This window comes from Streptomyces sp. CB02400, assembly GCF_001905725.1.
Taxonomy (GTDB): Bacteria; Actinomycetota; Actinomycetes; order Streptomycetales; family Streptomycetaceae; genus Streptomyces; species Streptomyces atrovirens.
On record NZ_LIWB01000007.1, the window covers coordinates 285,143 to 397,089 of the forward strand.

The following is a 111,947-nucleotide window of genomic DNA, read 5'->3' on the forward strand; positions in this document are numbered from 1 at the left end:
CGCGTACTGGCCGATGCCGTTCCGCCGCAAGGCGCGCATCACGCTGGAGAACCTGACCGCCGAGAAGGTCACGCTCTACTACCAGGTGGACTACGAGCTGGACGAGGTCGGCGACGACGCCTCGTACTTCCACGCCCAGTGGCGGCGCAGCCACCCGGTGCCGTTCGGCGAGGTGCACACGCTGCTCGACGGCGTCACCGGCGCCGGCTCCTACGTCGGTACGTACATGGCGTGGGGCGTCAACAGTCCGGGCTGGTGGGGCGAGGGCGCGAGAAGGTGTTCGGCGTGATCTTCGCGACCCTGCTGGTCACGGCGCCCGTGGTGCTGATCCCGCTGTTCCTGGTCGTGCGTGAGCTGGGCATGCTGGACAGCTACGCCGGCCTGATCATCCCGGCGATCTTCAACGCCTTCGGCATCTTCCTGCTGCGCCAGTTCTACCTGGGGCTGCCGAAGGAGCTGGAGGAGGCGGCGGTGATCGACGGCTGCGGGCACTGGCGGGTCTACTGGAACATCGTGCTGCCGATGTCCCGGCCGATCCTCTCGGCGCTGGCGATCTTCTTCTTCCTGGCCAACTGGAACGCCTTCGTCTGGCCGCTGGTCGCCACCAGCGACCAGGACCTGACGGTGGTCCAGCTCGGTATCGCCTCGTTCCAGACGCAGTACAGCTCCAACTGGAACTACATCCTGGCGGCGGCGACGATCGCGGCGCTCCCGATGCTGACCCTGTTCTTCGCCTTCCAGCGACAGATCGTGGAATCCGTCAAGACGTCCGGCCTGAAGTAGCCCCGGACACACGAACAGTGGCGCCGCACCGGACGAATGATGTCCGGTGCGGCGCCGGTGCGTTCAAGACGGAGCCGGTCAGTTCGTCAGCGGCCCCGCCGTACTCTCGCGGACCTGAAGGGTCGTACGCAGAACGACCGTCTGGAGCGGAGACGCACTCCCCTCCATCCGCTGCAGCAGCAGATCCGCCGCGGTACGTCCGAGTTCGTACGAGGGAAGCTCCACCGCGGTCAGCGAGGGGCGGACCAGTGACGCCCACGGCACGTCGCCGAACGACAGGACGCCGACGCCGGGCGGGGTCCGGCCGACCTCGCCGAGGGCGTCCAGGACTCCGATGGTCATGAGGTTGTTGGCGACGAACACCGCGTCGGGCGGTTCGGGCAGGGCCAGCAGATCGCGCATCGCGGCGCGGCCCCCCTCCACCCGGAAGTCGGCGTGCCGTACGTAGGCGTCGTCGCCCACCACCCCCTCCTCCCGCGCGGAGTGCAGGGCGGCGCGGTAGCCGGCCAGACGCTCCTCGGAGGTCGAGGCGCCGGCGGGGCCGGTGATGCAGGCGATCCTGCGGTAGCCGGCCCGGACGAGATGGCGGGTGGCCACCTCACCGCCGTGCCGGTCGTCCACCCTGACCGCGTCCACCTCGGCGTCGCGGGGCCGCCGGTCGACGGCGACCACGGGCACGCCCCGGGCGGTCAGCGGGCCGAGGTCCGTCTCGTCCCGGGACGCCGCCGCCACGATCACGCCGGCCATCTGCTCGCCGAGCGCGACCTCGAGGTAGCGGCGCTCCTTGTCGGTGTCCTCGTCGGAGTTGCACAGGACGACCGACAGGCTGGTGCGCTGTGCGGCGTCCTCGACGCCCCGGGCGAGCGAGGTGAAGAACGGGTTCTCGATGTCCGGGATGATCAGGGCGATCACGCTGGACCGCTGCTTGCGCAGCGACCTGGCGACCCGGTTGGGCGCGAAGCCGAGGGCCGCGGCGGCCTCCTGAACGGACTGGGCACGTGCCGGTGTGACATTGCCGCCGTTGAAGACGCGCGAGACCGTGGCCGGGGATACTCCGGCGGCTCGCGCCACATCATGGATCGTCACCACCTGCGTACGCATCCTTTCACCGTCTGTGGCTCTCACCCTACCCTGCCGCTGAAAAGGATTTCATCCCTTGATCCGGGGGCATGGTCAGGACGCGCGCGTCCCGGAGAGCACGGTTCACCGGCCGGCACGTGGTGTGGGACGCACCGGAGGCCCGCCACCGCACTCGCCGCCCCGGCCCTGACCGTTGTCCTCGGCACCGGCGCGGCCGCCGACGCCGTGCCCGCCGACAAGCCCCAGACCCTCGCGAGCTGGACGCGGACCGGCGCGGCCGACCACAACCTCTGGACGGCGGCCCGGCCCGCGCCGACCGGCCCGCCTGGTCCGACTGCCGGTCGCCGCCAACCCGTCGGGGCCGGCGTCGACCGGCAGTCGGCACGTCGGGGCCTACCGGCGGCTGCGCACCAGCACGTACAGGAAGTACGGCGTTCCGATCACGGCCGTCATCAGGCCGGCGCCCAGCTGGGCGGGGGCGATCACGGTGCGGCCCGACAGGTCGGCCGTGCACACCAGTACGGCGCCGAGCAGCAGTGCGACCGGCAGGACGCGGGTGTGGCGCCGTCCGACGAGGGCGCGCGCCGCGTGCGGGGCGACCAGGCCGACGAAGCCGATGGTGCCCGCGGCGGCGACGGCGGCGGCGCTGAGCAGCACGCTCAGCACGAGGAAGCCCAGTCTCCCGCGCGCCAGGTCGAGTCCGAGCAGCCGGGGGGTGTCCTCGTCGAGGGAGACCAGGTCGAGTTCCCGGTGCCGTACGCCGGCCACCGCGACGCCGACGGCGAGGACGGCCGCGAGGGGAAGGACGTCGGGCATGGTCCGGCCGTACGTGGAGCCCGACAGCCAGGTGAGGGCCTTGTTCGCGTTGAACGGGTCGGTGAGCACGATCAGCAGGCTGATCAGGGCCGTCGTCGCAGTCGCGGCACCGATGCCGACGAGCACCAGCCGGTTCTGCTGGTAGCCCCCGCGCGCGGCGAGGCCGAACACGACGACCGCGGTGACCGCGGATCCCGCGAAGGCCGCCCCGGCGACGCCCCACCCCCCGACGACGGGGACCGTCGTCACCAGGATCACCGCACCGAGCGCGCCACCGCCGGAGACGCCCAGGACGGCGGGTTCCGCCAGCGGGTTGCGCGTGACGGCCTGCACCAGGGTTCCGGCCAGCGCGAGCGCCGCTCCGGCGAGGAGCGCGGCGAGCACCCGGGGCATACGGGTGTCCAGCACGAAGGAGACGGTCCTGCCCGCCCTGCCCTGCGCCCAGTTGACCACGTCGCCCAGCAGCAGCTTGCTGTCGCCCAGCAGGACGGCGGCGATCGTGACGCCGACCAGGACGACCGTCAGCACGGTGAGCGTGGTGAGGAAGGCGGCGCGGCTGCGGATGCGCAGCTTGTCCGGCGCGGCGGCACCGGCGGTGTCGCGGAGCCGTGCCGCCATCACCACCAGGAACGTCGCGCCGACGAGGCTGGTGACCACGCCGGTGGGAACGACGACCGCGGTGTCCGCGTCGACGAACGCCCGCAGCAGCACGTCCGCCCCGAGCACCAGCGCGGCGCCGACGAGGCCCGCGACCGGCACGCCCGCCCGCAGCAGCCGCAGCCCCCGGACGCGGCGGGCGAGCGGGCGGGCGAGGGCCGGGGCGCACAGGCCGACGAAGCCGATCGGGCCGGCCAGGGTGACGGCCGCCGCGGAGAGCAGGGTCGCCAGGACGACGGCCGTGACGCGGGTGGCCCGCACCGGGACGCCGAGTCCGCGGGCCGCGTCGTCGCCGAGGGCGAGGGCGTCGACCCGGCGGGCGATGAGCAGCAGGCCGGCGAGGCCGACGACGGCGACGGGCAGCATCTGGAGGACACCGTCGAAGCCGTTCTGGCCGATGTTGCCCTGGTTCCACTGGTAGAGGCCCTCGGTCTGCTGCGGGAACAGCAGGAGCAGCCCCTCGGTGACGGCGGTGAGCCCGAGGGCGAGCGCGGTGCCGGCGAGCACCAGCCGTACGGTGCCGGCGCCGAGCCCCGACAGTCCGAGGACGACGGCCGCCGCCGCGAGTCCGCCGGCGAAGGCGATGCCCGAGGAGGCGAGCAGCGGCAGGGAGACGCCGGTGACGGCGGCGATGCCGAGGGCGAAGTAGGAGCCCGCGTTGACGGCGAGGGTGTCCGGGGAGGCCAGGACGTTGCGGCTGACGGCCTGCAGGGCGACGCCGGCCATGCCGAGGGCCGCGCCCACGAGGAGCCCGGCGGTCATGCGGGGCAGCCGTGAGGCGATGACGACGGACGCGTCGGCCGGGTCGGCCCGTCCGGTGAGGGCCTTGAGGACCTCGGCCGGGCCGACCGCGGCGGTGCCCTGGGTGATGTCGACGACGGCGAGGGCCGCGACCAGGAGCACGAGCGCGGTCGTCACCGCGGCCGCGCCCGTCCGGGACGACACCGTCGCCGGACGGGCGGTGGGAGTGGTGGCGGTGACGGCCATCGCGCTACTTCGTCAGCGAGGCGACGAGGGAGTCGGCGTACGCCTCCATCGAGCCGGTGCCGCCGAACATCCAGATGCCGTCGTCCAGCCGGTGGACGTCACCGGACTTCACGAACGGCAGCGACTTCCACACGGAGTTGTCGGCGAGCTCCTTGCCGAACGGGTCGCTGCTGGCGTCGTCCTTGTTGCCGATGTAGGCGAAGTGGACCTTGCCCAGGTCGGTCAGCCCCTCGACGTCGGTGGAGGCCAGGCCGTAGGCCTCGTCGCCCTTCAGCTTCCAGGCGTTCTTCAGGCCGAGCCGCTCGTTGACGGCGCCGATCAGCGAACCGGAGGTGTAGGGGCGTACGGAGACCTGGTTGGAGGCGACGTAGCCGTCGGCGAAGGCGATCTCGGCGCCGTCCAGGCCGGCGTCGGCGAGGGCCTTCTGCCCCTCGGCGAGCTTGGCGTCGAAGTCCTTCTTCAGCGTGGCCGCGCGCTCGGTGGTGCCGGTGGCCTCGGCGATGAGGTCGACGTTCTTCAGCATCTGCCCGATCGGGTCGGCGGCGTCGGCGGACTTCACCTCCAGGACCGGGGCGACCTTGCGCAACTGCTTGACGGCGTCGGGCTTCAGGTCGGTGGTGGCGACGATGAGGTCGGGCTTGAGCGAGGCGATGGTGTCCATGCTGGGCTCGCCGCGGGTGCCGATGTCCTTGGGCTCGTTCTTGAGCGGGACGGCGGCGTCCCAGGTCTTGTAGCCCTTGACGTCGGCGACGCCCACCGGGTCGACGCCGAGGGAGACCAGCTGCTCGACGACGTTCCACTCGGTGCCGACGACCTTCTTGGCGGGGCCGTCGAGTTCCACCTTCGCGCCGGTGGCGTCGGTGAGGGTGATGGCCTGCGCGGACTCCTTGGCGGCCGCGTCGTCGTCGGCGGCGGGTTCGGTGGTGCCGCAGGCCGCCAGCAGGAGGGTGGCGGCGGTGGCCAGGGGCGCGGTGAGCAGGAGGCGTCTCATGAGGTGGTGCCGAGCCTTTCGCTTCGGGTGTGGTGACGGCCGATGGCGCGGGTGCGCAGCCGGCCGGTGAGGGGGTCGGTGTCGACCTCGATCCGGATGCCGTAGACCTCGGTCAGGCGCTCCGGGGTGAGGACGTCCTCGGGCGGGCCCTCGGCGACGACGCGTCCGGCCGCGAGGAGCACGATCCGGTCGGCGACGGCCGCCGCCTGGTCGAGGTCGTGCAGGACGACGCCGACGGCGATGCCGTGTTCGTCGGCGAGGTCGCGCATGAGGTCGAGGAGTTCGACCTGGTAGCGCAGGTCGAGGTAGGTGGTGGGTTCGTCGAGGAGGAGGACGCCGGTCTCCTGGGCGACGCAGCCGGCCAGCCACACGCGCTGGAGCTGTCCTCCGGAGAGGTGTTCGGCTCCGCGGTCGGCGAGTTCGGCGACGCCGGTGAGGGCGAGGGCGCGGTCCACGGCGGCGCGGCCGCCGGGGTCCGCGCCGCCCCATCGGCCGCGGTGCGGGTAGCGGCCGAACTCGACGACGTCCCGCACGCTGAGACCGCTGGGGGTGGGGCGTCCCTGGAGCAGCAGGGCGACGCGGCGGGAGAACTCCCGGGGGCCGAGGGCCAGCGCGTCGGTGCCGGCGTCGATCGTGAGCGTGGCGGTCCGCGGCCGTTGCAGCCGGGCGACGGTGCGCAGCAGGGTCGACTTGCCGCTGCCGTTCGGGCCCACCAGGGCGGTCACTTCGCCGGGGCGCAGGGTCAGCGCCGCGTCGTGCACGACGTCGGCGCCGTCGTACGCCACGGTCACATCGGTGGCCGACAGTTGATGGCCGCGCGGGCCCGGGGCCGCCTCTTCAGCAGGAATCACGAGGCAAGGTTAGCCTACCCTTAATTCCCGTTATCGGGGGGTGACCTGGGAGAAAGCCGGAACGGGTCGGTGCCGGTCCGTCAGAAGGCGTAGCGGATATCGAGCCACGGCGTGTGCCGGGTGACCAGTTCACGCAGGTCCGCGAGGGCGCGGCGCTTGATGTCGGCGCGGTAGCGGAGGTTGAGGGCCCCGTTCTGGGAGCGTTTGGTCTCCTGCGCGGCGGGCCGCCACAGCACGTCCTCGCCGCGCGGATGCCAGCGGAGGTTGACCTCGTGCAGGTCCGCGTTGTGGGTGAGCGTGATGACTTCGGCGCGGGCCTGCCGCTTCACACGCTCGGGCAGTACGTCGTCCATGTGCCGCAGCAGCCCGGCCCAGGCGTCCTGCCAGCCGGGGCGGACGACGACGGGTGAGAGGTTGAAGTGCACCTCGTACCCGGCGTCGAGGAAGTCCGCGGCGGCGGCGATCCGCCGGTCGACCGGGCTGGTGCGCAGGTCCAGCAGGCGTGAGTCGTCGGCCGGCATCACCGAGAACCGGATACGGGTACGGCCGCGCGGGTCGAGCTCCAGCAGGTCGGGGTTGACGAACTTGGTCGCGAAGGACGCCTTCGCGGTGGGCCAGTCGCGGAAGGCGCGCACCAGGTCGGCGGTGTTGTCGCAGACGAGGGCGTCGACGGAGCAGTCGCCGTTCTCCCCGATGTCGTACACCCATGCCTCGGGGTCGCACTGGTTGGGCTCCGGTTTGGGGCCCTGGGCGGCGACGTGGCGGCCGAGGTGGGCGATGATCCCGTCGATGTTGGTGAAGAGGGTGATCGGGTTGGCGAAGCCCTTGCGGCGGGGGACGTAGCAGTACACGCAGGACAGGGCGCAGCCGTTGGACGGGCCGGGGGCGATCCAGTCGGCGGAGCGGCCGTTGGGGCGGGTGGTGAGCGTCTTCTTCACGCCCAGGACGAGGGTCTCGCGCTTGATCCGCATCCAGCGGTCGGCGCTGCCCTCGTTGCCGTGCAGCTCGGGGATGCGCCAGTGGGAGTCCGTCTCGATCAGCCGGGCCCCGGGGAACCGGGCGAGGATCTGCCGCCCGCGGGGCGAGGCGGCGGCGGCCGGTTCGGCGTGGATCTCCCGGATCGCGAGAAGCCGGCGCGCCTGCGCGGAGTCCCGGAAGGCGGAAGCGGACGCCGCCGGCCCGGCTGCCGGTGCCGTCGGCAGCTCGCCGAGACCGAAGAGCGGCTCCTGGGAGCCGGAGGACGAGGACGGATGGTGGCGCATGGGCGGGTCGGCTTCTCGGGCGCGGGGACGATACGGAACGCCCGCCGACCGGATTCCACGGAACCCGGCAGGTGAGGGCCGTCCTCCCCACTGTACGGCGACGGGGCCGGCACCCCACCACCGAGCAGGCCGCGGGATCACCGACGTCCGCCCGCGACCGCCGCGGGCAGCCGTCCCGCAGGGCGGAACGGGTGGGCACGGCCTTGCAAGCACCGGCACGCCACGATCCGGCCGCGACCACCGCGGACAGCCGTCCCGCCGTGGGCAGCCGTCCCGCAGGGCGGAACGGGTGGGCACGGCCTTGCAAGCACCGGCACGCCACGATCCGGCCGCGACCACCGCGGACAGCCGTCCCGCCGCGGGCAGCCGCCCCGCAGGGCGGAACGGGTGGGCACGGCCCGCGGCGCCGGTGCGTTTCCGGGCCGGGTCGACGGGGTGTTCCCGTCGTAGCCGGGTGTCAGGTCCGGGTCGTGAAGCGTTCCCAGACGCGGTGTGAGGCCAGCAGTTCGCGGATCTGGCCGAGGACGGCGGGGCCGGAGTCGGCGACCACGATGCCGGGGGCGTCGGTGGGGACGCCGGACGCTTCGAGGGCGGCTTCGCCGCCCGCCCACGCGCCGATCGCCTTGCCGTGCCGGAACGCCTCGGTCAGCAGCAGCCCGATCCGCGGATCGGTCGCCGTCCGCTGCGCGGCGGAGGCCGCGCCCTTGCCGTCGCGCACGCCGACCGTGTCGTCGCCCATGGCCGGCACCCCGGCCAGCAGTACGGCGTCGAACTCGACGGAACGCGCGGTGACGTAGCTGCGCTGGATCGTCAGGGCCGAGTCGCCCGAGCCGAGCGTGCCGCCGGTCGGCGCCACGACCAGCGGGACCATGCCCGCCTCGAGCACCGCGTCGCGTACCGCGTGGACGCCGTCGAGGTCGCCGTCCGGGCCGGCGACGATGCCGATGACGCGCCCGTCCACGGGCCAGGTCCGTCCGATCTGCGAGAGGGCCGGGCTCGGTTCGACGTCGGCGAGCGGCACGGTGGGCCCCGGCGCGGGCAGGCCGAGCCCCTCGGCGACACCGGCGCACAGCTCGGGGTCGATGTTGGCCAGGACCTGCAAAGTGCGTTCCCTGATGGCCTGTTCGTAGCACTTGCCCAGCTCGAAGGTGTAGGCGCCGATGATGTGCTCGCGCTCCACCGGGCTCATGCTCAGCCAGAACCGGCGGGGCTGGCTGAAGTGGTCCGCGAACGACTCCGGCGCTTCGCGCACCTTCGACGCCTCCGGGATGCGCACCGGCGCCTCGATGAACGCGTTCGTGTCCGCGCCCGCGGTGAACGGGCAGCCGCCGTCGAGGGAGTTGGGCCGGTAGGGGGCCACGCCCCGGTGCACGGCCGTCTGGTGCATGCCGTCGCGCAGCATGTCGTTGACCGGCGCCTGCGGCCGGTTGATCGGAAGCTGCGGGAAGTTGGGGCCGCCCAGGCGCGTGATCTGGGTGTCCAGGTACGAGAACAGCCGTCCCGCGAGCAGCGGGTCGTCGGTGACGTCGATACCGGGCACGAGGTGACCGACGTGGAAGGCGACCTGCTCCGTCTCGGCGAAGAAGTTGGACGGGTTCCGGTTGAGGGTCATCAGCCCGACCGGCTGCACCGGGGCGAGTTCCTCGGGCACGATGTTCGTCGGGTCCAGCAGGTCGATGCCCTCGAAGGTCTGCTCCGGGGTGTCGGGGAAGGTCTGGATGCCCAGCTCCCACTGCGGGTAGGCGCCCGCCTCGATGGCGTCGGCGAGGTCCCGCCGGTGGAAGTCCGGGTCGACGCCGTTGATCGTCTGCGCCTCGTCCCACACCAGGGAGTGCACGCCCAGCTTGGGCTTCCAGTGGAACTTCACCAGTGTCGTGGCACCCTCCGCGTCGACCAGCCGGAAGGTGTGGACGCCGAAGCCCTCCATCATCCGGTAGGAGCGCGGGATGCCTCGGTCGCCCATGAAGAAGATGGTGTGGTGGGTCGCCTCGGTGTGCAGGGAGACGAAGTCCCAGAAGGTGTCGTGCGCGCTCTGCGCCTGCGGGATCTCCCTGTCGGGATGCGGCTTCGCGGCGTGGACGACGTCGGGGAACTTGATGGCGTCCTGGATGAAGAAGACCGGGATGTTGTTGCCGACCAGGTCGAAGACACCCTCGCTGGTGTAGAACTTCGTGGCGAAGCCGCGGGTGTCGCGCACGGTGTCGGCGGACCCGCGTGAGCCGACCACGGTGGAGAACCGTACGAACACCGGCGTCTCGACGTCCGCGGCGAGGAACCCCGCCTTGGTCACGGAGGCCGCCGTGCCGTAGCTCTGGAAGACCCCGTGCGCGCCCGCGCCGCGGGCGTGGACCACGCGCTCCGGGATGCGCTCGTGGTCGAAGTGCATGACCTTCTCGCGCAGATGGTGGTCCTGGAGCAGTACGGGGCCGCGCGGTCCCGCCTTGAGCGAGTGGTCGGTGTCGTACAGCCGGGTGCCCTGCGCGTTGGTCAGATAGCTCCCGGACTGCGCCACCCTGGCCTGGTCGGCACCGGTGGGCTGGCCGGTGGGCGACACGGTGGCCGGGCCGCTCTGGTCCGGTTTCGGCGGCAGCGGCTCGCGGGGCTCGGTCGGCTCGGCCACGGACGGCGGCTGGGAGCCCGGCCGTCCGGGAATGCCGTCGGCCGGGGCCGATCCGTCGTCCTGCAGCTTCTCGGCGATCTTCTTCGCCGCCCGCTTGACGGGGTTGGCCTCGCTCATGGGGTGACACTCCTCCGCTTCAGACCGGCCACGGACGGGGTGGCCGTGCGTTCAGTTGCCGACTGCGGGCGATCCAGGAGAACAAAGCGCTCGAAAAGGGCATCGGGTGCCGCCAACGTCTCACGGCGGGCACGCCCTCGCAGCGGGCACCCGCCGTTGGGGTGAAACCCCCACACCGGAGCACCGCGCCCCGCGCCTCGGCACACCCGCACTTCCCTCTCCGCCCTCCCCCACCGGATCCGACCGCCCCGCCCGCGTACCCCCGGCCCGGCGGTCAAGGCATGCGGATTCGGCCCGGCGTGCCGCCCCGCCGACGGGCGCTCGCTCACCAATTCATGTCCGAGGGCTTGCCCGTGCAATGTCTCACCACTTAAATCAAACCCTGAACTAAGCGGTCGCGGGGCCGTGTTCAGTCCTCCGGCATGCCCGCCCGCACGCGGGCTCGCCCGCATCCCCACATCGCACCAGCAGAAGGCTGACGCATGAGACACATGAAGCACTTGAGCCGCCTGAGACGCAGAGCCCTGGGTACGGCGCTCGTCGCCACGGCGGCACTCGTCACCCTGCCCGCCGCCCAGGCTCCGGCCGCCGCGGCCGAGACCCCGTTGTCCCAGGGCAAGGCGGCCACCGCCTCCTCGACCGAGAACGCCGGCACCCCCGCGAGCGGCGCGGTGGACGGCGACACGGGCACCCGGTGGTCGTCGGCCGCGAGCGACGACCAGTGGCTGCAGGTCGACCTCGGCGCCACGGCGTCGGTCACCCGGGTCGTCCTGAACTGGGAGGCCGCCTACGGCAAGGACTACAAGATCCAGCTCTCGCAGGACGGCGGGAGCTGGTCCGACGCCAGGACCGTGACCGGGAGCGACGGCGGCACCGACGCCGTGGACGTGTCGGGGCAGGCCCGCTACGTCCGTATGCAGGGCCTGGACCGGGCCACCGCGTGGGGCTACTCGCTGTGGGAGTTCCAGGTCTTCGGCACCCCGGGCGACGGCGACCCGCCCGCCTCCTGCGGCACGGCCAACGCCGCCCGGGGCAAGCCGGCTTCCGCCTCCTCCACGGAGAACGCGGGCACCCCCGCCTCCGCCGCCTTCGACGGTGACGCCGGCACCCGCTGGTCGAGCCAGGCCTCGGACCCGCAGTGGGTGCGGGTCGACCTGGGCGCGGTGCGCGACCTGTGCGGGGTGGACCTGAACTGGGAGGCCGCCTACGCCGAGGACTTCCGGATCGAGGCCTCCGCCGACGGGCAGAACTGGACCACGCTGGAGTCCGTCACCGGCGCCACCGGAGGCCGGGCGTCCTACGAGGTGAGCGGCTCGGGCCGGTACGTACGCGTCCTCGGCACGGCCCGCGCGACCGGCTACGGCTACTCCCTGTGGGAGGTCGCCGTGCACACCACGTCGGACGACGGCGGCGGCGGTCCGATCGAGGGCGGCGGCGACCTGGGTCCGAACGTCATCGTCGTGGACCCGTCCACGCCGGACCTCCAGCAGAAGTTCGACCAGGTCTTCGCCCAGCAGGAGACGAGCCAGTTCGGCAGCGGGCGCTACCAGTTCCTGCTGAAGCCGGGCACGTACAACAACATCAACGCCCAACTCGGCTTCTACACCTCGGTCTCCGGGCTCGGTCTCAACCCCGACGACGTCCAGATCAACGGCGACATCACCGTGGACGCCGGCTGGTTCAACGGCAACGCCACGCAGAACTTCTGGCGTTCGGCGGAGAACCTCGCCATCAACCCCGTCAGCGGCACCAACCGGTGGGCGGTCGCCCAGGCGGCTCCGTTCCGCCGGATCCACGTCAAGGGCGGTCTCAACCTCGCCCCGAACGGCTACGGCTGGGCCTCCGGCGGCTACATCGCCGACTCGAAGATCGACGGCACCGTCGGCCCGTACTCCCAGCAGCAGTGGTACACCCGGGACAGCTCGGTGGGCGGCTGGACCAACGGCGTGTGGAACATGACGTTCACCGGCGTCCAGGGCGCTCCGGCGAGCAACTTCGAGACCGGCCCGTACACCACGTTCGACACCACGCCGATCTCGCGCGAGAAGCCGTTCCTCTACCTGGACGGCAACGAGTACAAGGTGTTCGTGCCCGCCAAGCGCACCGACGCGCGCGGTGTCTCCTGGCCGGCCAACGCCGGCGGTACGTCCCTTCCGCTCGACCGGTTCTACGTGGTCAAGCCCGGTGCCACGGCAGCGACCGTCAACGCCGCGCTCGACCAGGGCCTCAACCTGCTGTTCACGCCCGGCGTCTACCACATCGATCAGACCATCGAGGTCGACCGTGCCGACACGGTCGTACTCGGTCTCGGTCTGGCGACGATCATCCCGGACGGCGGGGTCGACGCCATGCACGTGGCGGACGTCGACGGCGTCCGGCTGGCCGGCTTCCTGATCGACGCGGGCCCGGTCAACTCCGGCACACTGCTGCGGATCGGCGAGGAGGGCTCTTCCGCGGACCACTCCGCCAACCCGACCACCATGCAGGACGTGTTCATCCGCATCGGCGGCGCGGGTCCGGGCCGGGCCACCGACTCCGTCGTGGTCAACAGCGACGACGTGCTCATCGACCACACCTGGATCTGGCGCGCCGACCACGGCGAGGGCGTCGGCTGGGAGACCAACCGCGCCGACTACGGACTGCGCGTCAACGGCGACGACGTCCTCACCACGGGCCTGTTCGTCGAGCACTTCAACAAGTACGACGTGGTCTGGAGCGGTGAACGCGGCCGCACGATCTTCTTCCAGAACGAGAAGGCGTACGACGCCCCGAACGAGGCCGCCATCACCCATGACGGCATCGTCGGATACGCGGCCTACAAGGTCGCCGACTCGGTGAACGAGCACGAGGCCTGGGCGCTCGGCAGCTACTGCAACTACACGTCCGACGACACCATCGTGCAGCACCACGGATTCCAGGTGCCGGTGAAGCCCGGCATCAGGATGCGGCACCTGCAGGTGATCTCGCTCGGCGGCAAGGGGCAGTACCGCCACGTCATCAACGACACGGGCGCCCCGACATCGGGGACGGACACCATCCCGTCCAAGGTCGTCCAGTTCCCCTGAGCGTGACAGTGCCCCGCGCCGGATTCAGAAAAGCCGCCCCTGCCCGTCGGGGGCGGTCCGGCGCGGGGTACGGCGCGGGCCGGAGCCCCGTACCGGGGTCTCCTCCCCGAACAGCGGCGCCGTGCCGTACTCGTCCGGCTCGGCCGGCACCACGACGGGGCCGGTTCCCACATTGAGGCACAGCGGGGCGTCGAGGTCGAAGTCCCCGGGCGTCATGTCCGTCCAGTCGCGTTCCCGACGCTCACTCACCGACGCTCCGCTCCCCGTTCATCCGGCCAGGTTATCGGTCGTCCGGCACCCCGAGAACGGCGCGCTGCCCGGTGTCACCCGACGGTGAGACGCAGGTCACACTCCCGTTCCGGTCACACACGGGGGAGCCCGTCCGTCAGTGCTGTGTCACCACGAAAAACGACCGGGGAGATCATCATGGAAGCGCGCCTCGACTTCTTCACCAACCCCCTCGCGGCCAAGGTGCTGAAGCACATCAACTCGGCGGGCAAGGCGGTGGCGGACTCCGGGCTGCCGGGCGCCACCCAGGAGCTGGTGAAGATCCGTGCCAGCCAGATCAACGGCTGCGGCTTCTGCACCGACATGCACACCAAGGACGCCGCCGCGGCCGGGGAGACCTCGGTCCGCCTCAACCTGGTCGCCGCCTGGCGGGAGGCCACGGTCTTCACCGAGGCGGAGCGCGCCGCGCTGGAACTGACGGAGCAGGGCACCCGGCTCGCCGACGCGGCCGGTGGCGTCAGCGACGAGGCCTGGGCGAACGCCGCCAAGCACTACGACGAGGAGCAGCTCGTCGCGCTGATCTCACTGATCGCCGTGATCAACGCCTACAACCGCGTCAACGTCATCAACCGGCAGCCCGCCGGCGACTACCGGCCCGGCCAGTTCGGCTGACCCACCTCGCCCGCCCCGGCCCACGAGGGGCCGGGGCGGGCGTCCGGTCAGGCCCCCGCGCGCTTCGGCAGCCGCCAGCCGGGCCGCGGGAAGTGGCAGGTGTAGCCGTCCGGGTAGCGCTGGAGGTAGTCCTGGTGCTCCGGCTCGGCCTCCCAGAACGGGCCGGCCGGCACGACCTCGGTCACCACGGCGCCCGGCCACAGCCCCGAGGCGTTCACATCGGCGATCGTCTCCTCGGCGACGCGCTTCTGCTCGTCGTCGACGTAGAAGATGGCGGAGCGGTAGCTCGTCCCGATGTCGTTGCCCTGCCGGTTCTTCGTGCTCGGGTCGTGGATCTGGAAGAAGTACTCCAGGATCGTGCGGTAGTCGGTGACGGCGGGGTCGTAGGTGATCTCGATCGACTCGGCGTGGGTGCCGTGGTCGCGGTACGTCGCGTTCGGCACGTCACCACCGCTGTAGCCCACCCGAGTGGTCAGCACACCCGGGAACGTGCGGATCAGCTCCTGCATGCCCCAGAAGCAGCCGCCCGCGAGCAGCGCCCTCTCCTCGTTCGTCGTCATCTTCGTCTCGCCCTTCTCCCACATGTCCTGCGGCGTTCATCAGTGAGAACCGCACCGGCGACCCCATTGTTCCGGCTGTGCCGGCACCGCCGGACAGCGGGCCGGACGGCGGCGCACCGACGCGTTCGCGCCCGCCCGCGCGGCGGTGCTAGAAAAGGGACATGGCCGGTTTCCTGGGCCGCCTCCGCCCGGTGGTGACCGCGCGTCCCGTCGCCCACCAGGTGTTCGCCCTGCAAGTGGTGATCGTGCTCGTCCTCGTCCTCGCCGCGGCGGCGGCCCTGGTGCTCCAGGCGCGCGCCGACACCGAGCGGGAGGCCCGCAACAGGGCTCTCGCAGTGGCGCGGACCTTCGCCCAGGCGCCGGGCGTGCGCATGGCGCTGGCCGCCGAGGATCCCAGCGTGGTGCTGCAGCCCCGGGCCGAGGCGGCGCGCAAGGCGTCCGAGGTGGACTTCATCGTCGTGATGACCACGGAGGGCGTCCGCTACACCCACCCCGATCCGGCCCAGATCGGCCGGCACTACATCGGCAGCATCGGGCCCGCCGCCCAGGGCGGCACCGTCCGGGAGACCGTCACGGGCACGCTCGGACCGTCCACGCGGGCCGTGGTGCCGGTCACCGACCCGGACGGCACCGTGGTCGGGCTGGTCTCCGCCGGCATCACGCTCGAACGCGTGAGTGAGACCGCGAACCACCAGGTGCCGCTCCTGCTCGGCGCGACGGGCGCCGCCCTCGGTCTGTCCGTGCTGGGGACGGGCCTGGTCAGCAGACGGCTGCGGCAGCAGACCCACGGGCTGGAACCGGCCGAGATGACACGGATGTACGAGCATCACGACGCCGTGCTGCACGCGGTGCGCGAGGGTGTGCTGATCGTCGACGGTCACGCCCGGCTGGTCCTGGCCAACGACGAGGCGCGCAGGCTGCTCGACCTCCCCCCGGACGCGGAGGGACGTACGGCGGCCGCGGCCGGCGTCGATCCCGAGCTGGCCCGGCTGCTCTCCGAGGGCCGCAGGGCCACCGACGAGGTGTATGTCGCGCGGGGCCGGCTGCTGGCCGTGAGCCAGCGTCCGACCGACCGGAACGGCGGGCCCTCCGGCGCCGTCGCGACCCTGCGGGACACCACTGAGCTGCAGGCGCTCGAGGGCCGGGCCGATGTGGCGCGGCAGCGGCTGAGGCTGCTCTACGACGCCGGGCTGCGCATCGGCAGCCGTCTCGATGTCGTGCACACCTCGCGGGAGCTGGCGGACTTCGCGGTGCCGCGGTTCGCCGACTTCGCCGCCGTCGAGCTGGCGGAGCCCGTGCTGCGGGGCGAGGAGCCCTCGGAGGGTGACACGGGGCTGCGCCGGGTCGCGTTCCGGGGCGTCCGGGACGACGTCCCGTTCCTTCCGGTCGGTGAGCTGATCCCGTTCACGCCCGCCACGCCCCAGGGCGCCGGTTTCCGCTCGGGCCGGCCGGTCCTGGAGGCCGACATGACGAGCTTCTCCGGCTGGCAGGAGCCGGACCCCGAGCGGGCCCGGAAGGTCGTCGAGGCCGGCATCCACTCGATGATCGCGGTGCCGCTGCGCGCCCGCGGTGTCGTCCTGGGCGTGGTCACGTTCTGGCGCTCGCGCAAACCCGAGCCGTTCGAGGACGACGACGTGGCGCTGGGCGAGGAGCTGGTGGCCCGCGCCGCGGTCAGCATCGACAACGCCCGCCGCTACACCCGTGAGCACACCATGGCGGCCACGCTGCAGCGCAGTCTGCTGCCCCGCGCGCTGCCGGAGCAGAACGCGCTCGACGTCGCCCACCGCTACCGGCCCGCGCAGGCGGGGCGCGGCGGGGTCGGCGGCGACTGGTTCGACGTCATCCCGCTGCCCGGCGCCCGGGTGGCGCTCGTGGTGGGTGACGTGGTCGGCCACGGGCTGCACGCCGCCGCGACCATGGGGCGGCTGCGCACGGCGGTGCACAACTTCTCCACCCTGGACCTGCCCCCGGACGAGCTGCTGTGGCACATGGACGAGCTGGTCACCAGGATCGACCAGGACGAGAGCGAGGAGGGCGAGGCCGCGCCGGTCACCGGGGCCACCTGCCTGTACGTCATCTACGATCCGTCGACCCGCTGGTGCACCCTGGCCCGCGCCGGGCATCTCCAGCCCGTCGTGGTGGACCCGGACGGACGGGCCGGCTTCGTCGACGTGCCCGCGGGTCCGCCCCTCGGTCTGGGCGGGCTCCCCTTCGAGACCGCCGCGCTGCGGCTCGCGCCCGGCAGCAGCCTGGCGCTGTACACCGACGGGCTGGTGGAGGACCGCCACCGTGACATCGACGAGGGGCTGGAACTCCTGCGGCGGTCCCTGGAGGGCGCCGGTGCCCCGGAGGAGACGTGCGACACGGTGCTGCGGGCGCTGCTGCCCGAGCGGCCCCGTGACGACGTCGCGCTGCTGGTCGCCCGCACGCGCACGCTGGACGGCGCCCACACCGCCGCCTGGGACGTCCCCTCCGATCCGTCCGCCGTGGGCGGGGTGCGCTCGGCGGTCACGCGGACGATGGCCGGGTGGGGTCTGGAGGAGGAGTCCTTCGTCACGGAGCTGATCATCAGCGAACTGGTCACCAACGCCGTCCGCCACGCCTCGCCGCCCATCCGGGTACGGCTCATCCGCGACCGCGCCCTGATCTGCGAGGTGTCCGACGGCAGCAGCACCTCCCCGCACCTGCGCCGGGCGACCACCACGGACGAGGGCGGACGCGGGCTGTTCCTCGTCGCCGGGTTCGCCGAACGCTGGGGCACGCGGTACACGGCGGACGGCAAGGTCATCTGGACGGAACAGCCGCTGCCGGCCGGGGACGGCGGGTGAGCCCCCGCGGGCCTGTCCGGCGGTTCAGGCGAGGAGCGAGATGCGGGCCGTGATGCTCTTGCCGGCCGGCTCCTGCCGTACGTCCAGGGCCTGGGCGACGGCCATCACGATCTCCAGTCCGTGCTGGCCCACCCGGTCGGGGTCCGCGTCCCGGGCCACCGGTGGCGCGGGGTTGCCGTCCCGGACGATCACCTCGACGGCGTCGCCGGCGACCCGCAGGTCGAGGCCGACGGGGCCCGGAGCGTACTTGCGGGCGTTGGTGACCAGCTCGCTGACCACGAGCTGGGTGACCTCCACCGCGCGGGTCGACACCGGCAGGCCGTCCTCCGCCCGCGCCCGGGTCAGGAACGCGGCGGCGAGATGGCGTGCCTGGGCTATCCAGGCGCCGTCGTCGTCCAGGACGTACGAAGCCCGCAGCCGCGGTGCGCCTGGCACCGTGTCCCCCTCGTCGACTGGAACTGGTTCCATCCGGTCCGCCTTCACTCACCGATCACACCGCGCGACTACCCGCATCGCTCCCCCGCACGCCACTGAAGTGTGACAGGTACCTCCGACATCGGGTCGCCGTGGTCGGCGGGCGGCCCGCCTTACGGCGGTGACCCGCGGGTTCTGCCTGGTCAGCGCGGTGGGCGGGTCCGGTGGTGAGGTGACGGGCACCCCCGGGCGGGGTGCCCGTCACCTCCGTGTCAGTGCGCCGCCGGCTCCCGCGCGGGGCGGGAGACGCCCACGGCGGCCAGTGCCGCGCCCGCCAGGCACAGCAGGCCGGTGACGACGACGGCCGTGTGGACGCCGTTGAGGAAGGCCTGGCCGCTGCCCTGCGCGACGGCCGCCCGCAGGCCGGCCGGCATGTCGGCGGAGACGGGGGCGACGCCCATGGCGACCGCGTCCTTGGCCTCGTGCAGCCGCTGCGCCAGGGCCGGGGGCACGCCCGCCGCGGTCAGTTCCCCGGTGAGTGTCACGCCGACCCTGCCGCTGATCAGGGAGACCAGGACGGACGTACCGAGCGCGCCGCCGATCTGCAGGGTGGTGGCCTGCAGTCCGCCGGCCACGCCGCCGTCGCTGACCGGGGCGCTGCCGACGATGGCCTCGGAGGACGCGGCCATCACCATGCCGACGCCGAGGCCGAGCGCGACGAACGGCGGCCACATCGTGGCGTACGACGAGTCGGTCTGCCAGGTCAGCATGCCGAAGCAGGCGGCGGCCTGGAGCAGCATGCCGAGCGGCATGGTGAACCGGGCGCCGAAACGCTGGGTCAGGGCCGCGCCGAGCGGGGAGGCGACCAGGGAGGCCAGGCTGAGCGGCAGGGTGTGGACGCCTGCCTCGACGGGGGTGAGGCCGCGTACGTTCTGCAGGTACAGCATCACGAAGAAGATCACGCCGAGCATGACGAAGAAGTTGAGCGCGGTGATGACCGCGCCCACCGTCAGCGTCCGGCTGCGGAACAGGCGCATCGGCAGCAGCGGGTGCTCGACGCGGGTCTCGTACCGGCCGAAGACGGCCAGGAGCAGCACACCGGCGGCGACGGCGCCCAGGGTGCCCGCCGAGGTCCAGCCCCAGGTCTCGCCCTTGACCACGCCGAAGACCACGCACAGCAGTCCCAGGGCGAGCAGGACGACACCGGGGATGTCGAAGCGGTGGCGGCCGGTGCTGTTGCGGCTCTGCGGGAGCACGCAGGCGCTGAAGAGCAGCGCGGCGACGCCGATGGGCGCGTTGATGTAGAACACGGACTCCCAGCTGACGTGTTCGACGAGCAGGCCGCCGACGATGGGGCCGAGGGCCGTCGACACGGCCGAGACCATGGCCCAGATGCCCACCGCCATGCCGAACCTGCGCGGCGGGAACACCGCCCGCAGCAGACCGAGGGTGTTGGGCATGAGGAGGCCGCCGAAGACGCCCTGGAGCGCGCGGAAGACGACGACGCCCTCGATGGATCCGGACAGGCCGATGGCGACCGAGGCGAGGGTGAATCCGACGACGCCGACGAGGTAGTACGTGCGCCGTCCGAAGCGGTCGCCGAGCTTGCCGCCGAGGATGAGGGTGGCCGCGAGGGCGAGCAGGTAGGCGTTGGTCACCCATTGCAACTGGGCGGTGGTCGCGTGGAGTTCGCTGCCGATGACCGGGTTGGCGATGGCGACGACGGATCCGTCGAGCTGCACCATGAACAGGCCGAACGCGACGGCGCACAGGGTGAGCCAGGGGTTGGACCGCAGCCGGCCGGCGGGCGCCGGGGCGGTCGCGGGCAGGGGGGAGCGATCCACGGATGTGGACGAGGGCATGGGTGAGCCTTCTCTTGATGGGGTGGAACAAGTGGAACGAAGGGACGGCGGGCGGCGCCTGGAGCGCGCGGCTCGTCAGTGGGCGGCGGGGTGCAGCCTGCCCGTCAGGGCGGTGAGCGCCCCGACGGCGGAACCGAGGGCGCCGAGTTCGCCGTCGGTGAGGGACATCAGGGCCTGCCTGATGTGGGCGGTCTCCAGCTCGCGCACCTCGGCCAGCCGCCGGCGGGCGGTGTCGGTCGGGTACAGATGGGCGACCCGCTTGTCTGCGCTGTCCTGCCGGCGCTCCAGCAGTCCCGCCTCGGTCATCTGGGAGACCAGGGTGCTGACGTTGTTGGGCTTCATCAGCAGCGCCTGCGCGGCCTCGCGCACGGTGGCGCCCTCGCTCTGTGCGACGAACCGCAGCAGTGCGAGCTGCCCCTCGGGGGGCTTGGGATGGGGGTAGGAGGCCGCGATGTGCCGGTCCAGGGCCCGGTGCAGCGCGGGCAGACACGCCGCGAGGCCGGAGGCCGTGCGGTCGATGTCCCGGCCGGGGACGCTGGAGGAGTCGGTCACCCGACGATGGTAGATATGAACTTATAGGTATGTCAAAAGAGGTAACTCAGCCGGCCGGGGTGCCGTCGGTCCTGGTCTCCAGTGCGCGCAGGACGGCCACCATGTCCTCGCCGCCGTGACCGCCGGCCACGGTCTCGTCGAAGAGGGCGTGGCAGACGTCGAGGAGCGGGGAGGCCAGGCCGGCCCTGCGAGCGGCCTGAGCGATCAGGCGGTTGTTCTTCAGTACGTCCGTGGCGGCGGCCTGGACCGCGAAGTCACGGGCGAGCAGCTTGGGCGCCTTCATCCGGGAGACGGCGCTGGCCATCGGGCCGGCGTCCAGGACCTCGAGGAAGCGGCGGCGGTCGAGCCCGTGCCGGTCGGCGAAGTGGAACGCCTCGGTCAGTCCGGTGACCTGGGTGATCAGGAACAGGTTCACCGAGAGCTTCATCAACAGCGCGCCCGGCACCGCACCGCAGTCGAACGCCTCGCGGCACATCGGGGCGAGCAGGGGCCGTACGGCCGCCGCGGCGGAGGGGTCGCCCGCCAGCATCGCGACCAGTTGCCCCTGTTCCGCCGGGACCCGGGAGCCGGAGACCGGGGCCTCGACGTAGGCGCCGCCCGCCTCACGGACGGCGTCCTCCAGGGCGGCCGAGTACTCCGGCGAGGTCGTGCCCATGTAGACGACGGCGCGTCCGGCGACACGGGCGGCGAAGTCCGGGGTGCCGCGCCCCAGCACCGTGTCGACGGCCGTCTCGTCGGCCAGCATGAGGAGCACGGTGCCGGCCCGCTCGAACACCTCCTCGGCGCTCCCGGCGACCTCGGCTCCGGCATCGCGCAGAGGGGCGCACCGGGCGGGGGTGCGGTTCCAGACGACGAGGGGTGTTCCGGCACGGGCGAGGTTGAGCGCCATGGGCCGGCCCATGACTCCGAGTCCGATGAAACCCACGCGCACGACGCACCGCCGTTTCCGGGCCGCGCTCACGCGGCACCTGTTCCATGACCGCTGTCATAGTAGCCGCCGCCATGACAGCCGTCATAGGGTGAAGGGAGGGAAATCGCGGGAGGTCGGGGATGGCGGTGTCCGAACGGGGACCACGGGAACGGATGGTCTTCAGCGCGGCCCAGCTCATCCGGCGCGACGGGGTCGCCTCGACGGGGATGCGCGAGGTGGCCGCGCACGCGGAGGCGCCGCGCGGATCGCTCCAGCACTACTTCCCGGGCGGCAAGGAGCAGCTCGTCAACGAGGCGGTGGGGTGGGCGGGCCGGTACGCGGCCGGGCGCGTCGCCCGGTTCCTCGCCGCGCTGCCCGAGCCGACGCCCGGCGGGCTGTTCGCGCAGATGGTCCGGCAGTGGACCGACGAGTACGAGAGCAAGGGCTTCGGCGGCGGCTGTCCGGTCGCCGCCGCCACGGTGGATCGCGCCGAGTCCGCTGCGTCGACCCGTGAGGCCGTGTCGGCCGCCTTCGCCGAGTGGACCGGTGCGGTGGCCCTGGCCCTGTCGGACATGGGCGTCCCCGCCGAACGCGCCCGGCCCCTCGCCACCCTGATGATCAGCTCCCTGGAGGGGGCGATCCTCATGGCCCGCGCGGAGCGGGACGTCCGCCCCCTGACGACGGTGTCCCGCGAACTCGGCCCCCTCCTGGACTCGGCGGCGAACGCGACCGGCTGACGCCCTCTTTTACTAAAATGATCGCGCCAGTATCCGGTGATCCGTGGATCAGTGAGGTAATCACGCATCATGCCGACCGAAACGTTTGAGTTCCAGGTAGAGGCCCGTCAGCTGCTCCAGCTGATGATCCACTCGGTCTACTCGAACAAGGACGTCTTCCTCCGTGAACTCGTCTCCAACGCCTCCGACGCGCTCGACAAGCTGCGTCTGGCCAAGCTGCGGGACGACTCCCTCGACGCCGACCTCTCCGACCTGCACATCGAGCTCGAGATCGACAAGGACGCCCGCACCCTCACCGTGCGGGACAACGGCGTCGGCATGTCGTACGACGAGGTCGGGCAGCTCATCGGCACGATCGCCAACTCGGGCACCGCTCAGCTCCTGCGGGAGCTGCGGGAGGCGCAGGACGGGACCGGGACGGAGGGGCTGATCGGCCAGTTCGGCGTCGGCTTCTACTCGGGCTTCATGGTCGCGGACGAGGTCACCCTGCTCACCCGGCGCGCGGGCGAGGGGCAGGGCACCCGGTGGACGTCGCGCGGCGAGGGCACGTACACCCTGGAGCGGGTCGACGACGCGCCGCAGGGCACCTCGGTCACGCTGCACCTCAAGCCGGCCGACCCCGACAACCAGCTGCACGACTACACCTCGGTGTGGAAGATCAAGGAGATCGTCAAGCGCTACTCGGACTTCATCACCTGGCCGATCAGGCTCGTCGGGGAGACGGGCGGGGACGGCGAGGCGGCCGGACCCGAGACGCTGAACTCGATGAAGGCGCTGTGGGCGCGCTCTCGCGAGGAGGTGTCCGAGGAGGAGTACCACGAGCTGTACAAGCACATCGGCCACGACTGGCGCGAACCGCTTCAGACCATCCAGCTGCAGGCCGAGGGCACCTTCGAGTACCAGGCCCTGCTGTTCGTCCCGTCGCACGCCCCGCACGACCTGTTCACCCAGAACTTCAGGCACGGGCTGCAGCTGTACGTGAAGCGCGTCTTCATCATGGACGACTGCGAGGCGCTGCTGCCGCCGTACCTGCGGTTCGTCAAGGGCGTGGTCGACGCACAGGACCTCTCGCTGAACGTGTCCCGCGAGATCCTCCAGCAGGACCGGCACATCCGGATGATGCAGCGCCGGCTCACCAAGAAGGTGCTGGCGTCGGTCAAGAGCATGATGACCGGTGACGCCGAGCGGTACGCCACGTTCTGGCGGGAGTTCGGCGCGGTGCTGAAGGAGGGCCTGGTCACCGACCCCGACAACCGTGACGCCCTCCTCGCGGTGACCTCGTTCGCGACCACGCGCGGGGACGACGGCACGGCCACACTGAAGCAGTACGTGGAGCGGATGCCGGACGGGCAGGACGACATCTGGTTCATCACCGGCGAGTCGCGGGAGAGCATCGACAACTCCCCGCACATGGAGGCGTTCCGGGAGCGCGGCATCGAGGTGCTGCTGCTCACCGATCCCGTCGACGAGATGTGGGTCGACGCCGTGGGCGAGTACGAGGGCAAGCGGCTGCGGTCGATCGCCAAGGGCGAGGTCGACCTCGGCGCGCGGGAGGACGACAGGAGCGAGGACGAACGGCAGCAGCAGGCCGAGGAGTACGCGGGTCTGCTCGACTGGATGCGGGAGCGGCTGGACGAGGACGTCAAGGAGGTGCGGCTGTCCACGCGGCTGACGGTGTCCCCGGCCTGTCTCGTCGCCGACGCGAACGATCTCACGCCGGCGCTGGAGAACATGTACCGGGCCATGGGCCAGGAGGTGCCGCGCACCAAGCGCATCCTCGAACTCAACCCGGACCACGCGCTGGTGAAGGGCCTCAACGAGGCGTACGGGGAGCGCGAGGACCGCTCGGACCTCACCGACACCGCCGAACTCCTCCACTCCCTGGCCGTGTTGGCGGAGGGCGGCCGGCCGAAGGACCCGGCGCGCTTCGTGCGGCTGATGGCGGACCGGCTGGAGCGCACCCTGTGACGTACCCGTGATCAGAGGCGTGCCGGTTCGGCCGTCCCCGGCCTCCGGGCGGCCGCGCGGAGGCGTCGGCCGCGGCGGGTCGGTCCCCATGGCTTGAGGATCGAGATCACCGTCATGAAGACGTAGGCGGTCAGGGAGACGATCGGCCCCATGAGGACGTCGCCCCCGTCGGGCAGGGGGTGCCCGGCGGACACGGCCGCCGCGGCGGCGTTCACGCCCGGCCGCAGTACGAGGGCCGTGGCGGTGGTCGTGGTCAGGGTCAGCCAGAACTTCGTCCACACCCAGCGGTGCCTCGCCAGTCCCCAGGGCGTGCCCAGGGACAGGACGAGGCCGCTGAGGAGGGTCAGGAAGGCGACCGGCAGCATGAGCCAGTCCGCGAAGATCTTCATGGCCCGGACGGACGCCTCCACCACGGCCGCGGACCCGGTGGTGTTCGCGGTGATGGCGAGCGCGAGCAGCCCGACGGTGAGTCCGAGCCAGCCGGCGGAGGCGAGGACATGGATGACGAGGTGGGCCCGGCGTGCGGGGCGGCTGAGTTTCACCCGACCCACGGTGCCGGGCCCGGGCGGCGCGGACATCTGACGGCGGGAGTAACCCCGCGTACTGACGTCGGCGTACGCCGGACGCGGTCAGCGCTCGCGCAGCCGGCCCATCCCCGTCAGGGTGCGCCGGGCCGCGTCGGCCAGCAGGGGACGGCCGCGCACGAAGCGACGGGCGGCCCGCGCCGGTTCCCGGCCCAGCCGGTACGCGGCCCCGCCCGGTCCCGGACGCACCACGGCACCCTCGTAGACCGGGAGTTCGCGGGTCTTGAGGGAGTCCTTGTAGCGGGCGGGGCCGCTGCCCAGGTCGACCGTGCGGATGCCGTCCGCGGCGGCGGCCTGGAGCATCCGCAGGTGCAGCACCAGTCCGGGTGAGTACCGGCCGTGGTCACGGTCGTACGCGGGGAACCACCAGGAGAGCACGGTGGCCGAGCGCAGGCCGAAGTGGGCGGCCACGGGGCGGCCGTCGGCGTACAGCACGGAGAGCAGTCCGCGGCACCCGGGATCGTCGCCGTGCGCCAGCAGGTCCACCAGCCGGGTGATCCACTGCTGGGCGAACCGGTCCCGGCGGCCCGTCCGCCGGTACTGGGCGGATTTCCAGCGCATCAGCGCCCGTAACGCCTCGGGGTCCCGGGCGTCGTACACGAACCGCACCTCGCCGACCTGCCGGGCGAGCCTGCGTTCCTTGGCCAGGGTCTGCTTGAGGAAATGGGGGGAACGGGCGCGCAGCCCGTCGGTGTAGTGCTCGTATCCCCGGTCGAGGTCGACGACCGGGCTCGCGAGTTCCTCGACGGCGTGCGGTACGAAGAGGTGCTGACCGGCCTCCAGGTTGTCGAACTCCCACGAGGAGAGCGCGCAGGCCGCGAGCAGGGCGCGCGGGTCGAGCCGGAGGCCGGGGCGCAGGACGGCGCCCTGGCTGTCCGACACCCCGAGCCCGATGGCCCGGCCCCGGCCCAGTGGCCCCTTCTCGTACGGGAGGAATCCGACGGGTGTCCCGTCGTCCTGTAATACGGCCACCCTGGCGCCGGGCCTGACCTGTCCGACGGCCGTGGTGAACGCCGGGTCGAGAAACGGGTTCTCCGGTGCGCCGGACTCGGCGCGCAGGTCTCTCCACGTCTTGTGCTCGCTCGGCCCGAGTTCGTCGGGCCGCACCACGAGAACGCGCTTTCCGTACATGTGTGTGCCTCCTGTGTCGTCACGGTCTCCGGGACACGAGAAGGCCTGCTCGTCACCGTGGACCGGCTCGGGGAGCACGCGGCGGGCGGTACCCGGCCGCACGGCGCAGGCCTTGGGCGCTACCGCGGTCGCTCAGCAGCGGAATGTCTGCAGGCCGGCGGCGCTGGGGGCCGGACCGACCGGGCCCCGGCCCGGTGGCGGCCCCACCGGGTACGGCCGGGGAGCGGGTCCTCGCTGCGCGCCGGCCGTCGGGTGGGCGGGGCCGGCCGCTCCGTCCGCCCCCGAGGCCCTCGGCGGGCGGGCGAGGGGCCGGTGGAGCGAGGCGTCGCCCTCGCCGGGTAAGGGCTTGCCGACGGCCTCGGGCATGTCGACGGCCCCGGGAACCGCCTCGGCCGAACCGTGCTGCTGTGCGGCGGGATGCGCCGTGGCGGGCCGGTCCGCCGCCGGCGCCGGGGAGCACAGGGTCCAGAGCAGCGCCGAGGCCAGCAGTACGACTGCCGTCGCCCATCGAGACCGCACCGGTCACCCCTTCGGCATGCGTCCGGCGGGGGTGGGTACACCGGGTCGGCGCCGGGCGGGCCCCCCACGCATGTGCGCCCGGCACGTCATCCAGTAGCGCCGAGCGCGTCCCGCTCCGTCAAGTCCTCCGCGTCGCGAGGCGGCGCACTCGGCGCGCACCGCCCGCGGTGTCTCCCGCGGGCCCCGCCCTTCACGCCGGAGTGCGCGTCCCGGCGGACGGCGAGGGCCGCACCCGTCCATCCGTCCGTCCGGGCGGGCTCCCGCCGCCGGGATGATGTTTCGGCCGAAGCCGCGGTGTGCTCCCGGCCGGCTCCGGGCACCTGTGATCGGTGACCTCCCCTGACTACCTCTTCACCCTGCTCGGGGCCGGTGCCCTCGGCGCGGCCGTGCTGCCCCGGCTGGTGGCCCGCAGACCGCTGTCGTTGCCGCTGGTGTTCCTCGTCTGCGGAGTCGCCCTCCAGTTGCTGCCCATGCCCCTGCCCATGCCCGAGATCGATCCGGTGGCGGACCGGACGTGGGTGGAGCACGTCACCGAGATCTGTGTGGTCATCTCCCTCATGGGCGCCGGTCTCGCCCTGAACCGGCCGTTCGGCCGCCGGCGCTGGCAGGGCACCTGGCGGCAGCTGGGCGTCACCATGCCGCTGACCATCGCGGCCGTGGGCCTCCTGGCCTGGGGTCTGCTCGACTGGCCGCCGGTCGCCGCGCTGCTGCTGGCGGCCGTGCTGGCGCCGACCGATCCGGTGCTCGCCTCGGAGGTGCGGGTGGGTGCGCCCACCGACTCCGAACACGACGAGGACGAGGTGCGCTTCACGCTGACCAGCGAGGCCGGGCTGAACGACGGTCTCGCCTTCCCCTTCGTCCTGGCGGCCGTCGCGCTCGCCGCCGCGGGCGGACGTCCCACCGGTGACGGGATCGCCCACTGGGCGCTGGTCGAGGTGCTGTACAAGTGCGCGGTGGGCGTGTCCGCGGGGCTCGCCGTCGGCACGCTGCTCGGGTGGCTGTTCTTCCGGGCGGGCCGGCGGGCGATGCGGCTGTCCGAGCACCGGGAGGGGTTCGTCGCCATCGGCGCCACGTTCCTCGCCTACGGGGTGACGGAGCTGCTGCACGGCTACGGCTTCGTGGCCGTGTTCGTCACCGCCTGCCGGATCCGCAGGGCGGAGCGCGCCCACGGCTACCACAGGGTGCTGCACGATTTCGTGGAGCAGGTGGAGCGGCTGCTGACCGCCGTACTGCTGTTCCTGCTCGGTGTGTTCGTCGCACAGGGCGGTCTGGCGTCGCTGACCTGGCAGGGGGCGGTCGTGGGTCTGCTGCTGCTGTTGGCGGTCCGGCCGCTGACGGCGTGGGCCGCCCAGTTCGGTACGTCCGCCGGGCCGCGGGAGCGGGTGGTGATCGCCTTCTTCGGGATCCGCGGCATCGGCTCGCTGTTCTACCTGGCCCACGCGCTCGGCACCCCCGGGTTCGGCGTCCCGGCCGAGCGGTTGTGGGCGGTGGTGACCTTCACGGTGCTGGCGTCCGTCGTGCTGCACGGGGTGAGCGCCACCCCCGTCATCTCACGCCTCGACCGGCTGCGGGCCCACCGGGCCCGGGCGGGCAGTACGAAACCGGAGCCGGACGAGGACGAGGTGGCGGGCGAGCGCCTTTGACCACCCCTCTCCTCGGAGGGGGACTCCCCCGTCTCGGGCCGCCTTCCGGAGCAGCACCCCAAAAGGCCTCGCGCCCTCGACGCCGACCGGTTCCCGGCTCCGGCACCCGGCACCCGGCACCCGGCACCCGGCGCGAGGAACGGGCCGCCGCCGCCCGCCGTCCAGCCCTCGCGGACCGGGTGGCGAACCTGCTCCGGCGCTCCCGGCCCGAGGAGGCACGGCGGTTCCCGTCATCGGGACGGTCACCGCGCGGGGCCCGCACCGCCACGGACCCGAGCGCGATGAACGGGCTCTCCGCGCAGTGCCGGCGCACCGTCACCGAGCTGTCCCGGCATGCCGCGAGGCGGCACGGAAAGGCCGAGCACCCGCCGGACGCGGTTCAGCGGGACGCCGGGACGACTCCGCGCGCCGCCCCGGAGGGCCCGGCGCAGAAGGCTCCCAGCGCGCCGGCCTGTACGCCGTCGGATCCGGCACGGCGGAAGGACGAGCCGGCGGAGCGTCGCGCGGAACGGCGGAGACGGTTCCCCCGCGCCCGGGAGGCGGCCCGGGCCCGGCGGGAAACAGCTCCGTGACCGACGTACGGAGCAGGAGGACGCCGATGCCTCGGTGGAGTGGGCACGCGAGCACCACCGGGTGACCGCGGACGCCCTCGCTCGGGCCGAGCGGGAGGCGGCGAAGAGCGTGCGGTGCCCCGCGTACACCGACCGTCACGCCCAAACCGTACGGGAATTGGGGCTCGCATTGGCATAGACCTGACACCACTCGGCCCGCTACGCTCTGCTCAACTCAGGCTGAGAGCGCTCTCACACTGCGGTTGTTCCACCCCCACCTTGCTGGAACGACGAAGGGCACCTTCCATGAGACGCACCCGACTCACGCATGCCGGCGTGGCCGCTCTGCTCATGATCGGCAGCTGGACCGCGGCCGGCACATTGCCGGCCTCGGCGCAGGACGCCCCCGACTCCCCCGCCGCCCGCGCCGCCGGCTCCGCGCCCGCCTCCGACGGTCTGCTCCAGGCGATGCAGCGGGACTTCGGGCTGACCCGCGCCGAGGCGGAGGACCGGCTGGCCGCCGAGCGCGAGGCCACCGAGCTCGCGCCCGAGGCCCGCAAGACCGCCGGACCGGCGTACGGCGGCGCCTGGTTCGACGCGAAGAGCGAGAAACTGACCGTGGCCGTCACCCCGGACGCCGACGCCTCGACGGTACGGTCCCTGCGCGCGTCCGGCGCGGCCGTCCGCACCGTCGAGCACAGCGCCCGGCAGCTCGACGCGGCCAAGTCCCGTATCGACCGCCTCGACGCGCCCTCGGGCGTCAGCAGCTGGGCCGTCGACCCGGCCGCCAACACGGTCGTCGTGAACGTCGTCGCCGACAAGCGCGCTGACAACGATGTCCGCTCCTTCGTGGACGAGGCCCGCGAGGCCGGCCCGGTCACCGTGCGGACCGTGGAGGCCGCGGCGGAGACCTTCGCCGCCGGGACGGTGGGCGGCGACCCGTACTACACCGGCAACGTCCGCTGCTCCATAGGCTTCTCGGTGCACGGCGGCTTCGTCACCGCCGGGCACTGCGGCGGGGTGGGCCAGCAGGTCAGAGGCTGGGACGGCTCGTACATCGGCAACTTCCAGGGCTCCTCGTTCCCGGGCAACGACTACGCCTGGGTGAACGTGGGCAGCGGCTGGTGGACGGTGCCGGTGGTGCTCGGCTGGGGCACGGTGTCGGACCAGCTGGTGCGCGGCTCGGCGGAGGCACCGGTCGGCGCCTCGATCTGCCGCTCCGGCTCCACGACCCACTGGCACTGCGGCAGGGTCCTGGCCAAGAACGAGACGGTCAACTACAGCCAGGGCGCGGTCCATCAGATGACGAAGACCAGCGTCTGCGCCGAACCGGGCGACTCGGGCGGCTCGTTCATCAGCGGTGACCAGGCGCAGGGCGTCACCTCCGGCGGCTGGGGCAACTGCTCCAGCGGGGGCGAGACCTGGTTCCAGCCGGTCAACGAGATCCTCAACCGCTACGGGCTGACGCTGCACACGGCCTGACCGGTCACGACCAGGAGCGGGCCCCGCCGGGCGACCGGCGGGGCCCGTTCCTGTGTGCGCCCGGCACCTCCCACAAAAGTTACCGTGCCGTAACTTACTCGCGGGTTACCGGCGGTAAGTAAGCACTGCTAGTTTCCGGTTCACCTTCCTGGAGCAGAGCGAGGAGTGAGCCGTGAGCCGTATCAGCAGTGTGCTGACCACCGTGGTCGCCACGACCGCCTGTGTCTGCGTGTCCGCGCCGCCCGCCGCCGCGAGCGACCCCGTGGTGTCGCGGGGCGTCACCGTCCCCGCCTTCTACACCCCGCCCGCCGAACTGCCCGCGGGCGAGGGCGTACTGGTCCGCCACGAGCCACTGCGCCTCGGGCTGAGCCTGCCCGGCCTGGACGGCCGCACCCTGCCCGGCACCGCGACCCGCCTGATGTACACCTCCACCGACTCCAGCGGGCAGCCGGTGGCCGTCACCGGGGCCTACGTCGAGCCGTCCGCCGACTGGAAGGGCGACGGCCCCCGTCCCCTGGTGGTCGTCGGCTCCGGAACCATGGGCCAGGGCGACCAGTGCGCGCCCTCGCTGGCCCTGCAGAACCCGCTGACCCTGACCGGGGAGACGCTGTCGGTCGGATACGACAACCTGGCCGTCTACCGGCTCCTGGCCACCGGCGCCGCCGTCGTGGTGACCGACTACGTCGGGCTCGGGGCGACCGACCGGCTGCACACCTACGTCAACCGGCTCGACCAGGGGCACGCCATGCTGGACGCGGCCCGCGCGGCCCGCTCCGTGCCGGGCGCGTCGGTCACCGCCGACTCGCGCGTGGGCCTGTACGGCTACAGCCAGGGCGGCGGGGCCAGCGCGTCCGCCGCCGAACTGCACTCCGCCTACGCACCCGAGGTGAACCTCGTCGGCACCTACGCCGGCGCGCCGCCCGCCGACCTGACGGCGGTCATGAAGGGCATCGACGGCAGCGCCCTGGCGGCCGCGCTGGGCTGGTCGATCAACGGTTTCGCCCAGGCGGAGCCCGCGTTGAAGGAGGTCGTCGACCAGCACATCAACGCCACCGGCCGAAGCGCCCTCGACTCCATCGCCACCAGCTGCGTCGGGGACGCGATCCTCAGCCACGGCTTCACCAAGAGCACCAAGTGGACGAAGGACGGCAGCTCGCTCGCCGACATCATCGCCGGCGAGCCGGACGCCCGGGCCGTCCTCGACGAGCAGCGCATCGGCAGGCTCGAGCCCACCGGCCCGGTCCGCCTGGTCACCGGCGTCCAGGACGACATCGTGCCGCACGCACAGGCCCGTCAACTGGCCCTGGACTGGTGCCGCAAGGGCGCCGACGTCACCTACAAGGCCGTCGTGCTGCCCAACCTCGGCGACAAGATCCTCACCAACCACCTCGTGCCACTGCTCACCGACCAGGGTGACGCGGTGGAGTGGCTGACCGACCGGCTCGAGGGCGAGCCGACGCGCTCCAACTGCTGGACCATGCCGGTCCAGCCCTGAACCACCGGCAACGCGACGAGCCCCGTCCCGAAGCTTCGGGACGGGGCTCGGATGGAGCGCCGGGCAGGCCTTGCACCTGCATCTCCCCGCAGGAAGCGGGGCGTCTTTCCTTGGACCACCAACGCACGGGCGGGCTCCGGAGGTTTCCGTCGCCTTGACCTGGGACAACCATAGCGGTGATCGCCCCAGTCGTCACGTCCGCCCCAGGAGCGCCCCGGCGGGGGCTCCCTCGAAGTTCCGCTCGACCTGCGCCTTCTCCGCCGCGCTCGGGTAGGGGTTGGTGCACGAGGTTCCGGCGCTGGCGCCCGACATCAGGCTGGAGCAGGGGCCTGGCTTGCGGTCCGGCAGACCGAGCATGTGGCCGAGTTCGTGGGCCGCGATACGGATCGTGGAGTAGCCCTGGTCCACGGCCTGGCGGCCGATGTAGACGGTGCCGTTGCCCATCGAGGTGGGGACGGAGCGGGGCCAGCCGTCATCCGCCACGATCCGCACGTCGGCGCGCTGCCCGGACGCGACCGGGCGCAGCTCGACGGTCTCGACGCTCTCGTTCCAGATCGCCGCTCCCCTCTCGACCGCGGCCTTGAACTCCGCGGCGCCGCTCGTGTCGTAGGTGACCACGTCGTCGACCACCTGACGCTGGGCCGCGCCGACGGACGCCACGGGCGCGACGGCCACGGCCGGGCCGTTCAGCAGCGGGCCGGACAACACGAGGACCGCGGCCAGGCCGCCGGTCAGCGTACGGACTCTCATGGTCGATCTCCTTGTGGGGGGAGAGGCGGGCGGTCGTGCTCATGCCGCTTCCGCTTTCGCCTGCCCGTCGGCACGGACTCCAATCCGTCGTCGCGGCCACCCGCCGATTCAGAAGCCGCACTGCTGAATTCCATGGAAGGGATCGGTTGGACTTCCCGGTCGGGCGGGGGCACTGTGGCAAGGATCAACACCATCCCACGGGACACCCCCACTCGCATCACCGGAGAACCGCCGATGAACCACATCGCCCGCCCCGAGCGTTACGACGGCACCATGCGCTACCGGCGCACCGGCCGCTCGGGACTCGACCTCCCCCTGCTGTCCCTGGGCTACTGGCACAACTTCGGCGACGACAAGCCGTTCGAGACACAGCGCGAGATCGCCCTGCGCGCCTTCGACCTGGGCATCACCCACCACGACCTGGCGAACAACTACGGCCCGCCCTACGGCTCCGCCGAGATCAACTTCGGCCGGCTGATGAAGCGGGACCTCGCGCCGTACCGGGACGAGCTGGTGGTCTCCACCAAGGCCGGCTGGGACATGTGGCCCGGCCCGTACGGCCAGGGCGGCGGCTCCCGCAAGTACATGCTGGCCTCGCTGGACCAGTCGCTGAAGCGCATGGGCCTGGAGTACGTGGACATCTTCTACTCGCACCGGCTGGACACCACCACTCCGCTCGAGGAGACGATGGGCGCCCTCGACACGGCGGTCCGCCAGGGCAAGGCGCTCTACGTCGGCATCTCCTCGTACGACGCCGAGCGCACCCGTGAGGCCGTGGCGATCCTCCGGGACCTCGGGACCCCGCTGCTGATCCACCAGCCGTCGTACAACATGCTGAACCGCTGGATCGAGACGGACGGCCTGCTGGACGTGGCCCAGGAGGAGGGCTTCGGGGTCATCGGCTTCACGGCGCTCGCGCAGGGGATGCTGACCGGGCGCTATCTGGACGGCGTCCCGCGGGACTCGCGGGCGGCGGCCGGCAAGTCGTTCGACACCGAGTGGCTGACCGACGACATGCTGCACCGGCTGCGCGCCCTGAACGACATCGCGGCCCGGCGCGGGCAGACCCTCGCGCAGATGGCGCTGGCCTGGGCGCTGCGGGACCCGCGGGTCACCTCGCTGGTCATCGGCGCCTCCCGCACCGAGCAGCTGGAGCAGAACGTCGCCGCGCTGGAGAACCTCGACTTCGGCGCCGAGGAGCTGGCCGAGATCGACAAGTACGCCACCGACGGCGGCATCGACCTGTGGCGCGAGGCCCGGCTGGGCACGCTGGGCTGAGCCTTCGGGGGCGGCCGTGAGGTGTGCGCCGCCGTGACGGGGGAACTGCGGTGCGGTGAGCCGCTTGACCCCCTCACCGTTCGGACGGCCGTATGCAGACCTTTCTGCCGTACCCCGACTTCTGCGAGTCGGCGCTGGTGCTCGACCGGCGCCGGCTCGGCAAACAGCGGGTCGAGACGCTCCAGGTGCTGCGCGGCCTGATCGTGCCGGGCTACGGGTGGCGCCGCCATCCCGCGGTCCGCATGTGGACCGGCTACGAGGAGGCGCTGGTGCGGTACGGCCTGGAGATCTGCCGGGTCTGGCGCGACCGGGGCCACCAGGACAGCTGCGCCGCCACCCTCGTCGCCGACCTCGCCGGGGTGCGGCCCGGAGCGCCGGTGCGCGGTCAGCGGGAGCTGGCCGGGGCCGGTGAGCTGCCGCCCTGGCTGGGTGACGACGCCGTGCACCGCAGCCACCGCTCGGCGCTGGTCCGCAAGGACCCGGCCGTCTACGCGGACCTCTTCCCCGGGGAGCCGGACGACCTGCCGTACGTCTGGCCGTCGTCCGACCGCGATCCGGAGGCGGCCGCCGGCTGACCCGCCGGCGCCGGGCAGGGGTCCTCGCTTCCCCGTCGCCTTCCGGGCGGGCGCGACCGCACCGCGTACGCGGAGAGTCCGGGCGGCGCACGGGCCGCCCGTACGAACCGTGGGCCCGGGCGCACGACGCCCCGGCGCCCCCTTCCGGGGTCCGCCGGGGCATCCGCACGGTGCGGGCCGTCAGTGCGAGGACAGGTACTCCTCGACTCCCGGCGCCGCCTGCGCGTCCTCCGCGTTCACCACGCCGCCGACCGCCTCGGCGTCGGGCTTGAGCACGTACGTCTCGACGCTCGCGGGGCGGTCGACGTCGGAGAAGTTCTGCGGGGTGCCGAGGCCGGTGTCGGCGTTCGTCTGCGCGCGGTGCGCCTTGACGACGTCCTCACGGGTGAGGCCGCCCGCCTCGCAGGCCTTCTTCAGGTCGGCGCCCATGAGCTGGGCGGCGTTGTACCCGGACAGCACACCGGAGTCGACCGGCGAGTCCGGGTACTTCTTCTGATACGACGCCACCATGTTCTTCACGCCGGGCAGATCGGAGCTGACCGCGGGCGCGGCGCTCACGATGTTGAGCATCGCCGCCAGGGCGGGCGCGGCGGGGGTCTTCATGAGCTGGGGCGCGAAGCCGGGGGCGCTGCTGACGACGGGGACCTTCAGACCGCGGGAGGCGGCGACGCCGACGAGGGAGGCCGTCTGCGCGGGTCCGGCGCTGATCAGGACGGCCTTCACGCCCTCCTTGCGCAGGGCCGAGACCTGGGCGGACAGGTCGGTGTCCGTGGCCTTGATCTTCTGCCCGGCCACCTTCAGTCCGGCCTTCTCGGCCGCCCAGGTGGACCCTTCCAGCGCGTTGGCGCCGTAGTCGCCCTCGAAGTAGACGTGGCCGATCGTGTCGCCCTTCTTCAGGCCCTTGGCGCGGGTGAGGAACTCGACGGCGGCGATCATGTCGACGTCGTACGTGGTGCCGAGCACCTGGATGGCGTCCTTGCCGAGCAGGGAGGCCGCCCAGGCCTGCGGGAAGGTGAGCATCTTGTCCCGCTCGATGTCGTCGAGCAGCGCGGCGACCACCGGGGAGCCGATGACCTGGGGCAGCGCCACGACGTCCGGGGCGATGTCGGCGTAGGCGGTGACCGCCTTCTGCACGTCGTAGCCGTGGTCCTTGACGACGATCTCCACCTTGCGGTCGCAGATGCCGCCCTTGGCGTTGGTCTCGTCGACCCACATCTGCTGGGCCTGCACGATGCTCTTGCCGAGGGTGGCGTAGGGGCCGGTCAGGTCGGTGAGGGCGCCCAGCCTGATGGTGTCGGCGTCGACGCCGGGTCCGGTGCGGACGCCGTCGGCGGCCTCGCCGCCCTTGTCGCCGTCGTCCGCCTTGGAGCTGCATCCGGTGGCCGCGAGCAGCAGGGCGAGGGCGCCGGCGAGGACGGTCCCGGCGGTGCGGTGCCGGTTGCGGCGGGTGCGGTGCGTGGTGTTCACGGAGTGTGCTCCTTGGGTCGTGCGGCCGGTTGCGGAGGCGAGGGGACGACGGTTTCCGGGGCGGGGGTACGGGATCGGCGGCGCCGTACGCGGTCCCGGACCCGGCGTGCCAGGCCGTGCAGACCGTCGGGGGCGTACAGCAGGACCAGGACGATCGCCGCGCCGTAGAGGTAGCGGGCCGCCTCGGTGGGGCCCACGGCGCCCTCGGCGGAGCCCGGGGCGGTCACCAGCGGGAGCTGGTCGGCGTACCGGGTCATCAGCAGCGGCAGGGCGGTGACGAAGACGGCGCCGGCGGTGGCTCCGGCGACGGACCCGAGGCCGCCGATGACGATCATGGCGAGGTAGTCGACGGAGAGGGCGAGGGAGAAGTAGTCCGGGACGACGCGGCGGAAGGCGAGCGCCAGGAGCACTCCCGCGAGGCCCGCGTACATCGACGACACCACGAAGGCCGCCGACCGGTGCCGGGCGACGTCGACGCCCATCACGGCGGCCGCGGTCTCGCTGTCGCGCAGGGCGGCCAGCGCCCTGCCGGGGCGTGAGCGCAGCAGGCCGCGGGCGGTGAACCAGGTGAACGCGAACAGGGCCAGGCCCAGGAACCACAGTCGTTCCTCCGCGCCGAACGGCACGCCCAGGACGGTCAGTTCGGGGTCGCTCTCCGCGAAGGTGAACCCGCCGAGGGTCAGCGGGGGCACGGAACGGCCGTTGAAGCCGCCGGTGACGGAGTCGGCGGTCAGCAGGACGTGGTGGCCGAGGAAGACCAGCGCGAGGGTGGCGATGCCCAGGTAGATGCCCTTGACCCGGGCGGCGACGGGGCTGAACAGTCCGCCGGCCGCTCCCGCGAGCAGGACCGCGAGGAGCGCGGCGAGGGCCGGGGGCAGTCCGGGTCCGGGTTCGCCGGCCAGCCAGGCGTAGCCGTAGGCGCCGACGGCGAGGAAGAAGGCGTGGCCGAGGGAGAGTTGCCCGGCGGTGCCGCTGAGCAGGGCGAGGCCCGTGGCGCCGATGGCCGCGGCCATGGAGAACAGGCCGATGCGCAGCCAGAAGGCGTCCAGGTAGAACGGCGGCAGGCACAGGAGGACGGCGAGCAGCAGGAGCGAGGCCCGGCGGCGGGTGAGGGCGGCGAGGAGTCGGTCAGACACGGGCCGCTCCCTTCGCGCCGAACAGCCCGGTGGGCCGTACGAGAAGGACGAGCAGCATCACCGCGTACGGGGCGACGTCGCCGAACCCCTCGCCGAGGACGTGCAGTTCGGACTGGTAACCGACGGCGAGTGCCTCGGTCAGGCCGATGATCAGGCTGCCCGCGAGGGCGCCGGCCGGGGAGGCGAGGCCGCCGAGGATCGCGGCCGGGAAGGCGTTGAGGGCGATCTGCCCGGTGGTGCGCTCCAGTCCGGGCGCGGGGAACGCGGCGAGGAACACGGCGGCCAGCGCGGCGAGCGCGCCCGCCAGGCACCAGGCGCCCGCGCGCACCCGGCCGAGCCGTACGCCCATGAGCGCGGCGGCCTCCAGGTCCTCGGCCGCCGCCCGCAGGGACAGTCCCCAGGAGGTGAACCGGAACAGCGCGAACACTGCGCCGATGACCACGGCCGACACCACGATCGCGGCGAGCCGACTGTCGGCGACGGTCACCGGACCCAGCTCGGTCACCGCATCGCCCCACGGGTCGCCCAGGGACAGCAGGTCGCCGCCGATGCGCCGGGAGAGATCGGTGAGCAGGACGATGTCGATGCCGATGGTGACGATGGTCTGCACATGGGCGGAGTGGGCGTCCTGGCCGCCGCGTTGCAGCAGGAACCGGTCGAGCGCGCCGGCGAGGGCGGCCGTGGTGAGGACCGCCAGGGCGAGCGCTCCGGCGAAGCCGAGGTCGTCGTGGAGTACGGCGGTGAGGTAGCCGCCGAGCAGGAGCAGGGAGCCGTGGGCGAAGTTGAGGACGCCGGAGGCCTTGAAGATGACGACGAAGCCGAGGGCGACCAGCGCGTAGACCGCGCCGAGTGCCAGTCCGCCGAGGATGTTGTCGAGGAATGCCGTCATGCCGCGTCCTCCCCGGTCGCGTCGGTGCCGAGGTAGGCGCGCAGCACTTCGGGGTCCTGGCGGACCTCGTCGGGGGTGCCGTGGGCGATGGGCTTGCCGAAGTCGAGCACGGTGACGTCGTCGGCGAGGCGCATGACGAGGCCCATGTCGTGCTCGACGAGGACGATGGACAGGCCGAGTTCGGCGCGGAGTTCGCCCACCACCTCGGCGGTGCGGGCGCGTTCGGCGGCGTTCATGCCGGCCACGGGTTCGTCGAGGAGCAGCACACGGGGCTCCAGGCAGAGGGCGCGGGCGAGTTCGACGCGCTTGCGGTCGCCGTACGACAGCAGGGCGACGGGGCTGTCGAAGTGGTCCCTGAGGCCGGTGAGTTCGGCGATCTCGCGTGCTCTGGCGAGGTGTTCGCGCTGTTCCCGTACGGCGCCCGGCAGGCGCAGCGCGCTCGCGGCGAACCCGGCGCGGGACAGGGCGTGGCGGCCGAGCATCAGGTTGTCGGCGACGGTGCCGTGGGTGGTGACGATGTTCTGGAAGGTGCGGGCCACGCCGAGCGCGGCGATGCGGTGCGGGGCGAGGCGGGTCAGCTCGGTGCCGCCGAGCGTCACCGTGCCGGCGGCCGGGCGGCACAGGCCCGACAGCACGTTGAAGCAGGTCGACTTGCCGGCGCCGTTGGGTCCGATGAGCGCGTGCACCGAGCCGGGGGCGACGGTGAAGGAGACGCCGTCGAGGGCGGTGAGTCCGGCGAAGCGCACGGTGACGTCCCGTACGTCGAGCACGGGCGGTGCGGTGGTGGTGCGGTCGGTCACGCCGCCCCCTGGTCCTCGGCCGACTCGCCCAGGTAGAGGCGGCGTACGGCGTCGGTGCGGGCGAGTTCGTCGGCGGGGCCGGACAGGCGGGTCTCGCCGACCTCCAGGACGTGCGCGTGGTCGGCGAGGGAGAGCGCCATGCCGGCGTTCTGCTCGACGAGGAGTACGGCGGTGCCCTGGGCGTTGATCTCGCGGATCACCTCGGCGATGCGGTACACCATCTGCGGGGCGAGACCGAGGGAGGGCTCGTCGAGGAGCAGCAGGCGCGGGGCGGCCATCAGGGCGCGGCCGATGGCGAGCATCTGCTGTTCGCCGCCGGAGAGCAGGCCCGCTGCCTGGTGGGTGCGTTCGGCGAGGCGGGGGAAGAGCGTGAAGACCCGGTCGCGGGCCTCCTGGACCTGGCCTCGGCCGCGCCGGCCGAGGCCGAGGCCGCCGGAGCGCAGGTTCTCGTCGACCGAGAGTCCGGCGAACACCCGTCGCCCCTCGGGGACCTGGACGACTCCGGCGCGTACCGCCGCGACGGGGTCCTTGCCGTCGAGCACCGTGTCGCCGTAGCGGATGCGGCCGGCCGTGATCGCGCCGCGGTGCAGGCGCAGCGTGCCGGAGACGGCGCGCAGCAGGGTCGTCTTGCCGGCGCCGTTGGCGCCGAGCAGGGCGACGACGGTGCGGTGCGGCACGGTCAGGGACACGGAGCGGAGGGCGGACAGGGCTCGGCCGTAGGTCACGTCGACGTTCTCGACGTGCAGCGCGGGCGGGCTGTCCGGTGGTGCTTCGGGCATCACGGCTCCTCGGGGCCGGGCCGCGCGGGGCGGCGGCGGCTTCGGGGGAAGGGGTGCCTCACAACAGCACGGGGGTGGGCGAGGGGTACAGCGTTTGACGCCCGTACGCTGCGGCGTACCAATGGGGGTGGGCGGGGGTTGTGCGGGTGCCCATGCGGGGCCGTCGTGGCGGCACCGGGGTGGGGGTCCAGGGGCGGGGTGTTGCTTGCCGCCTCCTGCGGGGTGCCGCTGCGCCCACCCGTGCCGCCCCAGCGGCACGACTGCCCGCAGCTGGGTGGGTGGGTGGGCTTCGCGGCTGCCCGCAGCTGGGTCAGGTGAGGAAGGTGCGGGCTGTCAGGGCCAGGGTGATTTCGACCAGGTCGGTGGGGCGGGAGAGGGAGCGGCCGGTGAGTTGTTCGTAGCGGCGGAGGCGGTTGAGGACCGTGTTGCGGTGGCAGTAGAGGCGGCGGCTCGCCCGCTGGGCCGAGCCGTCGCAGGCCAGCCAGGTGGCCAGGGTGTCCAGCAGGACCTCCGCGTCGGCGGGTTCGAGGTGGGCGAGCGGGCCGAGCAGCCGCTCGGCCAGCGCGGCGCCGAGTTCGGGACTCGACACCACCAGCGCCGCCGGCAGGTGCTCGGTCAGGCGGACCGTGCCGCCCTGCTCGGGGCACAGGCCCAGCGCGGTGTCCGCCAGCCGCCGTGCCTCCCCCACGGCGGACAGCCCCTCGACCGCGCTGCTGACGCCCACCCGCACCCCCGCTGCCTGCTCCTCCGGCACGACGGGCTCCGTACCGTCCTCGACCAGGACGATGCCGTGATCGGCGTCCACTCCCGTGTGCCAGTGCACGCGCACACCCGGAGCGAGGGTCGCTTGGGCACCGGGACAACCGGTGGGCCCGCCGCCGGCGACCGCGACGACCACGTACCGCCCGTGCTCGGGCAGGTCCAGCGCCTGCGCGGCCTCGGGCAGGTCGGCGATCCTGCTCGTGCCGTCCAGCAGGGCCGCGGCCAGCAGACGCACCCTGTTCTCCCTCCGCCACGCCAGCTGTCGCTCGGTCTGCCGGTAGGCGTCCGCGACGAGGGTGCAGTGCTCGTCGACGAAGTTCCACACGTCGGACGCCACGTGCACCAGCAGCCGTACGTCCTCGGGCGCCGTCCGGGAGGTCTCGTCGACCAGGCCCTGCCACACCAGCGAGCCGCCCAGCCGGAAGGCGTGCAGCAGGGCGTCCAGCGGCAGCCCCTGCTCGGCGCGCGTGGCGCCGATCTTCCAGGTGCAGCGGCGCGCCGCGTCCCGGGCGCCCCGTGGGTCGAGCAGGGAGGAGATGCTGTGCCGCAGCGAGCGGTGCACCTCCTGCCAGGTCGTGGTGGCGTCCCCCTCCACCGCGGCCCGGTACGCGGGCTCCTGCTCCTGCAGGACGGCGACCAGCCCGTCGGTGAGCTGGGGCAGGTCGTCCAGCAGGACGCGGGCGGCCCGGTGCAGCACGCGCAGCGCGTCGGCGTCGATCAGCGACCGCACGCGCGGCGTCCGGGGCCGCGGAGCGGGCGCGGGTCCAGGACGCGGCAGGGTACGTGGCCGTACGGCGTGTTGCATCGCGCATCTCCCCCAGGGTCGGCTTCCCGGCGGCGCCCGTGCGGCGGCGGTCCCCGTACCGGCGCCCGGCCGGTACGGGGGAGCCCGTGGGCCGGCCGCCATCGGACTCGTCCTGCCCCGAAGGATGACATACCGTCCGGTCGGTCCCTAGGGTTGTGCACCGGTCTTTTCCGCCTGTCCGACGAGGCGGACCAGCTCGACGCGGGAACGGACCCCCAGGGTGGCGAAGATGTTCCGCAGGTGGTAGTCGACGGTGCGGGTGCTGACGGACAGGCTCAGGGCCACCTCCCGGTTGGTGGCGCCCTCGGCGACGCGCCGTGCGATACGCAGTTGCTGCGGGGTCAGCCGGGACAGTTCCCCGGTCCCCGGCCGGCCAGGGGCCGCGCCGCCCGCCCGCGACTCGGCGGCGGCCTGCTGCGCCCACAGGTGCGCGCCGCAGCGTTCGAAGCCCATCAGTGCCTCCCCGAGGCGGTTCCGCGCCTCGCGCAGCCGGCGTCTGCGCCGCAGCCACTTGCCGTAGAGCAGTTCCGTGCGGGCCCGCTCGAAGTCCCCGGCCGTCTCCTCATGGCGGTCCAGGGCGCGCAGGTACAGGGTGTCGGCCGCGTCCGGGGCGGCCAGGAGGGCGCGGCAGCGCAGGAGCTGGGCGGGGGCCTGCGGGTCGGCTCCGCAGGCGGCCCACAGGGCGAAGTCCTCGACGGCCGGGGCCGCGTGCTCGGGGCGTCCGGCGAGTGCGGTGGCCTCCACGAAGCAGGGGACGGCGAGCATCCACACCGCGAAGTGGCCGCGGCGGGCGCCGGGGCGGACCAGGGGGCCCAGCCGGTCCGCGGCCTCGCGGGGGCGTCCGGCGCCGAGGTCGGCGCGGGCCGCGGCCCACTGGGCGAGCGTCGCGGCCTGCGCGAGTCCGTGCCGACGGGCGGTGCGCAGGGCCGCGGCGACGTGCTCGGCGACGATCTCCCGCTCCCCCTCGATGGACGCGGCGAGCGCCAGTACCGCGTGGTGGTGGGCGGCCGTGTTGCGCTGTCCGGTCCGCGACGCGGTGCGCAGCCCCTCCTCGGCGTGGGTCCGGGCGAGCTGGTGGTGTCCGGCGCGCAGTTCGGCGTAGGCCAGGTACTCCAGCGCCCTCGGTTCGAGGGCTGCGCAGCCGAGGGTGCGGGCCGCGGCGAGTGCCCGTGCGCCGGCGCGGCGGGCGGTGGTCACGTCACCGAGCATGAGCGCGGCGGAGGCGGACCGCAGGAGCGGCTCGGGGTCGTCGCCGGACAGCCCGTGCTCGACCACCCGCCGCAGCGGGCCGGCGGCACGGTCGAACCGCCCCAGCAGCACGGCCCGCATCCCGTCCCGGTGGTCCCGGAGCGGCCCGGACCGCACGAGGGCCACACCACGCGCGTCACCACCGACAGCCCACCCGTCACCCGACACCCCTGCCCCGAAGCCACCCCGGCCACCCGAACCGGACACCTCCACCCCACCGACGGCCCGCTCCGACACCCCGCCGTCCGATGCGCCGCCACCCGACACCCCCACCCCGGAACCACCCCGGCCACCACCCGAACCGGAGACCGCCACCCCACCGAGGGCGCCCCCAACGCCCACCCGGCCCACAGCCCCGGCGCCCGACGCTTCCGTCCCGGGATCGGCACATGCGGAGGGATCGGTCGCGGGGGCGGCGCTGATGGCAGCGGGGCGGGTGGCAGGGGCATGGGCCGGGGTTCTGGTGGGCGGTGCCTCCGCAGAGGTGGCGGCCGGGGGCCTCGAGGCCGGTACGGGGTCGGTGAGGGCGTGGAGGCAGGAGGCGGGGTCGCCGGCGGCCCAGGCCGCGTCCGCCGCTGCCAGGGTCGCCGTACCGGCGGCCTCGTGGTCGGTCTCGGCGAGCAGGCCCGCCGCCAGCAGGAAGGACTCGCGGGCGTCGTCCACCGGCCCGTCGGCGAGGAGCACCGCGCCCCGCAGGAGTTCCGCGCCGCCGCGTACGGAGGCGGGGACCGGGCGGCTCCGGGCGGCGTCGAGCAGGCGCAGCGCCTCGGGCGAGTGCCCGGCGAGCAGGGCCTGTGCCGCGGCGGCGGTGTAACGGTGTGCCCGCTCCGCCCCGTCCGCCGTCAGTTCGGCGGCGCGGGTGAGCGCCCTGCGGCGCAGGCCCGGCGGTGACACGGAGGCCGCCCCCGCCGCGAGTTCGGCCGCGAGGCCGGGGGCGGGGCCCGTGACGGTCCAGGAGCGGTGCAGCAGCGCGAGGACGCCGTCCGCACCGGTGCCCGTCAGGCACGCGGCCAGTGCGCGGTGCGCGGCACGGCGTCGTTCGGGTGGCGCGCCGGCGTACACCGCCCTCCCCAGCAGCGCGCTGCGGAACCGCAGGCGGCCCTCGGTCAGGACCAGCACCTCGGGCAACGGCCGCACCGCGCCGGCCCCGGCCGCTCGCCGTACGAGGTCCGCGTCGGCGTCCGGTTCCCCCGTCGCGCGCACGGCGGCCGCCGTCGTCAGCAGCAGGCCGGCCCGGTCCGGCGGTACGCCGGTCAGGCAGCCGCCGGTGACCCCGCCGAGGGCCTCCCCGTCGGCCAGCGGCCGGGGCAGTGCCCGGCGCCCGCCGAGCTGGGCGGGCGAGAGCCGGCGGATCAGCGCCAGCAGCAGCGCGGGGTTGCCCTCCGCCGCCGCCACCAGTTCCTCGCGCACGCCGGGGTCGACGGCACCGCCGGTCACGTCGTCGACCACACGGGCCGCGTCCCCGGGTGCCAGCGGGCCCAGCCGCAGCACGGGCAGTGCCGCCAACTCCCGGTCGACGGGCCGGTGTCCGGGAACCGTGAGGAGCAGCCCCGCCGGGACCCCCGCCGCACGCACCCGCGCGGCGGCGTGCCCCAGCGCGGCGCGCGACGCGGCGTCCCACAGGTGCGCGTCGTCCACGCACACCAGGAGCGGCGACGCGCCGGACGCCGCGCGCAGGACGTCGAACAGCGCCTCCCCCGCCGTACCGTCCCCCGCGGCCCGCACGGTACGGCCGGCGGCACGCAGCAAGGTGTGCAGACCGCTGAGCGGCGGTGCGCCGCGGCCGGGGTCGGCGCGTACGTGCCACACCGGCCCGGCGCGGAAGGAGCCGGCGGCGTACTCCAGGAACGCCGTACGGCCGCAACCGGGTTCACCGGTCACGACGTGGACGCCGCCGTCGGTGCGCAGCCCGTCCAGCAGCCGGTGGATCGCCTGCCGCCGCGGGGTCGTCTGTCCGGTCATTCACTCGACGTTACTCACGCGTAAGGTCGGGTGGAGGGGGCGCGTCCACGAGTGTGCCGGGGCCCAGGGCGCCCGGCGTCCGGCGGTGCGCGCGCACAACGCCGGTGGCGGCCCGCGTCGTACGCGGACCGCCACCGGTTGGTCGTCCGGCGGGAGCCGGGGATCTCAGGAGGTGTGCGGGCAGTTGCCCCGGGACTCCTCGACCGTCAGGCTCGGCCGGGGCAGCGGGCACAGGAACTGCTCGTAGCGGGTGTCGTTGTCGATGAACCGCTTCAGCCAGGAGACGCTGTACTTCGCGATCGTCGTGTTCGACGAGTTGGGCGTGAAGTGGGTGGCGCCGTTCAGCTCGATGTAGGCCCGGTCCAGGGAGGACGGCAGGCCGCTGTAGAGGGGCTCGGCGTGGCTGGAGACGGGGGCGATGGTGTCGCCGTCGGCCCCGAAGAGGAGGGTGGGGGTCCTGACCTCGGACCAGGTCTTGTCGAGGTTCCAGGGGGTCAGCGGGATCGCCGCCTGGAGCGAGGGCCGGTCCTTGGCGGCTTCGAGGGTTCCGCCGCCGCCCATCGAGTGGCCCATGACGCCGAGCCGGCTGCTGTCGACGCGGCCGCGGACCGCGCTGCGCTGGGTGAGGTAGTCCAGCGCGGCGAGCAACTGGTCACCGCGGGAGGCGGGCTGGTCCAGGGTGGTGTTGGTGTCGATGGTGAACACCACGAAGCCCTGGGAGGCCAGGCGCGGGCCCAGCCAGGCGATGGAGGACTGGTAGGCGGTGAAGCCGGGCGAGATGGCGATCGCCCCGAAGGTGCCGTCGGCGGTGCTGGTCGGGTAGTAGATGGTGCCTCCGCCGAAGCCGGTGACGGACAGCGAGGAGACGGAGATGTCCGACACGGCGTAGGGGCCGCGCAGCGCCTCGATGCTCGATTCGGTCGGTGCCGGGCCGCGCTCGTAGGGGTTGTCGGCCGCCTGGGCACCGGGGCCGTTGAGGGTGGTGAGGCCGACGACGACGGCGACCGCCGCGGTCAGTGCGGCAAGCCTGCCGGTCCTGCGCCTGCTGGTGTGGGGGTGCTGCTGCACGACGGGGAGTCCTCTCTGTCGCGGCGGGCCGCCCGTCCGGCCGGTGTTACGGGGATCACGGCGTGGTGGGGGCCGTGCCCCGGCCGGGGGCGCCGCCGATTGACTGGCGGTGCCACTGTCGGAGAGGAGGGGGCCGGTGCGGACCGGCAATCTCACCGGTCTCGTGCGCCGCGCCGGGTGTCCCGGGTGCCGGGTCGCGGGACTTCGCGACGGACTCGGGCACCCCTCGGACCTCCGGGAGGCAGCCGTGTCCGCGCGCCCGGCATGACGGTGTGAAGTGGGGGTACACGGGCAGGCGCGGTCACCGTCGGAGTCGGCGCCGACGGTGACCGCGGTACGTGGAGAGCACCCCCGCGGCGGTCGCGCGGAGTCCCTTACGCCGCGTCGTGGACGTGGGCCCGGCCCACTCGACCCGGGCGGGATCGGCCGGCAGCCGTTCGTCCTCCGGCAGTCCCGCGCGCCGCGGGAACTCCACGATGTCCCGGCCGGAGCTCGCGAGGCCGGCGACCTCACCTCGCGCGGTCACCCGCCGTCCGCCCGACGGACGCACCACGACCGGCGCCTTCGTCGTCCTTCCAGGATCCGGCCGGCACCACCGGTATGCGTTCCGGCCCCGCACATCACCCGACTGCCTCGCCGGACGGGCCGTCCGGGCCCGGGTCGTGCTCGTATGGAAGCGGCCTCCATGCCTACCCGGAGGGAGCTGGGAATGCACGAGATGTGGTGCGGTGCAGACACTTCGGGGGAGCTGGTGTGGCATGTCCTCACGTCGGACAAGTCATCCACGCTCTGCGGAGTGGAGAAGCAGGACGAGTCGACTCGTCGGCACATGACGGACCGGCACTGCTTCTCCTGCATGAAGACGTTCCAGGACGTCGTCGAGGCACGCTGAGGCCGGACGTCGTCCGGCCCGCCGAACCGGCCCGGGCGAGCGCCCGGGCCGGTTCAGTGGCAGGGGTGGTGGGTCTCCAGCCGGCAGAAGCAGGACGACTCGACGGGTACGTCCGCCAGCGCGGCCGCCCGCTTGAGCTGCTGGGCGACGATCGCCGCCTCCCCGGTCCTGCCGGTGCGCAGCAGGCACTCGTGGAACCCGTGCAGCGCCCAGACGTTGCCCGGGTGCTGCAGGGGCCGGGGCAGGGTGCCGTCGAGGCCGAGATCGGCCCGGTACACGGCTTCGGCCTCTTCGATCCGGCCCCGCTCCAGCAGCAGCGCCCCGTAGGCGTGCCGGGTGGGCTGCATCCAGCCCCAGGGCTCGTCGTAGGGCAGGGTGTCGTCCAGCTCGACCGCGCGTTCCAGCGCGGCGAAGGCGGTGTCGTACGCGCCCTCGCGGTAGGCGAGTTCGCCGTCCAGCATCGCCGACGCGACGGCGAGGACGTCGTGGCAGGTGTTGTTGAACAGCATCCGGGTCCCGGGGACGCGGCGCACGGCCGCGTGGAAGGCGGTCCGCTCCGCCTCGGCCCTGTCGGTGGCGCCGGTCGCGGAGAGGGCGACGCCCCGTGCGTAGTGGAGCATGGCGGTGGTCACGCAGTACAGCTCCGGGTCGGCGGGGAACGGCAGCGCCAGGATGTCGTCCCAGCGGCCGAAGCGGATCAGGACGTGGACACGCATCGCCAGGAACCCCTCGAGCCAGTCGGCCATGGGCGGGCTCTGCACCCGGAGGAGTTCCTCGGGGACGGCGGCTTCGAGCCGTGCGGCGGCGTCCAGGGCCACCTCCGACTGGCCGGCGAACATGGCGCCGTAGATCCGGAAGTGGTGGTTGTGGGCGCGGTAGAGCGTGTAGAAGTTCATGGCGCCGGCCCGCTCGAGGTACTTCTCGTCGGCGGCGACGGCGGCGGTGTTGTCCGAGACGACCCGGCGGTAGTCGCCGCACAGCACTTCCAGGTGCGAGGGCATGTGGAGCAGGTGCCCGGCGTCGGGCACGGCGCCGCGCAGCCGGTCGGCGACGGTGAGGGCCGCTTCCGGCGTGGGTGACATCTCCATCAGGTGGACGTACAGGTGGAGGACGCCGGGGTGCCGGGCGCCCGCGGCGGTGGCGAGGGCTCCGTCGAGGACGGCCTTGGCCTCCAGGGTGCGGGCCCCGTCGGCCGGACGGCCGGTCCTGAGGTCCCACAGACGCCAGGGGGTGAGGTTCATCAGGGCGTCGGCGCAGAGCGTGGCCACGTCCGGGTCGCCGGGGGTGTTCTCGTACACGGCGAGCATCCGGTCCGCGTAGGGCTCGTTCCACACCGAGCAGTCCTCGGCGGCCTCCGCCTGCGGGTAGCGGGCGCGCAGGGCCTCGATGAGGGCCCGTTCGACGGGGGTGGCGCGGGCGGCCTTCTCGTGCGCCCGTTCCACCGCCCGGTGGGTGCGTGCGACGGTGCCGGCGAGTTCGTCGCCGTCGAAGGCCTCCCAGGGTTTGTTGTAGTTGGGGCCGAGGGCGTAGGCCATGCCCCAGTGGGCCATGGCGCAGTCCGGGTCGGCCTCGGCCGCCTTCTCGAAACAGGCGACCGCCTCCTCGTGGTTGAACGCGTACGTCCACACCAGCCCGCGGTCGAACCAGAGTTGGGCGTCGGCGGAGGAGGTCGTCACGGGCCGGCGGTGGTCGCCGAGGTCGTAGTAGTCGTCCATGCGTGCCTCCCGGGGCAGCGGGCGTCCGGTAGGGACGAAACCGACGATAGCGGGGCAGACACGTCGGCGCAGGCATCCCCGGGGGCCGCCACCCGTGCCGGTTACGCGCTGACGAGGAGCTGCGGCGACAGCACCTTGATCATCGTGTTGGTCCAGCGCATCTGGCGGAGGGTCTGCGGATGGCAGGAGGAGACCAGCTCCAGCAGCTCCTGGTCCCGGGTGGCCTGTGCCGCCTGGGCGAGCATCTCCCAGTGGAGCGAGCTGCGCGAGGCGGCCAGATGCAGGTCGCGCAGGTCGTGCAGGAGCAGCAGGCCCGTCTCCGGGCGGCGCCCGAGGGCCTGTGAGGCCTTCTCCCGCAGGGCGGTGAGCGCTCCGGGCGAGGGGTGGTCGCGGGGGCCGGAGAGATGGACGCCGTGGTCGGGGCCGAGGGCGGCGAGCCGCGTGGCGTGTTCCCGGGACCAGCGGGCGACGTCGGTGGCGACGTGGTGGAACTCGTGCTCGGTGCGATGGCGTTCGGCGGCGGCCAGCAGGTCCTGTTCCAGGTCCCGTTCGTCGTCGTGCAGGATGCGGAGTGTGATGCCGATGCCACTCATGAGCCGCTCCCCGCCGTCCCGGTGCCGTCGGTGTCCGTGCCCTGCCGTGTGTCCCGCCGGGCGACCAGCGTGACGCGGGCCGCGGCCGTCTTGAACAGGGGCTGTTTGGAGAGGGGGTCCCAGTCGGTGATGGTGGTCTCGTTGGCGGCCCGGCCGGGCCGGTCGTCGGGCGGCCGGTGGCCCTGCGGGGTGTCCCAGTAGCCGTAGTGGAAGGGCACGAACACCACACCGTCGCGGATCGCGGTGGTCCGCAGCCGGGCCCGCATCGCCCCGCGCGGGGTGGTGACCTGGACCAGGTCGCCGTCGGCCAGGCCCTGCGCGGCGGCCTCCGCGGGTGAGATCTCCGCCCACACGTCCGGCGCGGCGGCGTTCAGCTCGGGCGCGCGGCCGGTCTTGGTGCGGGTGTGGAAGTGGTACATGGTGCGGCCGGTGATGAGCTGGAGGGGGTACTCGGGTGAGGCGTCCTCGTGCGGCGGGAGGTATTCCGCGGCCTTGATCACCGCCTTGCCGTCCGGGTTGAGGGAGCGGTACTCGACCGGGGTGACGGTCGCGCCGGTGACCATGTCCTTGCCGTAGCTCTCGCACCGGTCGGGGTGGGCGTGGTCGATGCCGTCGGTGTAGAGGCGGGCGGTGCCGTCGGGGGCGTCCTCGGTGCAGGGCCATTGGATGCCGCTGCCGTGCCGCAGCTTGTCGTAGCTCAGCCCGGTGTAGTCGCAGGGGCGTCCGGCGCTGCACCGCTGCCAGGCGGCGAACGCGCCCTGCGGGTCCCGCCAGCCGATCAGCGGGCCGCCGTCCTTGTCGCGGAAGTCCATGCGGGCGGCGAAGTCGAGGAAGATGTCGAGGTCGGACCGGGCCTCGCCGGGCGGTTCGACGGCCTTCTCCGACAGGTGCACGGTGCGGTCGGTGTTGGTGAAGGTGCCGGTCTTCTCACCCCAGGTCGCGGCCGGCAGGACGACGTCGGCGAGCTGGGCGGTCTCGGTGAGGAACAGGTCCTGCACCACCACGAACAGCCGCTCCTGGGCGAGGATCGAGCGGATCCTCGCCAGTTCGGGCAGGGAGACGGCCGGGTTGGTGCCGGTGATCCACAGCATGCCCAGCGAGCCCTGCTCGGCGTAGCGGAAGATCTGCATGGCGTGGGTGGGCGGGCCGTAGTGCGGGATGGCGTCCGGCTCGACGTTCCAGATCTCGGCGAGTTCCGCCACATGTCGGTCGTTCTGCCAGTTGCGGAAGCCCGGCAGGTCGCCGTCGGCGCCGCATTCGCGGGTGTTCTCGGCGGTGGGCTGGCCGTTCATCTGCAGCAGTCCGCAGCCGGGGCGGCCCAGCATGCCCCGGATCAGGTGCAGGTTGTTGACCTGGACGGCGGCGGCGGAGGCCTGGTGGGACTGGTAGACGCCCTGCAGGACGGTGGAGAGCAACCGCCGTGCGCCGCCGAGGAGTTCCGCCGCCCGTTCGATCTGCGCGGCGGGGACGTCGCAGATCTCCGCGGCCCACTTCGGGGTGCACTCCTCGACGCGGGCGGCGAGTTCGTCGAAGCCGACGGTGTGCGCGTCGATGTAGGCGCGGTCGGTCCGGCCGGTGCGGATGATCTCGTGCAGCAGCGCGTTGAGCAGCGCGACGTTGGTGCCGGGGCGCGGCGCCAGGTGGACGTCGGCGCGCTGGGCGACGGGGGTGTACCGGGGGTCGACGCACAGCAGCCGGGGCGGGTCGGAGCCCTCCAGCCGGTCCAGCATCCGCATCCAGAGCACGGTCTGGGTCTCCGCCACGTTGTGTCCGAACAGGGCGATGGTGTCGGCGTGGTCGACGTCCTCGTACGAGCCGGGCTGGCCGTCGGAGCCGAAGGTCTCCTTGAGGGCCTCGGCGGCCGTCGCCGTGCACAGACGGGTGTTGCCGTCGAGGTGGTTGGTGCGGATGCCGACGTGGGCGATGAGGGCGAGGGTGTAGTACTCCTCCAGGAAGAGCTGTCCGGTGGTGTAGAAGCCGACGGCGCCCGGGCCGCGTTCGTCCAGCAGGTTCTTCGTGCGGGCCGTGATCCGCTCCATGGCGGTGTCCCAGTCCGACTCCACCAGCCGCCCGTTCTCCCGCACGAGGGGCCTGGTCAGCCGGTCCGGTGAGTGGTTGGCCTGCCAGCCGTAGAGGTCCTTGGGTCCGAGCCGGCCGCGGTTCACCCGGTCGACCGCGCGGCCCCGTACGCCCACGATGCGCCCGTCGCGCACCGCGATGTCCAGCGCGTCGCCGTTGGAGTGCAGGATGGAGGCGGACCGTACCCACCGCTCCACGTCCTCCTCCGCGACTCCCTCCGCCAGATGTGTGTCGGTGCGGGCCGGCCAGGGGGTGCCGGGCGCGTAGGGGGTGCGCGGGCCCCAGGGGTCGGCGATCCGGTCCGTCGAGCTGTCCAAGGTCCGACCTCCCACGGGGAAACGGTGACGCCCCGCGAGTACCCCCTCTCCGGAGCGCAAGCACTCACCTTAGGCATCCGGTAGGACACCGTGAGTCATTTCGGGCGACCGGCGCGTCATTCCTTCCGGCGGCGTTCGCCGACGGGCTGGCACGGCCCCTTCGCGGCTCCCTAGGATGTACTCCCTGTCCAGCCAGTCCAGTTGGCGCGGCCCGCAGGGGGAACGATGCACACCGGTAAGCAGCTGTCCACCGAGATCGACGCGACCGTGCCGACGGCGGCGCGCATGTACGACTACTACCTGGGCGGCAAGGACAACTACGCGGCGGACCGTGCCGCGACCGAGGAACTCGACAAGGTGGTGCCCAGCACCCGCCGTCTGGCGCTGAACAACCGGCGCTTCCTCCAGCGGGTGGTCCGCACCCTCACGCAGGAGTACGGGATACGGCAGTACGTCGACCACGGTTCCGGCCTGCCCACCCAGGACAACGTCCACCAGGTCGCGCAGCGCGTCGATCCGACCGCCCACGTGGTGTACGCCGACAACGACCCGATGGTGCTGGTGCACGGCCGTGCCCTGCTGGAGCAGGACGAGCGCACCGTGGTCATCCAGGCCGACATGCGCGACACCGACGGGATATTCGGCCACCCGGAGACCCGGCGGCTGATCGACTTCTCGGAGCCGGTCTGCGTGCTGTTCAACTCGGTCTTCCACTGCATCCCGGACGACGACGCCGACGGCCCGCTCGCCCTGGCCCGCCGGGTGCGCGAACGGCTGGCGCCGGGCAGCTTCATGGTGATGTGCCAGCTCGTCAGTGAGGACGCCGAGGTCCGCAAGTTCGTCACCGACTTCATGGACCAGGCGACCCAGGGGCACTGGGGCCGGGTGCGCGAGCCGAAGGACGTCGAGTCGTACTTCGAGGGCCTGGAGGTCCTGGAGCCGGGTCTGGTGGAGGTGTCCACCTGGCGCCCGGACACCGAGGTGGCACCCCGTCAGCTCACCCAGGAGTGGATCGAGTTCGGCGGTGTGGGCCGGCTCCCGCTGTGACCCCCGACGCCGCGACGCCCCCGCCGGTCCGCTCGGGTCCCACGGGGGCGTCGGCGTGTCCGGGCCCGCCGCTACGCCGTGGCGTAGCGCTCCTCGATCGTCCTGCGGAGCAGTTCCACCGAGTCGCGCGGTTTGAGCGCCTCGTCGGCGAGGCGGTCCAGCGCGATCCGGTACTCCTCCGTCTCGTCGCGGTCCTCGAGGAAGTTGGCGCTCCTGATGTGCTCCAGGTAGACCACGTCGGGCAGGTCGAGCCCGCCGAAGCGCAGATAGGTCACGGGAATGGCGGGCGCCGACGCGTTCGTCACGTCCAGCGGCACGATCTGCACCGTCACATTGGGCCGCTCGGCCATCGTCACCAGGTGCTCGAGCTGCTCGCGCATCACCGCGGGGCTGCCCAGGACGCGCAGCAGGACCGACTCGTCGATGACGGCCCAGATCTGCGGCGCGGCCTCGCGCAGCAGCAGTTCGGCGCGGCGCATGCGCAGTTCGACCCGTCGCTGCACCTCGCCGGCCGGGGCGTTCGGCAGCCCCCGCTCGACCACCGCGCGGGTGTAGGCGGCGGTCTGCAACAGTCCGGGGACGTACTGGATCTCGAAGGTACGGATGGTGGCGGCGGCCTCCTGGAGCCCGACCAGACGGTCGAACCACTCGGGCATCAGCCGCTTGTCGTACCGCTGCCACCAGCCCGGCTCCCCGGCCCGCAGGAGCAGCTTGAGCAGCACCGAGGCCTCGTACTCGTCGGTGCCGTACAGCGTCAGCAGGGCCCGGACGTCGCCCTCGGTCGGCGGGCGGCGGCCCTTGCCGGACTCGATGCGGGACAGCTTCGCCGGGCTGAAGCCGACGGAGCGCGCCGCCTGGTCCTGGGACAGTCCGGCGTCGTCGCGGAAGCCCGCCAGTTGCACGCCGACCAGCATCTTCAGCAGGGTCGGAGCGGGCTCGGGCCTGTCCAGATAGGGTTCCAGACGGGAGATTCGATGCGACGCGGCGGACATCCTGACTCCCAGCAGACCGGCACAAGGGCGCTTTACACTATCGCATCTGACTCCCCCTCACCGCATCCGCGTGCGAAAGTCCCGAGGAAGTGGCGAGTCGAGCTCCGCTTCGCCGGCACCGGTCCGGGCGGCCGGTGCCGGTGCGTCGCGGGCGTTCAGACCAGGTGGTCGAACTCGCCGTCCTTCGCGCCGGCCAGGAACGCCGCCAGCTCCGCGGCCGTGTAGACGAGGGCGGGGCCGTCGGGGTCACGGGAGTTGCGCATCGCGATCCCCCCGTCGGTCAGCGGGGCCACCTCGACGCAGTTGCCCTCGGCGTTGCTGTGCCGGCTTTTGATCCAGCGGGCGTCCAACTGGCTGGCCCGCACTCCGTTGCGCACTCCTGGCACCGCTGTCTCCTTGCTGTTCCCGTGTCTCCCGGTGCGCGGTTCCGGGTGCCGGACCCCGCACGCCGGGAAAAATCTCGCGCAATTTCTCGTGCAATTGCACACGAGCGCTGTCAGCGTGGATAATAGCTGCGGCGTCAACCCCTGTGCTGGCGCCCCGTCCTGACGTCGCATCGGGGAGATGCCGTGTCATCACCTGCGCATCCGTTACTCCGGCCACCGGCCGCCGCCGTGATACGGACGAGTGGCCGCGGCACGGTGACGGCGGGTCCGCGCCGGCCGCTCCCTGCGACGCCGTACGGACAGCCGCTCCCGGTGCCGGAGACGGCCCGCCCCGCGTCCATCTCGGCCACGCCGCACCTCACGCGCGGCCGGAAGGGGCTCGCGCGGGCGCGGTCCTCCACCCGGAACACCCTGCGCGCCCGGCCGCTCGGCCACCACCGCGACGACGTCAACCTTGTGATCACCGGGTCGGGGAGTGCCGTCCGGATCACGCCGCGGACACGGGGTCCGGCACGCACTCCCCCGGCCGCGTCGCCCTCGGCCGCCGACTCCCCCACGCTCGACTGCGCTCGCGCGGGAGGGACCCCCATCGCGTCGACACCCTCCTCCGCCTCACGGCCGCACGCGTCAGGCCCCGCCGGTTCCCCGCTTCCTGACCCGTACGACGCCCCCGGCCGCCACCGCCGTGACACACGCGGCACCGCGGTGCGCGGGTGCGCCGGACATACGGCCCGGGTTCCACCCGGAGCCCTCGCACCCGCCGCTCACCGTCTCCGCCCCCGACGACCACCCGCCCGTCCGCACACCCGGTGCCGCCCCACCCCTCCGACGGGCAGGACGGTACGGGCCCGGTCGTCGACCCGACCCCCCATCTGACACGACTGCCGCGGAAAGGCACCCACGCCATGCGCAGCGCTTCTACGGAACAGCCGAGCAGCGAGCGCCCTGTGCGCCACACGTCCCCCACCGGAGTGGCACGGACCACACCCCTCACGGCACTGTCCCGCGTGCCGTGGGCCGACATGCAGGACTCCACCGGCTCGGCGACGGCCATCCCCCTGCTGCTGAACGGCATCGCCTGGGGGGACACCGGCACCGCCCGCGCCGCCCTGGAGGATCTGCGGAAACGGATCTGCCAGTACGGCTTCGTCACGGAACAGGCGACCGCCGCCACGGTCCCCTTCCTCTGGGAACTGGCCCAGCTTCCGCACGTCACCTGCCGGGCCGGGATCATCCAGCTGCTCAAGGCCATCGCCGACGCCCGGCAGTGGGAGAGCACCGCCGCCGCGTATCCCAAGCTGCTCAGCCGCCGGGAGAACCCGGTGGTGTGGGAGCGGGCCGCCCGGCAGGCGGTGCGCGCCCGGCGCGGCGACCTGAACCGGCTGCTGGCCGAGCCGGACACCGAGATCGCCCGCGCCACCACGGAGCTGGCCCGCGCCCTGGCCGACTGAGTCGGCGGGGCCGGGTTTCTTGAAACGAACACAGCCCGGGGTGGCCCGGTCGAGGAACGCGCGCGACCTTCGGGGGACGAGTCGCGCGCCGGGGGAGGGTCGCGCGCGGTCAACGGGGGACGGCCGCGCGCGACCCGGGGGACCTGTGACGGAACGGTGACGACCCGCCGGTCGGGCGGGCGCCGTCCCTCGCCTCGCGTGGCGCGGCAGTGTAGACATGGCACATGGTCCGACTCATGGGTCGATCCCGGCCCCGGTCGTCCCTGCGGCCCGGTGCCGCGGCGTCCGTCCGGCGCCGACGGGACGCAGACGGCCGCTCCCGGTGGCATCCGGCGGCGGTGCTGCGGTCGGTGCTGAGCGGGCGCAGCGTCGCCGGACAGGTGTTCGTGCTGCACCTGACGATCGTGCTGCTGCTGGTCGTGGCCGCCGTCGTGGCGCTGGTGCTCCAGGTGCGGCGGGACAGCACACAGGAGGCCCGCAACCGCTCCCTCGCCGTCGCGGAGACCTTCGCGAACGCGCCGGGCATCGTCGAGGCGCTGGAGTCCCCCGACCCCACGGCCGTGCTCCAGCCGCATGCCGCGGCGGCCCGCGAGCAGGCGAACGTCGACTTCATCGTCGTCATGAACACCGACGGCATCCGCTACACGCATCCCGAACCGGACCGCATCGGCAAGAAGTTCGTCGGCACCATCGGGCCCGCGCTGGCCGGCGAGCCGGTGGTGGAGGAGATCGAGGGCACCATCGGACAGCTGGTGCAGGCGGTGGTGCCGGTCGAGGACGCCGGCGGCGAGGTGGTGGGCCTGGTCTCGGCCGGCATCACGACCGAGCACGTCGGCGGGGCGGCGGAGGACCAGCTTCCCCTCGTCCTGAGCGCGGCGCTCGCCGCGCTCGCCCTGGCGACCGGCGGCGCGGCCCTGGTGAGCAGACGGCTGCTGCGCCAGACCCATGGCCTGGGCCCGCGCGAGATGACCCGGATGTACGAACACCACGACGCGGTGCTGCACGCGGTGCGCGAAGGGGTGATCATCGTCGACGGGGACGGGACGCTCATGCTCGCCAACGACGAGGCGCGCCGGCTGCTCGGCCTGCCCGAGGACGCCGAGGGCCGGCCCGTGCCGGACATCGGCCTGGACCCCGGCACCGCCGAACTGCTGTCCTCGGGCCGTGTCGCCACGGACGAGGTGCATCTGGTGGCCGACCGGCTGCTGGCGGTCAACCAGCGGCCCACCGACCGGGCCGGCGGCCCGCCCGGCAGCGTGGCCACGGTCCGCGACTCCACCGAGCTGCGCGCCCTGTCCGGCCGGGCGGAGGCGTCACGCGAGCGGCTCAACATGCTGTACGACGCGGGGGTGGGCATCGGGACGAGCCTGGACGTCACCCGCACGGCCGAGGAACTCGCCGAGCTGGCCGTGCCGCGGTTCGCCGACTTCGTCACGGTGGACCTGTTCGAGTCGGTGCTGGCCGGCGGCCACCCCGACGCGGCCGGCGTACTGCGCCGCGCGGCGTCGGTGGGGATCGGCGCGGACGCCCCGCTCTACCCCAAGGGCGAGCAGATCCGCTTCGTCGCGTCGGCCCCGCAGGGCGTCAGCCTCGCCACCGGCCGGCCGGTCCTGGAGCCCCGGCTCGACGAGGCGCCCGGCTGGCACGCACAGGACGTGGAACGCTCCGGGCAGGTCATGGAGTACGGCATCCATTCGCTGATCACCGTGCCGCTGCGGGCCGGGGCGCTGGTGCTCGGGGTGGTCAGCTTCTGGCGTTCGCGGAAGGCGGAGCCGTTCGACACCGAGGAGCTGGCTCTCGCGGAGGAGCTGGTCGCCCGGGCCGCGGTCTCCATCGACAACGCCCGCCGTTACACGCGCGAGCACAGCATGGCGGTGACGCTCCAGCGGAGCCTGCTGCCGCGCACCCTGCCCGAGCAGAGCGCCCTGGAGATCGCCTACCGCTACCTTCCCGCGCAGGCCGGGGTGGGCGGGGACTGGTTCGACGTGCTGCCGCTGTCCGGTGCCCGGGTCGCGCTCGTGGTCGGCGACGTCGTCGGCCACGGCCTGCACGCGGCGGCCACGATGGGGCGGCTGCGCACGGCGGTGCACAACTTCTCCGCCCTCGACCTCCCGCCCGACGAGCTCCTGGCCCTGCTCGACGAGCTGGTCGGGCGCATCGACCAGGACGAGGCGCAGGACGAGCAGAGCGCGCCGGTGACGGGGGCGACCTGTCTGTACGCGGTCTACGACCCGGTCTCCCGGCGCTGCACCGTGGCCCGGGCGGGCCATCCGCCGCCGGCCGTGGTCCGCCCGGACGGCGGTGTGGAGTTCTGGGACGTGCCCGCAGGCCCCCCGCTGGGGCTGGGCGGTCTGCCGTTCGAGTCGGCCGAGCTGGAACTGCCGGAGGGCAGCCGGCTCGTCCTCTACACCGACGGGCTGGTCGAGGACCGCGGGCACGACATCGACGTCGGCCTGGAGCGGCTGCGCGAGGCGCTGTCCCGGTCCGGCGACTCCCCCGAGGACACCTGCAGGGTCGTACTGGAGTCCCGGCGCCCGGCGCGGACCGGCGACGACATCGCGCTGCTCGTGGCGCGGACACGGGCGCTGCCCGCCGGCCGGATCGCCCAGTGGCCGGTGCCGCCGGACCCGGCGGCCGTCGGCGAGGTGCGGGCGGCGGTCACCCGGAAGCTGGCCGAGTGGGGGCTGGACGAGCTGACGTTCAGCACGGAGCTGATCCTGAGCGAGCTGGTCACCAACGCGCTCCGCTACGGCGGCACCCCCATCCAGGTGCGGATGCTGTACGACCACAACCTGATCTGCGAGGTGTACGACAGCAGCAGCACCTCGCCCCATCTGCGGTACGCGACCATGACGGACGAGGGCGGGCGCGGCCTGTTCCTGGTGGCCCAGCTCGCCGAACGCTGGGGCACCCGCTATCTGCCCGCCGGCAAGGTCATCTGGACGGAGCAGCCCGTTCCGTGAGCCATAAGGTCAGGCGGGGAGATCTCATAAGAGAGGCTTATGAGCCCATAGACCGGACCCGCGTACCAGGTAAGGCATGCCTCAGTCTAGGCTTCCAACCGAGTCGCCTGTCATCGCTCGAAGGGAACCTGACCATGCCCCGCCCCCTGCGGGTAGCCATCGTCGGATCCGGCCCCGCCGGGATCTACGCCGCCGACGCCCTGCTCAAGTCCGACGTGGCCGCCGAACCGGGCGTGTCCATCGACATCTTCGAGCGGATGCCTGCGCCGTTCGGACTGATCCGGTACGGCGTCGCCCCCGACCACCCGCGGATCAAGGGCATCATCACGGCCCTGCACCAGGTGCTCGACAAGCCGCAGATCCGTCTGTTCGGCAACGTCGACTACGGCACCGACCTCCACCTCGACGATCTGCGCGCGTTCTACGACGGTGTGATCTTCGCCACCGGCGCCACGGCCGACCGCGCGCTGGACGTGCCGGGCATCGACCTCGACGGCTCCTACGGCGCCGCGGACTTCGTCTCCTGGTACGACGGCCACCCGGACGTGCCGCGCACCTGGCCCCTGGAGGCCGAGAAGGTCGCCGTGCTCGGCGTCGGCAACGTCGCCCTCGACGTGGCCCGCGTCCTGGCCAAGACGGCCGACGAGCTGCTGCCGACCGAGATCCCGGCGAACGTGTACGAGGGTCTGAAGGCCAACAAGGCGCTGGAGGTCCACGTCTTCGGCCGCCGTGGCCCGGCGCAGGCGAAGTTCAGCCCGATGGAGCTGCGGGAGCTGGACCACTCCCCCAACATCGAGGTGATCGTCGACCCCGAGGACATCGACTACGACGAGGGCTCGATCGCGACCCGGCGCGGCAACAAGCAGGCCGACATGGTCGCCAAGACCCTGGAGAACTGGGCGATCCGCGATGCCGGCGACCGTCCGCACAAGCTGTTCCTGCACTTCTTCGAGTCGCCCACCGAGATCCTCGGCGAGGACGGCAAGGTCGTCGGCCTGCGCACCGAGCGCACCGAACTCGACGGGACCGGCAACGTCAAGGGGACCGGCGAGTTCAAGGACTGGGACGTCAGCGCGGTCTACCGGGCCGTGGGCTACCTCTCCGACAAGCTCCCCAAGCTGCCGTGGGACATCGGCTCCGGCACGGTCCCGGACGAGGGCGGGCGTGTCATCCAGGAGACCGGCGAGCACCTGGAGTCCACGTACGTCACCGGCTGGATCCGGCGCGGTCCGGTGGGTCTGATCGGCCACACCAAGGGCGACGCCAACGAGACGGTGGGGAACCTGCTGGCGGACTACGCGGCCGGCCGGCTCCAGACTCCCGGCTCGCCCGACCCGGAGGCCGTGGACGCGTTCCTCGCCGAGCGCGGCATCCGCTTCACCACCTGGGACGGCTGGTACCGCCTGGACGCCGCGGAGAAGGCGCTGGGCGAGCCGCAGGGCCGTGAGCGCGTGAAGATCGTGGAGCGCGAGGACATGCTCCGCGAGAGCGGCGCCTGACCCCCTGCCCGCGAGGGCTCATTACCGCGCGCCCGTCCGGTCCGTTCCCCGGACCGGACGGGCGCGCGCGTGTCAGTCCGGGAGGGCCAGGCGGTCCGTCTCGCCGGGCTGGAGATGGACCGTGCGGTCCGGGAGGTGGACCTCGATCGGGGAGCGGCCGGAGGCGGGCACGGCGATCTCCAGCAGGCCGTGTTCCAGCCGCAGCCGGACACCCCAGTGGCCGTGGTAGCGCAGGGTGAAACCGTAGGAGGAGAGTTCGGGCAGGGGCACCGGGTCGAGCCACAGGGCTCCGCCGCGGGTCTCCAGACCGGTCAGTCCGCGCTGGACGAGGTCGAGGGTGCCGGCCATGGCGCCGAGGTGGATGCCCTCCCCGGTGGTGCCGCCCTGGATGTCGGCGATGTCCGCCTGGAGGGCCTCCTGGCAGAACTTCCAGGCGTCCGCGCGCCGGGCGCGGGCCAGCACCCAGCCGTGGACCAGGCCGCTGAGGGTGGAGCCGTGGCTGGTGCGGTGCAGGTAGTGGTCGACCGTGCGCCGCCAGGTCCGTTCGTCCAGGATCGTCCCCAGTCTGCGGAAGAGCCCCTGGAGTTCGGCGGGCGAGAAGAGGTAGCCCAGCATCAGGACGTCCGCCTGCTTGGAGGCCTGGTACCGGTTGACGGTGTCGCCCTCGGCCTCCAGCAGCCGGTCCAGACGCCGGATGTCGCCGTAGCGGCGCCGGTAGCCGCGCCAGTCGAGTTCGGCGAGTTCGCCGTAGCCCTCGAACTGGCTGATGACGCCGTGGTGGACGGGGACGTGGAGAGTGCGGGAGATCTCCTCCCACTGCTCCAGTTCCCTCGCGTCCAGTCCGGTCCGCTCGGCGAGTTCACGGCGGCGCGGCTCGGGCAGGCCGCGCAGCACGTCCAGGGTGCGGGCGAGCACCCAGGCGGCCGTGACATTGGTGTACGCGTTGTCGTCGAGGCCCGGTTCGGCGGCGTCCGGGTAGGCGTCGTGGTACTCGTCCGGGCCGACCACGCCCTTGATGCGGTAGCGGCCCAGACGGTCGTCGAAGGTGGCGGAGTCCGCCCAGAAGCGGGAGATGTTCAGCAGCATCTCGGCGCCCTTGGTGTGCAGGAACTCCTGGTCGCCGCTGGCCTCGCAGTACTGCCAGACGTTGTACGCGATCGCCGATCCGACGTGGTGCTGGAGGTGGGAGTGGTCGGGCAGCCAACGGCCGGAGCGGGGGTTGAGGTGCAGCTGCTGGGTCTCCTCCCGGCCGTCGCTGCCGCTCTGCCAGGGGTACATCGCGCCGTGGCGCCCGGCGTCCCGGGCGGCGGTGCGGGCGCGCTCCAGCCGCCGGTGGCGGTGGTGCAGCAGCGCGCGGGAGATCTCGGGGAAGTGCAGGTTGAGGTACGGCAGGACGAACAGCTCGTCCCAGAAGACGTGCCCCCGGTACGCCTCGCCGTGCAGTCCTCGGGCGGGGACCCCCACGTCCAGGTCCGCGGTGTGCGGGGAGAGGGTCTGCAGGACGTGGAAGAGGTGCAGCCGCAGGATGCGGCCGGCCTCGCCGGGTACGTCCAGTTCGGCCCGGCGCCACAGCTGGTCCCAGGCCGTCAGGTGCGGCGGGAGCAGCTCGTCGAAGCCGCCCGCCCGGACCACCCGGTCGACGGCGGCGTGCAGCGGGTCGCTGATCGCGGGGTCGCGGGAGGTGTGCAGGGCGACGATCTTGTCGACGGTGACGGTCTCTCCGGCGGCCAGGTCCAGCCGGATGCTCTGCAGGGCGCGCGGGCGGTCGTGCCGGTTCGTGACGGGCGCGGGTGCGGTCAGCCGGGCGGCGAGCGCGATCCGGACGTCCGAGGTGCGGGTGCGGCAGCGCAGCCACACCGTGTCCGCGGCGGTCGTGCCGGTGAGCACATGGGTCAGATGGCGGCCGTCCAGGTCCCGGTAGCGCGGCACCCCGGCGTTGGTGACGTCGCCGTCGAGCGCCGCCTCGGTCTCCAGGGGGCCGGAGAAGCCCTCGGCGGTGAACTCGGTGCGCAGACCGGCCAGATGGGGGTCGGCCATGTGCACGAAGCGGTGCTGGCGCACCATGAGCGTCCGTCCGGCGCCGAGGCCGTACCGCGTCCTGCGCTCCAGGAGTCCGGAGGACAGGTGCAGGGTCTCGCCGTGGTCGAGCACGTGTGCGGTGTCGGGGGTGAGCCAGGGCTCGCCGGGGAGCCGGAAGCGCAGCGGCAGCCAGTTGGGCAGGTTGACCATGTCCTCGTTCTCGACGTGCCGTCCGGCGACCTCGGAGACGAGCCGGTTGTAGACGCCGGCCGCGTACGTGCCCGGGTAGTGCACCTCGTCCGCGGAACACTCCGGCAGCGCGCCCCGGGTGGCGAAGTATCCGTTGCCCAGGGTGCACAGCGACTCCCGCAGACGCGCGTCGGCGGGGTCGTACCCCTCGTGCTCCCAGGTCCAGCCCGTCACTGCGACACTCCTCCCGCCGACGGCTGCCGCCGCGGCGCGGCGCCGCGGCGGCCCGTCCCGGAGTCGTCACCGACGGTGAGACCCGCACCGGTCATGGACGGACGGCCACCACGGCCGACGACCGACCACCGGAGTACCCGCGGCGGCCACCCGGCACACCCGGACAGCCATCAGCGCCTGCCTCCCGACTCCTGCCGGGGTCACGAAGCCCGGCACACATCTACCGCGCCGACTCCCCCGCCTCACAGCCGCACGCACAAACCCTCACTCAAACCGACCGGAAGACACCGCCCCCGGAGCCGGCCTGATCCGGAGGACAGACCCGAACCGTCTACCGCTCCCCCACCGGCACGCGCCACAGCAGTGTGGTGCCCCCGTCTGCGGAGTCGGTGATGTCGAACGTGCCACCCAGTTGTTCCGCTCGTTCGGCCATGTTGCGCAGGCCGCTGCGGCGGCCCCCGTCCGGGATGCCCACGCCGTTGTCCGCGACCGTCAGCCGTACCTCGCGTCCGTCGGTCTCGAGCACCACCTCGGCACGGTCGGCGCGGGCGTGCCGGGCGATGTTGGTCAGCGCCTCGAAGAGCACGGCCACCAGATGGTCGGCGGCCTCCTTGGAGACGTGGGTGTCGATCAGGCCCTCCATCCGCACGCTCGGGGGGAAGCCGAGCACGGGTGCGGTCTCGCCGACCACCCGTACGACGCGGGCGCGCAGGCCGGTTCCGCCGCCCTCGTCGGCGGGCGAGCGCAGGCCGAAGATGGTCGACCTGATGATCTTGATGGTCTCGTCGAGGTCGTCCACGGCCCGCAGCACCCGCTCCGAGGCCTCCTTGTGCTCGATGAACCGGCCGGCGCTCTGCAGCGTCATACCGGTGGCGAACAACCGCTGGATGGCCAGGTCGTGCAGATCGCGGGCGATGCGGTCGCGGTCCTCGAACACGGCGATCTGCTCGGCGTCCCGGCGGCGCTCCGCCAGCTCCATCGCCACGGCCGCCTGGGCGGCGAACCCCTGCAGCGGTTCGATCTCCTTGTCCGTGAACGCGTTGCGGTCCACGGCCCGCGCCAGCAGGACGATGCCACGCACGCTCTCGCCCGACCCGATGGGCACGGCGACCGCCGGACCGAGGTCGGCGAGCTGCTGGGGACCGGAGTAGACCCGTTCGTCGCGTGCGATGTCCGCGGTGGTGACGGGAGCGGCACTGGTGAAGGCGCGGCCGAGCAGGCTGTCGTCGACGGGCACGACGAGCCCCCGGTGGGTGTCGGCGCCCTGTCCGATGGCCAGTTCCACGGTCAGCGAGTCGGTGTCCGCCATGGGCACCGCGACCGCGGCGAGGGCGGCCCCGGTGATCTCCCGGGCGCGTTCCGCGATGAGCGCGAGCGCCGAGCCGCGTTCGCTGCCGGACATCAGTCCGTGGGTGATCTCGGCGTTGGCCTGGAGCCAGCGTTCGCGCTGCCGGGACTCCTCGTAGAGGCGGGCGTTGTCGATGGCGACGCCGGCGGCGACGGCGAGGGTGGACAGGACCGACTCGTCCTCCTCGTCGAAGTGCGCCCCGCCCCGCTTCTCGGTCAGGTACAGGTTGCCGAACACCTGGTCGCGGACCCGGATGGGGACGCCGAGGAAGGTGTTCATCGGCGGGTGGTGGGCCGGGAATCCGTACGAGGCGGGGTGGTCGGAGAGCTTCGGCACCCGCAGCGGTTCCGGATGGCGGATCAGCTCGCCGAGGATGCCGTGGCCCTCGGGGTAGTGGCCGATGCGGGCGATCTCCTCCTCGCTGACCCCGACGGTGTGGAAGGCGGACAGCCGCCTGCCGTCCGGGCCGATCACGCCCAGCGCGGCGTACTGGGCGTCCACCAGCGCCGCCGCGGCCTCCACGATGCTGTGCAGCACCTGCTCCAGGTCGAGTTCCCGGCCGACCGAGAGGACGGCCTCCAGCAGACTGTGCACCCGGTCGCGGGTGCCGCGGGCCGCGTCGATCCGCGCCTGGAGCTCCTCCAGCAGCTCGTCCAGCCTCAGCTGCGGTAGCCGTACGCGGGCGTCCTCGTCCCGCTCGGAGTCTGCCACCCGTGTGCCTCCCGTCCCCTCGTCCGGCATTGTCGCCCTGCGGTTTCCCGCCCGGCGTGCCGGTAACGGTCCAGTAAAGGCGACGGTACGGCATCGGCCGGACGGCCGGACCGGCGGGGACCACCGGCGGGCAGCCGGCCCGCTCGGCCGTCCGGCCCGCTCGGTCCGCCCGGCCGTTTGGGCCGGTCGGCCCTGTCCCGCGGTCGTCCTCCGGGGCCGGAGGTCCCCTTCCGGCGGGACGACGGTCCCGCGTTGCCCCCAGCGGCCCCGTTACCCCCGGAAACAGGCATGTCGGGTTGCTATACAGGTGCTGCCGCCGGTCCGGATCCGCGGTCCAACCCGCTTCCCCCGTCCCGCCCTTGGGAGACTTCATGCTGTCCGAAGAGTCCGCCGCAGTACTGCGGGCCACCCTGCCCGCCGTGGCCGGGGCCCTCGACGAGATCACCACGCGTTTCTACGGCTCGATGTTCCGCGACCGGCCCGAGCTGCTGGACGGCCTGTTCAACCGGGGCAACCAGGCCAGCGGCGCCCAGCGCCGGGCGCTCGCCGGGTCCATAGCCGGTTTCGCCCAGGCGCTGCTCGCCGACCCGGACACCCGCCCGGACGCCCTGCTGTCCCGGATCGCCCACAAGCACGTGGCGGTCGGCATCACCGACGACCAGTACACGATCGTGCACAAGTACCTGTTCGGCGCGATCGCCGAGGTGCTGGGCGACGCGGTGACGCCCGAGGTCGCCGCCGCCTGGGACGAGGTGTACTGGCTGATGGCCGGCGCCCTCATCGCGCAGGAGGCGCGCCTGTACCACGACGCCGGTGTCGAACCGGGCGACATCTGGCGCCCGTGGACGGTGGTGGAACGCCACGAGGAGACGGACGACGTGGTGTCGTTCCTGCTGCGCCCCGCCGACGGCGAGCCCGCCCCGCCGGCCCGGGCGGGCCAGTACGTCAGCGTGAAGCTGCTCATGCCCGACGGGGTGCACCAGCTCCGCCAGTACAGCCTGTCCTCGGACCCCGGGGACGATCTGCGCCGTATCACCGTCAAGCGGGTCGCCGGAGCGGACGGCGCACCGGACGGTGAGGTCTCCGACCTGCTGCACGAGCGGACCGGCACCGGGGACGAGCTCATGCTGTCCGTGCCCGCCGGCGACGTGGCGCTCGACGAGGCCGACACCCCGCTGGTCCTGGTCTCGGCCGGCATCGGCTGCACCCCGATGCTGGGCATGCTCGCCCGGCTGGCCGCCACCGGCTCCACCCGGCGGGTGCTCGTCCTGCACGCCGACGGCTCGCCCGTCGAGCACGCGCTGCGCGCCGAGACCCGCGAGATCGTGAACGCGCTGCTCGACGCGGAGGCGGTCTTCTGGTACGAGCGTCCCGGCCCGGAGGAGCTCGACGCCCGCGACGGCCTGATGGACCTCGCGGGGATCGACGTCCCGGTGGACGCGACGGTGTACCTGTGCGGCCCGCTGCCGTTCATGCGTGCCGTGCGCGGCGGACTGCTCGACGCCGGGGTGCCCGCCCGCTCCATCCACTACGAGGTCTTCGGCCCCGACCTGTGGCTGCCTGAGGCGGCCTGACCGGCTCGGGCCCTTCGTGCCACCGGCGGCACGAAGGGCCCCGGTGCCGGATCAGACCTCGAGCTCGGCCTCGATACGGCGCAACTGGTGCCGCGCCATGGCCAGGTTGGCCCGGCCGCCGTCGAGCACCAGGTACAGGAAGAGGCCGTTCCCGCCGCGCCCCTTGAGCAGGCGGATGAGGTGGTACTGGCTGTTCAGGGTGATCAGGATGTCCTCGATCTCCTCGTTCAGCCCCAGGTGTTCCATGGTGCGCAGCTTGGACCGTACGACGTCGGTGTTGCCGGCGGCGGCGACCTCCAGGTTGAAGTCCTTGCCGCCGCCCAGCGTGCCGAGGGCCATGCCGCTGGTGTAGTCGACGAGTGCGGCGGCCGTCGCGCCGTCGATGGAGCTGAGGCATTCCTTGAGCGAGGTCTCGGTGTTGGCCATGGGACGTGTCCTTTCGGTCGTGACAGGTGATTCGGGCCGGCCGCCGGGTCGTACGGAGGCGTCCGGCCGGGGAGGGGAACCGGGAGGAAAGCCCGGAGGAAAACCGGGAGGTCAGCCGCCGGGCTGGGGCCGGGGCCGGTGTGCGGGCCGCTGCGGGGTCCGCACCGGGAGGGTGCCGATGGGCCGGGCCGGGCCCTGGGCCGGCGCGGGGGTCTCCCGGGTCGTGAGCCGGTCGGCGTGCCGCCCGGCGCCCGGGCCGCTGTGGGTGTCCACCAGCTCCGCGATCCGGGATCCGCTGCGCCGGCCCTCCAGGTGCAGCCGGCCCACGTTGACCCGGTCGTCGGCGAGGAGGGTGAGGACGGCGGTGGTGCCGGCCGCGTAGGTGGCGATGTAGCCCTGGCTGCCGCGCACCAGGAGTTCGCGGAACTCGCCGCGGGCGGCGGCGTCCGCCATCCGGTACGCGACGCCGAGCGCGGCGGCGGTGAGCGCGGCCAGCCCCTCCGGTTCGGTGTCGGGGATGTCGTGGGCGAGGACGAGTCCGTCGACGGTGGCCGCGAGGGAGCCCGCCAGCTTGGGTATACGGGTGCGGAGCCGACGCAGTTCGTCCAGCACGTCGGTCTCGACGGCCATGAGCAGTCTCCTTTCGGCACGCTGTCGGCGCGCGCGGATCACAGTGCCTCCAAGGCGTCCAGGAGCCGTCTCAGCAGCGCTGTGTCGGGCTCGTCCCACGCCGCGCCGCCCGCGTCGGGGACGGCGTGGACGGGCGTGGCGGGCGGGGGTGGCGCGGGGGTGACCAGTCCGCCGGCGGCCAGGCGGCGCAGTTCGACGAGGGTGTGGAAGGTGCGGTGGGCGAGGGCCGCGGCGATCTGTGCGGCGGTGCGGGCGCCGTCGACCTGGGCGAGGGTGCGGGCGCGGCGGGGCGGCAGTTCGGCGGGGCCGGTGCCCGGCACGCGGGTGAGCGGGGCGGTGTCGACGGCCGGGTCGGGCCAGATGCGGTGCAGCAGGGCGCGGCGGCGCCGTGACTCGCCGAGCACGGTCGCCACGGGTACGGGGCGGACCGCGCCGAGCCAGTGCGCGACCCCGGGGCGGAAGCGGAGCGTGGCGCCGTCGTGGGCGAGCGCGAAGTACGCCGCGTCGAACAGGGCGCCCAGATGGCACAGTTCCAGCGCGCCGGTGGTGAGGCGCCCGCTGTCGACGAGCTGGCGGCCGACGCGGTGCCGGGCCCCGGCCCGTTCGACGGCGTCCCACCAGCCGGCCGGGGCGACGGCGCCGCTGCGGGTGAGCAGGTCGCCGAGGTCGGGGCTGTACGCGGACTCGACGTGGACGACGTGTCCGGCCGAGAGGTAGAAGACCCCGGACTCCGTGGAGAGTGCCCCGGTGGCGTGGTCGGCCGCGAGGGTGCCGAGCAGTTCCGGCGCGGTTTCGCCGGTGCACGCCGCGGTCATCCGAGCACCAGCCGGTCCGCCATCTCGGCCAGCCGGATCCGGGCCAGGGCGAGGTTGCCGTCGGCGCGGTCGAGCCAGAGGTACAGGAACACCGTGCTGTCGAAGGTCGTGACGACGAAGCGCAGGAGGTGGTACGCGTCGGCGGTGGTGAGGATCAGGTCGTCGACGGGTGGTTCCTTGCCCGTCCCGGCCCCGCCGCCGGCGGGCGCGAGGGTGCCGCTCTCCATGGCCAGGCGGGCGAGTTCGGCGGTCTCCGCGGCCGTGGCCTCCACGTCCTCGCCGGGCGCCTCGCCCACCGCCCCCAGGGCGAGCCCGCTGATCCAGTCGACCACCAGGGCACCGCGCGCCCCCGGCAGTCGCATGGCTTCCAGCAGGCTCTCGTCGATTCCGGGCACGCCGGATCCCCCTTCTCGCACGGCTGTACCGCGAACGTGACGTCGACGCTACGGTGTGTGCTCGACCGAGGTGAGGGCTTTGGCGTTTTCCGGGGGAATATGCGACAGGGGCGGTGCGCCGCTGGTAGGGTCCGGGCTTTTGCCGCCGGACCACCGCCGGGACAGGGCGCGGGCGGGGCCGGCCCCGGTGCGGATGGTGGGCCGGCCCCGCCCGCGGGCCCCATTGTGGTGACGGCCCCGCCGCCGGGACCACGGGTGAACCGCTGTCACCATGTGTGCGCCGCGCACACCCCGCGCGCGACACGCCGACCGGCGGAGCCCCGGCTCAATCCTCCGGCCGGCCACGACGATACTGGCAGGAGCACGTGCCCCCGCTCACGACTGGACCCATGCCGACCTCCTCCTCAGCCCGCCCCGCCGTCCCTCCCACAGTCTGGCTGGCCCGCGGCCGCCACGCCGGTGCCACGCCCGACACGGCGATCCGGCACACCCTGCACTGGCTCAAGGCCGGCCAGGACATCGACGACTTCCTGGAACTCCCCGCGCCGGACACCGCTCCCGACCTGGTGTTCGAAGCCCGGACGCGAGTCGCGGGCGGGGTCACCGTGCGCGCCCGGCTGAGCCTCGCGCCCGGCACAGACACGGGCCGGGACTGGATCCTGGTCGCCGAGGCGGAACAGCCCTGGGACCCCTCCTGGCCGTCCCCGGCCGCCATGTTCTGGCCGTCGGAGCCGGACCCGGGGTGGAACGCCGACCCGGCGACGGGACTGCGGCCGGGCGTGATCAATCCGCTGCCCGAGGACGACAAGGACGTACGACGGCTGCTGCGCGCCTGTGTGCGCGACCCGTGGCACGTCCATGTCGTCGTCCATGAGGCGATGACCACGGACGAGCGCGGCCGGGTGCCGCTCGCGCGCTGGCTGCCGCCGGGGCTGCGGGACCGGGTGGTGGAGCACCGGGCCACGCCCCAGCAGTCGCGGGTGGCGAACTGGGCGCTGCGGGAGTTCGGTGTGGAGGTTCCGCGCGGGGGCGCGGTGGTGCTGCCCGGCAGTCCGGCGCCCGAGGGGTACGACGCCGACGCCTTCGCCGTACGCGCGGTGTTCCTGGACGGCACGGAACCGGTCGACCTCGTGGCGGCGGTGACCCGGTACGACGCGCTGCCGCGCACGCTGCCGGAGGGGGCGGAGGACGCGCTGACGGCGCTGCGGGAGGAGTGGCGCCTGTTGACGATGGAGGAGGAACTCGTCCGGCAGCGGGCGCTGGTGGCGATGTACGCCGAGGCGCTGGAGGCGATGACGAAGTCACGGGATCTGTACCGGGAGGCGGCGGAGCGTGCGCATGAGGCGTTGGCCGTGTACCGGGAATCCGCCGAGGTCCTGGGGGCGGGGGAGGCTCCCGCGCCTCGGGGGGCGTCACCTCTGACTCGTACTCTGGAGCGGCTCAAGATCGGTGGCAAGGCGCGGCGGCCGGGCCCCGTCTCCGGGGAGCCCGCGTCGGACAACTAGGCGCTTTCGGTACGGCGTTTGGGGGGGTGCGCTGCGTCGGGGTGGGCCGGGGGTGTTTGCGCTGCCCGGCGATAACGGGGTGCCTCCCCCACTCTCGGCTCCGCTCGAGCGGGAGGTACCCCCACCACCCACCCGTGCCGCCCTGGGGTACCTCCCAGGCCCTCAAGGCACTGGGGGAGGCACGACTGCCCGCGGATCGCGGGGGGACGAGGCGTTACTCGGTCGTGCTGCGGGGCTTCGGGGTCCAGCGGGTGGTGGGGAGAAAGGACTTCATGTGCATGGCCAGGGACGCCAGCGCCAGTAGGGCGGCTGCGGCTGCGGTCGGGGTGGCCAGCCATGGGGGTGCGAGGGCCAGGTTCACGGATCGGGGCAGGGCCGCCGACGGGAGGGAGTCGCCGTAGGCGTGGGCCGTGGCCAGGAGCGCCGGGACCACCACCGCTCCCGCCAGGGCCATCGCACCGGGGCGCACCACCAGGATCAGCGCCAGCGCCGTGCAGAACACCGACAGGCCGACGGCGAAGGCATGCAGGGAGAGGGGGACACCGTCGTGCCGCAGCGGGAAGTGGGTCACCGCGCAGACGGCGAGGGCCACGGCGGCGAGCCGGGTCGACCAGATCACGGACCTGGCGGCCGGCTCGGGCGTGCGGCGGCCGGTCTCGTCCCCGGGGTGGGGCTCGGGCGTCACCGGCCGCTGGGCGGCCAGGCGGTCGATCAGTTCGACCAGTTCGTCGACGGAGCGGTCGGTCGCCGCCGCCCGCAGCGCCTCCTCTCGGCAGTGGGGCGCCAGCGGCTCGCTGTGCAGCAGCGCGACGAGGAGGGTGACGTCCTCGACGGAGCGGTGGGCCGCCGCCGCGCGGATCGTCTCGTCCGCGCTGCCCGCGTCACGCGGCGGCCGGGTCAGCAGGGCCACGAGACGGGTGACGTCCTCCACCGACCGGTCGATCCCGGCGGCGCGCAGCGCCTCGACCACGGCCCGCGTGTGTTCGGGCGAGCGCTCCAGCGCGGTGACGAGGGCGGCGACATCCTCCAGCGACCGGTCCGAGACGGCGGTGCGCACCAGGTCGCCGACCGGATCGCCGTACGGCTTCCCGGCCGTGACGGGGTCCACGAGGTCGGCCGTGGCGGCCGGGGCTTTCGTCATGAACCCGAGCGGGCGGGTGAGGGCCCGGTCCTGCCGGTGGGTGCCGGTCGCCGTGGCCGTCGTGGCGGAGGGCGGGGCCGTGGCCGCCTCGGTGGGTATGACCGGTTCGTTCGAGGGAAGTGACGAGGAGAATGTGGTCATGATCGTCTCCATGGGAAGGCTGATGACCATTTCTAGGCGCCCCCACCCCTCACTGCCACTTGGTTGAGCCACCGGGATGACCTGCGGCGATCCGGCGTTTCGCGCGGATTTCGCGGGGCATCGGACGCGTGCGCGCATGGCCGGTCCCGGCCGCCATACCGGCGTCGCGAGCGGGAATCCGCTCAGTGCGGGCCGTGTCGCGGCGAGACCGCGGCACGGGCCACGGGTCACGGGTCACGGGTCACAGGAGGAGGGCGGTCCGTTGGAGAAGACCACCGTGGTGCTCGTCGTCGCCGCGGTCCTCGCGGCCGTGGTGCTGGCCGGCGCCGTCGCCGTCCTGGTCCGACTGGTGCGCATGCGGCGTGAGTTGCGTCACGCGGGTCTGCCCACGGGGCCCCGCTGGGTGTTCTGGGGCGCGGTCCTCTACCTGGTGCTGCCGGCCGATCTGCTGCCCGATCCGGTCTACCTGGACGACATGGGCGTTCTCCTGCTGGCCCTGCGCACCATGCGGGGTTCCTCCGGCGCCCGGGCTCCCGGAGCACCCCTCCGGAGGGGCCGCCGGCGACCCGCCGATGATTACGCTCCGTGAGGAAACCAACCACCCGTTCGATTCGTATAAGTCTCTGGAAGCCAAAAGAAGTCGGCGGACCAAGCGACGGCGCACAGCGGGCCGTTGCCTGCTCGGCGCAGCACCGACGAGGGAGAGACGATGCAACCGTTCGCGCTCAACTACGCACGTCCGGCAGTGGAGTTGGCCGTTGCCACTCCGTACGCGTATGACTCCGGACTGCAGTTGAACGTACTCGGCGACGGGCGGATCGCGGCCTGCGATCACGCGCTGTTGCGCGAGGTGGGGACGACGACGTCCACCGCGGGCTCCAAGACCCACTTCGACGACTGAACGCGGACCGTAGACGATGACCGTGCTGATCCTCACCAGTGAGGAGGATGTGACCGCCGACATGGTGGTCGTCCATCTGAACGGCTCCGGTGTGCCGGTGGTGCGCCTCGATCCCGCCGATCTGACGGGCGGTGTCTCACTGTCCGGCGAGTACGTCCACGGCCGTTTCCGCGGCCATCTGTCCGCCGGCGGGAGGCTGGTGAGCATCGGCGGACTGCGGTCCGTGTGGGTGCGCCGGCCCGGCACGCCGGCCGGGCGCGCGCCGCAGCCGTCCGCGTGGCTGACCGAGGAGGCCTCGCAGGCGCTCTACGGCATGCTGCGCGGCTGTGACGCGCGCTGGATGAACCATCCGGACGCGGCCCGGCAGGCCCGCCACAAGCCGTGGCAACTGCGGCTGGCCCAGCGCTGCGGCCTGCCCGTGCCGGCCACGGTGATCACCACGTTCCCGCGCGCCGCGCGGGAGTTCGCGGAGCGCTTCCCCGACCTGGTGGTCAAGCCGGTGTCGGGGGCGCATCCCCAGGACCCGCCGCGGGCGGTGCCGACCAGCAGGGTGGCGCCGGACACGGACTTCTCCGCGGTCGCGTTCGGGCCGACGCTGCTGCAGCGGCGGATCGCCAAGCGGGCCGACATCCGGCTCACCGCGGTGGGTGAGCGGCTGCTGGCGGCCCGCAAGGCGACGCGGCCGGACGCGGATCCGGAGGAGGTGGACGTGCGTTTCGCCGCTCCCGGGTCGCCCTGGGAGCCGGTCGAGGTCCCGGCGCGCACCGCCGACGCCGTACGCGCGTATCTGCGCCGGTCCGAACTGGCGTACGGCGCTTTCGACTTCGCCGAGGACGCCGACGGGACCTGGTGGTTCCTGGAGTGCAACCAGTCGGGGCAGTTCGGGTTCGTGGAGGTGGAGACGGGGCAGCCGATCGCCCGGACCATCGCCGAGTGGTTGTCCCGTCCCATTCCCGACGAACCCGCCGAGCTCGACGAGGCGGGCAGCACGGTGCGGTGAGGGGCCCGTCACCGCGCGAGGGCTCAGTGCGACCGCGGTCCCGGCAGCAGGGCGGTGCGCTGCCAGCCGTTGCCCGGGGACTGCGGCCGGTCGAGGCCGGGGGCGTAACCGGGGGACTGCAGGGGCCGCATGACCAGCTCCAGCTCCCTGCTCACGCGTTCGGCCTCGCGGCGCACCTGTGCGGGCACGTCGCCGCACTCCGCGATGAGTCGGTCGTAGATGGGGGAATCCTGGAACACCCGTCAACGTGCCTTTCTGCTCGTCGGCCCCGATGCGGGACGCGAGTGCAGAGTCTAGGCGGCCGACCATCCCCGAGGGGGAATTCCCCGGCACGACGGACCACGGAACGGGCATTCCGGAAGTGCGTCACAGTTCAGGCATTCCGGGTGGTCAGGCACCCGTCGTGGAGCCGGGGCGGACGATCATCAGGACGGTGACGGTCGCCCACAGCAGGTTGAACACCCCGGTGAACATGGCGAGTCGCACCGTATCCTGCCGGCCGACGGGCCGTCCCTCGCCCAGCCGTTCGACTATTTCGTCCTGCCGGGGCAGCACGAAGGCGAGCAGGACCCCGGCGGCGGCCGCGGTGAGGCCGATCGAGGTGACGAGCCAGCCGTCGTCCAGGACACCCATCGCCAGGGCGGTGGCGAGGCCGAGGACGGGCACCGCGATCCCTATGCGGGCGTAGACCCCGCAGATGCGGTGGAGCAGTGTGACGGTGGTCACGGCCGCCGCGGCGGGCCCGTCGCCCTCCGCCGGGACGGCGCGGCGCGCGGCCGGCGGGAACATGCTGGCCGCGACGGTGACGGGGCCGACGGCGACGATGGCGGCCAGGACGTGGAGGGACAGCAGGAGCTTGGTCACCGGGACTCTTTCCATGGTGTGAACGGCGGTGCCGGGCTCACGTTAGGAGCCCGCCGGGTGATCACCCAGGGGCTGAAACGACAGGTTCCAACGGGTTCCCGCCAACACCGCCCACCTCGGCTCGCACCCCGTCACCTCCCCGCTGCCCCGGTTCCGGCGGGTGGCGGGAATCCGCCTATCGTGGCGGTCATGCACTCCGTGGCGATTCTGGTTCTCGATGGGGTGGTGCCGTTCGACATGGCGGCGCCCATGCAGGTCTTCGACTGGACGCGGCTGCCCGACGGCCGGCACCCCTACCGGGTCCGGCTGTGTGCCGAGCGGCCGGAGGTGCTCGCGGACGGCGGTTTCACCCTGCGCGTCGACCGTGGGCTCCAGGCACTGGCGGACGCCGACACGGTCATCGTCCCGGGCCGTGCCGAGGGCGCGCCCCCGCCCTCGCCGGCCGTGCTCACGGCGCTGCGCGAGGCGGCCGGGGCGGGCACCCGGATCGCCTCGGTGTGCGTGGGCGCGTTCGTGCTGGCGGAGGCCGGGCTGCTGGACGGGCTGCGCGCCACCACGCACTGGGTGGCCGCCGGACAGCTGGCCCGCGCCTTCCCGGACGTCGACGTGCAGCCGGACGTGCTCTACGTCGACAACGGGCAGATCCTCACCTCGGCCGGCGCCGCCGCCGCGCTGGACATGTGCCTGCACATGATCCGTCGGGACCTGGGCTCGGCCGTGGCCGCGAACGCCGCCCGGATGTCGGTGATGCCGCTGGAACGGGAGGGCGGGCAGGCCCAGTTCATCGTGCACGAGCACCCGCCCGTGCCCCGCGGGTCGGATCTGGAGCCGCTGCTGGACTGGGTCGAGGACAACCTGGCGCACGAGGTCACCCTCGGGGCGATGGCGGCGCGCGCCGGCATGAGCGAGCGCACCTTCAGCCGCCGGTTCCGTGAGCAGACGGGCACCACGCCGTTGCAGTGGCTGCTGCGGGCGCGGGTGCGGCGCGCCCAGTACCTGCTGGAGAACAGCGACCACACGGTCGAACGGATCGCCCAGCAGGCCGGGTTCGGTTCGCCCACGGCGTTCCGCGAGCGGTTCCGCAAGGTCGTGGGCACGACGCCGTACGCGTATCGCTCGACGTTCAACGGGCGGCGGGTGAGCGAGTGAGCGGGTGAGCGGCCCGGTGACTCAGACGGCCAGGGGCAGGCCGCTCTCCCCGTCCGCCTCCGGGGTCCGTGCCCGGTCGAGCAGCTCGTCCGCCAGCGCGATGGCGTCGTGGACGCAGGACGCCCCCGTCATCACGCAGAGCGTGGAGCTGACCTCCTCCAGTTCACGCGCCGCCGCCGGCGAATACCGTTCCGCCTGGGCTATCCGCAGCGTCGCGTACCGCGTCAGCAGCCGTCTGACGACCTTCGGGTCCGGTACGAGCACGAGGCGCCCCTCTCTGGTTTTCGCTGCGTATGCCCGAACCAGGCGGAAGCACTCATCCCATGTGCCCATGTGGCCACAATTGACCGAAACCACTCGCATCTTGACCGCGACGGCACGGAGCCGAAGGTGTTTCGCCCCCGCCGCCCCTTCCCGTCCCGTCCCCGGGGCTGCGCCCCGGACCCCTTTCACCCCTGGACGGACCTCACTCTCACCGCCCGGACGAGCGCGGTCACGGCGGAACACCCGCCCCCAGGGCAGCACCCCAGACCCCCTTCCGACCCTGACCGGACCTCACCCTCACCGCCCGGACGGCCATGGACACGGCGGGGCACCCGCCCCCAGAGCCGCACCCCAGACCCCCTTTCAGTCCCGGACGAGCTCGGGCGCGGCAGAGGCCGTTGGTCGTCGGTGGGTCCGGGGCGGTCAGGCCGCCTGGCCGCTGTGCAGTGCCGTGTATGCCCCTCCCCGGCGCAGCAGGTCCTCGTGGGTGCCGATCTCCTGGATGTGGCCGTCCGCCATCACCACGATCCGGTCGGCGCCGCGCACGGTGGAGAGGCGGTGTGCCACGACGAACGTGGTGCGTCCGCGCAGCAGCCGGGCGAGGGCCTCCTGCACCAGCGCCTCCGAGCGGGTGTCGAGCGCCGAGGTCGCCTCGTCCAGGACCAGCACCTTCGGGTCCCGGATCAGCGCGCGGGCGATGGCGAGCCGCTGGCGCTGCCCGCCGGACAGGCGGGCGCCGCGCTCCCCGACGAGGGTGTCGAGGCCCTGGGGCAGCCGGTCGACGAACTCCAGCGCGTTGGCGTCGCGCAGCGCGGCCCGTACCGTCTCCTCGTCCGCGTCGTCCATGCCGTAGGCGACGTTCTCCCGGACGGTGCCGTCGAACAGGATCGACTCCTGGGGCACCACGGACAGGAAGCGCCGGTAGGTGCGCAGGTCGAGGCCGTTCATGTCGGTGCCGTCGAGCAGCAGCCGGCCGGAGGTCGGGCGGATGAAGCCGATGACCAGGTTGAGCACGGTGGACTTGCCCGCCCCGGAGGCGCCGACGAGCGCGATGGTCTCGCCCGGGGCGACGTCGAGGGTGAAGTCGCGCACGGCGGGGCGCCCGTCGGTCTCGTACGCGTGGCCGACGCCCTCGAAGGTGATCGCGCCGCGCACTCCGTCGACCTCCGTCTTGCCCTCGTTGTCCTCCAGTTCGGGGGCTTGGAGAACCTCACCGACCGAGCGGACGGACTCCAGGCCCTTGGTGATGACCGGGGCCAGTCCCGCGAGCGTGGTGGTGGAGTTGGTGAGCGTGGTCAGGAAGGCGCTGAGCATCACGACGTCGCCGGCGGTGACGTTCCAGACGTCGTAGTACGAGATGAGGGCCGCGCCGGCCAGCACGCTCACGCCGATGACGTTGAGGACGACCCAGGCCAGCGAGCCGAACCGGCCGTTGACCAGGTCCAGGCGCATCCCGGAGGTGAGCAGCCGGTTCAGGGTGCCGTCCATCCGGCGCAGCGCCTTGCCCTCCAGGCCGTGGGCGCGGGTGACGGGGATGAGCCGGGTCATCTCCGTGACCCGGGAGGACAGCGTCTCCACCTCGTGGCGGAAGTGCTCGTTGTGCGTGCGCAGTCGGGCCCGCAGCTTGGCGACGAGCAGTGCGGCGGCGGGCACGACGATCAGGAAGACGGGGAGGAACTCGGGGGTGCGGATCGCGATGATGACGAGCCCGCCGGTGAGGACGGTGAGCGCGCCGAGCCCGTTCTCCGCGGTCTGCTGCACCATCTGCTCGACGGTCTCCACGTCCCGGACGACCTTGGCCTGGAGCACTCCGGCGCTGACGCGGGAGTGGTAGCCGATGGAGAGCTGCTGCATGCGGGTGCACAGCGCGGAGCGCAGGGCGGTGCCCATGCGGCGGACGCTGCCGTACAGCAGCCGGACGTACAGCACGTGCAGCGGGTAGTTGACCAGCAGGATGAACATGATGACGCCGGTGCTGGTCCACAGCCGGGATATCGGCTGGTGCTGCACGACGGTGTCGATGATGGACGCGGTGATCAGCGGCAGCAGCCAGATCGGGCTGTGCTTGACCGTGAAGACGCCGACGGCGGCGGCGAGCCGGCCGCGGTCGGCGCGGAACAGATAGGCGAGGGTGCGGATCGGGTGCTCGCCGCGGTAGCGGTGGTCGAGCGGTCTTTCCAGCGACGCCATGGGCGGGGGTCCTCCACTGTGAGCCTTGTTCAGCAAGCGCTTTCTCCGCTTGCGTGCCAGGAGTACACCAGGCACATGAGGTGCCCGCCCCGGCGTCCGGCGCCTGAGACGGGCGGGGGGCGCTCAGCCGGCGTCCAGCTCCGCGAGGTCCTCGGCCGTCAGGACGAGGCCGGCGGCGCCCGCCGAGTCACGGACCGACTCCGGCCGGCTCGCGCCCGGAATGGGGACGACGACCGGCGACCTGGCGAGCATCCACGCCAGGCACACCTGGTACGCGCTCACCCCGTACGCCCGGCCGATCCGCGCGAACGGGGCGTGGGCCGAGGCGAGTTCACCGGCCCGGGCGATGCCGCCGAAGGGGCTGTAGGGCAGGAACGCGATGCCGAGCTCGTCGCACAGGCGCAGTTCCGGCTCACTGGAGCGGAAGGCCGGGGAGAACTTGTTCTGCACGGAGACCAGCCGGCCGCCGAGGATCCCGGCGGCCTGCCGGATCTGCTCCGGGTCGGCGTTGGAGATGCCGGCCATGCGGATCTTCCCCTCGTCCAGCAGCTCGCGCAGCGCGCCGACGGACTCGGCGTAGGGGACGCGGGGGTCGGGCCGGTGGAACTGGTAGAGCCCGATGGCCTCCACGCCGAGCCGCCGCAGGGACGCCTCGCACGCCCGCTTCAGGTGCCCGGGGCTGCCGTCCTGGGTCCAGCTGCCGTCGCCGGGGCGCAGATGACCGCCCTTGGTGGCGACCAGGACGTCGCCGCCCCGGTCGTGGGAGGCGAGGGCCTTGGCGATCAGGGTCTCGTTGTGACCGACCTCGCCGGCGTGCAGGTGGTAGGAGTCCGCGGTGTCGATCAGGGTGACACCGGCGTCCAGCGCGGCGTGCAGGGTGGCCAGGGAGCGTGTCTCGTCCGGGCGCCCCTCGATCGACATGGGCATGGCACCCAGTCCGACGGCACCGACCTCGACATCACCGATACGGCGGGTGTGCATGTGCGCGTGACCTCTTCCGGCTGTCGTCTCACGGTCTCGGAAAGCGCGTACCAGCCTGGTCCCCGCACGGCCCGAAATCCAATAGAAGAAAGCGAACGCATTCAGCAGACGGGGCACTGAATCGGGACCCCGCCCGCGACACCGCCACCGCGCGGGCGCCGGTGCCCGGCGTTACGCTGCGCGCAGCCGGTCCTTTGCGGACATTCCGGGAGGTAATCATGACCTCGCTCCTCAATCCGTATCTCAGCTTCGACGGGAACGCGCGGCAGGCGCTGGAGTTCTACAAGGAGGTCTTCGGCGGCCGACTGCGGCTCAACACGTACGGCGACTTCGGCCGACCCGGAACCGACAACGCCGACAAGATCATGCACGGCATGCTGACGAGCGCGGCCGGCTTCACCCTCATGGGCGCCGACATGCCGCCGGGCATGTCGTACGCCCCGGGGAACAACTTCGCCGTGAGCGTCAGCGGCGAGGACGAGCCCGAACTGCGCGGCTACTGGGAGAAGTTGTCCGGCGGCGGCTCGGTTGCCGTACCGCTGGAGAAGCAGATGTGGGGGGACGTGTTCGGGATGTGCACGGACCGCTTCGGCATCCCCTGGATGGTCAACATCAACCAGCCCGCGGACTGAGCCCCGCGCCTCCCGGCGAGCGGCCGTTGACATGACGCTCCGGCAGGGATCACCGTACTGACCGGAGCGCGTCGGCGGAGCGCGCCAGGACACCGGTTGGGCGGCGGTCGCCGCACCGGGAGAGGCGGCGGCATGCGGATCGGACTGCTCGGCACCGGACCCTGGGCGCAGGCGGCCCACGCCCCCGCGCTGAGCGGGCACCCGGACCTCGACCTCGTCGGGGTGTGGGGCCGCCGGCCCGACGCCGCCGAGGAGCTGGCCGGTCTGCACGGCACCCGGGCGTACGACGACGTCGACGCGCTCTTCGCCGACGTGGACGCCGTCGCCGTCGCGCTGCCGCCCGCGGTGCAGGCGGAGCTGGCGGTGCGCGCGGCGCGGGCCGGATGCCATCTGCTGCTCGACAAGCCGCTCGCGCCGACCGTCGCGCAGGGGCACGCGGTGGTCGGGGCGGCCGAGGAGGCGGGGGTCGCGTCCGTGGTCTTCTTCACCACCCGCTTCCAGCCCGGGCCGGAGGCGTGGATCACCGAACAGGCGCGCACGGGCGGCTGGTTCACCGGGCGCGCGCAGTGGCTCGGGGCGGTGTTCACCTCCGACGGCAATCCCTTCGCCGCCTCTCCGTGGCGGCGGGAGAAGGGCGCCCTGTGGGACGTCGGTCCGCACGCCCTGTCCGTCCTGCTTCCGGTGCTCGGCGAACCGCGGCAGGTGACGGCGGCGGCGTACGGCCCCGGCGACACCGTCCATCTCGTCCTCGACCACACGGGCGGTGCGTCGAGCAGCCTCACCCTGAGCCTGACCGCTCCCCCGGCGGCGGCCGGCGCCGTGGTCGAGCTCCGCGGCACGGCGGGCGTCACCTCCCTCCCGGAGGCCTCCGAGGGCGCGGTCCCGGCGCTCACCCGGGCCGCGGACGCCCTCCTCGCCGCGGCCGGTACCGGTACCCCCCACCCCTGCGACGCGGCGTTCGCACTCCGGGTGACGGAGATCCTGGCCGCGGCGGAGGCACAGCTGAACGGGCGAACGCGCTGACGGCCCCACCGGGCGGCTGCGGAACGGAGCGCTCCCGACGCGCTCCGTGGCCATCGGACCCGACCGGCTTAAGCGGCCCTTAAAGCCCGGTTAAGCGATCGTCGGATCTTCGCCGTTTCTTCGAACAACCGCAGGTCAGCGCGGTGTTGCGGACAAGTCGGACCGTTGGCGGGGGCCGCGGCCGTACCTAGCATCGGTGTCGCGCGCCGGTCCCGACGTACTGCTTTGAGAGCGCTCTCTGCGGCTCTCCTCCCTTGTCGGCCGGCCGGCGCGGTCAGGAATCCGCACGAGCCACTCCTGGAGATCCCCCACATGACCCCCCGTCATCAGCGCAACCTCGGCCGCCGCAAGGTCCTCTTCGCCCTCGGCGGAGCCGCCGTGGCCATCCCCGCGGCGGCGGCGATCGCTCCGCACGCCCTCGCGGACCAGTCCGGCGAGCAACAGGCCGGCACGGCAGCGGCGGGGGCCCTGCCGCTGACGGTCGTCAACAACAGCGGTTCCTTCGGCAACGCGAACGTGCACCTCTACATCGTGGGCAACGTGGACGGCCGTCAGGTCCGGGTCACCCCGGAGGGCACCGTCGCCCCGGTCGCCGCCTCCGACAACGGCCCCGACGGCTTCACCGACTACGCGATCGGTCTGGCCGGCAGCGGCGAGACCAGGCTCTCCCTGCCGTACATGTCCGGCCGGATCTACGTGTCCCTCGGCGCGAAGCTCAAGTTCAAGGTCGTCACGGACGGCAACGGCGACGCGGCGCTGCAGTACCCGGCCGGCTGGGTCACCTCCGACCCCAACTACGGCGTGCTGCACGACTGCGCCGAGTTCACCCACAACTCCTCGGGCATGTTCTGCAACACGACCATGGTCGACATGTTCAGCGTGCCGATGGGCATCCGGCTCACCGGCGCCAAGGACCAGACGACGGGCACCGTGCGCGAGGGCGGGCGCGCGGCGGCGTTCGCCGCCGTCAAGCGGGTGGAGGCGTTCTCCCGGCTCGTCGTGGACGACACCCGGATCATCGCCCCCGGCCACGGTCTGGACGCCGGTCTGTTCGCCGAGGACTACTTCGCCCCGTACATCGACGAGGTGTGGAGCACCTACACCGGCCGGGACCTCAGGGTCACCACCAACGCCGGCACCTTCACCGGCCGGGTGCGCGGCGAGCGGTTCACCTTCGACGGGCCCGCCCAGGTCTCCTTCGGCAAGCCCTCCACGCGGGACGTCCTCTTCTGCGACGGCGCCCTCGCCGCCCCCAACGACGGCACGACCGGCCCGGTCGCCGCCGTGCTGGGCGCCGGCTTCAACCGCTCGACGCTGCTCAGCCACCCGGACCAGCCGACGGCCGACGCCTCGGTCTTCTACCGGACCGAGCTCACCAACCACTACTCCAGGGCGGTCCACACGGCCACCGAGGACGGCAGGGCGTACGGCTTCGCCTTCGACGACGTGGCCGACTTCGCCTCGTACATCCAGGACACGGCACCCACGGGCCTGCGGCTGACGCTCACGGCCTTCTAGCGCTGCCCGGCGGAGCAGGTTTCCCGCGGGCCGGAGAAGGTACCCCGGCAGCCAGGAGGAGCGGCCCTTCACCGCGGTGCCGCGAGCGTTCCGGATGCACGGCGGGCTCCCGCGTTGAATGGTGGGGCATAGGACCCGATGACAGCACCGGGGCCGCTCCAGCGATCCGGACCCGAGGAGCCAGAAGATGTCGACGTCCCAGCCCGACGCGTCCCAGCCCGAAGCGTCCCGGCGGTCCGCGGACCGCGCCACCCCGGACAGCATGCTCCACGCCCGCACCGGCACCGATGTGTCGCCGGAGGACATCGTCCTTGCCTCGGGCAAGGACCTCACCCCGCGCAACCTCGAGTGGGCCAGGCGGAAGCTGGACGAGGAGGGGCCCGCCGCCCTGGACAAGATGCTGCCCTGAGTCCGCGTACACCTGTCCGCGGGACAGAACGGCGCCGCCGGCCCGGTGCGATCGCGCACCGGGCCGGCGGCGCCGTGCCGGGGTCAGGTTCCGTCCCGGTCCTCCGGGAGCGCCGTCTCGTCCTCCACGACGTGCACCGCGGCCTCCTCCGCGCCGGCCGCCCCCGCGTCGATGCCGACGTCCTCGGCGACGGACTCCTTGGTGGTGTCCGTACGGACCCCCTCGTCCGGGGCGACCAGGCGTCCGGCGCGGCCGGTGCCCGCCTCCGGGTCGACCGGCTCGCCCTCGCCGCCGGGGAGGTCGCCCACCGCGTCCCCGGCGGGCGCGGACGCGTCCGGCACCTCCTGGGCCAGCCGCTGGTCGAGGCTCTCCCCGTCGTGCTGCTCCGCGGCCGTGGTGCCGTACTTGGTCACGCCGAGCGGTTTCTCCGGCGGGGAGTAGCCCTCGTCGAGGGTGTCGTCGTAGGTCCGTTCGTCGACGGCGTCCTGCATGTCGAGCGGCGCGGCGTCCTCCTGCTCCTCGTTGCTCCCGGTGGGCTGGTAGGCGTCGTCCCCCATCGGCTCGGTGCCCATGGTTTCCTCCCTGTCACGCTGCGTCGGCTCGTTCGCCTCGGGTGTCAGGTCCGCGTTTCCCGTGACACGGTCTCTAACCCCGGTGCGTCCGATGACGGAGCGGGTCCCGCGAGGATCAGAGGGGCGCGTTCGGGCCGTCCGGGCGGGAGTGCCGCCGGTCGACCATGTCGAGGCTCAGCCGTCGGATCTCGGTCTCGCCGAGCCGTTCGTAGCCGTCCTCGGTGATGACCGACACGACCGGGAAGATGCGGCGGGAGAGATCGGGGCCGCCGGTCGCGGAGTCGTCCTCGGCGGCGTCGTAGAGCGCTTCCAGGGCGGCCAGGGCGGCCTCGTCGCGGGACATGCCGGGCCGGTGGAGCTTCTTGAGGGCGCCCCTGGCGTACGGGGATCCGGAGCCCTCCGCGTGGAAGCCGTACTTCTCGTAGCGGCCGCCGGCGGCGTCGTAGGAGAAGATGCGGCCCCGGCCTCCCCCGGGCGCGGTGGTGTCGTAACCGGCGAGCAGCGGGACGACGGCGAGGCCCCGCATGGCCTGGGCGAGGTTCTGGCGGATCATGGTGGCGAGCCGGGCCGCCTTGGCGCCGAGGGTCATCGGGACGCCCTCGATCTTCTCGAAGTGGGCGAGTTCGACCTGGTAGAGCCGCACCATGTCGAGGGCGATCCCCACGGAGCCGGCGATCGCGACGGCGGTGTGGTCGTCGGCGGGCAGCACCTTCTCCAGATCGCGCTGGGCGATCAGGTTGCCCATGGTGGCCCTGCGGTCACCGGCGATCAGTACGCCGTCGCCGTAGGTGAGGGCGAGGATCGTGGTGCCGTGCGGGACCTCCGTGGCGCGGACGCCCTCGGGCAGGGTGCGCGCGCCCAGCAGTTCGGGGCGGTGGGCCGCCAGGAACTCGGTGAAGGACGAACTGCCCGGAGTGAAGAACTCCTCCCCCAGCCGCCCTTCGTGCTCGCTCTCCGCCATGCCGCTTCCCCCTCGTCGCTCCTGCGCGCCCCGACAACCGACTCCTACCTGGACCGGGTGCGCGGGAAACCCGTCGCCGTCAGCCGGAGCCGGGCGCCGGGGCGATACGGGCTTCGAGGTCGCCGATCCGGTGGACGGGCCAGGTGCGGGCGTACCCGGGCGGTGTGCCGCCGGGCCCGGTGAGGGTGGCGACCGGGACGCGGTCCGCGGTGCGCAGGATCTCGGCGGCCGTGGTGTTCTCGTTGTTCCCGGCGGTCGCGCCGGAGGAGCAGCCGGTGTAGTAGCCGATGGGGATCGCCTCGTGGCCGGTGATCAGACAGGGCGGTCGGACACCGAGCCGGTGCAGGTCGTCGGCCATGCGGGCCCAGTCCCGGCGGCTGTCGACGTTGCGGTCCACGGTGTACACGAGGACGGTGAGCTGCACCGTGAGGTGACCGGCCAGACCGAGTGCGACCAGGGTTCTGGCTGCCGGCCGCCACTTTCCGCGCGGTGCCGTGACCAGGTACCACAGCGCGTCGGCGACCGGTATCGCGAGCAGGGCGTAGGCGGGCTGGAGGAAGCGGGGCGCCGCGTACTCGATCATGAACAGGTAGGGCAGGGCGACGGCCGTGGCGCAGGCCAGCGGCACCACGGTGCGCAGGGTGCGGCGGGCCCGCACGGCGACGACCAGTCCGAGGACGGCGAGCAGCGGCAGCACGAACCACCACAGGGTGATCACCGGGTGGGGCATCGAGCCCGTGCACGGACGGCACAGGGCGCGCCCGCCCAGGCTGCGCAGCTGGTCGTCGACGGCGATGTTCAGGCCGAGCCCGCCCTGGATGCGGGAGGCCTCGGCGAGCCGCTCCCGCAGGCCGCCGAACGCGGTGTACGCCTCGACCACCCAGGGGACCGCTCCCGCCAGCAGACCGCCGGCGAGGGCGAGCAGGGACCGCCCGTGCCGGCCGGCCAGCGCGAGGACGAGGAGCGGGACCGTCGCCCAGACGGCGTCGGTGGGCCGCATCCAGGCCATGAGCGCGGCCCCCGCCACCACTCCCCACAGGGGGCCGCCGGACGAGGGGTCCGCACGGTGGCGCAGGAAGCAGCCGGCGGCGGTCAGCGCGCCGACGGCGACCCAGTAGTTGGGCATGGCCTGGGGACCGTAGAAGAGCGTGATCCACAGGGAGGCGAAGAAGGCGCCGGCGGTGACCAGGACCCGGGTGGGGAACAGGCCGCGCCAGGAGCGCAGGGCCAGGTGGAGGGCGAGGCCGGAGAGCAGGGCGAGGTAGACGCGCAGCAGCGCCGTGGACTCGGACCAGGACGCGACGGGCGCCACCAGCAGGGACACCCCGCGGGAGCGGGGGGCGCTGAAGAAGGCGGCCGGGTGGTGGGAGGTGACCTGGCTGGTGTAGACGATCTCGTCCCAGCCGAGGCCCAGGACGGGGCGGACCAGGGCGAGTTGGGCGAGGGTGAAGACGGCGGCGAGCACCGCGAGCGGGCGGGTGCCGCCGCGCAGTGACGGGCCCGGTCCGGCCCGCTGCTCGCGCTTCCGTATGCCGGTGAGAAGGGCACCGGTGCCGTCGGTCATCGTCCGTCCCTCATTCCCGCGCGTCATCGGGTCCCGGTTTCCACGGGTCCTGCGCTCTGGAGGACGGGTTCCGGGAAACCGGCGTTCCGGGGATCACCGACAAACTAACCCGCGTGCGGCGGGCCCGCAGGACGGGACACGGCCATCCGCCCCGGGGCCCGCCGCCGGTCAGCGCGGGTGCGGGCCCCGGTGCGGGGGCTGCTCGGGCGCCGGGCGGGGCCGGAGCGGCGGGACGGGACGCTCGGCGGGGGCGCCCTCGCGCACGGTCAGCTCGGTGCCGTGGTGACGGATGGTCAGCGGCGGTCCGGAGCGGAGCGTGTACGTCGCCCGGTCCGCGGTGACCTCCACGCGCAGGCACCGGCCGAGGAACCGCAGGGTGAACGCCAGGCGGCGCAGCCTCGACGGCAGCCGTGGGGTGAACCGGAGGATGCCGTCGTCCCAGCGCATGCCGCCGAACCCGGCGACCAGGGCCGTCCAGGTGCCGGCCAGGGAGGCGATGTGCAGTCCGTCGCGGGTGTTGTGCTCCAGGTCCGCGAGGTCCATGAGGGCGGCCTCGGCGGTGTAGGCGTGGGCCAGGTCCAGGTGGCCGGTGCGGGCGGCGAGGACGGCCTGGACGCAGGCCGACAGCGAGGAGTCCCGTACGGTCAGCGGCTCGTAGTAGGCGAAGTTGCGGGCGATCTGCTCCTCGCCGAAGACCTCCTCGAAGTGGGCGGCGCAGGTGTGCATCGCCAGCACCAGGTCCGCCTGCTTGATCACCTGTTTGCGGTAGAGGTCGAAGTAGGGGAAGTGCAGCATCAGCGGGTACTGGTCGGCGCGGGTGCCGGCGAAGTCCCAGCGCTGGTAGCGGGTGAAGCCCGCGTGCTGTTCGTGCACGCCGAGTTCGTCGTTGTAGGGGAGGTTCACGGCTTCGGCGGCGTCCCGCCAGCCGGCGCTCTCCTCCTCGTCGACACCGAGGGCCGCCGCGGTGTCGGGGTGGCGTTTGCAGGCGTCGGCGGCGGCCAGCAGGTTCGCCCGGGCCATGAGGTTGGTGTACGTGTTGTCGTCGGCGACGGCGCTGTACTCGTCCGGTCCGGTGACGCCGTCGATGTGGAAGACGCCCCGGTCGTCGTGGTGGCCGAGGGAGCGCCAGAGGCGGGCGGTCTCCACCAGCAGCTCCACTCCGGTGTCGCGTTCGAAGCGTTCGTCGCCGGTGGCCTGGACGTAGCGCACCACGGCGTCGGCGATGTCGGCGTTGACGTGGAAGGCGGCGGTGCCGGCCGGCCAGTACGCGGAGCCCTCCGAGCCCTCGATGGTGCGCCAGGGGAACGCGGCCCCGCGCAGGCCGAGTTGGGCGGCGCGCTCGCGGGCGACGGGCAGGGTGGTCTGCCGCCAGCGCAGCGCCTCGGCGGCGGCGTCCGGCGCGGTGCAGATCAGCAGGGGCAGCACGAACACCTCGGTGTCCCAGAAGGCGTGACCGTCGTAGCCGGAGCCGGTCAGCCCCTTGGCGGGTATCGCGCGCCGTTCGGCACGGGCCCCCGCCTGGAGGACGTGGAAGAGGGCGAAGCGTACGGCCTGCTGGATCTCCTCGTCGCCGTCGACCTCGACGTCGGCGCGGGCCCAGAAGTCGTCGAGGTGGGCCCGCTGTTCGTCGAGGAGGCCCTGCCAGCCGCTGTGCGCGGCGGCCGCCAGCGCCGCCTCCACCTGGTCGCTCATCGCGGGCCGGGAGCGGGCACCGGACCAGCCGTGGGCGACGAGTTTCTCCACCCGCAGCCGCTGTCCCGGCTCCAGGACGGAGGTGACGGTCAGCCGGGCCATGTCCACGTTGCTCTCACAGTCGGTGGTGGTGCGTTCGGGGCCGTCGACGACGTGGTCGGCGGCCACGGCGACCCTGATGCCGCTGCGCCGGGTGCGGTGGACCAGGCGGAGCCGGTGGTCCTTGGCGAGGTCCTCCTCGGGTTCCAGCGGGGACTTCAGGGCGCGGGCGGCGCGCGGGTCGCCGTCCGGTCCGGGCAGGCTCTCGTTGGTGACGAGTTCGGACTGCAGCACCACGCGGGTGCGGCTGTCGACGGGCTCGACCTCGTAGGCGACGGCGGCGACGGCCCGCTGGGTGAGGGAGACCAGCCGGGTGGAGCGCACCCGGACCGTGGACCCGGCCGGGGAGGTCCATTCGCAGACCCGCTCCAGGACGCCCCGGCGCAGGTCCAGGGTCCGCTCGTGGCTGACGAGGCGCCCGTAGCGCAGGTCGAACGGTTCGTCGTCGACCAGCAGCCGGATCACCTTGCCGTTGGTGACGTTGATGACCGTCTGGCCCGACTCCGGGTAGCCGTAGCCGGCTTCGGCGTAGGGCAGCGGGTGCAGTTCGTGGACGCCGTTGAGGTAGGAGCCGGGCAGGCCGTGCGGTTCGCCCTCGTCGAGGTTGCCGCGCCAGCCGACGTGGCCGTTGGACAGCGCGAACACGGATTCGCTCTGTGCCAGGACGTCGAGGTCCAGGCTGTGTTCGCGCACGGTCCACGGTTCGACGGCGTACGCCCGCTGTGTGATCACTTGTCGTCTCCGAGTTCGGCGAGGTCCGTCACGACCCGGTCGGCGCCGTGCGCGTACAGCGCGTCGGTCTGGCCCACCCGGTCCACACCGACGACGTATCCGAAGTGCCCGGCGCGGCCCGCGTCCATGCCGGCCAGCGCGTCCTCGAACACGGCGGCCCGGGACGGCTCGACACCGAGGTCCGCGGCGGCGGCGAGGAAGGTGTCGGGCTTCGGCTTCCCGGGCAGGCCGCGTTCGGCGGCGACCACACCGTCGATCCGGACGTCGAAGAGGTCCTCGGCACCGATCGACCGCAGTACGTCACGGCAGTTGGCGCTGGAGGAGACGATCGCGGTGCGCAGTCCGCGGGCGCGGACCGCGGCGAGGTAGCGCAGGGTGCCGTCGTAGGCCTCCACGCCGTCGGTGCGGATCTTCGCCAGCAGCAGTTCGTTCTTGCGGTTGCCGAGGCCGTGCACGGTGCGGGCGTCGGGCGGGTCGTCGCGTCCGCCCTCGGGCAGTTCGATGCCGCGGGAGGCGAGGAAGGTGCGGACGCCGTCGGCGCGCGGGCGGCCGTCGACGTACTCGTCGTAGTCGGCGTCGCTGAAGGGCCGGAAGGCGTCGCCGTCCCGTTCGCGGAGGAAGGCGTCGAACATCTCCCTCCAGGCGGCCGCGTGGACGACGGCCGTCTTCGTGACGACGCCGTCGAGGTCGAAGAGGCAGGCGAGGATGTCATCGGGCAGACCTGGATCCGTCATACAGGACACCGTTCCCCGATACGGTGCCGAACAGTGGGTGGCGCGGGCCACATGGCGGCAGACCGTCCGCTTCCCAGGTGACACACTCTCCTGTGTGGCGCTGACCTTCGACGACCTCCTCCGCCGTGCCCGTGCCCTTCCGCGGGGCGGCCGGCGCGCGATCCTCGGCATCGCCGGCAGTCCGGGCGCGGGCAAGTCCACGCTCGCGGAGCGGCTGGTGCGGGAGCTGAACGGCAGCGGGGAGCCGTGGGTCGCGCAGGTGCCGATGGACGGCTTCCATCTCGCCGACGCCGAACTCGACCGCCTCGGCCGCCGCGAACGCAAGGGCGCCCCGGACACCTTCGACGCGGCCGGGTACGCGGCACTGCTGCGGCGGCTGCGCGAGGAGACGTACGACGACGTCGTGTACGCCCCCGGCTTCGAGCGGACGCTGGAGCAGCCGCTCGCGGGCGCGCTCCCGGTGCCGCCGACGGCCCGGCTGGTGGTGACGGAGGGAAACTACCTGCTGCTGGACACCGGTGCCTGGGCGCGGGTCCGGCCGCTCCTCGACGAGGTGTGGTTCTGTGTCCTGGACGAGGAGGAGCGGCTGCGGCGGCTGATCGCCCGGCACGAGGAGTTCGGCAAGAGCCACGCGGAGGCGGTGGCGTGGGTCGAGCGCAGCGACCGGCGCAACGCCGAGCTGGTGGCGTCGACGCGGGACAGGGCCGACCTGGTGGTCCGGCCACCGGAACCGGCTGGACGGAGTGCGGCCCGGTGACGCAGGCTCTCGTACCGTGATCAGAGAAGCCACCGTGCACGACGTCCCCGAGATCCGCGCGATGATCCGCGAACTCGCCACCTACGAGAAGGCCGCCGAGCAGGCCCGTGCCACCGACGAGCAGCTCCGGGCGGCCCTGTTCGGCGAGCGCCCCGCCGCGTCCGTCCTGATCGCCGAGGACGACGACACCGGCGGCATCGCGGGGTTCGCGCTGTGGTTCCCGCGCTTCTCGACCTGGACCGGTACGCGCGGGATGCATCTGGAGGACCTCTACGTCCGCCCGGACACCCGGGGCGCCGGGCATGGCAAGGCGCTGCTGGCCGCCCTCGCGGCGATCTGCCGGGAGAGCGGGTTCGAGCGCTTCGAGTGGGTGGTGCTGGACTGGAACGAACCGGCGATCGCCTTCTACGAGTCGCTCGGCGCGGAGCTGCTGGAGGAGTGGACGGTGTGCCGGCTGGCCGGTGCCCCGCTGGAGGAACTCGCCGCACGGGCGGTTCCGCCCGTGGGCGGAGGTGCGGTGCGACAGTAGGGGCCCATGAGGGGTCTCGTGGCGGCGGACGTACGCGATCCGGCCGCCGGTGGCGACGACGGCACCGTGTCGCGGCGCGCGGGCCGGCGGTGGCCGATGACCGTGGTCGTGGTGCTGCTGCTCGGACAGATGGCCGTGGCGATGGTCACCACCGCCGTGCGGCAGACGCCGACGATCGACGAGCCGGTGTACGTGGGCACGGCCGCCGTGTATCTGGAGGAGCGCAGCCTGCGGTACAACCCCGAGCATCCGCCGCTCGGGAAGCTGGTGATCGCCGCCGGGGTGGCGGTCGCCGATCCGCGCCTCGACACGGGATTCGACGGCGACCAGGGCGAATTGGGCCGGCACCTGCTGTACGAGTCGGGCAACGACCCCTGGCGGCTGATGTTCCGGGCGCGTCTGCCGGTGATCGTCCTGACGCTGCTGTTCGGGCTCGTCGTGTTCGCCTTCGCCCGTGAACTGGCCGGTGCGGCGGGCGCCCTGGCCGCGCTCGCGCTGTACTGCCTCTCCCCCGACGTGATCGCCCACGGCTCGCTGGCCACGCTCGACGTGCCGGCCGCCGGGTTCGTCCTGACCTCGGTGTGGCTGCTGTGGCGGGCACGCCGACGGCCGCGCCTCCGTCTGCCGCTCGCGGGTGTGGCGTTCGGGGCGGCGCTGGCGACGAAGATGAGTGTGCTGCCCGCGCTGCCGGTGCTGGTGGTGACGGCCGCGGTCTCGGTGTGGTGCGCGGGTGGCAGGCGGCGCGGGGCCGCCGCGGGCGCCGTCGTCTTCGCGCTGGCCTCGGTCGCCGTGGTGTGGGCCGTGTACCTGGCCGTCGATCCCCGGCTGCGCTGGGCTCCGCAGCAGCCCGTGCCGGCACTGCGCGGGCTGCGGGGGCTGCTCGTGGAACTGATGCCGTTCCCCGAGCCGTTCCGGGACGGCATGCGCGTCCAGTTCGGCCTCGAGACCCACCCCTGGGAGGGCTTCCTGTTCGGGCGGGTGTACGAGGGCTCGCTCTGGTACTACCTGCCGGCCGCGCTGCTGGTGAAGACGCCGCTCGGCGTGCTCGTGCTGTGGGCGGCCGGCGCCGTCACGGTGGTGGCGGTACGGCGGCTGCGGCCCGCGGCACCGTATCTGCTCCCGGCCCCGGCGGTGCTGCTGGCCGCCGCCATGTACGGCTCACGGGACTTCGGCACCCGGTACGCCGTCTTCCTGCCGATGTTCCTGACGGTGGCGGCGGGTTGTGTGCTCGTGGTGCGCCGGCGGTGGGTGCCGGCCGCGACGGCGCTGCTGGTGGCGTTCGTCGCGGCGAGCTCGCTGCGGACGTTCCCCCTCTATCTGCCGTACTCCAACGAGGCGTTCGGCGGTCCGTCGAAGACCCGGTTCCGGCTGCACGACTCGAACGTCGACTGGGGCCAGGACCTCGGCCGGCTCGCCGACCGGCTGCGCGAGCGGTACCGCGGGGAGCGGATCTGGCTGGTCTACAAGGGCAGCGGGGTGCCGTCGTACTACGGCATCGACGCCGCCGATCCGCGCCGGGCACCGCTCGCCGAGGTGCGCGGGGTGCTGGTGGTGTCGGACTCCGCGGCGGCCAAGGCGACCGGCCGGCTGGCCGAGTTGATCGACAGCAGCCGCCCGGTCGACGACGTCGGCCACTCGATCACGGTCTACCGGCGCTGACCCGCGCCGTCAGCCCGGCGTCGGCTGCCCCGCGCGCTGGAAGGCGTCGGCGCTCACGTGCGGCATCACGCTGCTCGCCACGCGGAAGCGGCCGTTGGGGACCTCGGCGGACCGGCGGACGTGCACGGCGAGCGGGCCCGCCCATTCGTAGCCGTGGCGCGCTGCGTGCCGGGCCAGCCGGTCGGTGAGCGCCTGTCCCACGCGGCTGCCGCGGCGGGTCAGTTCCTCGTGCACGGGTTCGGCCAGTTCCACGTCGTAGGCGTTGGGGACCATCACCCGGCCCGCCCGGCACACCACGGCGTGGCTGTCGCACTCGCGCCGCAGGGCGTCGACGAGTTCGACCGGCTCCCGGCCGAACAGCCGCGCCCACAGCGCTTCCCATCGGTTCTCCAGGGCGTCTTCCAGCGCGCTCAGGGCGCTCATGCTTTCACCTGCTCGGGACGTGGTCGGGGGCGGGGGACGGTGGGTGTGGTCTAGCGTTCCCGGAAGTCGTCGGGCTTGACCTCGGCCTCCTCCAGCGCTTCGCGCATCGTGCGGCCGGTGCCGCCCTGATCGCGTGTCTCCTTGTCCTGCCGCTGTTCGACGATGTCGTCGGTGTCCCGGGTCTTCGGCCGGTTCTCCTCGGGGACGGTCATGTCCGGTGGCTCCTGGTGTGTCATGGGGTTTCTGCTTCGCTGTGCCGTCGGGTTCCCCCGGGAGGCGCGGATATCCCCGGTGGAGCGGTCCGGTGTGCTCCGGTGAGCGGCCTGGTCACCACGGCGGGTGGGCTATGTTGAACCCTCGTGGGACACGAAGGAGGCGCACCGGTGCGATCGCCGCAGCAGGCACGCGCACAGGCATCCGCGATCACCTCGGGGAAGGCGGGCCAGGACCCGGAGGTGTCCCCGACGGCCCAGCTCCGCACGCTGTTCGACCGGCCCCGGCTCTCCCCCGGCCAGCGGCGCATCGCCCAGTACCTGATCGAGCACATCGCCGAGGCCGCGTTCCTGTCGATCACGGATCTCGCGGACCGGGCCGGGGTGAGCCAGCCCTCGGTGACCCGGTTCGCCTCGGCGGTCGGCTTCAGCGGTTACCCCGCGCTGCGGGAGAGGCTCCAGTCGATCACGCTCGGCACCCGCTCCGGCGGTCCCGCCGAGGAGGTCCGGGGCAACGAGCTGCAAGCGGCGGTGGACGCCGAGATCGAGAACCTGGAGAACCTGCGGCGGGACTTCGCCGACGCCGACCGGTTCATCGAGGTCGGCCGCCGGCTGTCCGCGTCCACTCCGCTCACCGTACTCGGGCTGCGCATCTCCGTCTCCCTGGCCGAGTACTTCGCCTACGCCGCCCGCCGTATCCACCCGGACGTCCGGCTCGTGACGCTGGGCGGCAGCGTCGCCTACGACGCGCTGCTGCAGTCGCGGGAAGCGGGCGGCAGCTGGGTGCTGGCGTTCTCCATGCCGCGGCACGCCCAAGAGACCCTGACCGCGGTGCGGGTCGCCCGCAGCGCCGGGCTGAAGGTCGCGCTGATCACCGATCTGGCGCTGGGCCCGATCGTGGACGAGGCCGACGTCACCTTCGCCACCGGCACCGGATCCCGGCTGGTGTTCGACTCCTACGCCGCTCCGGTCGTGATGTGCGCGGCGCTGCTTCAGGCCATGACGGACGCGGATCCGGAGCGGACACAGGCCCGGCTCGACGAGTACGAGCACGTCGCCGACGAACACCAGTTCTTCCTCAGGGACTGACCCCGCCGGAGGTCGCCTCGCGGGAAACGCCCACATCAAAGCGCGCATGAATGTTTTCATACGTCTTGCAAACCAGATGGCATATATAAATACTGCTCACGGATCACGGCCCGGCCGCTCAGCACCGGGCGCCCGCACGGACACCCGAAGCCGCCGGCACCTACCCGCTCCGGCGGCCGGGGGTCGGCCGGGCATCCCCTGCCCGGCCACTCGTGGCGGCCCCGGTCATCCCCTGGGCCGGGGCCGCCCCACTCCGTCGTCCCTCCACGCGACGCCGTACACCCGGAAGCGATGATCATGCCCCTGACGACCACGCGACTCGGTCCCGACTGGCCCTGCCAGGTCAAGACCCCCGGCAGCTACGACTGGGAACGCTCGGCGGCCAAGTGGCTGCGTGAGCTGGTGCCCGCGCGCTACGCGAGCTACCCGGCGTTCGTCCGGCACCCCGTCCTGCTGGCCCGGCACGCCCAGATCCAGGTCGAGCACGAGATCCGGGTGGCCCGCACCGCCCTGCAGACCGCCCGCTCCGACCTGCCCCGGGCCGGACTGCGCGAAGGGGTCATCGAGCACACGATCAAGCTCTACGCGGCCGAGGTCACGCAGCTCCAGCACATCGCCCGCAGCGTACGGGCGGTCGCCCGGGCCCTGGCCGAGTCCGGCCGCTGACCGCGGTCCCCGCCCGGTGCGCACGTCACGACCCCCCTGGTCAGGGCTGTCCGCGGACTTCCGGGCGAACAAGCCGGTCAACGAACCGGGAGACGTGTGCGATGCTCATCGCGTGATGAGGGAGCCCATTGTCCCGGTGGGGCCCGGAGCCGCGCCGGACCTGGCGGAACTGGCCAGGGTCGTGGCCCGGCAGCGTGCCGAGATGGACCGGCTGCGCGAGCAGGCCGCGACATCGGCCGTCGTGGAGCGGGCCAAGGGCGTCGTGATGGCGCTGAGCGGGTGCTCCGCCGACGCCGCCGGCGAGACCCTGCTCCAGCGTGCCAAGGCGGCCCGCCGCACCCTGCTGGAGGAGTGCTGGATCACCCTGGGGGAACTGGCGCCCGCCCGGCCCGGTGAGCCGTCCGCACGGCCGGCCGAGGAGACCGGGGGCGCGACGGCCGGCCTCCCCGAGGCCGACCCCCCGGCGGCGCCCTCGGCCCCCGAGGACGTCGCCGCCGCCCTGAGCCGCCTCGCCCGGGTCCTCGTGCGCACCGGCACCCCCCAGGAGCTGGCCCGGTGCCTGCTGGAACACCTCGGGCAGGACCTGGCCGCGGACTCGGTCATGATCTACGCCCGCCGCACCGGCGGGGGCCTCGAACTGCTCGGGCACGCCGGGATCGACGAACGGCTGGCCACCCGGTGGCGTCAGGTGCCCCCCTTCAGCGGGGTCGCCGCGCTGGACGCCCTCGAATCCGGTGAACCCCTCTGGCTGGAGGACTTCGCCGGGGACAGCACGCGGTACCTGCTGATCGGTGATCCGCCCGGGCGGTGGCGCTCGCGCGCCTGGCTGCCGCTGCCCGGCGGGGACGGTCCCGAGGTCTGCGTCGGTGTGCTGCGCGAGCGCTCCGGCCCCTTCACCCCGCGCGACCGCGCCCATCTGCGCGGAGTGGTCCGGCTCTGCGCCGGCCGACTGCGTACGTTCACCGCCCCGTCCGAGCCCGCGGCCGACCCGCTCCCGGACGCCGTACGGGCGCTGTTCGCGGCGCTGCCGGTTCCGGCGATGCTGCTGACCCCGCTGCGCGGCCCGTCCGGCGGGACCGAGGACTTCCGGGTGGACGCCGTGACGGCGCAGGCGGCCGACGTCCTGGGCGGCACCGGGGGCGATCCGGCCGGGCGGCGGCTGCGGGAGGTGCGGCCCGACCTGGTCGACACACCGGTGTGGCGGGGCTGCCTGGACACCCTGGCCGACGGGGGGACGTACGAGAGCGAGCCGTTCGCCCACCAGGAGGTCGTGAACGGCGCCACCGAGCTGGCCACATACTCCGTACGGGTGACTCGGCCGGCGGACGCGCTGGTCGTCACCTGGGTCCGGCACGCCTCCTCCGACCGGCAGGAGCAGCGGCTCGCCGACCTGCAGCGGCTGGGCAACCTCGGCTGGGCCAACTGGAGCCTGACCACGTCCGAGGCGTCCTGGTCGTCGCAGGTCTTCGCGATCCTCGACCGGGACCCCGCGGACGGGCCCGTCCGGCTCGTCGACCTCCCCGCACTCGCGGTGCCCGAGGACCGGTCCGCGCTGAGCCACGCCGTCGACGCCCTGATCCACGAGGGCCTGCCGCTGGACACCCCGTTCCGGGTCCGCGGCACGCGCGGTGTCCGGCATCTGCGGCTCGCCGCCGAGGCGGTGGCCGATCTGCACGGCACGCCCGTCGAGGTGCACGGCTTCGTGCAGGACCTGACCGCGCGGCGGCGGGCCGAGCTCGCCCTGGTGGAGACCGAGCGGGCCATCGTCACCCAGCACGACGTGCTCCAGGCCGAGCGGTCCCTGGTCGCCCGGCTGCAGAACGCCCTGCTGCCGCTGCCCGAGCGGGTGGTCGACCTGGCCGGACTGCGCGTCGAGGTCGCCTACCTTCCCGCCCAGGCCGGCATACACGTCGGCGGCGACTGGTTCAGCGCCATCGAACTGCCCGACGGCGACGCCCTGTTCGTCGTCGGCGATGTCGCCGGACACGGGGTGGACGCCGTCGCCACCATGGCCCAGCTCCGGTTCACCGCCAAGGGCATGGTCATCACCGGCTCCTCGCTGACCGGCGCGCTCGCCCGGCTCAACACCCTGCTGCTGCACTCCCGGGACAGCCACGGCACCGCGACCATGGTGCTGGCCCGCTACCGGCCGGCGGAACGGCGCCTGCTCTGGGCGCAGGCGGGACACACCCCGCCCCTGCTGCTGCGCGACGGCGAGGTGACGTATCTGCGCCGGCCCAGCGGCATACTGCTCGGCGGAACCACCACGCCGCGTTTCGAGGAGGCCGAGTGCCGTCTCGAACCGGGCGACCGGATGCTGCTGTACACCGACGGTCTGGTGGAGCGCCCCCCGGAGAACATCGACGTGGGCCTCGGGCGGCTGGCCGAGGCCGTGGCGGCCCACCCCGGCGACGGGGCCGGGTCCCTGGGCACGCTGCTGGAGGCGATGCTGGAGGACGAGCGCCGCGACGACGTGTGCGTGCTGGACATCCGGATGCCGAAGGAGCGGTAGCCACCGGGTCAGGTGCCCGACGACGACCGGCCGGTGCGGGACTCCAGCGCGAGGCGGGTGTCGTCGCCGTAGACGCCGGTCTCGTCGCCCCGGATGCCGTACCAGAGCTGGAAGCGGGCGACGGCGGCGGAGAGGGCGGCGTCGTAGCGGCCGTCGGTGGCGCCGGACCGGTAGACGTCCGGGACGCGCAGCAGCCGCTCCTGGAGTTCGGTCACCTCGGGGCCCGAGTCTCCCTCGCGGAGGAACCCCTGCTCGGCGGGGGCGGGCGGGGCCGGGGTGACGGGGGCGGTCGTGGACGGACGCGGGCCGGGTGCCGCGCGGTCGTCGGCGTCGCGTTCCACGAGCAGGAGCGCGCCGCCGAAGCCCGCCACCGCGGCGGCGGCCACGGCGAGCGCCAGGGCGGTGCGGCGGATCCCGGAGGCGTGCCGGGCCGCGGGCACGGGCGGGAGTTCCTGTGTCCGGTCCTCGGACCCGTGCGGCGGCCGGGGCGGCGGCACCGGCTCGTACCCGCCCCGCCCCTCCTCCTCGAACTCCCGGAACAGCTCCGCGAGTGCGTCGGTGCGGCGCGGGCGCAGGACGCGGACGGGTTCGAGGGGCGGCCCGTCGTGCGGCCGTCCCGGTCCGGACGGTGTCGTCACGTCGCTCTCCTTCCGTGCCGCGCGGGGAGTCGGTCCGCTTGCGCACAGAGGTACGTGACGGAGGTCCCGCGGGTTCAGGCGTCGCGGAGGAAACGGCGCAGGGACGCCGTCATGGCGGACACGAACGCCTCCCGGCCGGTGTCGTCGAGGGCGTCGAGGGACAGATAGGGATTGAGGTCCTCCAGTTCGACCAGCAGCAGTTCGCCACCCGGCGCGCGGCAGGCGTCGACGCGCTGGATGCCGTGGTCGAGGGTGTTCCAGTCGATGAAGCCCCGGGCGAAGTCCAGGTCGTCCCGGCCGGGTTCGTACGGCTCCAGCTCCCAGCGGCGTTCGGGGTGCGGGGCGTAGAGGGCGTACTGGAAGTCGTGGTCGACGAAGTAGAAGGAGATCTCGTGGACGAAGTCGATGTGCGGCTGCACCAGGACGTCCCCGTCGACGAGTCCGCGCACCTCGTCGACGGGGACGACGCGCAGGCCCATGGAGTCGGCGCCGAGCCTGGGCTTGACCACGTACCGCTCCGTGCCGGGCAGCCGGTGCAGGTCCTCCGGCCGGTCGACGGTGGGGATCACCGGACGGCCGGCGACGGTCAGGTCGAGCAGGTACTGCTTGCCGGCCATGTCGCCCCTGCCGGTGAGCGGGTTGTAGACCGGTGTGCCGGTCGCGGTGGCGCGCTCGCGGAAGGCGTCGTAGGCGTCCCGGTACCCCAGTACGGGACCGCTGTTGCGGACCACGACGGCGTCGAAGCCGTCCATCAGGGCGGCGGCGTCCCGCGGATGGCACAGGGCGAGGTCGATGTGCTCGCGCAGCCGGGAGGTGAGGAAGACGTCCTCGTCGCAGTAGCGGCGCCCGCGGGCCGGGTAGGCCAGGTCGGTGACGTACAGGACGCGGGGACGGACGGGCGGCATACGGGCTCCTCGGGGACGGCGGTGGCTCGATCATAGGAACGACCTGCGGGAAGGGGACACAGCGGTACTGAGTTCCGTGTACGGCGTGCACTGAGTGCCATCAGTGGCTTCCCGGTGCTACGTTCCGTGCATGAGCTCCAGCAGTGCGGCTCCCGGCCGCGGGGACAGGGCCGAGAAGCCGCCGATGCGGGACGCCCTGGTCGCGGCGGCGTTCCGGCTGTTCCTGGAGCGGGGCTACGAACAGACCACGGTCGACGACATCGTGGCGCTCGCCGGGGTGGGCCGGCGGTCCTTCTTCCGCTACTTCCCGTCCAAGGAGGACGTGGTCTTCCCCGACCACGAGCGCTGCCTCGCCGACATGACGGCCTTCCTGGCGGCGGGCTCCGAGGACGATCCGGTGCGCAGGGTCTGCGACGCGGCCCGGCTGGTGCTGCTGATGTACGCCGAGAACCCGGCGTTCTCCGTGCAGCGCTACCGCCTCACCAAGAGCGTGCCCGGACTGCGGGCGTACGAGTTGTCCGTGGTCTGGCGGTACGAGCGGGCGCTGGCCGGATTTCTGCGGGACCGCTTCGCCGGTCTGCCCGACGGCGTCCTCCGCGCCGATGTGATCGCGGCGGCGGTGGTCGCGGCGCACAACAACGCGCTGCGCTCCTGGCTGCGTTCGGACGGGAAGGGGGACGCGGAGGCCGCGGTGGACCACGCGCTGGGGCATGTGCGGGCCGCGTTCGGCGCCGGGCCCGTCGCCGCGGCGGGCGAGGGGCCCGGAGACGTGGTGGTGGTCGTCTCGCGGCGCGGGGCGCCACTGTGGAGGGTGGTGCAGGAGCTGGAGACCGCGCTCGGGCGCGGGTGACCCGGCGCGGGCGCTCACCCCATTTTGGGGGTACGGAGTGCCTTTACGAGTGGCACTGAGTGCCATACTCTGTGGCTGTGCACGGTGGCAGGGCGCACCGGCACGCGCGTGCCGGGTGACCGCGCACGCGGGATTCCGGCCGAGTGCAGGGAGTTGACCAGCGTGTACCACCACTCAGGAAGCGTCGCTCAGCAGGCAGCCGGCTCCGCGACGGGTGTCCTCGATCCCCAGGGCAAGGACCACGCGGAGGCCATGCTCTTCCAGCGCTGCACCTGGTGCGGCACCGCCATGTACCACCGGCTGCTCTGTCCGGTCTGCCAGGGCAGCGACCTGCGCACGGAGCGCAGCGAGGGCGTCGGGACGGTCCGCCATTCCACGGTGCTGCACCGCAACACCCCGGCGGCCCGCAATGTGTCCCTGATCGAGATGGCCGAGGGGTTCGTGGTGCGCGGCCGGGTCATGGGGCCGCCCATCGGCATCCACGGCGGCGACCGGGTACGGCTGTCGACGGCCAAGGACCCGGTGCGCGGCGAGCCGGTCTTCCAACTGGTGGACGAGCCGTTCCGGGCCTGGACCTGACGGTCCGCCGGGCACGGCCCGGCACGCGGTTCAGAGCGTGATGCGGATACCGACCGTGCCGCTCGTGCCCCGGCGCAGCCTGCTGCCCAGCAGGGTCAGCCGCCCCACGAGGCCGTACTTGCGGCCGATCAGCCTCCGGTAGCGGGCGGTGGTGGCCGGGTCGCAGATCTCCGCGGTGGCGGGGACCTGGTCACCGGTCGGGTTGCCGCGTATGTCGCAGGGGCCGACGAGGACGTCGCCGCGGGCGCGGATCCGTTTCACCTTCCACGAGTCGGCGACGGTCCACACCCCGAGCGCGTCACCGTCCCGCACCACCCACACCGGCGTGGCGACGGGCGTGCCGTTCTTGCGGTAGCTGGTGACCAACAGGTACTTCCCCGCCCCGAGCAGGTCCCGCAACGCGTCGTCCATGCGGGGAAGTCTAAGCAGGTCCGGCGAAGTCCGCCGCGGTTCGGCAGCGCCCTGAAGGGGCGCGGGACCGTACCGACGTGCGGCCACCGCCGCGTGGGCGCGCCCGGCCACGACGGCGCCGCGGACGACCGACGGCGCGTCGCCGTACCGCCGGCGGAGCGCTCAGGCGTCCGGACGCCGCGCGACGAAGACGAACTCCCGGCCCGGGCGGTCGGGGGCGTCCCGTACCTCCTCCACCGTGTAGCCGTGACCTTCGAGGTCCGCCTCGACCTCCTCCCGCTCGCGGAAACGCAGCGTCGAGTCCGAGGTCAGTACCGCCCCGTCCGCGGCGAACACGTAGGTGGTGCGGAACGTCACCAGCGGGCCGTCCGCCTCGGTCACCTGGTGCCAGCTCTCGACCGTGCCGACGCCGGGTACGTCCGCCCTGCTGTACGACTCCTCGCGGGTCCACCCCTCCCAGGCCCGCCGGGCCGGATCGCGGGTCTCGAACACCAGGCGTCCCCCGGGCCGCAGTGCCGCGTGGGCGCCGCGCAGGGTGCCGTGCCAGGCGCCGGGATCGGCGACGGCCTGGGCGACGTTCGCCGTCATGGTCGCCAGATCGACCCGCAGCGGCGGCAGCGCCGTCGCGTCGCCCTCGATCCAGCGGACCCGTGCGCCGCCCGGCTTGCCCCGTGCCACGTCGAGGGACGCCCCGGCGGGGTCGACGCCGACCACCTCGATCCCCCGGCCGGCCAGGAGCAGCGCGAACACCCCTGTTCCGCAGCCGATGTCCAGCACCCGCCGGGCACCGAACTCCTCCGCCATGCCCAGGTAGGCGTCGAGATCGCTCCGGTCGGGGTCGAGCGGATCGTAGAGCGCGGCGAGCCGCGGGTGGCCGAAGCACTCGTCAGCCACGGGCACCGCCCGCGCGCTCCACGGCGACCGCCATCCGCCGTACCGCCTCCTCCAGCACCCCGGGCGAGGCGGCGAGGTTCAGCCGGGCGTGGCCGGCTCCTCCGGTGCCGAAGGGCAGACCGGAGTTGAGCGCCACGCGGCCGTGCCGGAGGAAGGTGTCGGCGGGGTCGTCGCCGAGGCCGAGGGCGCGGCAGTCCAGCCAGGCGAGGTAGGTGGCGTCGCCCGGCCGGTAGCGGATCGCCGGCAGCCGCTCGGCCAGGAGGTCCGCGAGCAGCCGGCGGTTGGTGTCGAGGCCGGCGAGCAGGGCGTCCAGCCAGGCGGTGCCGTCGCGCAGGGCGGCGGTGTGGGCGAGGATGCCGACGTGGCTCGGGCCGTGGCCGACCTCCTCGGGCATCCGCGCCAGGTCGCCCGCGGCCTCGGGCCCCGCGACGGCGAGGGCGGCCTTGAGCCCGGCCAGGTTCCACGCCTTCGACGCCGACATCAGCGACAGGCCGTGCTCGCCGCCCGGCACGCTCAGGTACGGCACGAACCGCGTGTCGCCGACGGCCAGCGGGGCGTGGATCTCGTCGGCGACGACGCGTACGCCGTACCGCTCGGCGAGGGCGGCGACGGCGGACAGTTCGTCGGCGGTGTGCACGGTGCCGGTGGGGTTGTGCGGGCTGCACAGCAGGTAGGCGGCCCGTCGCCGGCCGGCCGTCACCCGCCGGAAGGTGTCCTCCAGGACGTCGAGGTCGATCCGCGCGTCGGCGCCTAGCGGGGCCTCGGCCACTTCGCGGTCCAGGTGCCCGACGAAGTCGTAGAACGGCGGGTAGACCGGTGAATTCACCACCACCGCGTCCCCGTACCCGGTGACCAGTTTCAGCATCTCGACCACGCCGAGCATGACGTCGGGCACGATCGCGGTGCGCTCCACGGCGAGCCCGCCCCAGTCCCACCGCTTGTCCGCGAAGGCGGCCAGCGCCTCCGCGTAGGCGGTGCCGGCGGGGTAGCCGGTGTCGCCGAGTTCCATCGCCCCGGTGACGGCGCGGACGACCGGTCCGGCCAGGGGCACGTCCATCTCGGCCACCCACAGGGGCAGCACGTCCTCGGGATAGGTCCGCCATTTCATGCTGGTGCGGCGGCGCAGGCGGTCCAGGTCGAGGGCGTGCAGCGGATTCGGTTCACCGGACGTCTCGTGCGGAATCCTGGTCATGAACACACGATAAGGGCCGTGGTGTGAACGGACATCGGGACGACGGCCCGCGCCCGGTCTGAACGCGCCGGGTTCCGGGCCCGTATGGGAAGAGGGCCTCCGACTCAGGGGAGGCCCTCGCGGTGCGCGCACCGCGCTGCCGAGGTTCGGGAGCCACGCATGAGGCACGCACGACGACGGGTGGTCCGGCGAGTGACACGGCTGGCGGCCGTCGGCGGACTCCTCCTGGGGGCCACGATGGTCACCCACGCCGTCGCCAGTGAGCCCCGCGCGCCCGACGCGGTCCCGTTCGCCACCGCCGAGGAGACGGCGGCCGGGCCGGGCGCCGGCCTGGTGTCGAGGCTCGGCACCTCCCGTACGGCGGGCAGCTGGATCGCCGACGACGGCAGGACGGTGGTCGCGGTCACCGACGAGGAGGCGGCGGCCGAGGTGCGCGGGGCCGGCGCCGAGCCGAAGATGGTGCGGCACAGCATGGACGACTTCAAGTCCGCGACCGAGAGGCTGGGTTCGGCGCCGCGCGTGCCCGGGACGGCGTGGGCCATGGACTACCGGACCAACGAGGTGGTGGTCCGGGGCGACAGCACGGTGTCGGCGGACGACTGGTCCGAGCTGACCGAAGTGGCGGACGGCATCGGCGGTTTCGTCCGCATGGAGCGGAGCGAGGGCACCTTCACCACCCGGCTCAACGGGGCGCTGCCCATCCTGTCGACGGCCGGCCGCTGTTCGGCGGGCTTCAACGTGACCGACGGGGAGCGGGACTTCATCCTCACCGCCGGGCACTGCGGGCCCGACGGGTCGGTGTGGTTCGCCGACGACCAGGGCAGGCAGGAGGTCGGGACGACGGTCGGCGGCAGCTTCCCCGGGGACGACTACTCGCTGATCGAGTACGCCGGCGGCCGGGCCGGCGAGGGCGCCGGTGTGGTGGCCGTCGGCGACGGCAAGGGCGTACGGATCACGGGGGTGGCGGATCCGACGGTGGGCCAGCGGGTGTTCCGCAGCGGCAGCACCAGCGGGCTACGGGACGGCGAGGTGACCGCGCTCAACGCGACGGTGAACTACCCCGAGGGCACGGTCAGCGGTCTCATCGAGTCCGATGTGTGCGCCGAACCCGGGGACAGTGGTGGTCCGATGTTCTCCGAGGGCATCGCGCTCGGTGTCACGTCGGGCGGCAGCGGTGACTGCCGGACGGGCGGTACGACGTACTTCCAGCCGGTGACGAAGGCGCTGGCGCGGCTCGGCGTACGGCTCGTCGTGGCGCCCGGGGCCGACGGGGGTGCGGCGGCGCCCTCCCCCGCCCCGTCGGACGCGCGGGGCGCGGCGGCTCCGGACGCCGCCTCGCCGGGGTCGTCGACTCCGGTGCGGGGCATCCTCCCGGACCCGTCGACCCTGCTGTCCCGGCTGGCCGACCCCCGCAACGTCGGTCCCGGGCTGCTGGTGATCGCGGGCAGCCTGGTCGCCCTGGTGGCGTCGCGCTGGATACGGGCGGAGCAGGACCGCAAGGAGTACCGGCGCCACTACTCGGCGTCATGGGGCTGAGCGGGCGGCCGGCGCGGACCTTCAGCCGATGGTGAGCAGCACGGTCGCCAGGGCGGCTCCCAGCAGCCCGGCGGCCTGCCGTCGGGAGACGTGTTCGTGCAGGACGGCGAGACCGAGGACGACCGGGAGCGCGGGGTAGAGGGAGGCGAGGACCACCGCGACGGCGAGCATCTGCCGCTGGACGGCCAGCAGGTAGAGGATGAGGCCTAGGGCGGCACCCGCCCCGATCAGCAGGGCCTGGGCGCCCGGCCGCGCCGGCAGCCGGAGGATCCCGGGGTGACGGACGGCGTCGGGGAGCAGGACGAGGACGGCGGCGACCCGGCCCGCGACGACCGGCCACAGCCCGCTCCCGGGGTCCGCCTGGCCGAGGGCGACGTACTGCACGGCGACACCCACGCTGGCCAGGAGCCCGTCCGTCGCCTCCCGGCCCGTCCGGGTGCCGCCGCCGGACACCCACCACAGGGCGGGCCCGGTGACGGCGATCCCCGCCCAGGCCAAGGCGCCCGGGCGGTCACCGAGGACGAGGACACCGCACAGGACGGACAGCGCGACGCCTGTGACGGCGCTCACCGGTACGACCACGCTCATCGCGCCGTGGCTCAGGCCGCGGTTGAGGAAGCGCATGGCGGTGGCGCTGCCGGCGCCGGACAGGGCGCCCCAGAGGAGGTCGGAGCCGGCGAGGACGTCGGCGGGCAGGAGAAGGGCGGCCCCGGCGGCGAGCAGGAGGCCGCCGAGCTGGCCGAGGAAGGTGACGGCGGCATGCGGCACGCGGCGGGACAGCAGCCCGCCGGTGAAGTCGACGATGCCGTAGCAGAGGGCCGAGGTCAGTGCGAGAAGGGCACCCATTCGCTCACGGGTGCCCCGTGGACGGGATCACGATCCGAGGGGATCGGTCGGCAACCGCTCAGGCTGCCCTGGCCGGCTGCGGGAGGGCCGAGGCCCACTCCTGGACCAGGCGCTGGTACTCCTCGCGCTGTTCGACGCTCAGTGTCCCGCCCGACCGGAGCCACAGGGCCCGGATCTCCTCGTTGACCTCGGCAGCCGATCGCTCGGAGGAGGGTTCAACAGTGGTGGACATGCCGTGAAGCATACGGCGCCGGACGTGAAGGCGCTGTGAGCAATCGCACGCCCTTCGGACATTTCGGGCAGTGTTGCTGATCACGTCCATCTGCCAAGGAACGTGGGCGAGTTCACATCCGGAGCTCGGGGACGCGCCCGGGTGCGAGGCGCCCGGCGGGCCGGGCGCCCGCGGGGATCAGGTGCCCGGCTTGCGGCCGTACACGTAGACGTCGTCGCCGTTCTTCAGCAGCGACCAGTACTTCTTGGCGGCGGTCTTCGTCATGTTGACGCAGCCGTGGGAACCCGGCGGGTTCCACATGCTGACGCCGACCGAGTGGAAGGCCTGACCACCGTCGAAGAACTGACTGTAGGGCATCGGCACGTCGTAGATGGTCGAGACGTGGTCGATGTTGCGCCAGTAGACCTTCTTCAGGCCGGTGCGGGTCTCGTACCCGTTGCGTCCCGTGCGGACCGGGACGGGGCCGTGGACGAGCTTCTTGCCGTCCTGGATCCAGCTGAGCTGGAGCGTGAGGTCCACGCAGGCGATACGGCCCTTGTTCGTGGGGCACTTGCCTGCCTTGTTCGGGTTCTTCCCGACGGCCTTCTGCTTGTTCATCAGATCCATCACGCCCCAGGTCACGGGACCGGCGTACCCGATGTTCGGCGTGATGCCGTGCTTGGTCTGGAAGGCACGGATGGCCTTGCAGTCGGCGGAGGACTGCTTTCCGTCGACCGGACGGCCGAGGAACTTCTCCACCTTCTTCTGGTACGGGCCCGCCGAGGTGGTACAGCTCGCGGCCTGTGCCGGTGTCGCGCCCAGCGCGAGTGTGAGCGGAGCCACCAACGAGGCGACCCCGAGAATGACGGCACTCCGTCTACGTATGTCCCCCATAGTCCGTTTTGCCTTTCCGCAGAAGTGGGCGCATGGCCTGCGCACTCTGCCAGGTAGACGGCCGGACTGGAAAATCGGTTGTGCGGACGAACCGGGGTGCGACCGAACGGTGACATCCGGTCAACAGGGCCGAAAATGATCGACTATCGCGGTGGGATCCCGTCCAGCGCCTGCCGGAATCCCGCGTTGACCGCCGTGATGCCGCCGTCGACGGCGAGGGTGGTGCCGGTGATCCACGCCGCGTCGCGGGAGGCGAGGAAGGCGACGGCCGCCGCGATGTCCTCGGGCTCGCCGATCCGGCCCAGCGGGTAGAGGCGCCGGGCCGCTTCGAGGTCCGCGTCCCGGCCCGCCCAGGCGCGGGTGCGGATGGTCCCCGGTGCGACGAGGTTGACCCGGACCCCGCGGGGCGCCGCGTGCCCGGCGAGGGTGCGGGTGAGGGAGATCAGGCCCGCCTTGGCCGCGCTGTAGGCGTGGTTGCCGAAGTCCTGGAGGCCGTTGACGGAGCCCACGCTCACGATCGCGCCCCGGCCGGAGGCGGCGAGGTGCGGGAGTGCGGCGCGGCAGCAGCGGTACGCGCCGGTGAGGGTGACGTCGAGGTCCGTGGCCCACTCGTCGTCCGGCTCGTCCTCGAAGCGGGGCGCGTCCGGGGTGCAGTGGGCGGCGTTGTTCACCAGGACGTCGAGCGAGCCGAAGGCGTGCACGGCGTGCGCCACGGCCGCCTCGACCGTGGCGCGGTCGGTCACGTCACAGGCGAAGGACTCGGCCGCGAGCCCCCGCTCCCGCAGCGCCGACGCCGTCCGCTCCGCCTCGTCGGGGTCCGCGTCGGCCACCAGGACCCGCGCCCCCTCCTCGGCGAACCGCGCGGCGGTGGCCGCGCCGATGCCGCGTGCCGCCCCGGTGATCAGAACCCCGTGCCCCGCGAAGCGCCTCGTGTCCGTCGTCATGGGATGAAGGTAGCCGCCGGGGCGATCACCGCGGCAGGGGTCGGAGACAATCAGCGGTAGCCGGTCACGTCCGCCGGCTTGTCCGCGTCCTGCACCTCGACGAGGTAGCGCCAGGCGTCCGGGCGGCTGCCGTCGAGGTCGGTGAAGCCGTACTCCCGGGCGAGGCCGCCGCTGGAGAGGGAGGTGCCGTTGAAGCGGGCCACGTCCGGGTCGGCGGCGAGGGCGGTGACGGCCCGTCCGACGTAGCGCGGGGTCTCGGAGATGGCGAAGTGGGGGACGTTGTCGAGGGCGTCGCGCCAGTTGTCCTCGCGTACGCCGAAGTGGTCGAGCATGATCTCCGAGCGGAGCCAGCCCGGGGTGAGGGCGACGGCCGTGGCGCCACGCGGGCCGAGTTCATGGCCGAGGGCGAACGCCATGCGCAGGACGGAGGACTTGGCGAGGTCGTAGAAGAAGGAGACGCGGTAGTGGTCGCGGTTGTAGTCGGCGGTGCCGTCGGTGACCTCGACGACCAGTCCGCCGGGGTGGCGCAGCAGCAGCGGCAGCGCGTGGTGGCTGGTGATCGCGTGGGTCTCGACGGCGAGGCGGAGCAGGCGCAGGCCCTTGTCCAGGTCGTGCTCCCAGACGGGTGCGTCCCAGTCGAAGAGGGTCTCGCCGCCCCAGATGTCGTTGACGAGGACGTCCAGGCGGCCCTGCTCGCCGGCGATCCGGTCGACGAGTGCCTTCACCTGCCCCGGTTCGAGGTGGTCGGTCGGCACCGCGATGCCCCGGCCGCCCGCCTCGGTGACCAGGTCGGCGGTGTCCTCGATGGTCTCGGGGCGGTCGTACTCGGAGCGGCGTTCGCGGGTGCTGCGGCCCGTGACGTAGACGGTCGCGCCCGCCGCCCCCAGTTCCACGGCGATGCCCCGTCCGGCGCCCCGGGTCGCCCCGGCCACCAGTGCGACCCTGCCCTTCAACTGCTCCGACATGTACGGCCTCCCGTCAACGGCTCTCTGCTGTCGCTTCGAGCGTGACGGGCAATCCGGACACCTTCTGTCACCTTTTCGCGCCGGTCACCCGGGCGGGCCGCTCAGTGGCCGCGCGCGATCCATTCCTCCAGGTGCGGGGCCTCCGCGCCGATGGTGGTCGGGTCGCCGTGGCCGGTGAGGACCTCGGTCTCGGGCGGGAGGGTCAGCAGCCGGTCCCGGATCGAGTCGATGATCGTCGGGAAGTGGGAGAAGGAGCGGCCGGTGGCGCCCGGACCACCCTGGAAGAGGGTGTCGCCGGTGAACACGGTCCCCAGCCCCGGGTCGTACAGGCAGACCGCGCCGGGCGCGTGTCCCGGGGTGTGCAGCACGGTGAGGTCGGCGCCGGCGGCCTCGATCACCTGGCCGTCGACGAGCCAGGAGTCGGGGTCGCGGTCGGGGTGGGTCTGCTTCCACAGCGGCAGGTCGTCGGGGTGCAGCCAGATGGTGGCGCCGGTGCGCTCGGCGAGGGCGGGCGCGGCGTCGATGTGGTCGTTGTGGGCGTGGGTGCACACGATGGCGGTGAGGCGGCGGTCCCCCACCGCCTCGGCGATGGCGTCGGCGTCGTGGGCGGCGTCGATGACGATCGCCTCGTGGTCGTCGCCGACGATCCACACGTTGTTGTCGACGTCCCAGGTGCCGCCGTCGAGGCTGAACTGGCCGGAGGTGACGAGTCGTTCGATGCGGGCGGCCATCACAGCACCACCACCGAACGCAGCACGTCGCCCTGGTGCATCCGCTCGAAGGCCTTCTCGACCTCGTCGAGCTGGATGGTCTCGGTGACGAACGCGCCCAGGTCCAGGCGGCCCTGGAGGTGGAGGTCGATCAGCATCGGGAAGTCGCGGGAGGGCAGGCAGTCGCCGTACCAGGAGGACTTGAGGGAGCCGCCGCGGCCGAAGACGTCGAGGAGCGGCAGTTCGAGCTTCATCTCCGGGGTGGGCACGCCGACCAGGACGACCGTGCCGGCCAGGTCACGGGCGTAGAAGGCCTGCTGGTACGTCTCGGGGCGGCCGACGGCCTCGATGACGACGTCGGCGCCGAAGCCGCCGGTGAGTTCGCGGATCGCCTCGACGGGATCGGTCTCGCGGGAGTTGACGGTGTGGGTGGCGCCCATGGAGCGCGCGGTCCGAAGCTTGCGGTCGTCGATGTCGACGGCGATGATCTTCGCCGCTCCGGCGAGCCGGGACCCGGCGATCGCCGCGTCCCCGACACCGCCGCAGCCGATGACGGCGACGGAGTCGCCCCGGCCGACGTTCCCGGTGTTGATCGCGGCGCCGATGCCGGCCATCACGCCGCAGCCGAGCAGCCCGGCGACCTGTGCGGAGACGGCGGGATCGACCTTGGTGCACTGTCCGGCGGCGACCAGGGTCTTCTCGGCGAAGGCTCCGATGCCCAGGGCCGGGGAGAGCTCGGTGCCGTCGGTGAGGGTCATCTTCTGCTTCGCGTTGTGGGTGTCGAAGCAGTACCAGGGGCGTCCGCGCAGACAGGCGCGGCACTTCCCGCACACCGCGCGCCAGTTGAGGATCACGAAGCCACCGGGCTCGACGTCGGTGACGCCGTCGCCGACCGACTCGACCACGCCCGCGGCCTCGTGACCGAGCAGGAAGGGGAAGTCGTCGCTGATCCCGCCCTGCTTGTAGTGCAGATCGGTGTGGCACACCCCGCAGGCCTGGATCCGGACGACCGCCTCGCCGGGTCCGGGATCGGGCACGACGATCGTCTCGATCCGCACCGGCTCGTCCTTGCCGGGTGCGATCACGCCGCGTACTTCCTGCGCCATGCTGCTGACTCCTTCATCGACCGTGTCCGTACCCCCGACCCTACGCGGGAATGATCGCTTCCGCCGCCCGCCGTGCGGCGGGTCCGCCCCCGCGACGTAGCCTGAACCTCCGACCGACGCCGAGGGGGGCGACGTGAGCATCACGGCAGAGGAATCCGGCCCGCCCGCCTGGCGGCTGCTCCTCGGATACGTACGACCGCACCGGTGGGCCCTGCTGGGCGGCGCCGTGCTGTCCCTGATGACCGGGGCGACGGGGCTGATGCTGCCGCTGGTGGCCCGGGACCTGATCGACGACCTCTCGGACGACCGGGCGATCACCGGCGCGCTGCTGCTGATGTCGGCGCTCGTGGTCGCCAACGCCGTACTGGGGGCGCTGGGTTCGTACGTGCTGCGGCGCACCGCCGAGTCGGTGGTGCTCGGGGCGCGGCGCTCGCTGTCGTCGTATCTGCTGCGGCTGCGGATCACCGCCGTGGACCGCAGTGAGCCGGGCGATCTGATGGCCCGCATCACCTCCGACACCACCCTGCTGCGCGAGGTGACCACGGACTCGCTGGTCGGTCTCGGCACGGGCGGGCTGACGCTGATCGCGACCGTGGTGCTGATGGGTTTCGTGGACCCGGTGCTGCTGGGTGTCACGCTGGGAGTGATCGCGCTCGCGGGCACGGTGCTGGGGGTGATCGTGCCGCACATCAACCGGGCCTCCCGGCAGGCGCAGGACGCGGTCGGTGTGATGGGTGCCTCGCTGGAGCGGGTGCTCGGCGCGCTGCGCACGGTCAAGGCGTCCGGTGCCGAGCCGCGGGAGGAGCGCGCGCTGCACGAGGCCGCGCAGGAGTCGTGGCGGCAGAGCGTGCGCGCCGCCAAGTGGTCGGCGGCGGCGGGCAACACGGCCGGGCTGGCCATGCAGATCGCGTTCATCACGGTCCTCGCGGTGGGCGGCGCGCGGGTGGCGACCGACGCCATCGACATCGGGACGCTGGTGGCGTTCCTGCTGTTCGTGTTCTATCTGATGGCGCCGATCCAGCAGGTCGTCGGCGCGCTCACGCAGTACCAGACGGGCAGCGCCGCCCTCGCCCGGATCCAGGAGGCGCTGCGGCTGCCCGCGGAACCGGCCGCCGAGCCCGCGCGGCTGCCCGAGACCGGCACGGCGCCCGCCGCGCTCGCCTTCGAGGACGTCCGCTTCCGGTACGCCGACGACCTGCCGTACGTCCACCACGGGGTGACGTTCACCGTGCCCGCCCAGGGCATGACCGCGTTCGTCGGCCCGTCCGGCGCGGGCAAGACCACCGTCTTCTCCCTCATCGAGCGGTTCTACGACCCCGACTCCGGCGTGATCACACTGGACGGCCGTGATCTGGCCGACTGGGAGCTGCCGCGGCTGCGGGCCTCGATCGGGTACGTCGAGCAGGACGCGCCGGTGCTGTCGGGCTCCCTGCGGGACAACCTGCTGCTGGGCAACCCCGAGGCGGACGACGGCACCCTGACGCGGGTGCTGAAGACGACCCGGCTCGACGGTCTGGTGTCCCGGCTGCCGGACGGGCTCGACACCCTCGTCGGGCACCGCGGCACCAAGCTGTCCGGCGGGGAGCGCCAGCGGGTCGCCATAGCCCGCGCCCTGCTGCGCCGCCCCCGGCTGCTGCTGCTCGACGAGGCCACCTCGCAGCTCGACGCGGTGAACGAGGCGGCGCTGCGCGACACCGTCGCCGACGTGGCGCGTACGACGACGGTCCTGGTCGTCGCGCACCGGCTGTCCACGGTGACGGCGGCCGACCGGATCGTGGTGATGGACGCGGGCCGGGTCCGGGCCGTCGGCACGCACCGGGAGCTGGTGACCGCCGATCCGCTGTACGCGGAGCTGGCGGCCACGCAGTTCCTCGCGACGGCCGAGTGAGCGGCGCGGGACGGCGCGGGGGCCTGGCTTGCCGTGCCCGGCGGGCCGGAGGACGCTCGTAGGAGAGGCCGTCCCGGCCCGCCGGAGGTCCGGGCCACGGCCCCGCGGAGGAGGTGGGTCGTCATGACGACCGCGTCACAACCCGTCTTCGGCACCGACACGCTGCGCCGGGGCCTCGAGGCGGACACGTCGGCGCCGCTGATGTCGCTCTACGCGGACGACGCGGAACTGCGCATCGTGGACCGCAACACCCAGCCCAGCCACCCCAAGGTCCTGCACGGCCGGGACGAGATCGCCACCATGCTGGACGACGTCTACAGCCGCGACATGACGCACACGCTGGAGGCGTGCGTCGTCCAGGGCGATCACGCCGCCTACTGCGAGAGCTGCCAGTACCCGGACGGGGTGCGGGTGCTGTCGGAGTCGATGCTCACACTGCGGGACGGCAAGATCACCGGACAGGTGATGATCCAGGCCTGGGACGAGTAGGAACGGCGGTACGGAGGTGATCAGCGCATCCAGGCGCTGTACTGCATGACATCGCCCGCCCGCACACCGTACTCGGGCTGATCGGTGGTGAACGTCTCCTCCAGACCGAGGACGGCACCCGTGGACGGGTCCAGGATCAGCATGTGGCGGACGCCGGAGCCGTCGTCGTACACGTAGGCCTGGCCGGGCCGGCCCAGCCGGTCCGTCACCCCGCCCACCGGCCGCAGCCCCTCGGCGTCCGCCAGCAGCCGGGCGAGCGCGGCGGACTCGCGGGCGCCGAGCGTCCAGTGGTCCAGCAACTGCGCGGTGGCGGCGAGGAGTTCGGGCGTCGTCCGGATCTCGCCGTGCACCGCCTCGGTGAGGTAGGCCCGCAGCCGGCCGGTGTCGTGCGGCGGACGCGCGGCGGGCGGGGCGTCGCTCCAGCTCGGTGGGAAGGCCCGCCGGCTGATCACCTGTCCGTCGTCGACGAGGCGCGGCTCGCCGTCCTCGTCGGTGAGGACGGGTCGGCCCGGGTGCCGGGGGTCGGTGGCCACGACGAGTTCGGTGTGCCGGCCGTCCGCCGTCCAGCGCACGATGCGCTCCTCGGGCAGGGTGACCGGCGGCTCCGTGTCGCTCATACCCAGGCTCCACGACTGCACGTGCGTGCCCTTGCGCAGCGCCGGGGCGCCGTCGGCCGCGGCGGTCGCGGCCCGCTCGGCGAGCCGGTCCAGGGGTACGGGTGTGGAGTCGGCCAGGACGGCCAGCGGGCGGGGCGCGGCGATCGCGGGGGTGGCGGCGGGACCGCCGAGCAGCAGGACGGAGGTGAGCGCGGCGACGGCGGCGACGGCCGCGAGGGCCCAGGCCGGCCGGAAGCGGCCTCCGAGCCGCAGCGGGATGCGCCGTCCGGTGCTCCGGTCGTCCAGCAGCCGGCCGAGCCGGTGTTCCGCGCGGTGGTCGAGGGGGCCGTCGCCGAAGCGGGGGCCGTCGTCCGGCACCGGGTTGGCGCGGCGCAGCAGGTCGAGTTCGTCAGTCATGGCCGTGGTCCTTGGAGGCGTTCGCGTCGGCGAGTGCGGGGCACAGTCGGTCGATCTCGGCTCTCAGCCGCCGGCGGGCGCGGTGCAGCCGCATGGTGGCGGCCCGCCGGCCGCAGCCGAGGGCGACGGCGACCTCGTCGATGCCGAGTTCCTCCCAGGCGGTCAGCCGCAGCACCTCCTGGTCGCCGGGGGCGAGCCGGGCCAGCGCCTCGTGCACCCAGTCGCCCGGCGTCTCGGTGCCGGGGCCGGACACGACGTGCCGGCGGTGGGCGGTGTGGTCGTTGCCGAGCCGGTCGACGAGCCGTCGGCGGCGCCCCTGGCCGCGTACCGCGTTGGCCAGACAGTTGCGTGCCACCCCGTACAGCCAGGGCAGCGGGGAGGCCGGCAGGTCCGCCCGGCGCCGCCAGGCGACCGTGAACACCTCCGCCACCACTTCCTCCACCTCACTCGTACGCCCGTCCAGTCGCCGCGCGACATAGCGGCTGACCGCCCAGTAGTGCTCGCGATAGGCAGCGGCGAAGATCTCGTCGTCGCTCATGTCCCGTTCGTGTCCGGCTCCCCCGTGATCGTCACAGCCGTGTGCCGTGATCCATGTCGCATCCTCCGAGTGTGACCGGCGCGCGGGGCACGGACACAGGCGGGTCGTGAAAAGCATCAACGGACTCAGGGGCCGCAAGGGCCTCACGTGGCTGACGACCACGGACCACAAGACGATCGGCACGCTGTATCTGGTGACGTCGTTCGTGTTCTTCATCATCGGTGGCGTGATGGCCCTGGTGATGCGCGCCGAGCTGGCCC

General features: G+C 73.1%; 100 protein-coding genes and 1 tRNA gene (1 of these 101 cut by a window edge). 37 read left to right on the plus strand and 64 right to left on the minus strand.

Features of this window, described 5'->3' with window-relative positions:
• A protein-coding gene (locus tag AMK33_RS19385) for a glycoside hydrolase family 172 protein (RefSeq protein WP_235618137.1) crosses the window boundary here: on the plus strand, positions 1-289 show its end. 368 nt of this gene lie to the left of the window's left edge; the window shows 289 of its 657 coding nt (coding positions 369-657); the start codon falls outside the window, past its left edge; its stop codon occupies positions 287-289.
• Entirely contained in the window at positions 286-783 is a 498-nt protein-coding gene (locus AMK33_RS19390) for a carbohydrate ABC transporter permease (RefSeq protein ID WP_235618138.1), read from the plus strand. Before AMK33_RS19385 ends, AMK33_RS19390 begins: the two co-directional genes overlap by 4 nt.
• A gap of 78 nt (positions 784-861) precedes the next feature.
• Here AMK33_RS19390 and AMK33_RS19395 read toward each other — a convergent pair whose 3' ends face one another.
• The 6 genes from AMK33_RS19395 to AMK33_RS19420 all read right to left on the minus strand — a co-directional run bounded on the left by AMK33_RS19395 (position 862) and on the right by AMK33_RS19420 (position 10,164).
• The gene (locus AMK33_RS19395) at positions 862-1,884 is read right to left on the minus strand and encodes a LacI family DNA-binding transcriptional regulator (protein ID WP_235618139.1); all 1,023 of its coding nucleotides are present in this window, start codon (positions 1,882-1,884) and stop codon (positions 862-864) included.
• 372 nt (positions 1,885-2,256) lie between these two features.
• Positions 2,257-4,323 (minus strand): iron ABC transporter permease, encoded by a 2,067-nt coding sequence (locus tag AMK33_RS19400; protein ID WP_073934093.1) that lies wholly within the window; start codon positions 4,321-4,323, stop codon positions 2,257-2,259.
• A gap of 4 nt (positions 4,324-4,327) precedes the next feature.
• Positions 4,328-5,314 carry an ABC transporter substrate-binding protein gene (locus AMK33_RS19405; protein WP_073934094.1) on the minus strand — a complete coding sequence of 329 codons (987 nt, stop codon included), beginning with the start codon at positions 5,312-5,314 and terminating at the stop codon, positions 4,328-4,330.
• A complete protein-coding gene (locus AMK33_RS19410; RefSeq protein WP_073934095.1) occupies positions 5,311-6,165 on the minus strand; it encodes an ABC transporter ATP-binding protein in 855 nt (284 codons plus the stop codon). Before AMK33_RS19410 ends, AMK33_RS19405 begins: the two co-directional genes overlap by 4 nt.
• A gap of 80 nt (positions 6,166-6,245) precedes the next feature.
• A complete protein-coding gene (locus tag AMK33_RS19415; protein WP_107425147.1) occupies positions 6,246-7,427 on the minus strand; it encodes a spore photoproduct lyase family protein in 1,182 nt (393 codons plus the stop codon).
• A 457-nt stretch (positions 7,428-7,884) separates the two neighbouring features.
• Positions 7,885-10,164, minus strand: a complete 2,280-nt coding sequence (locus AMK33_RS19420) for a catalase (protein WP_073934096.1) — start codon at positions 10,162-10,164, stop codon at positions 7,885-7,887.
• 509 nt (positions 10,165-10,673) lie between these two features.
• On the opposite strand from AMK33_RS19420, the gene AMK33_RS19425 reads away from it, so the two are divergent.
• Positions 10,674-13,229, plus strand: a complete 2,556-nt coding sequence (locus AMK33_RS19425; protein ID WP_073934204.1) for a discoidin domain-containing protein — start codon at positions 10,674-10,676, stop codon at positions 13,227-13,229.
• 24 nt (positions 13,230-13,253) lie between these two features.
• Here the strand turns inward: AMK33_RS19425 and AMK33_RS19430 are convergent, their stop codons facing one another.
• Positions 13,254-13,478, minus strand: a complete 225-nt coding sequence (locus AMK33_RS19430; RefSeq protein ID WP_073934097.1) for a hypothetical protein — start codon at positions 13,476-13,478, stop codon at positions 13,254-13,256.
• A 177-nt stretch (positions 13,479-13,655) separates the two neighbouring features.
• On the opposite strand from AMK33_RS19430, the gene AMK33_RS19435 reads away from it, so the two are divergent.
• Positions 13,656-14,129: a carboxymuconolactone decarboxylase family protein gene (locus tag AMK33_RS19435; RefSeq protein WP_073934098.1), complete on the plus strand. Its 474-nt coding sequence runs from the start codon at positions 13,656-13,658 to the stop codon at positions 14,127-14,129.
• A 47-nt stretch (positions 14,130-14,176) separates the two neighbouring features.
• Here AMK33_RS19435 and msrA read toward each other — a convergent pair whose 3' ends face one another.
• Positions 14,177-14,689 (minus strand): peptide-methionine (S)-S-oxide reductase MsrA, encoded by a 513-nt coding sequence (msrA, locus tag AMK33_RS19440; protein ID WP_073934206.1) that lies wholly within the window; start codon positions 14,687-14,689, stop codon positions 14,177-14,179.
• Between the two features lie 161 nt (positions 14,690-14,850).
• Between msrA and AMK33_RS19445 the strand changes: the two genes are divergently transcribed.
• Positions 14,851-17,517 carry a SpoIIE family protein phosphatase/ATP-binding protein gene (locus AMK33_RS19445; protein WP_073934099.1) on the plus strand — a complete coding sequence of 889 codons (2,667 nt, stop codon included), beginning with the start codon at positions 14,851-14,853 and terminating at the stop codon, positions 17,515-17,517.
• Positions 17,518-17,541: 24 nt separating this feature from the next.
• On the opposite strand, the gene AMK33_RS19450 is transcribed toward AMK33_RS19445, so the two are convergent.
• The 4 genes from AMK33_RS19450 to AMK33_RS19465 form a co-directional block, all read right to left on the minus strand.
• Entirely contained in the window at positions 17,542-17,985 is a 444-nt protein-coding gene (locus tag AMK33_RS19450; RefSeq protein ID WP_073934207.1) for an ATP-binding protein, read from the minus strand.
• Between the two features lie 218 nt (positions 17,986-18,203).
• On the minus strand, positions 18,204-19,793 hold the full coding sequence (locus AMK33_RS19455; RefSeq protein WP_073934100.1) for an MFS transporter: 1,590 nt from the start codon (positions 19,791-19,793) through the stop codon (positions 18,204-18,206).
• 75 nt (positions 19,794-19,868) lie between these two features.
• A complete protein-coding gene (locus AMK33_RS19460) occupies positions 19,869-20,345 on the minus strand; it encodes a MarR family winged helix-turn-helix transcriptional regulator (RefSeq protein WP_073934101.1) in 477 nt (158 codons plus the stop codon).
• A gap of 46 nt (positions 20,346-20,391) precedes the next feature.
• Positions 20,392-21,276, minus strand: a complete 885-nt coding sequence (locus AMK33_RS19465) for an NAD(P)-dependent oxidoreductase (protein WP_073934208.1) — start codon at positions 21,274-21,276, stop codon at positions 20,392-20,394.
• 119 nt (positions 21,277-21,395) lie between these two features.
• Here AMK33_RS19465 and AMK33_RS19470 point away from each other — a divergent pair, with 119 nt between their 5' ends.
• Together AMK33_RS19470 and htpG are read left to right on the plus strand one after the other, a co-directional pair.
• The gene (locus AMK33_RS19470; RefSeq protein ID WP_073934102.1) at positions 21,396-21,992 is read left to right on the plus strand and encodes a TetR/AcrR family transcriptional regulator; all 597 of its coding nucleotides are present in this window, start codon (positions 21,396-21,398) and stop codon (positions 21,990-21,992) included.
• A 69-nt stretch (positions 21,993-22,061) separates the two neighbouring features.
• Positions 22,062-23,960, plus strand: a complete 1,899-nt coding sequence (htpG, locus tag AMK33_RS19475) for a molecular chaperone HtpG (protein ID WP_073934103.1) — start codon at positions 22,062-22,064, stop codon at positions 23,958-23,960.
• 11 nt (positions 23,961-23,971) lie between these two features.
• Here the strand turns inward: htpG and AMK33_RS19480 are convergent, their stop codons facing one another.
• The 3 genes from AMK33_RS19480 to AMK33_RS42195 all read right to left on the minus strand — a co-directional run bounded on the left by AMK33_RS19480 (position 23,972) and on the right by AMK33_RS42195 (position 26,194).
• On the minus strand, positions 23,972-24,538 hold the full coding sequence (locus AMK33_RS19480; RefSeq protein WP_107425148.1) for a DUF2269 family protein: 567 nt from the start codon (positions 24,536-24,538) through the stop codon (positions 23,972-23,974).
• Positions 24,539-24,589: 51 nt separating this feature from the next.
• Positions 24,590-25,675, minus strand: coding sequence for a GNAT family N-acetyltransferase (locus AMK33_RS19485; protein WP_073934104.1), 1,086 nt, complete (start codon positions 25,673-25,675; stop codon positions 24,590-24,592).
• Between the two features lie 132 nt (positions 25,676-25,807).
• Positions 25,808-26,194 (minus strand): hypothetical protein, encoded by a 387-nt coding sequence (locus AMK33_RS42195; protein ID WP_073934105.1) that lies wholly within the window; start codon positions 26,192-26,194, stop codon positions 25,808-25,810.
• A gap of 329 nt (positions 26,195-26,523) precedes the next feature.
• Between AMK33_RS42195 and AMK33_RS19495 the strand changes: the two genes are divergently transcribed.
• From AMK33_RS19495 to AMK33_RS19505, 3 genes are all read left to right on the plus strand, one after another.
• Positions 26,524-27,837: a cation:proton antiporter gene (locus AMK33_RS19495; RefSeq protein ID WP_073934106.1), complete on the plus strand. Its 1,314-nt coding sequence runs from the start codon at positions 26,524-26,526 to the stop codon at positions 27,835-27,837.
• Positions 27,838-28,694: 857 nt separating this feature from the next.
• On the plus strand, positions 28,695-29,870 hold the full coding sequence (locus AMK33_RS19500; protein ID WP_073934107.1) for a S1 family peptidase: 1,176 nt from the start codon (positions 28,695-28,697) through the stop codon (positions 29,868-29,870).
• A 172-nt stretch (positions 29,871-30,042) separates the two neighbouring features.
• Entirely contained in the window at positions 30,043-31,365 is a 1,323-nt protein-coding gene (locus AMK33_RS19505; protein ID WP_073934108.1) for a lipase family protein, read from the plus strand.
• Between the two features lie 52 nt (positions 31,366-31,417).
• Here AMK33_RS19505 and AMK33_RS19510 read toward each other — a convergent pair.
• Together AMK33_RS19510 and AMK33_RS19515 are read right to left on the minus strand one after the other, a co-directional pair.
• Positions 31,418-31,490, minus strand: a tRNA-Gly gene (locus AMK33_RS19510).
• 67 nt (positions 31,491-31,557) lie between these two features.
• Entirely contained in the window at positions 31,558-32,115 is a 558-nt protein-coding gene (locus tag AMK33_RS19515) for a snapalysin family zinc-dependent metalloprotease (protein WP_073934109.1), read from the minus strand.
• A 234-nt stretch (positions 32,116-32,349) separates the two neighbouring features.
• Here AMK33_RS19515 and mgrA point away from each other — a divergent pair, with 234 nt between their 5' ends.
• Complete coding sequence (gene mgrA, locus AMK33_RS19520; protein ID WP_073934110.1) at positions 32,350-33,393, plus strand: L-glyceraldehyde 3-phosphate reductase; 1,044 nt, start codon at positions 32,350-32,352, stop codon at positions 33,391-33,393.
• Positions 33,394-33,485: 92 nt separating this feature from the next.
• Complete coding sequence (locus tag AMK33_RS19525; RefSeq protein WP_073934111.1) at positions 33,486-33,968, plus strand: MSMEG_6728 family protein; 483 nt, start codon at positions 33,486-33,488, stop codon at positions 33,966-33,968.
• Positions 33,969-34,148: 180 nt separating this feature from the next.
• Here AMK33_RS19525 and AMK33_RS19530 read toward each other — a convergent pair whose 3' ends face one another.
• The 12 genes from AMK33_RS19530 to AMK33_RS19585 all read right to left on the minus strand — a co-directional run bounded on the left by AMK33_RS19530 (position 34,149) and on the right by AMK33_RS19585 (position 50,480).
• Positions 34,149-35,435: an ABC transporter substrate-binding protein gene (locus tag AMK33_RS19530; protein WP_073934112.1), complete on the minus strand. Its 1,287-nt coding sequence runs from the start codon at positions 35,433-35,435 to the stop codon at positions 34,149-34,151.
• Positions 35,432-36,571, minus strand: coding sequence for a branched-chain amino acid ABC transporter permease (locus AMK33_RS19535; protein ID WP_073934113.1), 1,140 nt, complete (start codon positions 36,569-36,571; stop codon positions 35,432-35,434). Before AMK33_RS19535 ends, AMK33_RS19530 begins: the two co-directional genes overlap by 4 nt.
• Positions 36,564-37,460 carry a branched-chain amino acid ABC transporter permease gene (locus AMK33_RS19540; RefSeq protein WP_073934114.1) on the minus strand — a complete coding sequence of 299 codons (897 nt, stop codon included), beginning with the start codon at positions 37,458-37,460 and terminating at the stop codon, positions 36,564-36,566. The genes AMK33_RS19535 and AMK33_RS19540 overlap by 8 nt, the downstream gene beginning before the upstream one ends.
• Positions 37,457-38,260 carry an ABC transporter ATP-binding protein gene (locus AMK33_RS19545; protein WP_073934115.1) on the minus strand — a complete coding sequence of 268 codons (804 nt, stop codon included), beginning with the start codon at positions 38,258-38,260 and terminating at the stop codon, positions 37,457-37,459. Before AMK33_RS19545 ends, AMK33_RS19540 begins: the two co-directional genes overlap by 4 nt.
• Positions 38,257-39,039, minus strand: coding sequence for an ABC transporter ATP-binding protein (locus AMK33_RS19550; RefSeq protein WP_073934116.1), 783 nt, complete (start codon positions 39,037-39,039; stop codon positions 38,257-38,259). The genes AMK33_RS19545 and AMK33_RS19550 overlap by 4 nt, the downstream gene beginning before the upstream one ends.
• Before the next feature lie 310 nt (positions 39,040-39,349).
• The gene (locus tag AMK33_RS19555; protein WP_073934117.1) at positions 39,350-40,606 is read right to left on the minus strand and encodes a helix-turn-helix domain-containing protein; all 1,257 of its coding nucleotides are present in this window, start codon (positions 40,604-40,606) and stop codon (positions 39,350-39,352) included.
• Between the two features lie 147 nt (positions 40,607-40,753).
• Positions 40,754-43,816 (minus strand): helix-turn-helix transcriptional regulator, encoded by a 3,063-nt coding sequence (locus AMK33_RS19560; protein WP_073934118.1) that lies wholly within the window; start codon positions 43,814-43,816, stop codon positions 40,754-40,756.
• A gap of 165 nt (positions 43,817-43,981) precedes the next feature.
• Positions 43,982-44,884 (minus strand): bis(hydroxyethyl) terephthalate hydrolase, encoded by a 903-nt coding sequence (gene bdeA, locus AMK33_RS19565; RefSeq protein ID WP_073934119.1) that lies wholly within the window; start codon positions 44,882-44,884, stop codon positions 43,982-43,984.
• Positions 44,885-45,185: 301 nt separating this feature from the next.
• Positions 45,186-45,437, minus strand: a complete 252-nt coding sequence (locus AMK33_RS45200; protein WP_235618140.1) for a hypothetical protein — start codon at positions 45,435-45,437, stop codon at positions 45,186-45,188.
• A gap of 392 nt (positions 45,438-45,829) precedes the next feature.
• A complete protein-coding gene (locus tag AMK33_RS19575; RefSeq protein WP_073934120.1) occupies positions 45,830-47,491 on the minus strand; it encodes a tetratricopeptide repeat protein in 1,662 nt (553 codons plus the stop codon).
• A gap of 101 nt (positions 47,492-47,592) precedes the next feature.
• Positions 47,593-48,084 carry a hypothetical protein gene (locus AMK33_RS19580; protein WP_073934121.1) on the minus strand — a complete coding sequence of 164 codons (492 nt, stop codon included), beginning with the start codon at positions 48,082-48,084 and terminating at the stop codon, positions 47,593-47,595.
• Positions 48,081-50,480, minus strand: a complete 2,400-nt coding sequence (locus AMK33_RS19585; protein ID WP_073934122.1) for a molybdopterin oxidoreductase family protein — start codon at positions 50,478-50,480, stop codon at positions 48,081-48,083. Before AMK33_RS19585 ends, AMK33_RS19580 begins: the two co-directional genes overlap by 4 nt.
• Positions 50,481-50,705: 225 nt before the next feature.
• Here AMK33_RS19585 and AMK33_RS19590 point away from each other — a divergent pair, with 225 nt between their 5' ends.
• Positions 50,706-51,527 (plus strand): SAM-dependent methyltransferase, encoded by an 822-nt coding sequence (locus AMK33_RS19590; protein WP_073934123.1) that lies wholly within the window; start codon positions 50,706-50,708, stop codon positions 51,525-51,527.
• A 71-nt stretch (positions 51,528-51,598) separates the two neighbouring features.
• On the opposite strand, the gene AMK33_RS19595 is transcribed toward AMK33_RS19590, so the two are convergent.
• Positions 51,599-52,519, minus strand: a complete 921-nt coding sequence (locus AMK33_RS19595; RefSeq protein WP_073934124.1) for a helix-turn-helix domain-containing protein — start codon at positions 52,517-52,519, stop codon at positions 51,599-51,601.
• A gap of 155 nt (positions 52,520-52,674) precedes the next feature.
• Positions 52,675-52,905, minus strand: a complete 231-nt coding sequence (locus tag AMK33_RS19600; protein ID WP_073934125.1) for a DUF397 domain-containing protein — start codon at positions 52,903-52,905, stop codon at positions 52,675-52,677.
• A gap of 905 nt (positions 52,906-53,810) precedes the next feature.
• Here AMK33_RS19600 and AMK33_RS19605 point away from each other — a divergent pair.
• From AMK33_RS19605 to AMK33_RS19615, 3 genes are all read left to right on the plus strand, one after another.
• Positions 53,811-54,356, plus strand: a complete 546-nt coding sequence (locus AMK33_RS19605) for a hypothetical protein (RefSeq protein ID WP_079194908.1) — start codon at positions 53,811-53,813, stop codon at positions 54,354-54,356.
• 224 nt (positions 54,357-54,580) lie between these two features.
• Positions 54,581-57,319 carry a SpoIIE family protein phosphatase gene (locus tag AMK33_RS19610; RefSeq protein WP_201263048.1) on the plus strand — a complete coding sequence of 913 codons (2,739 nt, stop codon included), beginning with the start codon at positions 54,581-54,583 and terminating at the stop codon, positions 57,317-57,319.
• A 134-nt stretch (positions 57,320-57,453) separates the two neighbouring features.
• Entirely contained in the window at positions 57,454-58,818 is a 1,365-nt protein-coding gene (locus AMK33_RS19615; protein ID WP_073934128.1) for an FAD-dependent oxidoreductase, read from the plus strand.
• Between the two features lie 72 nt (positions 58,819-58,890).
• Here the strand turns inward: AMK33_RS19615 and AMK33_RS19620 are convergent, their stop codons facing one another.
• Together AMK33_RS19620 and AMK33_RS19625 are read right to left on the minus strand one after the other, a co-directional pair.
• Positions 58,891-61,260, minus strand: a complete 2,370-nt coding sequence (locus tag AMK33_RS19620) for a glycoside hydrolase family 65 protein (RefSeq protein WP_073934129.1) — start codon at positions 61,258-61,260, stop codon at positions 58,891-58,893.
• 331 nt (positions 61,261-61,591) lie between these two features.
• Positions 61,592-63,349: a sensor histidine kinase gene (locus AMK33_RS19625; RefSeq protein ID WP_073934130.1), complete on the minus strand. Its 1,758-nt coding sequence runs from the start codon at positions 63,347-63,349 to the stop codon at positions 61,592-61,594.
• Positions 63,350-63,690: 341 nt separating this feature from the next.
• Between AMK33_RS19625 and AMK33_RS19630 the strand changes: the two genes are divergently transcribed.
• Positions 63,691-64,893, plus strand: a complete 1,203-nt coding sequence (locus AMK33_RS19630) for a globin domain-containing protein (protein ID WP_073934131.1) — start codon at positions 63,691-63,693, stop codon at positions 64,891-64,893.
• Positions 64,894-64,944: 51 nt separating this feature from the next.
• Here the strand turns inward: AMK33_RS19630 and AMK33_RS19635 are convergent, their stop codons facing one another.
• The 4 genes from AMK33_RS19635 to AMK33_RS19650 form a co-directional block, all read right to left on the minus strand.
• Positions 64,945-65,319, minus strand: a complete 375-nt coding sequence (locus AMK33_RS19635; protein WP_073934132.1) for a hypothetical protein — start codon at positions 65,317-65,319, stop codon at positions 64,945-64,947.
• 111 nt (positions 65,320-65,430) lie between these two features.
• Positions 65,431-65,949, minus strand: coding sequence for a roadblock/LC7 domain-containing protein (locus AMK33_RS19640; protein WP_073934133.1), 519 nt, complete (start codon positions 65,947-65,949; stop codon positions 65,431-65,433).
• A gap of 38 nt (positions 65,950-65,987) precedes the next feature.
• On the minus strand, positions 65,988-66,764 hold the full coding sequence (locus tag AMK33_RS19645) for a hypothetical protein (RefSeq protein ID WP_073934134.1): 777 nt from the start codon (positions 66,762-66,764) through the stop codon (positions 65,988-65,990).
• On the minus strand, positions 66,761-67,159 hold the full coding sequence (locus tag AMK33_RS19650) for a hypothetical protein (RefSeq protein WP_073934135.1): 399 nt from the start codon (positions 67,157-67,159) through the stop codon (positions 66,761-66,763). The genes AMK33_RS19645 and AMK33_RS19650 overlap by 4 nt, the downstream gene beginning before the upstream one ends.
• A 389-nt stretch (positions 67,160-67,548) precedes the next feature.
• Here AMK33_RS19650 and AMK33_RS19655 point away from each other — a divergent pair, with 389 nt between their 5' ends.
• Positions 67,549-68,664, plus strand: a complete 1,116-nt coding sequence (locus AMK33_RS19655) for a hypothetical protein (protein ID WP_201263049.1) — start codon at positions 67,549-67,551, stop codon at positions 68,662-68,664.
• Positions 68,665-68,878: 214 nt separating this feature from the next.
• Here the strand turns inward: AMK33_RS19655 and AMK33_RS19660 are convergent, their stop codons facing one another.
• Complete coding sequence (locus AMK33_RS19660; RefSeq protein ID WP_201263050.1) at positions 68,879-69,946, minus strand: hypothetical protein; 1,068 nt, start codon at positions 69,944-69,946, stop codon at positions 68,879-68,881.
• A gap of 262 nt (positions 69,947-70,208) precedes the next feature.
• Between AMK33_RS19660 and AMK33_RS19665 the strand changes: the two genes are divergently transcribed.
• The 3 genes from AMK33_RS19665 to tgmB all read left to right on the plus strand — a co-directional run bounded on the left by AMK33_RS19665 (position 70,209) and on the right by tgmB (position 71,847).
• Positions 70,209-70,535: a YkvA family protein gene (locus AMK33_RS19665; RefSeq protein ID WP_073934137.1), complete on the plus strand. Its 327-nt coding sequence runs from the start codon at positions 70,209-70,211 to the stop codon at positions 70,533-70,535.
• A 120-nt stretch (positions 70,536-70,655) separates the two neighbouring features.
• The gene (gene tgmA / locus AMK33_RS19670; protein WP_004935783.1) at positions 70,656-70,847 is read left to right on the plus strand and encodes a putative ATP-grasp-modified RiPP; all 192 of its coding nucleotides are present in this window, start codon (positions 70,656-70,658) and stop codon (positions 70,845-70,847) included.
• 16 nt (positions 70,848-70,863) lie between these two features.
• Positions 70,864-71,847 (plus strand): ATP-grasp ribosomal peptide maturase, encoded by a 984-nt coding sequence (tgmB, locus tag AMK33_RS19675; RefSeq protein WP_073934138.1) that lies wholly within the window; start codon positions 70,864-70,866, stop codon positions 71,845-71,847.
• A gap of 23 nt (positions 71,848-71,870) precedes the next feature.
• On the opposite strand, the gene AMK33_RS19680 is transcribed toward tgmB, so the two are convergent.
• Positions 71,871-72,086 carry a hypothetical protein gene (locus AMK33_RS19680; RefSeq protein ID WP_073934139.1) on the minus strand — a complete coding sequence of 72 codons (216 nt, stop codon included), beginning with the start codon at positions 72,084-72,086 and terminating at the stop codon, positions 71,871-71,873.
• Between the two features lie 151 nt (positions 72,087-72,237).
• Complete coding sequence (locus AMK33_RS19685; protein WP_073934140.1) at positions 72,238-72,711, minus strand: DUF2269 family protein; 474 nt, start codon at positions 72,709-72,711, stop codon at positions 72,238-72,240.
• Between the two features lie 189 nt (positions 72,712-72,900).
• Here AMK33_RS19685 and AMK33_RS19690 point away from each other — a divergent pair, with 189 nt between their 5' ends.
• On the plus strand, positions 72,901-73,860 hold the full coding sequence (locus tag AMK33_RS19690; RefSeq protein WP_073934212.1) for a GlxA family transcriptional regulator: 960 nt from the start codon (positions 72,901-72,903) through the stop codon (positions 73,858-73,860).
• 21 nt (positions 73,861-73,881) lie between these two features.
• Here the strand turns inward: AMK33_RS19690 and AMK33_RS19695 are convergent, their stop codons facing one another.
• The 3 genes from AMK33_RS19695 to AMK33_RS19705 all read right to left on the minus strand — a co-directional run bounded on the left by AMK33_RS19695 (position 73,882) and on the right by AMK33_RS19705 (position 77,295).
• A complete protein-coding gene (locus AMK33_RS19695) occupies positions 73,882-74,124 on the minus strand; it encodes a DUF5133 domain-containing protein (protein WP_073934141.1) in 243 nt (80 codons plus the stop codon).
• Between the two features lie 423 nt (positions 74,125-74,547).
• Positions 74,548-76,314, minus strand: a complete 1,767-nt coding sequence (locus AMK33_RS19700) for an ABC transporter ATP-binding protein (RefSeq protein WP_073934142.1) — start codon at positions 76,312-76,314, stop codon at positions 74,548-74,550.
• A gap of 123 nt (positions 76,315-76,437) precedes the next feature.
• A complete protein-coding gene (locus AMK33_RS19705) occupies positions 76,438-77,295 on the minus strand; it encodes an aldo/keto reductase (protein WP_073934143.1) in 858 nt (285 codons plus the stop codon).
• Between the two features lie 218 nt (positions 77,296-77,513).
• Here AMK33_RS19705 and AMK33_RS19710 point away from each other — a divergent pair, with 218 nt between their 5' ends.
• The 4 genes from AMK33_RS19710 (at position 77,514) to AMK33_RS19725 (ending at position 80,877) form a co-directional block, all read left to right on the plus strand.
• A complete protein-coding gene (locus AMK33_RS19710; protein ID WP_073934144.1) occupies positions 77,514-77,927 on the plus strand; it encodes a VOC family protein in 414 nt (137 codons plus the stop codon).
• Between the two features lie 132 nt (positions 77,928-78,059).
• Positions 78,060-78,950, plus strand: coding sequence for a Gfo/Idh/MocA family protein (locus AMK33_RS19715; protein ID WP_073934145.1), 891 nt, complete (start codon positions 78,060-78,062; stop codon positions 78,948-78,950).
• Positions 78,951-79,262: 312 nt separating this feature from the next.
• A complete protein-coding gene (locus tag AMK33_RS19720) occupies positions 79,263-80,468 on the plus strand; it encodes a glycoside hydrolase family 64 protein (protein ID WP_073934146.1) in 1,206 nt (401 codons plus the stop codon).
• Positions 80,469-80,655: 187 nt separating this feature from the next.
• Positions 80,656-80,877 carry a hypothetical protein gene (locus AMK33_RS19725; RefSeq protein WP_073934147.1) on the plus strand — a complete coding sequence of 74 codons (222 nt, stop codon included), beginning with the start codon at positions 80,656-80,658 and terminating at the stop codon, positions 80,875-80,877.
• A gap of 83 nt (positions 80,878-80,960) precedes the next feature.
• Here the strand turns inward: AMK33_RS19725 and AMK33_RS19730 are convergent, their stop codons facing one another.
• From AMK33_RS19730 to AMK33_RS19750, 5 genes are all read right to left on the minus strand, one after another.
• A complete protein-coding gene (locus tag AMK33_RS19730; protein ID WP_073934148.1) occupies positions 80,961-81,449 on the minus strand; it encodes a DUF5709 domain-containing protein in 489 nt (162 codons plus the stop codon).
• A 115-nt stretch (positions 81,450-81,564) separates the two neighbouring features.
• Positions 81,565-82,410 (minus strand): proteasome subunit beta, encoded by an 846-nt coding sequence (gene prcB, locus AMK33_RS19735; RefSeq protein WP_073934149.1) that lies wholly within the window; start codon positions 82,408-82,410, stop codon positions 81,565-81,567.
• A 79-nt stretch (positions 82,411-82,489) separates the two neighbouring features.
• A complete protein-coding gene (locus AMK33_RS19740) occupies positions 82,490-83,974 on the minus strand; it encodes a hypothetical protein (RefSeq protein WP_073934150.1) in 1,485 nt (494 codons plus the stop codon).
• A 168-nt stretch (positions 83,975-84,142) separates the two neighbouring features.
• On the minus strand, positions 84,143-86,497 hold the full coding sequence (locus AMK33_RS19745) for a glycoside hydrolase family 65 protein (protein WP_073934151.1): 2,355 nt from the start codon (positions 86,495-86,497) through the stop codon (positions 84,143-84,145).
• On the minus strand, positions 86,494-87,231 hold the full coding sequence (locus AMK33_RS19750) for an HAD family hydrolase (protein WP_073934152.1): 738 nt from the start codon (positions 87,229-87,231) through the stop codon (positions 86,494-86,496). Before AMK33_RS19750 ends, AMK33_RS19745 begins: the two co-directional genes overlap by 4 nt.
• A 94-nt stretch (positions 87,232-87,325) precedes the next feature.
• On the opposite strand from AMK33_RS19750, the gene AMK33_RS19755 reads away from it, so the two are divergent.
• From AMK33_RS19755 to AMK33_RS19765, 3 genes are all read left to right on the plus strand, one after another.
• Positions 87,326-87,988: a nucleoside/nucleotide kinase family protein gene (locus AMK33_RS19755; protein ID WP_073934153.1), complete on the plus strand. Its 663-nt coding sequence runs from the start codon at positions 87,326-87,328 to the stop codon at positions 87,986-87,988.
• Between the two features lie 16 nt (positions 87,989-88,004).
• Positions 88,005-88,517 (plus strand): GNAT family N-acetyltransferase, encoded by a 513-nt coding sequence (locus tag AMK33_RS19760; protein ID WP_073934154.1) that lies wholly within the window; start codon positions 88,005-88,007, stop codon positions 88,515-88,517.
• A gap of 96 nt (positions 88,518-88,613) precedes the next feature.
• A complete protein-coding gene (locus tag AMK33_RS19765) occupies positions 88,614-90,176 on the plus strand; it encodes a phospholipid carrier-dependent glycosyltransferase (protein ID WP_201263052.1) in 1,563 nt (520 codons plus the stop codon).
• A gap of 9 nt (positions 90,177-90,185) precedes the next feature.
• Here AMK33_RS19765 and AMK33_RS19770 read toward each other — a convergent pair whose 3' ends face one another.
• Together AMK33_RS19770 and AMK33_RS42200 are read right to left on the minus strand one after the other, a co-directional pair.
• On the minus strand, positions 90,186-90,599 hold the full coding sequence (locus AMK33_RS19770) for a DUF3662 domain-containing protein (protein WP_073934156.1): 414 nt from the start codon (positions 90,597-90,599) through the stop codon (positions 90,186-90,188).
• Between the two features lie 50 nt (positions 90,600-90,649).
• On the minus strand, positions 90,650-90,835 hold the full coding sequence (locus AMK33_RS42200) for a hypothetical protein (RefSeq protein ID WP_143203843.1): 186 nt from the start codon (positions 90,833-90,835) through the stop codon (positions 90,650-90,652).
• Between the two features lie 147 nt (positions 90,836-90,982).
• On the opposite strand from AMK33_RS42200, the gene AMK33_RS19775 reads away from it, so the two are divergent.
• From AMK33_RS19775 to AMK33_RS19785, 3 genes are all read left to right on the plus strand, one after another.
• Complete coding sequence (locus tag AMK33_RS19775; RefSeq protein WP_073934157.1) at positions 90,983-91,900, plus strand: MurR/RpiR family transcriptional regulator; 918 nt, start codon at positions 90,983-90,985, stop codon at positions 91,898-91,900.
• A 291-nt stretch (positions 91,901-92,191) separates the two neighbouring features.
• A complete protein-coding gene (locus tag AMK33_RS19780; protein ID WP_073934158.1) occupies positions 92,192-92,566 on the plus strand; it encodes a hypothetical protein in 375 nt (124 codons plus the stop codon).
• 115 nt (positions 92,567-92,681) lie between these two features.
• Positions 92,682-95,078 carry a SpoIIE family protein phosphatase gene (locus tag AMK33_RS19785; protein ID WP_073934159.1) on the plus strand — a complete coding sequence of 799 codons (2,397 nt, stop codon included), beginning with the start codon at positions 92,682-92,684 and terminating at the stop codon, positions 95,076-95,078.
• Between the two features lie 8 nt (positions 95,079-95,086).
• On the opposite strand, the gene AMK33_RS19790 is transcribed toward AMK33_RS19785, so the two are convergent.
• Both AMK33_RS19790 and AMK33_RS19795 read right to left on the minus strand, forming a co-directional pair.
• A complete protein-coding gene (locus AMK33_RS19790; RefSeq protein WP_073934160.1) occupies positions 95,087-95,716 on the minus strand; it encodes a peptidoglycan-binding domain-containing protein in 630 nt (209 codons plus the stop codon).
• Positions 95,717-95,790: 74 nt separating this feature from the next.
• Complete coding sequence (locus AMK33_RS19795) at positions 95,791-96,621, minus strand: hypothetical protein (protein WP_073934161.1); 831 nt, start codon at positions 96,619-96,621, stop codon at positions 95,791-95,793.
• A 130-nt stretch (positions 96,622-96,751) separates the two neighbouring features.
• Here AMK33_RS19795 and AMK33_RS19800 point away from each other — a divergent pair, with 130 nt between their 5' ends.
• On the plus strand, positions 96,752-97,471 hold the full coding sequence (locus AMK33_RS19800) for a TetR family transcriptional regulator (protein ID WP_073934162.1): 720 nt from the start codon (positions 96,752-96,754) through the stop codon (positions 97,469-97,471).
• Positions 97,472-97,633: 162 nt separating this feature from the next.
• Positions 97,634-98,050 (plus strand): Zn-ribbon domain-containing OB-fold protein, encoded by a 417-nt coding sequence (locus AMK33_RS19805; protein ID WP_073934163.1) that lies wholly within the window; start codon positions 97,634-97,636, stop codon positions 98,048-98,050.
• A 30-nt stretch (positions 98,051-98,080) separates the two neighbouring features.
• Here AMK33_RS19805 and AMK33_RS19810 read toward each other — a convergent pair whose 3' ends face one another.
• From AMK33_RS19810 to AMK33_RS19820, 3 genes are all read right to left on the minus strand, one after another.
• Positions 98,081-98,461 carry a PPOX class F420-dependent oxidoreductase gene (locus AMK33_RS19810; protein WP_073934164.1) on the minus strand — a complete coding sequence of 127 codons (381 nt, stop codon included), beginning with the start codon at positions 98,459-98,461 and terminating at the stop codon, positions 98,081-98,083.
• Positions 98,462-98,623: 162 nt separating this feature from the next.
• Positions 98,624-99,355 carry a class I SAM-dependent methyltransferase gene (locus AMK33_RS19815; protein WP_073934213.1) on the minus strand — a complete coding sequence of 244 codons (732 nt, stop codon included), beginning with the start codon at positions 99,353-99,355 and terminating at the stop codon, positions 98,624-98,626.
• Positions 99,348-100,547 carry a MalY/PatB family protein gene (locus tag AMK33_RS19820; protein ID WP_073934165.1) on the minus strand — a complete coding sequence of 400 codons (1,200 nt, stop codon included), beginning with the start codon at positions 100,545-100,547 and terminating at the stop codon, positions 99,348-99,350. The genes AMK33_RS19815 and AMK33_RS19820 overlap by 8 nt, the downstream gene beginning before the upstream one ends.
• Positions 100,548-100,706: 159 nt before the next feature.
• On the opposite strand from AMK33_RS19820, the gene AMK33_RS19825 reads away from it, so the two are divergent.
• A complete protein-coding gene (locus AMK33_RS19825; RefSeq protein ID WP_073934166.1) occupies positions 100,707-102,083 on the plus strand; it encodes a S1 family peptidase in 1,377 nt (458 codons plus the stop codon).
• Positions 102,084-102,104: 21 nt separating this feature from the next.
• Here AMK33_RS19825 and AMK33_RS19830 read toward each other — a convergent pair whose 3' ends face one another.
• The 7 genes from AMK33_RS19830 to AMK33_RS19860 form a co-directional block, all read right to left on the minus strand.
• Positions 102,105-102,929, minus strand: coding sequence for an EamA family transporter (locus AMK33_RS19830; RefSeq protein ID WP_073934167.1), 825 nt, complete (start codon positions 102,927-102,929; stop codon positions 102,105-102,107).
• Positions 102,930-102,987: 58 nt separating this feature from the next.
• A complete protein-coding gene (locus tag AMK33_RS19835) occupies positions 102,988-103,173 on the minus strand; it encodes a hypothetical protein (protein ID WP_030863721.1) in 186 nt (61 codons plus the stop codon).
• Between the two features lie 165 nt (positions 103,174-103,338).
• Positions 103,339-104,034 carry a L,D-transpeptidase family protein gene (locus tag AMK33_RS19840; protein ID WP_073934168.1) on the minus strand — a complete coding sequence of 232 codons (696 nt, stop codon included), beginning with the start codon at positions 104,032-104,034 and terminating at the stop codon, positions 103,339-103,341.
• Between the two features lie 143 nt (positions 104,035-104,177).
• The gene (locus AMK33_RS19845; protein ID WP_073934169.1) at positions 104,178-104,978 is read right to left on the minus strand and encodes an SDR family NAD(P)-dependent oxidoreductase; all 801 of its coding nucleotides are present in this window, start codon (positions 104,976-104,978) and stop codon (positions 104,178-104,180) included.
• Between the two features lie 50 nt (positions 104,979-105,028).
• Entirely contained in the window at positions 105,029-105,943 is a 915-nt protein-coding gene (locus tag AMK33_RS19850; RefSeq protein WP_073934170.1) for an SDR family oxidoreductase, read from the minus strand.
• 101 nt (positions 105,944-106,044) lie between these two features.
• The gene (locus tag AMK33_RS19855) at positions 106,045-106,674 is read right to left on the minus strand and encodes an MBL fold metallo-hydrolase (RefSeq protein WP_073934171.1); all 630 of its coding nucleotides are present in this window, start codon (positions 106,672-106,674) and stop codon (positions 106,045-106,047) included.
• Positions 106,674-107,759: an S-(hydroxymethyl)mycothiol dehydrogenase gene (locus tag AMK33_RS19860; protein ID WP_073934172.1), complete on the minus strand. Its 1,086-nt coding sequence runs from the start codon at positions 107,757-107,759 to the stop codon at positions 106,674-106,676. Before AMK33_RS19860 ends, AMK33_RS19855 begins: the two co-directional genes overlap by 1 nt.
• A 133-nt stretch (positions 107,760-107,892) precedes the next feature.
• On the opposite strand from AMK33_RS19860, the gene AMK33_RS19865 reads away from it, so the two are divergent.
• Together AMK33_RS19865 and AMK33_RS19870 are read left to right on the plus strand one after the other, a co-directional pair.
• Entirely contained in the window at positions 107,893-109,647 is a 1,755-nt protein-coding gene (locus AMK33_RS19865; protein ID WP_073934173.1) for an ABC transporter ATP-binding protein, read from the plus strand.
• A gap of 123 nt (positions 109,648-109,770) precedes the next feature.
• Positions 109,771-110,136: a nuclear transport factor 2 family protein gene (locus AMK33_RS19870; RefSeq protein WP_073934174.1), complete on the plus strand. Its 366-nt coding sequence runs from the start codon at positions 109,771-109,773 to the stop codon at positions 110,134-110,136.
• Positions 110,137-110,156: 20 nt separating this feature from the next.
• On the opposite strand, the gene AMK33_RS19875 is transcribed toward AMK33_RS19870, so the two are convergent.
• Positions 110,157-111,149 carry a CU044_5270 family protein gene (locus tag AMK33_RS19875; protein ID WP_073934175.1) on the minus strand — a complete coding sequence of 331 codons (993 nt, stop codon included), beginning with the start codon at positions 111,147-111,149 and terminating at the stop codon, positions 110,157-110,159.
• Positions 111,142-111,687 carry an RNA polymerase sigma factor gene (locus tag AMK33_RS19880; protein ID WP_073934176.1) on the minus strand — a complete coding sequence of 182 codons (546 nt, stop codon included), beginning with the start codon at positions 111,685-111,687 and terminating at the stop codon, positions 111,142-111,144. Before AMK33_RS19880 ends, AMK33_RS19875 begins: the two co-directional genes overlap by 8 nt.
• Between the last annotated feature and the right edge of the window lie 260 nt (positions 111,688-111,947).

What these genes read in the sequence shown, in the direction of transcription:
- AMK33_RS19395 (WP_235618139.1), bottom strand. Translation starts at nt 1,884, where the DNA reads ATGCGTACGCAGGTGGTGACGATCCATGATGTGGCGCGAGCCGCCGGA.
- AMK33_RS19400 (WP_073934093.1), bottom strand. Translation starts at nt 4,323, where the DNA reads ATGGCCGTCACCGCCACCACTCCCACCGCCCGTCCGGCGACGGTGTCG.
- AMK33_RS19405 (WP_073934094.1), bottom strand. Translation starts at nt 5,314, where the DNA reads ATGAGACGCCTCCTGCTCACCGCGCCCCTGGCCACCGCCGCCACCCTC.
- AMK33_RS19415 (WP_107425147.1), bottom strand. Translation starts at nt 7,427, where the DNA reads ATGCGCCACCATCCGTCCTCGTCCTCCGGCTCCCAGGAGCCGCTCTTC.
- AMK33_RS19420 (WP_073934096.1), bottom strand. Translation starts at nt 10,164, where the DNA reads ATGAGCGAGGCCAACCCCGTCAAGCGGGCGGCGAAGAAGATCGCCGAG.
- AMK33_RS19435 (WP_073934098.1), top strand. Translation starts at nt 13,656, where the DNA reads ATGGAAGCGCGCCTCGACTTCTTCACCAACCCCCTCGCGGCCAAGGTG.
- msrA (WP_073934206.1), bottom strand. Translation starts at nt 14,689, where the DNA reads ATGACGACGAACGAGGAGAGGGCGCTGCTCGCGGGCGGCTGCTTCTGG.
- AMK33_RS19445 (WP_073934099.1), top strand. Translation starts at nt 14,851, where the DNA reads ATGGCCGGTTTCCTGGGCCGCCTCCGCCCGGTGGTGACCGCGCGTCCC.
- AMK33_RS19450 (WP_073934207.1), bottom strand. Translation starts at nt 17,985, where the DNA reads ATGGAACCAGTTCCAGTCGACGAGGGGGACACGGTGCCAGGCGCACCG.
- AMK33_RS19455 (WP_073934100.1), bottom strand. Translation starts at nt 19,793, where the DNA reads ATGCCCTCGTCCACATCCGTGGATCGCTCCCCCCTGCCCGCGACCGCC.
- AMK33_RS19470 (WP_073934102.1), top strand. Translation starts at nt 21,396, where the DNA reads ATGGCGGTGTCCGAACGGGGACCACGGGAACGGATGGTCTTCAGCGCG.
- htpG (WP_073934103.1), top strand. Translation starts at nt 22,062, where the DNA reads ATGCCGACCGAAACGTTTGAGTTCCAGGTAGAGGCCCGTCAGCTGCTC.
- AMK33_RS19480 (WP_107425148.1), bottom strand. Translation starts at nt 24,538, where the DNA reads ATGTCCGCGCCGCCCGGGCCCGGCACCGTGGGTCGGGTGAAACTCAGC.
- AMK33_RS19485 (WP_073934104.1), bottom strand. Translation starts at nt 25,675, where the DNA reads ATGTACGGAAAGCGCGTTCTCGTGGTGCGGCCCGACGAACTCGGGCCG.
- AMK33_RS19500 (WP_073934107.1), top strand. Translation starts at nt 28,695, where the DNA reads ATGAGACGCACCCGACTCACGCATGCCGGCGTGGCCGCTCTGCTCATG.
- AMK33_RS19515 (WP_073934109.1), bottom strand. Translation starts at nt 32,115, where the DNA reads ATGAGAGTCCGTACGCTGACCGGCGGCCTGGCCGCGGTCCTCGTGTTG.
- mgrA (WP_073934110.1), top strand. Translation starts at nt 32,350, where the DNA reads ATGAACCACATCGCCCGCCCCGAGCGTTACGACGGCACCATGCGCTAC.
- AMK33_RS19525 (WP_073934111.1), top strand. Translation starts at nt 33,486, where the DNA reads ATGCAGACCTTTCTGCCGTACCCCGACTTCTGCGAGTCGGCGCTGGTG.
- AMK33_RS19540 (WP_073934114.1), bottom strand. Translation starts at nt 37,460, where the DNA reads ATGACGGCATTCCTCGACAACATCCTCGGCGGACTGGCACTCGGCGCG.
- AMK33_RS19550 (WP_073934116.1), bottom strand. Translation starts at nt 39,039, where the DNA reads ATGCCCGAAGCACCACCGGACAGCCCGCCCGCGCTGCACGTCGAGAAC.
- AMK33_RS19555 (WP_073934117.1), bottom strand. Translation starts at nt 40,606, where the DNA reads ATGCAACACGCCGTACGGCCACGTACCCTGCCGCGTCCTGGACCCGCG.
- AMK33_RS19560 (WP_073934118.1), bottom strand. Translation starts at nt 43,816, where the DNA reads ATGACCGGACAGACGACCCCGCGGCGGCAGGCGATCCACCGGCTGCTG.
- AMK33_RS19575 (WP_073934120.1), bottom strand. Translation starts at nt 47,491, where the DNA reads ATGGACGACTACTACGACCTCGGCGACCACCGCCGGCCCGTGACGACC.
- AMK33_RS19580 (WP_073934121.1), bottom strand. Translation starts at nt 48,084, where the DNA reads ATGAGTGGCATCGGCATCACACTCCGCATCCTGCACGACGACGAACGG.
- AMK33_RS19590 (WP_073934123.1), top strand. Translation starts at nt 50,706, where the DNA reads ATGCACACCGGTAAGCAGCTGTCCACCGAGATCGACGCGACCGTGCCG.
- AMK33_RS19595 (WP_073934124.1), bottom strand. Translation starts at nt 52,519, where the DNA reads ATGTCCGCCGCGTCGCATCGAATCTCCCGTCTGGAACCCTATCTGGAC.
- AMK33_RS19605 (WP_079194908.1), top strand. Translation starts at nt 53,811, where the DNA reads ATGCGCAGCGCTTCTACGGAACAGCCGAGCAGCGAGCGCCCTGTGCGC.
- AMK33_RS19610 (WP_201263048.1), top strand. Translation starts at nt 54,581, where the DNA reads ATGGTCCGACTCATGGGTCGATCCCGGCCCCGGTCGTCCCTGCGGCCC.
- AMK33_RS19615 (WP_073934128.1), top strand. Translation starts at nt 57,454, where the DNA reads ATGCCCCGCCCCCTGCGGGTAGCCATCGTCGGATCCGGCCCCGCCGGG.
- AMK33_RS19625 (WP_073934130.1), bottom strand. Translation starts at nt 63,349, where the DNA reads ATGCCGGACGAGGGGACGGGAGGCACACGGGTGGCAGACTCCGAGCGG.
- AMK33_RS19630 (WP_073934131.1), top strand. Translation starts at nt 63,691, where the DNA reads ATGCTGTCCGAAGAGTCCGCCGCAGTACTGCGGGCCACCCTGCCCGCC.
- AMK33_RS19635 (WP_073934132.1), bottom strand. Translation starts at nt 65,319, where the DNA reads ATGGCCAACACCGAGACCTCGCTCAAGGAATGCCTCAGCTCCATCGAC.
- AMK33_RS19640 (WP_073934133.1), bottom strand. Translation starts at nt 65,949, where the DNA reads ATGGCCGTCGAGACCGACGTGCTGGACGAACTGCGTCGGCTCCGCACC.
- AMK33_RS19645 (WP_073934134.1), bottom strand. Translation starts at nt 66,764, where the DNA reads ATGACCGCGGCGTGCACCGGCGAAACCGCGCCGGAACTGCTCGGCACC.
- AMK33_RS19655 (WP_201263049.1), top strand. Translation starts at nt 67,549, where the DNA reads ATGCCGACCTCCTCCTCAGCCCGCCCCGCCGTCCCTCCCACAGTCTGG.
- AMK33_RS19660 (WP_201263050.1), bottom strand. Translation starts at nt 69,946, where the DNA reads ATGACCACATTCTCCTCGTCACTTCCCTCGAACGAACCGGTCATACCC.
- tgmA (WP_004935783.1), top strand. Translation starts at nt 70,656, where the DNA reads ATGCAACCGTTCGCGCTCAACTACGCACGTCCGGCAGTGGAGTTGGCC.
- tgmB (WP_073934138.1), top strand. Translation starts at nt 70,864, where the DNA reads ATGACCGTGCTGATCCTCACCAGTGAGGAGGATGTGACCGCCGACATG.
- AMK33_RS19690 (WP_073934212.1), top strand. Translation starts at nt 72,901, where the DNA reads ATGCACTCCGTGGCGATTCTGGTTCTCGATGGGGTGGTGCCGTTCGAC.
- AMK33_RS19700 (WP_073934142.1), bottom strand. Translation starts at nt 76,314, where the DNA reads ATGGCGTCGCTGGAAAGACCGCTCGACCACCGCTACCGCGGCGAGCAC.
- AMK33_RS19705 (WP_073934143.1), bottom strand. Translation starts at nt 77,295, where the DNA reads ATGCACACCCGCCGTATCGGTGATGTCGAGGTCGGTGCCGTCGGACTG.
- AMK33_RS19710 (WP_073934144.1), top strand. Translation starts at nt 77,514, where the DNA reads ATGACCTCGCTCCTCAATCCGTATCTCAGCTTCGACGGGAACGCGCGG.
- AMK33_RS19715 (WP_073934145.1), top strand. Translation starts at nt 78,060, where the DNA reads ATGCGGATCGGACTGCTCGGCACCGGACCCTGGGCGCAGGCGGCCCAC.
- AMK33_RS19720 (WP_073934146.1), top strand. Translation starts at nt 79,263, where the DNA reads ATGACCCCCCGTCATCAGCGCAACCTCGGCCGCCGCAAGGTCCTCTTC.
- AMK33_RS19725 (WP_073934147.1), top strand. Translation starts at nt 80,656, where the DNA reads ATGTCGACGTCCCAGCCCGACGCGTCCCAGCCCGAAGCGTCCCGGCGG.
- AMK33_RS19730 (WP_073934148.1), bottom strand. Translation starts at nt 81,449, where the DNA reads ATGGGCACCGAGCCGATGGGGGACGACGCCTACCAGCCCACCGGGAGC.
- prcB (WP_073934149.1), bottom strand. Translation starts at nt 82,410, where the DNA reads ATGGCGGAGAGCGAGCACGAAGGGCGGCTGGGGGAGGAGTTCTTCACT.
- AMK33_RS19740 (WP_073934150.1), bottom strand. Translation starts at nt 83,974, where the DNA reads ATGACCGACGGCACCGGTGCCCTTCTCACCGGCATACGGAAGCGCGAG.
- AMK33_RS19750 (WP_073934152.1), bottom strand. Translation starts at nt 87,231, where the DNA reads ATGACGGATCCAGGTCTGCCCGATGACATCCTCGCCTGCCTCTTCGAC.
- AMK33_RS19765 (WP_201263052.1), top strand. Translation starts at nt 88,614, where the DNA reads ATGACCGTGGTCGTGGTGCTGCTGCTCGGACAGATGGCCGTGGCGATG.
- AMK33_RS19770 (WP_073934156.1), bottom strand. Translation starts at nt 90,599, where the DNA reads ATGAGCGCCCTGAGCGCGCTGGAAGACGCCCTGGAGAACCGATGGGAA.
- AMK33_RS42200 (WP_143203843.1), bottom strand. Translation starts at nt 90,835, where the DNA reads ATGACACACCAGGAGCCACCGGACATGACCGTCCCCGAGGAGAACCGG.
- AMK33_RS19780 (WP_073934158.1), top strand. Translation starts at nt 92,192, where the DNA reads ATGATCATGCCCCTGACGACCACGCGACTCGGTCCCGACTGGCCCTGC.
- AMK33_RS19785 (WP_073934159.1), top strand. Translation starts at nt 92,682, where the DNA reads ATGAGGGAGCCCATTGTCCCGGTGGGGCCCGGAGCCGCGCCGGACCTG.
- AMK33_RS19795 (WP_073934161.1), bottom strand. Translation starts at nt 96,621, where the DNA reads ATGCCGCCCGTCCGTCCCCGCGTCCTGTACGTCACCGACCTGGCCTAC.
- AMK33_RS19800 (WP_073934162.1), top strand. Translation starts at nt 96,752, where the DNA reads ATGAGCTCCAGCAGTGCGGCTCCCGGCCGCGGGGACAGGGCCGAGAAG.
- AMK33_RS19810 (WP_073934164.1), bottom strand. Translation starts at nt 98,461, where the DNA reads ATGGACGACGCGTTGCGGGACCTGCTCGGGGCGGGGAAGTACCTGTTG.
- AMK33_RS19820 (WP_073934165.1), bottom strand. Translation starts at nt 100,547, where the DNA reads ATGACCAGGATTCCGCACGAGACGTCCGGTGAACCGAATCCGCTGCAC.
- AMK33_RS19825 (WP_073934166.1), top strand. Translation starts at nt 100,707, where the DNA reads ATGAGGCACGCACGACGACGGGTGGTCCGGCGAGTGACACGGCTGGCG.
- AMK33_RS19830 (WP_073934167.1), bottom strand. Translation starts at nt 102,929, where the DNA reads ATGGGTGCCCTTCTCGCACTGACCTCGGCCCTCTGCTACGGCATCGTC.
- AMK33_RS19835 (WP_030863721.1), bottom strand. Translation starts at nt 103,173, where the DNA reads ATGCTTCACGGCATGTCCACCACTGTTGAACCCTCCTCCGAGCGATCG.
- AMK33_RS19840 (WP_073934168.1), bottom strand. Translation starts at nt 104,034, where the DNA reads ATGGGGGACATACGTAGACGGAGTGCCGTCATTCTCGGGGTCGCCTCG.
- AMK33_RS19845 (WP_073934169.1), bottom strand. Translation starts at nt 104,978, where the DNA reads ATGACGACGGACACGAGGCGCTTCGCGGGGCACGGGGTTCTGATCACC.
- AMK33_RS19850 (WP_073934170.1), bottom strand. Translation starts at nt 105,943, where the DNA reads ATGTCGGAGCAGTTGAAGGGCAGGGTCGCACTGGTGGCCGGGGCGACC.
- AMK33_RS19855 (WP_073934171.1), bottom strand. Translation starts at nt 106,674, where the DNA reads ATGGCCGCCCGCATCGAACGACTCGTCACCTCCGGCCAGTTCAGCCTC.
- AMK33_RS19860 (WP_073934172.1), bottom strand. Translation starts at nt 107,759, where the DNA reads ATGGCGCAGGAAGTACGCGGCGTGATCGCACCCGGCAAGGACGAGCCG.
- AMK33_RS19870 (WP_073934174.1), top strand. Translation starts at nt 109,771, where the DNA reads ATGACGACCGCGTCACAACCCGTCTTCGGCACCGACACGCTGCGCCGG.
- AMK33_RS19875 (WP_073934175.1), bottom strand. Translation starts at nt 111,149, where the DNA reads ATGACTGACGAACTCGACCTGCTGCGCCGCGCCAACCCGGTGCCGGAC.
- AMK33_RS19880 (WP_073934176.1), bottom strand. Translation starts at nt 111,687, where the DNA reads ATGAGCGACGACGAGATCTTCGCCGCTGCCTATCGCGAGCACTACTGG.